The following is a 115,343-nucleotide window of genomic DNA, read 5'->3' on the forward strand; positions in this document are numbered from 1 at the left end:
CTATTCTAACAAAGAAAATAAGCGAATTTCACTACAATACTATTCAGACAACATGCAGGATTTTTATTTATGGGCTGGTGTTTATGATACCTGCATTATTTATATTTGGATTTAAACCAAATATGGATTTACTGATACAACCAGTAAATCTATTTAACATCTTATTTTTAGGCTTAGGAGCATCGGCCCTTTGCTTTGTAACCTGGAACTCTGCGGTTAAAATCTTAGGTGCAGTAAAAACCAGTGTATATATTTACATAGTTCCTGTGATAACCGTTATCACTTCTGTTATTGTGCTGCGGGAGAAAATTACAGGTATTACCCTATTCGGAACTATACTTACAATAACAGGGCTATTTATTTCAGAAAATAAAATTTCTATAAAAACAAAAAGGAGACTCGAGAAGATCAGATAACTAAATATGCACTTTATAGGTACTAGTAGTATATATATTTACATAGCAGCTTTAAAAATATTTATTATATCCGCAAAAGTTCCTCTTCTTGGATTTGTAGAAGAACATATATCCTTTTCAGCATTTTTTGAAAGTAGCTCTAAATCATTTTCATCAACTCCAATGGAACTAAGATGAATTGGAAGTCCAATATCCTTACAAAGACTTTGAATGCCATGCTTAATTTTATTTACAGCGTCTTGTTTATCAGTTGCTTTCACTCCCATAGCTTCACTGATTTTAAGAATTCTTTTCTCTGGTATCGATACCGAATTAAACTCCAATACATGAGGCAACAGAGCTGCATTACAAGCTCCATGCATCTCCTCATAAAGTGCACCTATTTGATGAGACATAGAATGAACATACCCAAGCCCTGCATTATTAAGAACCATTCCCCCCATAACGCCGGCAAACATCATCTTTTCCCTGGCTTCCACATCACTTCCATTTTTATATGCTCTTCTTAGGTATCCAAAAACTAACTTTACAGCATCAATTGCCAAACTATCTGTAATAGGTGAAGCCTCTGTAGCAACAAATCCCTCTATTGAATGGGTCAAAACATCAATACCAGAATTTGCAGTTATCTTTGGAGGCATGGTTGTCATGAATCTAAGATCATTTACAGATATTATAGGCATCATTTTTGGATCTGCAATAACCATTTTTACTCTTCTACTATCATCTCTCATAATTGTAACATTAGTTACTTCGGATCCTGAACCAGAGGTGGTATTTATTGATATTACCGGCAAACTAGGTTTTGTCAACTTTTTATATCCTTCATAGTCCTCAATATCTCCACCATTAGTTGCTACAATAGCTATACCTTTTGCACAATCATGGTTAGTTCCACCTCCAACAGATATGATAAAGTGATAGTCCCTTTTCAATATGTTTAATCTTTTTTTAAAGTATGTAAGAGCATCTTCTACAAATGAAATTGTACAATCTGGATGTGAGATTCCATCAAATATATCATAAGAAATAAACAAATCCTTTAATATTTTTTCAACTATTTCAACATGACCAAGCCTTATTATGTTTTTATCTGTAACAATCAGAGCTTTACTTAATTTATATGGAAGTAGTTTTGTATATAAATTCTTAATAGCTCCTATGCCAATAAGATTTACTACAGGCAAACGAAAATCATGAATATTCTCCAATATAATCCCTCCAGATCTCAAGTATATATATTAATTTTATTCTTTCTGTTTACTAGACTGGTTATGCATAAAATATGAGTTATATAGCTGAAAAAATAAAATGAAGCAGTTAGTTACTTTGGCCAATAGAGTAGACGAATTATCATATCTAATCAAACAAAATCTAATAAGTTTTCCATTTACCTTAGTTTCAATATTTTATCTTATCTCCAATATATATATAATCTTATCTATAGCTTACTACCTCAACACCCTCATTTTTAACTATTTTGTATAATTCTCTTAAATCTTCTTGGGATGGAGTTTTAAACTGTTTGGAGGGCTTTTTTAGCCCAAGGGCTTCATATTTACTATTTCCAAATAAGTGATATGGTAATAGCTCTAACTTTGGTTTATCTATACTAGCTTTAACAAATTTAGCAGTTTTTCTAATATTCTCTATACTTGAATTTACTCCATCAATTACTGGTATGCGAACTACCACAGCTACTTTCAATTCTTTAAGTCTTGATATGTTCTCTAATATCCTTTCATTGCTAACTCCTGTATAAAATCTATGTTTATCATCATCCATATGTTTTATATCTATAAATATTAAATTTAATTTTTCCAATATACCTTTCACGTTGTCAAATTGAAAGTAACCAGAAGTTTCAATAGCTAAATCTACAGATTTATCATAGAGTTTATTTACAAGCTCTCTCAACATGTCTATTTGCAGGGTTGCTTCACCTCCAGAAAAGGTAACACCGCCGCCTGAATATCTATAGAATATTCTTTGTTTTTCTATTATTTCTAATATTTGTTCACTATTATAGTGATAAATCAAATTTTTTCTACTATTAGTTGGACATACCTCTGTGCAAAGTCCGCAAGATTTGCATTTTTTTCGTTCAACAATCTGGTTTAAATTTATACTTACTCCATGTGGACATACCTGAACACACCTTCCACATCCTATGCAGGTCTTTTCGTAGTATGCAACCTTGTTATAATTTGTACAACTTTCAGGATTGGAACACCATTGGCATCTGAGGGGACAGCCAGCAAAAAAAATAATCGTTCTAATTCCATTCCCATCATTAACAGAAAAATTCTGTGGTTCCATAAAGTACCCACTTATGCTATTCATATAAATTCCTCCCTGCCCAAAATGAAATATTAGAAAGGGGACACAGCTTAAAACCATGTCCTTATTGTAATTCTAATAATTTTCATGAACTGTTCTTGCAATAATTGCATCTTGCATTGACCTAGATAAATTAACAAATTGTGTACTATACCCTGCAACCCTAACTAACAAATCCTTGTAGTCTCCAGGATTATTTTGAGCTTTACGCAGTGTTTCAGTAGATATGGTATTAAACTGAACATGGAATGCTCCTAGAGAAAAGAAGGATTGAATCATTGCTCCCAAGTTACTTTGTCCCCTTTTAGTATCCACTAAATTCTCATTCAATCTTAAGTTTAATAGTGTTCCACCAGAATGTACATCCTGATTAACTTTTGCTGCTGAACGCATGACTGCCAATGGGGTAGAGGTATCAGACCCTGCAAATGGTGATACCCCTTCAGACAATGGTTCCTTAGCCTTTCTGCCACACGGGGTTGCTCCAACAACTTTTCCTGCAGGCAAATAGTTAGAAATCCCCATGAAGGCAGTGATAAAATTATTACCATTAATGTCCTTATATTGGCGCCCCGCTTTGTAATAATGATTTGCTATTTTAATAGCAATATCATCAACATAGTCTATATCATTTCCATACTTCGGTGCCGCAATAGCTAATTGTCTTAACTCTTCATAACCCTCCCAGTTTGCATCAAGTGCCTTTATCAAAGTTTCCATTGTGGTAACTTTATTTTCAAAAACAAGTTTCTTAATTGCTGCAAGAGAGTTAGATGTAACCGCAAGGCCTATGCCTGTGAGCACAGGCCCTATGTTGTATTTTGCACCAGCGTTAACTAAGTCTTTGCCTTTTATCATACAATCTTCTATACAGGAGGATAAAAATGGTCTTGGAACCATTTCCTTATGAAGTTTCTGTGCTAATAAAGTAGCTATAATTGAGTGTTCAATTAAATTATCGAATTGTTTGTAAAAGGCTTTTTTCACTTCTTCATAAGATTCAAAGCTCACTGGATTTTTCTCATCTAAACCTATTTTCTCACCAGTGATCCTGCTTTTGCCTCTATTTAGTGCAAATTCTAAAGCTGAAGTAAAATTAATATTTACTGCTGAAGTCCATTCACCAGTTTTACGGAAATGTGGTACTACACAGCCACAATTATTCCAATCTCTAGCATCTTCTGGTTCATAGCCTGCATTTATGAGCATTTGATAACCTGCAGCATCATTATGGATTGCAGGAAATCCAGTACCCTTACTTACTAAATAAGTAACCGCATCTAAAAAACTACTAGGGCAGTCCTGATGAATTCTAACACTTAGACCTGGTTGGTGGGTTTTCACTCTTTCGGTGGCTTTCAAGCACATATATGAAAGATCATTTGTAGCATCTTTTCCCTCTCTTGTTTTACCGCCAACTGTAAGATTTTGAAATTGATTATATCCTGCAAAAAATTCAGCAGTATTTGCAGAAATTGTCCAAACCCATTCAGATAACTTTATCCAAAGTAATTCAATAAGCTCCTGTATTTGATCCCTTGTCATGATTCCTTTATCAATATCAGATTTATAGTATGGATACATAAACTGGTCAAATCTCCCTATGTTAAGTGCCAGTGGATTTTCAGATATTATTCCACCAACTTGTGTAAACCAGACAAACTGAATAGCTTCATAAAAAGTGCTAGGAGCCTTTTCAGGTATTTTACTGCATATTTCAGCAATTTTTAAAAGTTCTTTTTTTCTCACGTCATCATTTTCTACACCAGCCATGTCTCTAGCTTTTTCAGCATATCTATTTGCAAGTATAATAATTCCCTGAGAAGTAATTATTATAGAATTGTAAAAATCTTTCTTTTTCATATCTTCTGCTGAAGTAAGAGAAAGCTTGGAAATATTCTCTTTTGCTTGTGTAATAATACCCTCAAAGCCTTTTTTAAATAGAACATCTTGATAATCAGGTGTTATTTCGCCAACAGCCTGTCTCCATTTTGAATCATTATCAACAAAACCAGTATCCACTACAACCTTTGCAGTTTCTTTAGGTAATTGTGCTAAAAATGCCTCTTCCAAGGACTTTCCTTTCCAATACGGAAATATATTTTTTCTCACAAATGCCCTTTGTTCATCCGTCATAACATATGGATCCTGCACTCTTTTATCAAAATTATCCATTTCCCTATCTACCCAGCTCCAGGAGAACTCTGGAGTCAATATACCACATTTTCTGAATTCTCCAATAGCACCAACAATAAGTTCTCCATTAAAAATAGTAACATCAATTTGCTGACAAGTGTCTCTAAACGCCTTGGCTCTTCTTATAGGAATTGATTCACCTTCTGTTTTTTTGTGGGATTCTGTCCAAATCCTTGCCCTTTGGTATGAAATTGCCGGTTTTGCATTTATATAATTCTGTCTTAGATATTCAATTCTCTCTGTAATCATATTCTTTATCTCCTTTCATCTTTATATTTATTTTATCACATATTTCGTGCGTTATAGCATACAAAATTTCTAAAATAAATCCAGAATACATTTTTAATAATACTCTGGGTTTATTTCAATATTTAACTATATTTTGAAATACAGCTTCAATATCATATGGATTACTATAGGTATGATTTCTGTTTGCCTTAAATTTTAATGCTGAAGGAGCCGTAAGTTCAAAAATTTGCTCTTCTACAGTTATCACTACAGTGCCTTTTGTCACTACAACATATTCTTCCGCTGAATTTTGATGCGGTGTAGAAATATGTTTAGCACCAGGGAGCAGTTTAATATAAAAATATTCAAATCCTGATATTGGATTAAAAGGGAATACATCATATAATATCATTTTCCCATCTGATTCATATACAGGTTTTATACTATCTATTGATATTGCTTCAAAATTATTGGTTTCACTCCCTAGTATTTCAGAAAATGAAATTTTGAGCCCTGTAGAAATTTTCCATAATATTGATATTGTAGGATTTGATTCGCCTCTTTCAATTTGACCGAGCATTGCTTTACTCACTTCAGTAAGTTTAGATGCTTCCTCTAAAGTCAATCCCCTTTCAAATCTCACTCTTTTTAAAACAGAGCCTATATTAGATGTTGGATCATTCAATTTACATCAGCCTTTCTTAAGGTTGTCACTTAAAAATATCAGCTAAATAATTACTTGCCAATATCAATAAAAAGATTATCAACACATTATAATGCATAAATTCCAAGTGTAAAAGTAAAAGTAGTACTCTCATTCTCTACACTTTCAGCATAAATCTTGCCACCCAAACTATCTATAATAGCCTTTGCAATGGACAGTCCTAATCCATAGCCGCCATTTTCATGAGTTCTGGATGGATCCACCCTGTAAAACCTGTCAAATAGCTTGGGAAGATCTTGTTTGGATATTCCCTTTCCACTGTTTTTAATAGAAAATACAATATAGCGTTTTGTTTTTTTCAATGATATATTAATATATCCTTTTTCATCTGTATATTTTATGGCATTATCAAGCAAAATCATAACAACTTGTTTAATTTGTTCCGAATCACCTTTTACCATTATATCCTGTTCTACTTTATGAGAAAGCTTAATACCTTTTTCAAAAGCAACAGCTTCCATTGACAGCACTACATTGTTTACAATACTGCTTATATTTATGGATGAGTAAATCTTGCGTATACTTGCATTCTCAGTTTTAGCCAAATACAAGAGATCATTTATCAGTTTTGTCATTCTGCAAATTTCAGTTTTTATATAATTAAGCCATTTTTTCTGACTTTTGATTGTTTCTTCTTCATTTGCAAGGAGCGCATCTGAATTTGCATTTATAATAGCAAGGGGAGTTTTAAGCTCGTGAGAAGCATCAGCCACAAGCTGCTTTTGCTTTTCCCATACCTCTGCAATAGGTTTAATGGCACGATTAGCAAAATAAAGACTAATGATGAATATAACAATGAGCATAATAATACCCACAAGAATGAAAGTAGCTAACAGTTCTCCTAGTGTCTTATGTGTATCCGTAACATCTAAAAATTTAATCTCATATCCCTTGTCCGTGGTGGTATTTATTGATTGCTGGCCACTTTGAAAAATTACATGATTTTCAACAATAGGTGATAAGGTATACTCCCACAGTTTACCATCAAGGTTTATTGTGGAATTGTTTTTTTTATTATTCCAGGCAAGCTCAGCTGCTTTGTGATAGCTTTCATCAGACATATCAATATAGGAATCAATATCTGATATCTTTCCATCTGAATCTACTCTTATAGAGAAGGAAAGAGAATAATCGGAAGGAATATTGCGAATTATATGTAATCCAGCAGAAACGCTGCCATTGGTCTTTGGTGAATTACTACTGCCTTCAAACCTGATAACAGGTAATGAAAGCAGCTTATTCTGATTTTCCATTTGCATATTGTTATAAGTTATTGTATAAATGACAGCAAACGCCGTAATCATCATCACTGAAATAATTGACATATTAAGAATTAGAAACTTATTACGCAGCCTTTTAAACATATTACTTGCCACCCTTTTCCATACTTATAACATATCCCGCTCCTCGTACTGTTTGGATAAAAACATTTGACTTAATATTTTTTAACTTTTTTCGTATAAAAGATATGTAAACTTCTACGTTATTATATTCCACATCAGTTTCGTAACCCCACAGTTTTTCAACAATAGTATTCTTTGAAATTATAATGCCTTTTCCTTTGATTAGCAGTTCTAACAATTGACATTCTTTTAAGGTCAATCTAAATTCCTGCTTCCTACAGCTTAGTCTCAAATTAAGAGGGTCTAATTCCATATCTCCATATTTTAAAATTCCCTCATTTACCAATTCACTTTTCCTACGCCCTAAAGCCCGCAAACGAGCTAATAATTCCTCCGCCTCAAAGGGTTTTGCCAAATAATCGTCCGCACCGCTGTCTAATCCTCTTACTTTATCCTCTGTTTCCCCTTTTGCTGTCAATAAAATCACAGGGGTTTCAATACCATTTCTACGTAATTCTTTAAGTAAGCTTATACCGTCCATTTTAGGAAGCATAATGTCTAGAATTATTATATCATAAATACCTGAAAGCCCACAGTCCAGTCCACTTTCACCATTATACTCCAAATCAACACTATAGTGATTTCTTTTAAGAATTTGAGCCACTGCTTCTGCCATATACTTTTCATCTTCCACCATTAAAATTCTCATTTTCATATCTCCTCATCCATAAGTTTAAGCTACTAAAAACAGGATACATTCAAAACAAAGGAGCTGCTGTGAAGCTCCTTCGTTTTGAATTGCTTTATAATGGTCTTTTTATCCAAGTAAGTCTGTAATCTCACATTGACTAGTTTTCATAGCTATTAATTAGCCTCAGCTGCACTTTGTGTTTTTACCATTTTAATTTTCTTACCATCTTCACTTACAGTTACACCTTTAGGAACCTCTTTACTCCAGGTTTTACCACCATCCGTAGAGTAGCTTCTAACACCGTTTTCCACTTTTACTGCTAAACCCCCTTTACCTTTAGTATCACCTTCAAGTGAAAGACCTTTTAAAACACCGCCTGTACTGTCTTTGTCTTCATTAACAGTTACACCCTCAGGAGCTTTTCCACTCCATGTCTTACCACCATCTGTGGAATAGCTTCTAACACCATTTACCACTTTACCAAGCAGGGAATTTGTGGAATTTGATGCTAATACCGTTCCGGTTCCTATGGTAGCAGCAAATGCTCCACAAAGAAGAGCAGCACCCATTTTCTTTTTCGTTGTATTCAAAATTAATGATAACCTACTTTTCATATTTTTAATACCTCCAGAATAACTTTTCTTGTAAGCAGCTGCCTTACAGTTTTCATTATAATGGCCATACCTTGAATGACTCTTAAAAAGAAAAACTTTTAGAATTTTATTATCTAATTTTTTAAATTCGAATCATCAACCATTTTCTTTATATTCAAGCAAATTTCCTAGATGACAATTAAATTCTCTACAAATTGCTTATTATAATATATTTTATCTCAATTTTGTTCTGTCATTTTTATTTAAAATAGTGTAGAGTATTTATATGGAATTAAAAATTTTATATTATTACTTTGAATATTAATTATACAAGATGGGTGGATGATATTATGAATAAGATTAAAAATCTTTCAATACGTGTTCGTATTATGCTTCTAGTTTTTTTTGCAATGCTTGTATCAAATATATCTATAGCAGTTACTTTATCCTACAATATCTACAATGATTTTTTTCAAATAATCACTGGAGGGATTATTCTCAAAGCCATACTATTTTTTATAATTTTTGAGGTAATTGCAGCTTCACTGTCAGAATTTGTTATTGTAAAACCTTTAAAAAAAGGCATTATACTTGCAGATTCTATTGCGGATAACGATCTTTCTGTTGACATTGAAACTATTCAATACGGAGAAGCAGGACAGATGATAGAATCCCTTTTAAAGGCAAAAAATAATTTAAAAAACTTAATATCAGAAATACAGAAATCCTCTAAAAAAGTAACTTTCTCATCTGAAAATTTGAATAATGTAATTGTACAAGCTAGTACTCAAATAAATCAAATTAATGAAGGAATTAAAGAACTTATATCTGATTTTCACCGAAATGTTGAAAATATAAAACAATCTTCAATTTCATTATCTGATATAACTGACAATTCACAAAATACTGCTGAACTCGCTTCTAAAATTTTAGAATATACAAAATCAGTAAAGTATGCTGCTGAAAATGGCAAAGTTTCTGTTGATTCTATTGTAGGAGCTATAAATGATCTTGCCTCAAACTCAAAAGATGTAAGTGATGAGGTACTTGAGCTTGAAAAGCAAAGTAATAAAATTGATGAAATTGTTGTTATTATTTCTGGAATTTCAGAACAGACAAATCTTCTTGCCTTAAATGCTGCTATCGAAGCTGCTAGAGCCGGCGAGGCAGGCAGAGGCTTCTCTGTAGTAGCTGAGGAAATAAGAAAACTTGCAGAAGACACCAATAGTTCACTTCAGGATATCGGTAACCTTGTTAAAGATATGAATGCAAAAACTAGAAATGTAGTATCTGCTGTTATGACAACAGAAGAAAAGGTGGAACTTGGGGTTTCTAAATCTAACCAGGTAAAGACAAGCATAGATGAAATTATTGGCAGTATTGAAAATACCTTTAGTATGTTGAATACCATAACTGAGGGAGTTACAACTCAGGCAGCTGCTCTTGAAGAAATGAGTGCAACTATAGATAGTGTGAATTCTACTGTTGAATCAGGAATTGATGTTTCAAATGATATTAAGGAAAAACTGAATATACAAGAAACCTTATTTAATAAAATTGACAGTACTTCTGGTGAATTAGTGGTTTTATCTGAAGACATGAATAATCTTACAAATACATTTAAATTATAATTCTAAGCCTACTCTTATTTTCTATCTTTAAATTTTATTGTAAAATATTACAAAATAACTTTATAAATCGTACCCTTGTAGAATATATATATAATAGTCTTAAATTAATTCTCTAAAGAGGGGAGATGATAATTTGACTAAAGAAGAAATTGCTCTGCAATTGGCCGTAGCAGCTCTGGGCCATTTTAATCTCTTAGAAGAAACTAAAACAGACATAAAATTTGATACAGATAAGCAACTAACCAAACGACTGGGAAAGCATGTTGCTAATTTATACAATACAATCCTTGATAACATAAATGTCAAATAAAACAAAGTACCTAAGATTTATATAAATTAAATCTGGGTACTTTTTTACAAATAAACTCCATCCAGACTTAAAAGTCACTTGATAAATATTGAAAAATACATACTTATATAGTAACTTAATAGTATATGTCTTTATAGAAGGAGGGACATGCATGCTTGAAATAAAAAATATAAGTAAAGAATTTAAAGATATAAAAGCTGTAGACAATCTATCTTTCCATGTAAGTGAAGGAGAAATAGTAGGCCTTCTAGGTGAGAACGGTGCCGGAAAAACCACTACTTTAAGAATGATTTCCACTATGTTAAAACCTACCCGGGGAACTATAGAAGTTAACGGATACGATGTAATTAGAGAACCTTCCAAGGTTAGAGGAGAAATAGGTATTTTATTTGGAGGTGAGGTTGGACTTTATGATAGATTATCAGCAAAAGAGAACATTGAATACTTTGGACGCCTTTATGGAATGACTCAGGAAAAAATAAATAAAAAAGTGGAAGAACTCATAAAAGATCTTGGAATGGAAGAATACATAGACAGAAAAGCAGGCAAATTCTCAAGGGGAATGAAACAGAAGGTATCCATAGCAAAGTCTATAATACATTCTCCAAAAGTAATGCTGTTTGATGAGCCAAGTACCGGACTGGATGTTTCCGCAGCAAGAATAATACATGAATTTATTTTGAAATGTAAAAGTGAAAATAAAATAATTCTTTTATCTTCTCACTCCATGACAGAAGTAGAAAAACTCTGTGACAGAGTTATAATAATCCAAAAAGGAAGACTTATAGAAGAGGGAACCATAGAACAATTAAAGAAAAGATATAATAATTACAACCTTGAAGAAGTATTCATAAAATTAATAGGAGGTAATGTCCATGAATAACTTTTGGATAATTTTCAAGAAAGAACTTATGGATGTTTTTAGGGATAAAAAAACTCTTGTGTTCACTATATTATTGCCTATTATAATGTATCCTGCCATGTTTAAGATAATAGATTTTACTATGAAGGACACTACAAAATCCATTGAAAAAAATATAACCATTGCCTATAAAGGCAGTGAAAGCTCTTCAGTATACACCATGTTAAAAAATCTAAATAACATAACTATAGATAATACAGGCAATGCAAGTGAAAAACTGAAAAAGGGGAAAATATCCCTTATAATTGAAGCTCCTGAAGACTTTGACTTTAAAGTTTCCAATAAAACTGAGGCCACTGTCAAAATAATATATGATAAAGACTCCAGTAAATCCTCCCTGGCATCTTCACTTATAAAAGATACTTTAGATAATTATAATAAATCTATTGTATATAAAAGATTAAGTGAAGAAGGAATCAATACCGATATATTAACTCCTTTTCAAGTAAAAGAGGAAACTTTAGATAATCAAAACGATAATGCCCTAGCCTTTGGAATTTTAAGTGTACTACCTACTATATTAATTATTTTTATGATAAGTCCCACCATAGGAATAGCTGCTGATCTTGTGGCAGGTGAAAAAGAAAGAAACACCTTTGAAGCACTTTTATCCACATCTGTGAAAAGAATGTCTATATTTTGGGGAAAACTTATGGCAATTTCATCTGTGGCACTTATTACATTAATAGTTACATTAGCTTCCATGATAGCCTCCATGCTCTACATATTTTCCTCAGAAGGAAAATTAAGTATTCCCATAGGTGCTTTTATGATTATAGGCATAGTATCTCTGTTTGTGTTAATAGCACTAAGCTCTATAGAAATATCCATAAGTATGTTTGCCCGTTCCATGAAAGAGGCAAATACCTATCTTGGCGGATTTATAATTCCTGTAATGATTTTGACTTACATACCTTTTATGATGGATTCAAAAAATATAGGTTTTCTATTTTTTAATATCCCCATAGTAAATGCAGTGGTAGTTATGAAAGAAGCTATTGCAGGAGTATTTAACCCTACTCATATTACAGTAGTTTTATTATGGCATATTGTATATGTAATAGCTTCCGTATTTTTGGCAAAATTTATGTTTTCCAAAGAAGAAGTTGTATTTAGATCTTAATAATTAACCATTACTTCCAACTATGAGTTTTGAAAATTAAAGTCCCCATCTAATATGTGGGGACTATTTTACACTTATTTAGAAACTGTTGTAAATTTTATGCTTCTTTTTTGTTTCATCAACTTGCCAGAAGTATTTTTTAAATTGTTAATTGTTATTGTATAGGATGTATTAACATCATTCTCTCTCCGCTTTACACCACACTTATATTTAATTTATCCTACTTATCCACAACACCCCATTCATTCCACCTTCACATTTTTCGACGAATCTACAATTTTGATACTCATAAATGAAGCAAACGAACATAGAAAAATATCAATTACCCAAATCAGTGTATAGCCACCGGTTGCTTCAATAAACACGCCTCCAAGCCACGAACTGAGGAAACCTCCAATCTGATGGCAAAAAAAGAAATCCTATCAGCGTTGCGATTTTAGCTGCGGAAAATTCTCTGTTTACGATTCCAGATGTAGGTGAAACTGTGGCATCCCCACTCAAGCCAAGACCGATACTGAACACCAGGGAAGTGGCTGGATTTTTCGGAAGCAGGAACAGATATAGGGCTACCACCATTATACATTCCCACCCCTACCTATCATATAAGTTATTTTTCTGTTCCAATACAATATCTATTAATTAAGTCCAAAAACAGTTTTATTACAGGATTTGCATTATTGGGATTTACTACACAAACATAAGAGTCAGAGTATTCGGAATCAAACTTTATAGAGTGATAGTGTGGACTATTTAACAATATTGGATCATATGGATTTGAAATAGTAAGTCCATTATACGATAGTACCTTAAAGTAAGCAACTTCTGACGAAGCCACTTCCACCTGATGAACATTTGTAAGATCAAAACGATCTTTGAAAATTTTATCCACCTGATATCCATTTGGTGCAGTTAGAAAAAAGGTCTCTCCACAAAGATCATTATAATCAAGAGTTTGTTTATTTGCTAGCCTATGATGAGTAGACATAACAATTAGAGTTTCTACTTCTTTCAATGGTATAACAGTAAAGCCTGATTTGTCCCAATGAGGGAAATCAAGACCAATAGCAATATCTATGCTCTCATTTTTAAGTCCTTTGATTTGTTCCCATGAAAATAATTTATTACATCGTATCTGTAGTGATGACCATGTTTCACGTAGTTCATTAATAATAGGAAAAAACATATATTCTGAATAATAACCGGATTGAAAAGAGATAGATAATGAACCTATTTTCCCTTCCGAAGCAATTTTTGCCATATTAAGAGTATAATTTATCTCCGAGATTGCTGCTTTCACACCTTCATATAGTATTTGTCCAGGCTCAGTAAGGCGAATTGGTTTACTATTTCGATTGAAAAGAGCGTAGCCTAATTCATCTTCCAACAACTGTATATGCCGACTTATTGTTGGTTGGGATGTATAGACTTGTTCTGCCGCATGGGTAAAATTTCCCGTTTCAGCAACTGAAATAAAATATTTGAGTTGTAGTAAAGTCATATTAATCTCCATTCCGCCGCCAAGCGGCAGCACAAATAGTAATGAAAGTTTTTGACTACCTCTACTTTTTTGCTACAATAGTTTCAAGAAGCTACACTACAAAGCACGGTAGGAGGAGTCGTAAAAACTCTCTTCGTTTTATACAGCATATTAATCAGTGTAAGTCTCACCTTTCAAGCACAAATAAGTGGCTCTATAAGATCGTACACTAAGAATTGTTTTAACACCTAGTTAAATGTGTGGTGAGGCAGTCAATGGCTTCTTTATTTTATTACAAAAGGAGTTTTTAACCATGAAAGTTGTTTATCAAACCTGTTGTGGTGTCGATGTTCATAAATCTTTTCTCGTTGCCACTATTATCAAAACCACTTCTGGTGCTGAACCATCCTATCACAAGAAGCGTTTCTCCACCTTTAACAATTCTATTCTGTAATTCAAAGACTGGTTGATTGAAAATCAATGTCGTGATGTCTGCATGGAATCTGTTGGTAAATACTAGGTTCCTGTGTTTAACCTTTCGGAAAACGAAATTAATGTCACCATAACTAACCCTAAGTGGGTGAAAGCTGTAAAAGGAAACAAGGACGAAGAAATATCTTCCAGACTACTTCGTTCGCGCACATATGGATTATATCACATCTACCATCAATGATATAGACTCTATGATTAATTCTTTGATTGCTCCGTATGAAAATGCTGTCCAGTTACTGTGTACCATTCCAGGTATAAAACGTGATAGTGCAATCACTATCACCTCTGAAATTGGTGCCGATATGTCTCAGTTTTCCTCTTCAAAACGTTTATGCTGTTGGGCAGGATTAATTTCTGAATCGCTAGAAGCTTCGTGATTTTTAATCTATAACCTACACTTTTTCAAAAGCTACCTTTTAGATAGCTTAGTAAAGTGCGCCATTCTTTGGCTGTCCTCTACTTTCTTTCACACTACCTCCATAGATTATTATTGTAAATAAATCCTTGAAAATATGCTTTTTACTATATTATAAACATATTCTCTTTTCTTCATACACTTCTCTTTCTTATTTTCGGTATAGCAATCCTTCCAATCTTCATGGACTTGCTCCTTACCTGTATATTTTTCTGTCCTAGATTATTTTTATAAAATAAAACAGCATGATCAGGTATACGAGTTTTAATCGATTACCCAATCATGCTTAACAGCTCAGTTCAATTTACACTAAATTTCCCGTGGAATTATTTGTTCAAAAAGTAATTACTATCGCCGTAGATCTTTGCAGGATTGTAACCGATTCCTAATTCTTTATACATATATTCAATAGAATCACGTAAGCCATTCAGTTCTAACTCTCGACCTTCTTCAATAGTATAGCCAGAAAGAGGTAATTCGATTTCAAGATCAATGGTATCCAGACCTTCTGGTGCTTCTTCTCTCAAAATATCCATGATAGCCTTGCAGTCAACATTTCCCGCTCCGATTGCTGTACCAAGTGAATGTGTTCCATCAGGATCTGCAAATACTCTATTATCACAGAAATGTACACAATAACAATATGGTGCCATTTTACGGACACAATCTGCAATACCTTCCATAACCATTAATGAATTGATCGTATCACAGCATGCACCTATCAGCGGATGATTCAGCTGTTCAACCAGCCAGATTACTTCATCTGCGAACAGATCACAATGGTTCTCGATTGCAATTTTCATACCATATTCCTCAATAAGTGGAATATTATCATGGAACTGATTATAAATTTCAACCAGCTGTGCCATAACAGAAGGTGCTAAGCAAGAGTGAGAAGATTTCTCTGGATGCTCTACATCTGTGCTATACTTCACAAGGTTACATCCTAATTTATGTGCAATATTTAAGGAATCTACAACATTGCAATTTACACGAGGATCAGAAGGAGCATTGAAAGAAACGTTAAGCTCAAGTTCAATACCTGCATCCTCAGCAATTTTACGGCACTCTGCCAAATGTTCGTCTGATGTATCATTCTGGATATCTACCAAAGTTATATGAAGAACATCCAGTCCAACTTCTGCTGCAATGTTTACCAAATCTTTAAATGTTGCTACCTGTTCAAATGCATGATGTTCTCCAAATTCCTGAAATCCCCAGCTCTCGCCAAAACCTGAAAGGTGCAGCGTATAACTATGCATTCCAATTTTAAATTTTCTGTCGTGATTCTTAATCATGTTTTTTCTCCTTTATTTTGAAAATTTTATTTTACACTGTATCTGACTTAAGTACAACTTATCATTGGTTTATTTTTATTAATTATTGATTTCCAAGTTTCCTGCAGTGATCAACTGAGACTTTTACAAACTCTTCAAATATTGCATCAAATCCCATAGATTCAATCTTTTCCAATGCTGTTACCGTAGCACCACCAGGTAATCTAAGTGCAGTTTCAAGATCCTTCAGACTGATATCGGAAGAAAGTATCATTTCCGCACTTCCCTTAACTGTCTGAGCAAATAAACGAATTGCTGAGTCGGGATTCAGTCCTAACTTTTCTGCCTCTTTTACCATTAGGTTGGATATATGATAAATAAATCCAGGTGTCGAACCATTAAAAGGAAGTATTTCAGCCATCATACCGTCTGGAATCTCTTCCACAAGACCACATGATCTAAGGATTGATGTAACATTCTCTACATCTTCATCCGTGCAGTTTTCATTACGTGATACCGCAAATGCACCTTCTCCTACCTGTGAACTCATGTTAGGCATGCAAATCACAACCTTGCAGTCCTTGCCAAGATGTTCTTTATACCAAGGCTGCTCAACACCAGTTACTACTGTTAACATCAGCTGTCCCGGTCTATAGCATGCTTTCAGTTCATCGATGATAAATCCGACAACCTTAGGTGTTACTCCGAGAACCAGCATTTCTGAATTATCAACAAGCTCCTTCATGCTATCAAATGTTGCATAACCTTTGGATGCATAATCTTCACGTACACCTTCGTTAATATCGTAAACACCAATTTCTGAAGGGTCATACCCCTCTTTAAGTTCTGCTCCTCTGTGCATTGCACGAATAATATTTCCTGCAGCAATAAATCCATAACGTAACATAATTGTATCCACCTTTCTCTTAAATCTATTTTAAATTATTGTTCTAACATATTTGTTTGTAATGTACGCACACTGCTCCATATGCTCTTTTGAAGGAGTCTCAATATCGGGAAGCTGATACGTAAGTCCCAATTTACGGTAAGTATCCGTTCCAAGACGATGATAAGGCAATAGTTGCAGATGATCCACACCCGGTAGTTCAGCAAGAAACCTTCCAAGGAGCTCCAGATCCTTTTTGGAATCATTCACTCCTGGAATCAGCGGTCTACGAATAATCAGCTTCATACTACTTCTCTTAGCCCCAGCTTTACGAATGTTGCTAAGAATGACGTCATTGGGAACCCCTATATACTTTTTATGGTTTTCTGGATCCATTAGTTTCAAATCCACAAAAGCAGTATTTGTACATCTTAGAATAGTCTCGATCTTATTCCAGTCCCCGTAAAAAGAGGTTTCGATACAAGTGTCAATTCCTTCCCAGCATGCACGGCGCACTAAATTATAAACAAACTCGGATTGTGTAAGAATTTCTCCTCCGGATACCGTCATACCACCACCTGAATGAAAATAAAAAGGAATATCTTTTCGAACTTCTACCATAACCTCTTCAACAGTCATACTACGGCCATAGGTAATACTTCCATCCATAGTTGTCTGAATCCGTTTATCATGACTTTCAGGAGTTGAACACCACTGGCATCGCAGAGGGCATCCTTTCATAAATACAACTGTCCGAAGTCCATCTCCATCGAAAATGGAACTTTTTTCAATACGAAGTACAGAGCCTGAAAGATCCATATTTTCATAACTTTTATAGCTCATTATATTGACCCTTTCTATCAACCCCAGCTTTCAATCTCCGTACGCTGAATAATATCATTCTGGATATCCCTGCCCAGCTCTACAAAGAATGCTGTATAGCCTGCAACTCGTACTAAAAGATCTCTATGATCGTCCGGATTCTCCTGTGCATCCAAAAGAACTTCGGCATCGATAATATTATACTGTGTATGATAAATATCCAATGTACACTGAGTCTTCAACATAACCATCATATTATTTAGTCCACGCTCGCCTTCAAGAAGTTTCGGATCAATCTTTAGATTCATCTGTGTTCCCTGAGTAAAACGTGTATGTGGTAAGTTACTTATAGATTTCAAAAGTGCAGTAGCACCATTTACATCAGTACCACCTGTAGCACCGATACCATCTGCAAGAGGTGTCCATGCTTTACGTCCAGAAGGAAGCGCTCCTACGCTTTGTCCGATTGGCACGTTACCAGATACGGGAAGCATACCTGCTGTCAATTTACCAAATGGTGAATCATATTTCTCAATCTGATCCACAAGATAGTTGTAGATTTCTCCAGCACAAAAATCAGCCTTGGGATCATCATTTCCGTATTTTGGCGCATCCATACACATCTTATAGATATCATCATATCCTTCAAAATTTGCATCCAACGCTTTGCAAAGTTCATCCATAGTCAATTTCTTTTCATCGTAAATAAGATTTTTAATATCTGCCACAGAATTAATGATGTCTGCCTGTCCAATGATATTGATACCATTACCTACATTAAACTCAGCTCCTCCATTTGCGTAATCTTTGCCTACCTTCATACAGTTCGGATATGTCAACGAAAGCGCTGCAACTGGACGATAATTCTCGCTAAGATAATCCAAATAGGAGTTCATTGTTGCCATGGTATGTGTGAAATAAGCAATCTGTTTTTTGATTGCTGCCATAAAATCGTCGAATGTCTTAAAGTCACGAGGATCGCCAGTCTGAATAGAAATCTGCTCACCGGTCTTACGGCTCTTACCATTATTCATAACCATATCTACAACGCCACCCATGCTGATTTCACCGATATCAGTATAAGATTTTAAACGTCCTTCCAGATTCGTCTCAACGCAGCCACATGGAGTCCAGTCCCATGCCTGTGACATTGGAATACCCTTATTAAGAAGCATCTTGATACCAGCATCATCATGATAGATAGCAGGCATCGTACGTCCCATACGGATGCACTCTGCAGCTTTTCTTAAGAATGAATCCGGGTTTTTGGAAATATTGTAACGAACGGTCATGTTTGGTTCTTTCAGGGCAGTATCTTCTGTAGCCTGAATTGTCATATAGGAAAGATCATTAACAGCGTCATTTCCATATTGATCAATACCACCTGCGCAAACCTGAACAGTCATATTATAACCTGCGGAGAAAGCAGCACTTTCACCGTCTTGAAATAACCCCATTTCTGCAATCTTAATCCAAAAACAATCCATAAGTTCCTGAGCTTCATCCTGTGTCAATATACCATCTTTAATATCTTTCTTATAATAATCAATAAGATACTGATCCATACGACCTAAATTGTAGGAAGAGGCATTCTGCTCCATGAAGATACAGAACTCATAAGTAAGCATACTCTGCAGTGCCTCATAGAAGTTGCGAGGTGGATTTGCAGGAACGTTGCGGTTCACTTCTGCAATTTTTAACAGTTCTGCCTTACGTATCTCATCTGTTTCTTCTGCTGCCATCTTCTCAGCTAGATCTGCATGACGGTTAGCAAGTGCAATGATACCTTCAGCTGAAATAATAAGCGATTTATAGAAGATTATCTGTTTCAGTACATCTTCTCCATTTGCATCATCAAGAGCAGCAAGTTTTTCTTCAGCTTCTTTCTTAATTCCAGAAATACCTTTTTCAAGAAGAGTTCTCCATCCAGGTGTATTCTCACCATATCCACGAACAAACTTTTTATCAACATACAGCATTCCGCCATCACGCATTGTTCTTACATCTTCAGGCATCATTGCATTCCAACGATCAAGAACACATTTACCTCTCCAATAAGGAGCCACTTCATCCATGAAGAGTTTCTTGTTCTCATCAGACAGATAAAATGGATCATATTTACGTGTACTGATAGTATCCAGCTCTTTCTCAATTACGGAGCAAGCAGAATCTGGATTGAGGATTCCCGCACGTGGTTTGAATGCAACACCGCCAACTAAAAGTTCATTGTCCTGAATGTAAATCGGTTTATTCTCATATACATTCTTCATAGCGGTAGCTTTCTGAATCTGCCATGGCTGGCCTTCTGTGGCTTTAAATCCTTGGGTTACATAGTAAGCATCCAGAATGTCCATTTCAACACGATGAGACATATAATTTTCTCTCAGTGCCTGTATTCTCTGCATATAATCTTTTAACATGATATATTCCTCCTTTATAATTATTATTTTTTTCTTTCATTAACTTGTAGATAATCTCTTATCCGTATCTACCAAATGAATATGTTTTACGGAAGTTTCTGGTGCAAACAGATGGCAAACCACTCCTCCGATAAGCAATATGGCAAAGCAGACACCTAAAGTACCATATACACCAACGCCTTTTACAAGAATTGGAAGCAGAAAAGTTCCTGCAGCTGCTCCAAGTCGACTGAAGGCAATAACTATACCAACACCTGTGCCTCGAACACGATCATCAAATAATTCTGGTGGATATGGATTTTCTATTACAACAGCAATTGACATAACCAGTGCATATACACAGAATGAAGTAACCATAATAATAGTTGGTCCGTTATGTCCTACAATCATCACACCTAGTGCAATGGCAGCAATATAAAATGTTGAAACAAGAAAGCGTTTTCTCGAAATCCTGTTACACAGATAGGTTCCGATGAATGCTCCTGCCATACAGAAGACATCGTATAAAATACTAGATGTATTTGCATTTCCCATATTCAATTTACTAATTAATATAGGAAGAAAGATACCTACTCCAAAGTAAGGGAAAACCTGACATGCCCAAAACGCTCCACCTACAAGTGTATTTTTTCGATATTTGGGACTAAACAATTCCATCACAGATACTTTTTCATTAAGTTCTTTCTTTTCTTCCACAACAACACAATATTCATCTCCAAGTTTTTCCGTAATCAGCTTGTTTGCCTCCTCCAACCGGCCAACTGTAGCCAGCCATGCAGGAGATTCTGGAACCCCTATAACAATTCTTGAAATAGCGGCAAGTGCACCTGGAATAACTGAAGTAATGAAAATGACATGGTAATCTGTAGATAAGTTTCCCATAATCAGTCCTGCAAAGAAGGAAGCTACATAACCAAATGTCCAGAAAATAATAAACCTACTCAGATAAATCGGTCCGTCCTTAGGTGAAAACCACTCTGAAATAATTGTAGATCCCACTGTATAATCAACAGCAATACAAAGACCGATACAGATACGCAGAACCATTAAAATTTCAACACTTGATGTAAAAAGCTGAAGGATAGAAAATACGGAAAATAATACCATACCCAATATCAACAATTTGCTTCTGCCAATTTTATCTGCAATATTGCCAACAACAAGGCTCCCTGCAAGTCCAATCAGTGTTCCGGCTCCCAACAACCCAACCCAAAAAGTACTTAACCCCAATTTATCCTGAGCTTGTGTTACTGCTGTACCTGCAATCCCCAAAGCATACCCACACGCAATCTGGCCTAGAATAGTACAGACATATAGCATCAGATGGAATTTCATAAATGGCGCTTCTTTATAATTTTTTTTCATTTTTTTTCATTTTTTCTCCTTTCATATGCTTTCGTTAATATATTAACATTCAATTGTTCAAACCGGAAATACCTATGGTGAATATCACTATTCAAAAAATAAATAGTACGTTTTTCAAAACATGATGTCATTCCAAAATTTTCTACAGTTTTACAGTTACATATTGCTTAATTTAGCCTGGATCTATTGATTTTACTGGGATTCAGGCTTAAATTAAGTGGATTAAAAATAGATTATTTTACAGATTGGTTGGAGCAAAAAATGTTTTTACCATATGGTAAGTATCCTACTTCAAATGAAAATATATGGATAGGATGGATCAAATTTTTAACATTTATGTACATAATATCAGGAGATAATTTTTTAGATAACATTAATAGGAGTTTTGATGAAATTTGGAATTACGAAACTAGTGCAAGAGATTTAGAACGTATAATTAAACGTTCTACTGAAGGGGTGATTAGGAGTGTTAAAGGAGTGTAACAAAGAGGTTCTTGGATTTTTAAAAGAAACTGAGAGAAGTGAAGAATATAATGATGCTGGGCGCACATATAAAAGGGAGAATTAAAATCTTTTTCTCCCTTTTGATGACTTTATACCCATTTCTTCTCTATATTTGGCCACAGTTCTCCTTGAAATATTCATGCCTTGCTCATTAATTAAATCACATATTTTTTGGTCCGATAGTGGTTTTTTTCTATCTTCTTCATCTATCATTTTCTTTATGTTATTTTTAATGATTAAACTTGATACATTCTCTTCATTAAAACTTGTAATCATACCCGTAGTAAACAAATCCTTTATTTTTATGGTACCCCTGCTTATGTGTATATATTTATCCCTTATAGCCCTGCTTACAGTGGACTCATGCACATTCATACTATTTGCTATTTCTTTTAATGTCATAGGCTTTAGATAATTTTCCCCATAATCAAAATAATCCCTTTGAATTTCCAGTATTTTTTCTAGGACTCTATAAATAGTACTTTTTCTATGTTGTATACTTTTTATCAAAAATAATGCACTGTTTAATTTTTCTTTTACATAACTTACTGCATCTTTATCAGTATCATTATTTATTATATCTTTATACATAGCATTTATAGTAAGTCTTGGCGTTAAATCATCATTCATAATTATAAAATATTCATTATCTATTTTTTTTATATATGCATCTGGTGATATATACCTTACACTTTCTCCTGTATAAAATCCCCGGGAAGGTTTAGGGGAAAGTGTCTTTATTAAATCTCCATATTCCTGAGCCTGCTTCACATCTATATTCAACTCTTTTGCTATAACATTATATTTATTTTCTGCTATAAACTCCAGATATTTATCAATTATTATAAATATATTCTCCTCATCCATACCTTTTTGCTCTATCTGTATTTTTAAGCATTCCCCTAAATTTCTCGCTCCTATTCCATGAGGCTCTAAAGAATGAATCAAATCTACACAATATGATGCCAGTTCTTTTGAAATTTTCAATTCTTCTTCTATTTCCTCATTTTCCAGTATTAAATATCCTCTATCATCTATATTTTCTATAATATATAAACATATTGTCTTTATACAATGGTTTTCATCAAGATCCCTTATTTGATCTTTCAAATACTCTTTTAAAGACTTTTCTTCAGAAATAAAATTAAAGGGAGATACTTCCTCGCCAGAGTTTCTATCATAACTATGATGACTATAGTTGTCAAAATCTAAATTTTTTATAATTTCTTTATACTCAAGTTTATCTTTCTCTACTTTATCCACATTGGATTCTTTAATATCAAGCACAGGATTTTCCTGAAGTTCTTTTTCCACATATTCCTGAAGTTCAAAGCTTGACATTTGAAGCAACTTTATGGATAATTGCATTTCCTGGGTCATGGCCAATCTTTGCTCCTGAGTTAAATTAAGAGCAAAATCCATTTTCACCTTTATACACCTCCCATCTAAGATTATTATCAAGTGATTCTTATGTTCATCGCATAAGAATCATTTTCTACCACTATTATTATATCATGAAGTCACAGAATTGATGAAAACTTTTTCAAATACTATGTCAGAAATATTATCCTTATATGTTATATTAGGTGTTTCTTAGTAATAGAACTGTATCATTTAGATCAAGTGATTCTTAGGTTCAGGTGGAGTTTGCTGTAGGAACTGCTTATCTCCATCTGAACCTTAGAAGAACTTATCCAGGCGCATAGCAGTGCTTATCTCCCTTTGAAGAAGATGGGAGTATTAGCAATGGTAGATGTTCGGATAAAAAAGAGGACATTTCACAATATGGAAATGCCCTCTTAAGATGGGATATTTAATGATTGTAGGTTACATATTAATATAACTTTTTATATGTGTTTACTATGTCTTCTCTTGAAAAAGGTTCATAATTGTTTACCAACAGTCTCTGCTGTCCTTCTATTACTGAATCAGCAAAAGTTTCAATTTCTTCCTCTTTCATTCCATATTCTCTTAATGGTTTTCTTGACAATAATTTATCTAAAAGCTGTGATAAACTGTCATAAGCTTCATTTTCATCACATTTTAGTATACCTGCTAATAGTTTATTTACATCTTTAATCTTGCCATTTGGATTTTTCTCATAATAAGTTTTAAATATTTCTGTAAAGAACAGATAATTTGCCTCTCCATGAGGTACATGATAATTTCCGCCTATTGGATATGAGAGTGCATGAACCGCTCCTACTCCTGCATTTCCAAAAGCTATACCTGCATAATTGCTGCCTATAACAAAATCCTCAATTATTTCAGTTCTGTAATCATTCCCTTTTTCTACCATTTGCATGTATCCATTTAAAATTAACTCCATAGCTTTTACACTAAACATGTCAGTATAAGGATTTGCATTTGGAGATACATAAGCTTCTGTTGCATGTATTAATGCATCTACGGAACTGGTTACGAAAAACTTATATGGAAGTCCTTTTATAAATTCTGGTACAAGTACTGCATAAGTTGCGTATAACTCATCTGAAGCAATTCCTTTTTTAGTATGTCTTCTCTTTAATTCTGCAACTGATACATTTGTAACTTCTGAACCTGTTCCACATGTAGTTGGAACTATAATTAATTCTTTGTTTTTTACAAGAGGTACTTTTCCCTCAAACAAATCTAATGAATCATCAGTATACTTAAGACTGAGGATTTTGGCTATATCTATTACAGATCCTCCTCCTACAGCAATAATTCTATTATACTTTTTATCTCCAATATCCTTAATTATATTGTTTATCATTTCATCAGAAGGTTCACCAAGTCCATATTTCTCCTGAAATACAGCATCTGCACCATCATTGAATTTCTCAAGGAAAGGTTTATATAAAAATTCATTAGTAAGTATAAAGTCACCTTTTCCAACCTTAAAGAATTTCATAAACTCCTCTGCAGTATCAAATTTATAAACATCAGGTGCCAATTTTAATAACTTCATATCTTTTTCCTCCTTATATACTTTTTAATAACAGTTCTTATCCCCATATTTCTTCATAGCTAGGAACTTTTGCTTCTTTATTGAAATATCCTATTCTTGAAACATTTATAAGATGCTCGTAAGTAAGATTTTCTGAAATACTGTTTCTGCCCCATGATCCGCAGCCTAGTGTAGTAGTAGGGTTAAATCCATTATTGAAACTTCCACCAGCTGTAGTTGCAGGCTGATTTACAACTAATCTGCTTATAGGTAATACAGTTCCTGCATATCTTATGTTCTCGTCATTGTCAGAATGTATGCCTGCTGTATGACCAGCTCCTTCATACATATAATTAGCCATAGCTATTTCAACTGCTTCTTTAAAAGTATCATATTTCAATGCTACTAAAACTGGACACATTTTTTCTTTACAAAGTACATCTTTTTCTCCTGCACCCTTACCCTTAAGTACTATAACCTTAGTACCTTCTGGTACTTTTACTCCTGCAAGATCCGCAATAATTTGAACAGATTTACCTATAATCTTGCTGTTTATTTTTCCATCTTTAAATAAAGTTGATCTAAACTTTTCTACTGTTTCCTCATCTTCTACATAGTATGCTCCATTTTCTACAAAAGCTGCCATTACCTTATCATAATCTTCAGCAGGAGCTATAACTGATTGCTCTGAGGAACATATAATTCCATTGTCATATTTTCTTCCTGTTATTATATCCTGTGCAGCTTTGTTATAATCATATCCTTTATCAACTATCACCTGTGAATTTCCAGGTCCAACGCCATAAGCTGGTCTTCCACTGGAATAAGCAGCTTTAACTCTTCCAGCGCCGCCTGTGGCAATAACTACATCTGCACTTTCCATAAGTTCTTTAGCAGCTTCTCTCGATGGTGCTTCTACTATTTGTATGATATTCTCTGGTGCTCCCAATTTCTTAAGTTCAGCATTCATAAGTTCTACAGTGTGAGCTGAAGTCTTCTTTGCCTTAGGATGTGGCGCTACTATTATGGTGTTTCTGCCCTTTATAGCAGCCATTGCATTACACATAGGAGTTACCACTGGGTTAGTTATAGGCGTAGTAGCTGCCACAACTCCCTTTGGCTTAGCAACATACAAAAGTGCTCTTTCAGGTTCTTCTTTTATTATGCCTACGGATTTCTTATCTTTTATATGGTTCCAAATAGCTCCTGATTTCAAACGACATTTAGCTACCTTATCTTCATAAACGCCCATTTCTGTTTCTTCCACTGCTTCTTTTGCAAACATTTCTGCATTATCATAAACTACTTTCCCTAGTGCTTTTACTAATACATCAACTTGTTCTTGACTATAGGCTTCCAATTTTTTTTGTGCCACCTGTGCCTTTTCAATCAATTCTTTTATAGATACTTCATTACTCATGTTTTTCCTCCTAAATAAATGTTTTATATATTTAAAATTTTTGTATTATACTTATTGATATCTATTTCATGCTACCAGTTTTTATAAATTTTGTATGCCAGGAAAGAGCTTTTTCAAGATTATGTGGGGTATTTCCACCTGATAACTTACAAGCCTCCTCAAAATACTCCATAAGCATATCCTTATAATCAGGATGGACACAATTTTCTATTATGGTCACGGCCTTTTCCCTAGGAGAAAGACCCCTTAAATCCGCCACTCCCTGTTCTGTAACAATTACCATTACATCATGTTCTGTATGATCCACATGGGATACCATAGGAACTATAGATGATATATCTCCTTTTTTGGCGATAGACTCTGTAGTGAATATAGTCAAATATGCATTTCTGGCAAAGTCTCCAGAACCGCCTATACCATTCATCATTTTGCTCCCCATAACATGAGTGGAATTTACATTACCATATATATCCACCTCCAGAGCAGTGTTTATAGATATAACTCCTATCCTTCTTGCTATCTCTGGATTATTACTTATTTCCTGTGGTCTTAATACTATCTTTTCTCTAAAGAAATTTATGTCTTTTATGAACTCAGGCAGCATCTCCGGTGAAGGACTTATGGAAGTACCTGACACCACATCTGCTTTACCACATTTTATAAGCTTTAACATGGAATCCTGTATAACTTCTGTATAACAACTCAAATTTTTAAAATTTGATTCACAAAGTCCGGCCAAAACTGCATTTGCTACACTTCCAACTCCTGACTGTATAGGAAGCAAGTTTTTAGGTAATTTTCCCTCTTCAACCTCTTTATTCAAAAATCCTATAAGATTATCGGATATAGCTTGAGATACAGGAGACACTTCTGTAAGAGGCCTTGTTTTATCCTGGGCATTTGTCATTACTATGGCACATATCTTATCAGAACCACATGTCACATATGTGGTCCCTATCCTATTACCTGCATTAACTATAGGTATAGGTTCCCTTCTTGGAGGATTCTTTAACGTGTATATATCTGCCATACCTTCCAATTCAATTGGTTGAGCCTCATTAATTTCTACTATTACCTTATCTGCATTTTCTACAAAAGTAGCCGTATTTCCAATTCCTGTTGAAGGAATAATGTCCCCTTCTTCTGTAATAGCTACTGCCTCTATTATAGCTACATTTACTTTAGGAATTACGGAATAATTAATATATTGAGCCATATGGCTTAGATGCATATCAGCGTATTTAATAGAGCCATCATTTATTTTTTTCCTCATATCAGAATTTGTCTGATATGGAATTCTTCTTTCTATTATTCCTGCTTTTGCCCATTCTCCATCTATATCGGACCCTGTAGATGACCCTGTATAAAGTGTCACCTTGAATTCTTCCTCTAAAGCATTAACTTTTTTAGTCAATGCTTTAGGTACTTCTTTAGGATACCCAGAAGGTGTAAATCCGCTAATTGCAACGATCATACCGTTTTCTATCATATCGGCTGCCGCATCTGCTGTTACGACTTTTTCCTTGAGCTTTAAGTTTCTTATTCGTTTTTCTGTAACTTCAGCTGCCTTTGCAACGACCTTATCTGTTTTTTCAACTTTCTCCTCAATCTTTTCTGCTGCATTACTATCCTTTACACTCTTTTTTTTCAATTGTGAATTCTTTATCCCTTTACTCATTTAATCGCCTCACAAATAGTTAAAATATTATTAATTTACAAACTTCCTATTAATTAACTCTCTGCACTACTAGTATTAGCAACTTTCTTTAAATCATTTGCCTTTTTATTACTAGAATAATTTATGATAGAGCCTATAATTATAAACACGATACCTATAACTACATTTACCTCTATACTTTCACCTAAAATCAAAATTGCCAGTATTGTAGCTAGTGCAGGTTTTATAAGAAAAACTGTAGATGCAGTTACAGCGGAAGTCTCTTTTATGGCACCAAGATAACATATATAACCAACAGCTTTTATAAAAATACCCATGTATAAAAGCACTAGAATATTATTTAAAGTAATTCCACTGAATATTGGTCTGCCAGTAACTATTAAGAGAAGTAAAAGTGCTATTACACCAAAGAAGAAAGAGATGCAATTAAAAACATACCCTCCATAAACTTCAATTCTCTTTTTACTTATTACTGTGTATAGAGACCAAACTACAGCTGCTACAAGCGCGAAACATATTCCTATTAAATCCTTGCTTCCTCCAATACCTTCCATAACCTTTGCAGGATTAAATATTATAACTACACCGATCAATGAAACAATAATAGAAACTATAGTAATCCCTTTTATCTTTTCTTTTAATATGAAATATGCAAAAGGTATGGTAAACACAGCATTGGTACAGAATAATACCGCCGCAGTAGATGCCTTAGTATAAGTAACTGCAAACTGGAGCATAGACATGGAAATGGATACTGCTAGTATTCCGCAAAGAGCAAGATATCCCAAATCGTTACCATTCAGTTTAAGCTTTTTGGCTTTTATATCTTTCACAGCCATAGGAAGCAGTATTACCGCACCTATTAAAAATACAATCATCATAACTTGAAATGGATCCATAGCACCTTTCTGAGCTAACATTTTTCCTGAAATCTCCTGAGTGCTATAAAATATTGCCGTCAATAAAATAAATAAATACCCTTTTTTCAATTTACATTCCTCCCCTATAAATTAAGCCTCATTTTGTTAAATTTAATACAATATCTCGTTAAATTAACTACAATTGAATTCTTATTTTTAGCTACACCTTCATATAAAGTGTAACTAAAAATCATAAATAAATTCTAAAATCTCTTTTTAAATTCATTCATTAATGATTCTCTGAATTTTGGATGAGCGATATTTATTAGAGCTCGTGCCCTATTTCTCAAAGTTTTGCCCTTAAGATGAGCAACACCATATTCAGTAACTACATAATCCACTTCATTTCTAGAAGTTGTAACTGCAGCACCAGTATCTAGAAGTGGAGTTATTCTTGAAACTTTTCCTTTTCCAGCTGTGGAAGGTATAGCTATAATAGCTTTTCCGCCCTTTGATAGGTTAGCTCCTCTAATAAAATCTACCTGGCCTCCCACTCCACTTATCTGTTTCAACCCTATACTTTCAGAACATACTTGTCCCATCAAGTCCACTTGAACACAAGAATTTATTGAAACCATATTGTCATTTTTCATAATTACCAGTGGATTATTTACATAATCTACAGAATAAGTTTCTACCATTGGATTATTATTTACAAAATCATACAATTTTTTTGTTCCCATTAAAAATGTTACAACTATTTTGCCTGTATGAAGGGTCTTTTTCTTGTTATTTACAACCCCTGCCTTTACCAGTTCCATTACACCATCTGATATCATCTCAGAATGTATTCCTAAATTCTTTTTGTTCTTTAAGAATAAAAGTACCGCATCTGGTATAGCACCTATTCCAAGCTGAAGGGTAGCTCCATCCTCAATTAAAGATGCACAGTTTTCTCCTATGGCTTTTTCTACATCTCCCAATTTAGGAGGCTGCAATTCTAAAAGTGGGTGTGAAGCTTCCACTATATAATCAATATCTGATACATGTATAAAAGAATCTCCAAGAGTTCTTGGCATGTTTTTATTCACTTCTGCAATTACAAGCTTAGCACTTTCTGCTGCCGGCTTGGTATAGTCATTGGAAACTCCAAAACTGCAGTAGCCATATTTATCTGGCTCACTTACCTGAATAAGTGCTACATCTACAGGCAAACGTTTTTCTTTAAACAAACTTGGTACTTCATAGAAAAAACAAGGCGTATAATCTGCTCTTCCTGAATTTACTGCATCTCTAGTACATCCGCCTACAAATAAAGCATTATGTCTAAAATGTCTCTGCATACCCTCTTTTGTATATTCACCTTTACCCATGGCTACCATATGAACTATTTCTAGCCCTATATAATTATCCTTATTTTTAACTAGTGCATTTACTAAATCTACGGGTTCTCCTACTGCATGTGCAAAAACTACCCTACTGTGGTTTTCTATTTTTGAAACAGCTTTTTCTGCAGTTACCAGTTTCTCTTTATATATCTCTTCCCACTCCATAAGAGTTATCTCCTCCCTATCCTGTCTTGTTAAATACTTATTCAATATACTTTTTGCCACACTAAAATCTTCTTCAGATTTTACTAATATTTTTTCAAGCTTAAATTTAAGCTTGCTGTGATCAACGCAGCAGCTGGTGCATCCACATAAAACTATAACTATATCATAAATTTTATCTAGAGCTGCTGTTTCAAAGTTATGCTTAAATTGTTGTTGTAAATTATATAGAAATTGTTTTCTATCATATTTAGGATTACATCCTCCGCAATATTTAATTCCTACATCCAAAATATACTCACCTTACCTATGATGCTTACTTAATATTTTTCTTGCCATATTCAAAGTATCTTCATCTATATAGTCTATAACCTCTACTGATTTTATTTCAGGAATTTCATTTTTTATGGAACCTTCCACTATATCCTGTACTGTATACTTAGCTGAAATACAGCCACTGCATTGACCTAAAAGCTTTACTTTAACTACTCCATCTTTTACTTCAACAACTTCAATGTCTCCATTATGGCTGTTCAAATAGGGTCTTACTTTTTCATCAATTACTTTTAATATTTTTTCCTTCATAAAATACAGCACCTCATCTCTAGGAAAAGGTGAGAAAACACCTTTTCCTTAATCTTCTATTCTAGCTATCTTCTTTGCAAGTTTCTTCTTATGTGCTAGGTTTCCCTGTCTTGATATCATTATTCTCTGTGCTTGAGGTGAACCTGCTCCATGCATGGATTCAGTTCTATATCCTACTGCAGCTGTTCCAAGACATATATTTTCTAATAATCTTAATATCTTCATTCTGTCTTCAACAGGTACGGATGCAACTCCCACCAAGTACTTCTCTACATATTTTCCAACCTCTGGACTCTTATAATCCTTTTCAGAAGGCATAGTAACCATTAATCCTCCTGCTATATCTTCTGCAAGTCTCACAATTTCATAAGGGAATCTTGTTATATTTTGCTTACATACATTTGCAAGAAGCAAGTCTATTTGGTAATTTCCAGCTTTTGTCGCATGTCCTTCTGCTGAGCACGCAATTCCGCAAGCGTAAAGAGTTTCATTCAAATGCATCATTTCTATTAATTTATCTTTTATATGGGATGCCTTTGCAGCTCCATTATAGTCTGCAGCTACTGCAGCAGCACCTATTAATACATCTCCCACTCCTACTTTGCATCCACCATAACTTTGCCTATGATATCCTGCAAATCTCTCTACTAACATTCCTGCATATTCAGTTTCACCATTTAAGAATATCCTGTCATTTGGAACAAATACATCTTCAAATACCACTAATGCTTCTACTCCGCCAAATTCTTTATTACCAACATCTATGTCAGCATCTTTCTCCATTTTTCTAGTATCACAGGACTGTCTTCCAATTATCATAGTTATCCCTTCTGCATCTGTAGGAACAGAGAAAGCTATTGCATAATCTTTGTCTTCCGGTCTCATAGCAATAGTTGGCATAACCAATACTTCATGAGAATTACATATACCTGTCTGGTGAGCCTTTGCTCCTCTCACAACTACACCGTCTTCTCTTCTTTCTACAACTCTTAAATATAAATCTGGATCAGCCTGTTTGCTTGGTGACAATCCTCTGTCTCCTTTTGGATCTGTCATAGCTCCATCTACTGTTAAATCGTTCTTTTGAACATAAGCTAAAAACTTCTTGAAATTTTCAAAATAATTTGTATTATGCTCCTTATCTATTTCAAAAGTAGTACTGTACACCGCATTAAATGAGTCCATACCAACGCATCTTTGGAAACAGGCTGCAGTTTTTTGTCCACACAATCTCTGCATTTTAACTTTTTTTACCAAATCTTCACTGCTTTGATGTAAATTTGTGAATCTATTTATTTTTTCACCTGTTATATTTGATGTTGTTGTCATTAAATCCTCATATTCTGCTTCTTGAGCCAAGTCATAAGTCATCTTAACAGAATTTAAAGATGGACGAAGTACAGGGTTATCCACAGGATTATCTATTTTCTCTCCCAGATAATAAACGTTTAATTTTAATTTACGTAAACTTTCTACATATTCTTCCCCAGTCATTAAAGACATGAAAATCATTCCTTTCATAAATAAATATATTTTTGATTACACTTTATTTATTAGCAACTTTCATGCCAACTTTTTATATGATCTTTAAAAATTTTTTATAAACTATAATATGACTACGTTTAAACCTATATTTTAAAGGCTTCAATGCTCTATTACATCTATAATCTGCATTACGAAATGATACTTTTGCTGCAATATTGCAATAAAAGAACTCTTATATTCATATAAGAGTTCTTTTACCTGTTTATACTGCCGATTGAATAGGTTATATGCATAATTGCAACAAATTCTACTTTTGCAACACAGGTTTATTTTTATACTTTTTTCTCTTTCTTACTAAAGTAGAAGCATTTATACCAAGCTCTTTAGCTGCATCCCTTACATTACCGTGCTTTTCTACAGAACTTTCTATTATAGACTCTTCCAAATTTTCTACTGCTTCTTTTAAAGTCAAGTTGTCCCTCCACATATTACTGTTTGATGCATCACTATCCCAAACTTCCTTAATAGGCAAATCACTCCTCAATATCTTGTTTCCCGAACTCATAATTATAACCCTCTCTATTATGTTCTTTAACTCTCTTACATTTCCCGGCCATTTATATTTTTTTAGAGAATCTATAGCTGCAGGGGTAATTATCTTATTAAAATCATATTTTTTATTGAATACACATAGAAAATGCTCTATAAGGGGCTCAATGTCATCTTTTCTTTCTCTGAGAGGTAAAATTTTAATAGGCACCACATTTAACCTATAATATAAATCCTCCCTGAAAGTTTTTTTCTCCACCATATCTTTCAAATTTCTATTGGTAGCAGCAACCACCCTTACGTCAATTCTGATAACTTCGGTTCCTCCTACTCTTTTGATTTCACCCTCTTGAAGAACTCTCAATAATTTTACCTGCATATCAAGAGGAAGTTCTCCTATTTCATCCAGGAAAATGCTTCCTCCGTCTGCCAGTTCAAATAATCCTATCTTTCCCTCTTTATTTGCTCCTGTAAAGGCTCCCTTTTCATAGCCAAAAAGTTCCGACTCTATGAGATTACGCGGTATGGAACCACAATCTATTTTTATAAAACTCTTATTGTTTCTCATGCTGTTTTTATGTATATATTTGGCTATTTTTTCTTTACCTACACCGGTTTCCCCAAGTAAAAGTACAGTAGTATCTACTTTGGCTACTTTTTTTGCCATTTCCAGTGTATTAAGCATTTTTTCATCCTTTGCTATAATATCTGAAAATTTAAGAAGCTGCTGCCTTATTCCCTCCAATTGAGAATAATATTTTTCAGTAAGTTCCATATTCTTTTTTACCTGTTCTTTAAGTTCATAAAGCTCTGTAACATTCCTCACATTTGTGACCACAAGTGTTATTTCCCCATTATCATTAAAAACAGGGCTGCTTGAAACAAGTACTGTCTTACCCGTTTTAAATTTTTGTTCTATAGTTACATTTTTCTTGCTTTCAAGAACCAAAAGGGTACCAGACTGGGAAAGATATTTATTCTCTACAAGATACCGCATATTTTTTCCTATCATATCATTCCTTTTCATTCCAGTAATTTTCTCATAGGATTTATTTAGAAATAATGTATTTGCATCTCCATCAGTGATATACATACCATCATAAGAATTTTCAATAATCTGATATAACTGTTTCATAGTTAAATCCATTACTTTTTTTCCTTTATATAAATTATCAAACTCTAATAATTCCTTGTCACTCATATCACAATCCCCTTTCAAAATCATACAAATCATGACGATTTTTTAATTTTACTATAAATAAAAAGAGAATTCACCAGAATCCTCTTCTCCCACTTTAACTACCTGATTACCTTAGAAACATTACATGGAAATTCATAGAATATTAATACATAAAAGCCATCCTACTAATATATTTGATTTTTAGTATATATTAAATAATTTTTTAAGTCAATAAGATTTTAACCTATAGACTATTCCCATAAATTTTAAAATAGCTGCAATAATAAATACATTTTTACTTTTGCTGCAGCCTTTTTGATTATTTCAATGGAGGCATAACAAAAGCTTCCCCAGTTAAAACTTTACTTTTATTATGCTTTATACAAGTAGTTTTCAATTTTACTATATTTTCTTTTTTATATATTTCTAAGACTTTTACCTCTACTTTTATATTATCTCCAAAATACACAGGTAAATTAAATTTTGAATTCTGACTTAAATACACAGTTCCAGGCCCCGGAAATTTCATGCCTATACATGCAGATACATATCCTGCCAGCAGCACCCCATGTGCTATCCTTTTCTTAAATTTATCCTTATATTGAAATCTATCTGTATGAAGAGGATTATAATCTCCCGTTACTTTGGCAAATAAATATACATCCTCTTCAGTTACCACTTTTTCAATACAAATACTGTCTCCCACCTTTAATTCATCAATGGTTAAACCCCTCATAATCTATATTCCTTTCAAATTGTATAGTGTAAATTTTTCACTCATACAATTCCCTTTTTCAATAAAATAACCATACCATACAATCTACTAAAAGGAATATCCAGATACTTAGATAAATTTTCTAAAGACTCTCTTGGTATATACTTATACTTTCTCTGTATATCATGTAGTATAGGAAGAATAAATCTCTGCTTCTTGGGGTATTTTTCAATCACCTCTTGTCCTGATAAATTATTGTTTGAATTTTGTTCTAATACAGTTATCATTAACTACTTCACCCTCTCATTTAAATATTAATTTGAATTTTACTACGTAATTCTATAAGTCTTAAATATTTACACTACACCACGTTACAAGTTCATTTATCATAAAATTCCCATCCCATGGAGAATCATAAATATTCATAGTTCCTACACCTACCACTCTATTTACTCCAAAGGATGTAACCCTATCTGAAAATTTAAAAAGTTTGCCTTTATCTGAAATAGCATGCCCTATAGTTTGAATTCTTCGGGTAATCAAATTCTCTATATCAAATATGCTTTCTATTTCCTTTACAAAAATACATCTTCCACCTAGGGGCTCTTCCAACACTATTTCGTCATTAATTAAAATAGTATATTCAAGTCCTCTGCTGCAGCAGATATCCTTATCCGGTTCAAGACTATACACTCCTCTTTCATTTATAATCTTTGCACAGGTACTTTCATCCAGCAGGTCATTATATCTTTTGCCTATCTTTTCAAAGGATTTCTTTAACATGCCAATTATATCTTTTAAAGAAATAGAACTTTTTTCCACAAAAAGTACTTGAGGAGACGAACAGGCTTTTTGCTGAAATAAAACTATATCCATCACTAATTTATCCATATAAGAAAAGCACTTATCACTTTCAATAACTTCCCTGTCAAATACGGCAAAAGAATACTTTGGCCCAAATACAACATCCTTACAGGTGGTTTTTTTAGGAAGTGATGCAATGTAATCTACCGCCTCTTCTCCTCCCCATACAATTCTTGCATCCGCCATAATGGACATGGATTTATTTAAGGATTCATCTTCCCTCGGAAAATATACTAAACATATATTTTTAAGTAAATCTTTAGAATGATATACTTTTTCCTCATAAACTACCTGTATATCATCCAAAGGCTTCAGCAGTCTTAAAACCAGGGCCATACTTTTTTCAGGAACTTTTACAAGATTTGAATTTCCTGCTATAAGCGATTGAAAAATTGAATAAAGTGCAAGAGTGCTCACATTTCCCGCTATCCAGTGGCAGCTTATTCCCCTTGCCTGTGCTTTTACATACTTATCATTTCCTATAGATACAAACTCATCTAAATACTTTTCATCCTTCAAACTCATCTTTATCAACTTTTCTATATTTGATTTTCTGAAATAAAATGACAGATAAGACACTCCTTGAATTTTAAGAAGTTTTTTATCCCTACTCAGTCTTTTACTATACTCATCTAGTATAAGTACACTAGCTTGGGTAGGCATAGAATTTAACAATTTTAAGTTTGATTTCAAAATATCATTTACACGGCTGAAATTATTGAAGCTTATCTCTTTTTCATAAAGGTATCCATCTAATGAATAACAATCTATCATTTTTTCTCCTCCCTTTCTGCAAAAGTATCTCCACAGCCTCTTGTTTCAGCTTTTTCTATTCTAGATCTAAACTTAAAATATTTTCCCCGTCTTCCACAGCTGCAATCATCAATTCCTATAAATTCACCTACATCTTCTGTTAAAATACCTTGAGAAGGATAACTGGTTCCAAGGATACTCAATACTTCTATTATTCCCTGTTGTTCAACCTCTACTTCCTCTAAAGTATTGAAATCTCTTATTATAATATCTGCAAAATCCGGTACATGTTTATATCCACATTCACAATCCACAAACACCACACCCAGCTGTTCCACCATTCCATAAAAATCCATTACATTACTTTTTTCAGTACCAAATATCTCAGCTGTCACTCTATTAAATTCCTCTTTTTCAACACTTTCTGACACAAGCTTCTTCCACCCACCGCTGTGTAAAAGTTTCATTTTAGGAAGGGATAGTTTAATATTTTTTTTCTTTAACTGTGTTACAAACTTACTCCATATTATATAGGTAAATCCATAAACCAATATTTCCTTATTTTTATTCTCTTCCTCAAATTTTTTTAGCCTAGGCAGGTTGATTTCAAGTTCTCCATCTTCTTCATCCATAACATAGGTTATACTGCTTGCAAAATTGCTAATTCCCCTAATTGCTGCCCCTCTGGCATTTAACACTCCCTTATTTTTGTTTACATTTCCCGTGTCTAAAACTAAAAGGGGCTTTCTGGTAACTCCTAAAAAACTCTTTAATGTATTTATAAGTGCCTGAGATTGTCTTATAGATGTACCTTTATCCAGATATATCTTGCTTGGAGTCTTTGAAGTTGTGGAACTAGAATTCAATACTCTTATTACATCTTCTTTTCTGCAGGTTAAAAGGTCAAATATCTTAAACATGTTTACTGGAATAAATGGCACTTGGCTGAGCTTTGAAATTTTAGAAATATCTATTGAAAGTTTCCTATACATACTTCCTACATTTGGATTAACTTCATTTAATGCAAGCTGTTTTTTAATTATTTCAATCAGCATACCTTCTTTTTCTTCCTGGAGCATTTCAAATTGATCCCTGAAAATTATATTTTCTATTAAAGGCTTCATATCCACAGCATATCTCACCTATTTCCATACTTATTTTACATATCTTTTAACTTTGCAAACAATACTTTTCCCGAAGAATTTTTGGGAAGCTGCGATAAAAACTGAACATATTTAGGCAACTTGTATCTTGGTAATACTGAAGAACAATAGTCAATTATATACTTGTCATCTATAGAAGAATTTTTATCTTTTAAAACCACAAAAGCCTTTATAGCCTCCCCTAGAATATCATCCTCTACTCCTATGACAGCACACTCAACCACTTCTTTTATGCTGCATATAGTATTTTCAATCTCCTTAGGACTTATTCTATTTCCCGCACACTTTATTATATTTTTTTCTCTGGAAACCACAAATATATATCCATCTTCATCCCTAAAAGCTAAATCTCCCGTGTACAAAAGACCATTTTTCAGCACCTTTTTGGTTTCTTCCTGGTCATTAAAATATCCCTTCATTATATTTCCGCCTCTTGCAGCTATTTCTCCCACCTCTCCCACAGAGGTAGGATTTCCTTCTTTATTTAATACCACAAGCTCTGTTCCCGGAATACCACATCCTATGGAGCCCAATTTATTTTTAATCTGCTCTGGAGGCAGATATGACAATCTAGCTGTAGCCTCAGTTTGTCCATACATAATATATACGTCAGTTCCTTCAAGTGCTTCGCATAGTTCCGATATGAATACTTCTGGAAGCCTGCCGCCTGCCTGGGTTACATACCTTAGTGAAGGTAGCTTGGCTGTCTTAATACTGGTCATTCTAAGTAATATCTGATAGGTACTTGGCACTCCCGCAAAACCAGTGCAGTTATATTTTTTTATATCTCCTATAACTGTTTCAGGAAACATAAACCTATTATTTATTACAAGGCTCCCACCACATCTAAAATGTGTGTTCAAAAGAGATGTTCCATAGCAATAGTAAAAGGGAAGTACCACTTCCACCCTGTCATTTTTAGTCAATTTCAAATACTCCATTATGGAATTGGTATTGTACATGAGATTATAATGAGTAAGCATTACCCCCTTTGGTTTTGAAGTAGAACCCGATGTAAACATAATAAGTGCCGTATCTTCTTTTTCATTTATAAAGCCGCTTGAATTAGTTTCATCTTTACTTGCCCAAATACTTTCCTCACTATATACCATGATGTCCCTACAGACTATCTTATCTACTTTATTTCTGTATTTTTTCTGGCAAAATACTATTTTTATTTTTAAAATATCCATAATATACCTCATATCGTTTTCAGATATGGTGGGGTTTACAGGGACACATATGCTTCCATTTTTAATTATTCCAAAATAAGTTTTTATAAAAAAAACAGAATTGTCTGAAATAACAAGTACACTATTTTCTTTTAAACATCCATTTTCCTGTAATAAATAAGTTACATAATTTACGCCACCATAAATTTCCCTGTAACTTATCTTATTTTTATCTATTACTGCTATTTTATCTGAATCTTTAAACTCTTCAAAAACATAATCAGTAAAAGTCATATTTCTACCCCATATTTTTTTAATATCTTCTTTACATCTCCAATAGTGTACATTCTGGATATATCCACTACATCAAAATCCACTCCAAATTCTTCTGATAGTCCTGTAACCAACTCTACATGAGCCAGAGAATCCCATGCCTCTATTTCATCTGGGCCTAATTCATCTTTGATATCCGCTGTATCTTTTATATTTAACGTATCACAAATTATCTTATTGAATTTATCTATTTTTTCCATGATTATATCCCTCCAAAAATATATTAATTACATTAATTAAAGCAATTATCATGCCACTTTTAAAAAATGTCCCAATCTCAAGGATATATAAATTCTCCAAATAACTCCATTGCATTAATGCAACAAAATTATTAAATTTTTGTACAATACAATAGTGAACGTGCCCTATATACCTATGTTGCAATTTTGCATACTATTTCACTTTTGCAGTTACATTTAGCTTATCCCACAGGACGTAAAATATAAGTTACAGTTCCTATGATCACATTTCCAAAGATTATAACATATTATAGTTTTGTAATATTATGAGAGGAAAAAAATATGTATAATAATTATAATATGTATCCCTGTTATTATTATGGAAATACACAAGACTATGCTTCAGATATGATATATGATACTTATAATATGTATCCCTGTCCCTATTTTGCAATTTATCCTTCGGATTTTTGGAGAGGATATAATGAGCCCTACATTCCTTATGATGACCAAATCGAATACGATTCAAGACTAGATTCTTCGCCCCCATCAAAAAATGAGGTTTCAATTGAATTAAGAGATTACGGGCCACAGCCCTTTGTAGTTGATATTAATAAAGTTACCAGAGAAAATAATACTTTTCGTACTGCTTTATGGACAGGATCTCATCTTCAAGTTACTTTAATGAGCATAAATGTAGGAGAGGATATAGGTTTGGAAATTCATCCAGATGTTGATCAATTCATCCGTGTTGAAAAAGGACAAGGACTTGTTAAAATGGGAAAAAGTAAACACAATTTAGATTTTCAAACAAAGGTTTATGATGACTTTGCAATTATGATACCTGCTGGCACATGGCACAATGTTGTAAATACAGGTAATACACCTCTTAAAGTTTATTCTATTTACGCACCACCCAATCATCCGCGCGGCACAGTTCATGTTACTAAAGAGGAGGCAGAAGCTGCAGAGGGAGACAAAATATCAAAATAGCTTCTAAAAGATAGGAGTTTGAATGAATTCCTTTTAGTTAAAGAGGTTAGAAATTAATCTAACCTCTTATTTGTATTGTAATAAATTAGTAATGTTATGGACTCTTCTGAATGGAATTGGCCGCTGAGATTATCTATGTTCCTTTGCCTTGGTGGAGTATTATTAAATCTATGTCTAAAGTTAGGGTCAATACTTGGTCTATTATTTAAGTTACTATTAGAAACTGCTGTAGTTGCGGTAAAGGACTCTCCATCTGCTCCCAGTGAAGAAGGATAAATTACAATATTTCCACTGCTTGACTCCATTGCAACAGGACGAATTGTATTACTAGAATCACTTAAAGAATTGCCATTAACTTTGGCAGATTCATACTTTACTACATCTGTATTTGCAAGAGGTACAAGCTTACCATATACATCTGATGGATCTTCACTTATCCACTCTGCAGATGTACCAATTCCTTCAGCATAAGAGGAATCTAATGTGGTGTATATGTTTTCAGTTTTTATTTCGCCACTAGGTGTAGTGGCTGTAAATGTCAGATTCCATGTAGAACCTGATGAATTATATATATTTACATTAATAGTAGAATTAATTGGTATGGTCATTATATTTTGGGCAACATCGGGTAATTGCTCCCAGAATACTACTGCAACAGGTTGTCCATTTTCTAGTTGTTCCATAGTTCCCATTTGAAGTAAATCTGAAGAATCTACCCCCCCTAAGCCAATCCATTGTGCAGCCACCGCATTTTCATTATTTGAAGAAATGCCGGGAACTGTCCAGCTTCCAGAAATACTGGTATAACTATCACTTTTTGACGCAGGTGTAACTATATATCCTGCCCAATTGCTGGATTTCTCCGTATTATCGGGAAGATCTACTGTAGTTTCATTATTTTCAGATTGATAATCTTGAATTGGATGGATTAAATTTGGTCCTGGAAAACAGTAGTTTGATAAAATATATTTATTATTAACAATATTATAAGGCCATTCTTTTGCAATAACAGAACTGCTTCCTAAGAGTAACAATACTGATAATAATAAAATTTGAAATTTTTTAAATATATTTTTCACTTTCATTACTAAAATTTTCACCTCTCTTTATATTTAAGTTTATTTAAATTATAATAATGAATGTGTTACGAAATTATGGCAATAATATTATTTTAATGTAAATTTTTTATTAATGATGTTAAAATTATTATTAAGATTTCCTGTTCAAAAGAAATTACAGTAGCCAGTACAATCTCATAACAGTTTTGCAGTCATATTATTGATAATAAGTACCTGCTATTATAAAATATAATAACGAGTATAAAAAATTCATAACATACAAGGAGAGAATATGAATATTCAAAATGAGCTTAAAACCTATGAAAAAATTCATAAGAATGCCATAAAGACATGGATAATTTCAAAAACTATAACAAGTATCATAATTATTGCTATTTATATCTTAGTAATGCAGCTATTTCTCATCCCCAAATTTGGACACATCCTTTTAGTTAAATATATAACCTATATATTGGCATTAATTATAATATCTATCTCCATAGTAGACACATTTGTAGGATCTTTTTTAGAGTACAAGCAGTGGAAATATGCCATATTTGAAGATAAGGTTGAATTAATAAAGGGTATTATCATAAGAGAAAAGACAATAATCCCCATGTCAAGAATACAAAATTTAAAAATAAAACAGGGACCCATTCAAAGAATCTATAAAATAACTTCTGTAAATATAATAACTGCAGGAGGCCATCATGAAATACCTGCGTTACCTGTGGAAAAAGCAGAAAAAATCACTAAAAATCTTAATTTACTTATAGAAGCGGGTGAAAAAATTGAATAAAATAGAGAGGAACCATATTTTAAGACTATTTTATGATTTTATAAATATGATTAAAAATTTTATATTCCTTGCAATCATATCAATAGGAGTTTTGATAACTAAAATAGGATTTATAAAATCTATCTTAATATCAGCTATTTTAATTATAGTTATTATTTTATACCAATTTCTGGCCTGGAGAAAAAATTTCTTCATAGTAAAAACAAACTCAATATATCATGAAGAAGGAACTTTTAGCATAAAAAAAATTGAAATACCATTAGATAGAATTAATACAATAGATATTTCTCAAAAACTTTTAGAAAGAATTTTCAAAGTAGCTACTATTAAAATTGATACAGGAGATACAAATAAAGATAGTGAATTAAAATTTACTTTAGATAAGGATAAAACAGAAACCCTTAAAAATATTCTGCTTAAAAATCAAAATATTACTACAAACACCCCTGAAGAAGATAATCAGCTTTATTATATCCTAAGTTCAAAACACTTACTTATATATTCACTTATTTCAAATTCATTATTTAAGGGGCTTGGACTATTATTGGTTGCACAACAGTTTCTCGATGATTATTTTAAAGCATTTACTAACATAAATACTTCAGACTACATAAATAAATTACAAAAATACAAAATTTATAATAATATAAAGATTATATTCTTTTTTGTGATTACCTTGATATTTATTAGCCTTTGCTTGTCTATTATATATAATTTCTTTAAATACTATAATTTTAAAATGTGGGCAGATGAAAAAAATATTTATATAAATTATGGAGCCTTAAATAAAAAAAGTTACAATTTTTACAAAGAAAAGGTAAAAGGTATACATATAAAACAAACTATTTTAATGCAATATTTTAAATTTTTCACTCTGGAAATTGAAAGTATAGGCTATGGAGATGAAGAAGGAGAAAAATCCATATTATACCCAATATGCAATGCTTCTCTTAAAAATCACATTCTTAAAAATATACTTGAGGAATTTCAATATACAGGGGAAATAAATAAACCTCCTAAAAATACATACTTTAGATTTTTATATAAAAAATTTATACTCTGGGCTGTTACAGCAACCATCTGCTTTTTTATAAAATCCAAATTTGCATTATTGAGTTTCATATTTTTATTATTCCTATTTATCATGGGACACCTAGAATTTAAAAACACTGCCTTTGGGATGGATAAAAATATAGTCTATATGTGCTGCCATGGCTTTAACAAAACACAATCTCTGTTAAAAATAAATGCAGTACAATCCATGACTCTGTCCTACAGTTACTTTCAATACAATAAAGGACTTTGTAACTATAGTGTTATTTTATACAGTTCTTCTTTCGGTAAAACATTGCAGGTAAAAAATTTAAAAAATAATCTTGCAAGGGGAGTTTTTTAAGATTCTCCTTGCAACAGATACACGCTGTTCCTCGCCACCAGACAAGTAAACTCCCCCTTCTCCAATAAGAGTATCATATCCCTTAAGTAAATTTTCAATAAATTCATAACATTGGGCAGCCTTGGCAGCTTCTAAATCCATTGGACAATTTCACTCTAAGTCCATAAAGAATACAAAAAGCTGCTACATGAGAACTCATAAGACTTCCATACATGAATAACAACCCTAAAATGAGACATAAAGGCCATCATTTTTATTTTGATTCTCCTGAGAAATCAAGCTATTTAATATTTATATACTTATAATAACATTTAGATAAAAAAAGAGCCTTAAATTGCTCTAAAAATCTCAATGCATTAATTTGTAATATATGGTAATCATAAAGCATCTGCCATTACAGCAAATGCTTTATTTGTGAATGGTCTGCCCAAACTTGGCTGCTGTGCCAAGGAGAACTGCTGCCTAATCATGACAAATATCCCTCTATATCTTCTAATTTTTCTATATCTAAAATATTTTCAATAATCAAATTTAGTTCATTACTACTTGCTTTTTTTATCCTTTCACTAAAAGTTCTATTTGAACAATTAAATTTCTTATTGACCAGCTTCAGAACCCTTTCTACATCCCTTAATCTAGCTTCTTCTCTCCCTTCTTCTCTCCCTTCTTTTCTTCCTTCCTCTCTCCTTTTTTGTGTATAGTGTATTTTCCTTATTTCATCAACAGACATACTAAATACACCTCCCTGTAATTTTTTAAATTCCTCATATTTACCTTCCAGTTCTAAGTTTTCAATTAAAAATAAATATTCCAGAAAATCTACTAATGCCTTTATCTGTTCATTGTTTTTTACTTTATCATAATTTTTAAGTTCTTTTGCCAATTCCATTTTTGCATTATATATTTCTTCATCTGCTGCACCTGTATTTAATAATTTTTTACCTATTTTAAATACTATTTTCAATGGATTTTCATCACTTATACTTTCCAGTTCTATTTTTTCAACATCCACAGTTCTGAAATTATATACCAGTGTATCCTCCTCAAGTTCCGGTAATTTATATACGTATCTTTTATCTTTTCCTCTTTCTCCTTTATAGGTATCAAAGTTTCGTACCTATTTTAAACCAAAACTATTAAATGAAATACAAGTAAATTTAGCATACAGATGGTTTTTAGAAATAGATCTAGATGAAAAAATACCAGATAGGACATCTTTATGTAAGAATATAAATGGAAGATTTAGAAATTCTAATTTATTTCAAGAAATATTTGATGAAATCGTTAGGCTTTGTATAAAGGAAAATATAGTTGGTGGAAAGTTATTATTAACTGATTCCACTCATATTAAACCTAACGCTTCAAAAGAAAGGCATGAAACTATATTGGTTTACGAAGGTCCTAATGAATATAATAGAAGACTTGACCTTAGAGCGAAAGCTCTCGCTTATAAAGTTAAAGAAAATAATCCAAACAGTAAAAGGAATACTTTTGCGTGTTTTTCAATACCTTTATTTGAAATAAATATAATTAAATACATTAAAATGATTATGCTAATTTTAAGAAGATCATAATTTAATTTAAAAATACATATCATCAATAAATATAAAATTATCAATAGTATAGTACTAAAAGTTAATATAAATTTAATTCTTTTATAATTTTCGTGGTTTAGTTTATTTGATTTTAGTAAAGTTAGATTATTTTTACCTATTGTTAAACTCACGAAAAAATTATTATAATATTGTTTGAAAAAACAATAAATACCTATTAAGTAGACTAGTATAGTTATTGTTGCAAAAATAATAAATAAATAATAAATCATGATATATATCTCCTTTTCACATCTTTAATCTTCTAATTAGCTTTTTTTAAAACTTCTTATCATCCCCAATTCATTTTTATCAGTCAGTTTCACAATTGTCTATTATTTAAATGTGTGTAGTTCATAAATAATATTTAAAAATAAACTTACAAATTATTGTGGTAATACAGGATAAATATATTAAAATGTAATTTCAGGAATCAATCTATAAGTTCCTGTACTTGTAGATACTTTTCCCTCAAGTTGAAATACCCAGGGACTTTTCAAAATTTTATTATTAGTAACTGGTACATCGGCAACATAAGTATACATAGATATATTAATCCATTTGAGAGGGATTTTCGTTGTTTCTATTTTAATTAATATAACTACACACCTCATTATTTTATCGTATATATTAAGTGAAGCTTAATATATATGGTATTTATATAAGAAATAACCATATATTAACTTAAGTTCAATGGAAAATCTTACTTTTTTAATATTTTTAAAATTGTAGGATATACGATTTTCATATATAATAGACCTAAGAATTCAGACAAAAAATCTTGACTTTTAATTAGGTTCTCTATAATATTTTTTATCCGATTTTAGACTCATCAAACGCATTTTCACGATGGACTTCCACCACAGTGAATTTCTGTTTTTTGTACAAGCTACTCTGCTTGCTAACCTAACTATGTAAACATGCTAAAAAATTGTCTTGACAAAGGAGAACACTTTATGGAACAAAATAAAAAAATAGATTTATTGGAATATAAAATAAAACTTATTCATACGATAATTACAAGTATGGATAATTATAAATTTGACTTTTTTAGCTTTATAATAGACCACGACATAACTGAATATCAAACGAAATTAATACTAAAAAGTTTGGCGATATTAAAAGATAGACTAGAATGCAGTGAAATATCTCAATTAGAGAATGACCATGCTGAACTTAATATGTTAATCTCTAATAAAAAGCCATCATTCAAAGAATTTAAAGAATTTATCGAGTTAAATATCAACAAAGAAATTAATTCAAAATATCTACTTATGAGTCTACATAGACAAAAAATTAATGTTGATATTTGTAAATATTTACTTGATGATTCAAAAAAACAAAAAATCTAATATTGCTAATTTCATAATGAAGGTGATTTTTATGTATATTGTTGGTATTGATATTGGTTAAAATAATCATGAAGCTACTATTATTGATGGTACTGGCGCTATCATTGGTAAATCACTTAAATTTACAAACTCTCATAATGGTGCAAATAAGTTAATTGAGTACATATCTAAAAATATTAGTTCTTCTGAAGTTATCTTTGGTTTGGAAGCTACAGGACATTATTGGCTTTCATTTATCATTGCTGAAGTCATAAGATTTGGTAGATTCACAACAACTCAACTTGCAGATGACAAATTACTTTCACTAAGACAACTTTGCAGATATCGATTATCTCTAGTTGATAGTGTTTCTGAGCTTAAATGCAGAATAATCACAGTTCTAGATCAAGTTTTTCATGAATATGAAAGGCTGTTTTCCGATACTTGGGGATCTAGTTCTAAAGCCCTTCTTGAAAAATATCAAACACCTGAAGATATATTAGCACTTGATATATCTGAACTAGCTAATTTCTTAAAAACACATAGTCGCGGTCAGCTTGGCTATGTCAAAGCAGAAAAAATTAAAGATGCAGCTCAAAATACTTTTGGAATTAAAATTGCTCAAAGTGCTTTCAAATTTCAACTTAAACAACTTATTGACCAAGTATTATTTATAGAAAACCAAATTAAGAGTTTGGATGAAGAAATTGAATTTTATTATAATCAATTTGATTCCCATTTAACTTCAACTCCTGGTATCGGATCTATAACTGCTTCTATTATTCTTAGTGAGATTGGAGACATAACTCGCTTTAAGAATGCATCAAGCCTTGTTGCTTATGCTGGCATTGACCCTACTGTAAAACAATCTGGCCAATTCTTAGCCAATAACAATAAAATGTCCAAGCGTGGTTCTCCATATCTACGACGTGCCTTATTTCTTGCTGCTTCAACCTGTACTTTACGCGAGAGTCCTCTTAATGACTATTATAACAAAAAACGAAGTGAGGGTAAGCACCATCTTACTGCCGTTGGAGCGATAGCACTTAATCTCACGCATATTGTTTTTGCTATTATGAGAGATAATAAGGACTATGTCCCTATGGCATAGTCCTTACTTAATATAAAGTTACATTTTAAAAAGCATTAGTTTTAATGTTCTTTTTGTTGTACCATAAAATCCAAAGTTTCCAAAGCTTCTTTAGCAGCATCAACAATATTTTGATTATCTGATAGTAAATAATTACTTATTACATTTCTATATTGTATTTTACCACTTGACCCTAATATTGTAATAATGTTTTCTAAAATTTGACTAGATTCAACATTTAAGTATTCATTTAAAAATGATATATCAAAGTCTTCTAAATGTGAAATATGTAAAAATGCTGTACAAATAACATCTATACATGCCCCTATGATTTCATTATTAGTAGTATTTAGCAACTCTTTTTTTATTTTTTCATATAATAATTCGTCTCTTGATCCATCTTTATGAGAAAATCCTTTAAGGATTCCGCAACTTTCCTACCAAAGTAATAAACTGCACCATTATCTTCTCCATCTAGTTTCAGTGTTAAGAAGTCTCCCTCTCCGCCCAAATCAAAGAAGATAAGTTCATTACTTTCATATAAATCCCTATCTACGTAACTATATACTTCATCTTCACAATAAAAATCAGCTATATCACTAGGATGCATTATTCTATTAGTGTGTACCTTATCATCCTTGCATAAGAATCCGTAACCAATTTCTGAATAAAATTCTTTTAATTCATTTGGAAAATTATTTTCCATTCTATTTTCAGCATTTATGACCTCATTCTGCTCAACGCTATAAAATATATGTCTTTTTTCATTAGTGCTTTGCGGTTTATCAACTATATACTCCTTTAAAAACCGAAAATTTTTCATACTATTACTCCTCTCTAATAAATAAACTTATTTAAATATGGCTTTTATTGCACCATCAGTTCCATGTACACCGCCTTGATGCTCTCCCGGTCTAGCGGCAGGATGTAAGTTCCACCACTCTAATGGTGAATTATATACATTAGGAATTATTTCATGTGCATCATATTTATCCCCTGCTTTTATATACACATTACCATTCTTGCTTAAAACATCGTTTTCATAAGTTGGCCATGTTTGTCCAGTATTCTGCTCCCATTCAAGAATTAAATCATCCTTCTGATTGTTAAAGTCAGCCCTATGGTCTTTATAAGCTTGACCTGTCAGTTTTTGATTATGAGGATTTTTACCAATTTCCTCAATAACCGAATTTTTTTGTTCATGAGTAAGGTTTCTTCCTGTGTTAGCCTCGATATCCTCAAAGTAAGACTGCCATTCAGGATTTATAGCTTTACTCGCTCCCTTATTCCCTTCACCTTTAATCAATGAGAACAAGTCTTCACCAAAATTATGTGCTGATTTAATTGTAGCAGCACCCCCATGGGTCACAAGACCTAAACTTGCAGCGTTTAAAGCAACACCAGCAGGAGCGAGTACTACTGTACCGTCTGCCGTAAACCCTAAAAGCTCTCCTCCAGCTCCAGTTCCAGCCTCTGCAGCTCCAAATGCAAATGACCCTATATCACCAGCTAACTCACCTATTTTATATGGTATTGATTTAGGCATACTGCTTTGATTTATTCCACCAACAGTAAATACAGTCCCCCAAAAAATATTTTTATCAAGTGAATTACCTGCTCCTATTATAAAGTCTTCTCCAGACTTCTTTATAGACTTAAGAAAACCATCATTATTTGCTAGCTCTAAAAGTGGTCCATATATACTTGTGTCACCAAACTTTAATTTTAAATTATCAGCTATCTCTTGACCATTATCTTCCTTTATCGCTTGTTCTTTTAATTCAGCATACTCATCTTTACTTAATACTTTTTCTACATATGATAATAACTCTTTTTCTCCATTAGTCAAGTCATTTGGATTTTTTAGCATTAATTGTATTACTTTATTCTTATCTACTTGTCCATTTTCTGAAATAGCAGAAATACCCCTGAATTCAGATATTCCTACAGTTATTCCTGATATTCCTACAGTTATTCCTGATATTTTTGAAAATACGGAACATATATTTTCTTCCATATCTCTTACACCATTACAATATTCATTAAATGAGTCATTAAATTCTGTCAAACTTGTTGTTTGATTTTTAAGTGAATTCTGTAAATTCAAAACATCATCTGCAATGGGGAATGATGTAAAACTTAAACCATTCGCTAAATTTAATATTTCTTCAAATTTAGAATTCATCTTTTTATAATTATCTATACATTCACTAACATTGTTATTTATTTGAAATTGTCCTCCATATTGGAGTGAAATAATTCCTGTATCATCATTTGTAAGGGCTGCTCCACCCCCACTTCTTTTTATGCAGTTTACAAAATCCTCACTTTGCTTTTTTAATCTAATTGCTCTTGGCTTTTCCTCATTTTCTAAAGCATTTTTCACGTACTTTATATCTTCTATTAAATTTGTATAAAACTCCTGATTTTTAATATGCTTTTCCATAAATTTATCTTTTGCTTCACCTGACCATCCAGCTTCAGTAAGCTCTGCGATAGTTTTATTTATCCGAATGCTACCATTGCTAACACTCCCATCTTCTTCAAAGTGGGGGATAAGCACTGCTACGCACCTGGATAAGTTCTTCTAAGGTTCAGATGGAGAAATTGCATTCCTCATAAGAAAACTCCATCTGAACCTAAGAATCGCTTGATATTTTCTTTTTGTTCTTCTAATGTCTTTATAATGTTTTCATATTCATTTATTGCATTAGTTAATTCACCAATATCTAATTTAAAATCCATTTACTCCCCCTCCCCATGCACTAACCACTTTATTGTATTTTAACATTAGCAATATATATCTAATTTTTACATCAATATTCATATATTTCCTTTATTTTAATGTTTTTGCATGTACATGTCAATACGTCCTCATTCTTACTTTTAGTATTAAAAACCATTTAAGTCATTTTGAATTATCGAAGGACATTCATATATTTAGATTTATAGATTAGCTCGCATTTATTTGAAAATCCGTAGTCATTATATATCTATAATAACTACGGATTGGAATTATTTTTACAAATTAAAGCGTTTATATATTTTAAACATATTATAATTTTTTTATAAAATCTATTGACTTCTCATAGCTGGTTTCTGCTGCCAAATTGACCCAAACGACCTCTTTGAAAGAGATAAAATGCTGAAGGGTGACTAGCTAAAAACATTTTATTCTCTTTATAATATTATATCATATTATCTTTTATATCATCGATTCTTATTTAGAAATATTTCTATATTTTTGATATATATCCAAAAATTATCTTGAATAATTTATATCTTTATAATATAATATCTAAGTTATTGTAAATTAATGATAAATTAGTAGGGATGTAAATTACATGAAAGAAGTATTAGAAAAAATAAGAGATAAACTAAATAATATGTTAGATTCAGGTGAATTCACTAATGATGAAATATTGGCTGTAAGTCAAGAGTTAGACAAGCTTATCCTTGCTTATTATAGACTTGATTCAAGCTATTCGGAAAATAAAACTTAATTTTTTTGAGTTTTATTTTTTTGTAAAATATAGTAAGAAAATTTAAAATATTGTATAATTTATAAATTAAAACATTTTAGTTAGGAGGATATAAAAAATGAAATTTTCAAAAAAAATTTATTTAACAAAAGTATGAAAATATTAGGTTCTTTATCTTTGTTCCTAGCAACAATAGTTATAGTTCCAACCTGTACATTCAGTGGTTACCAACCAAAGTGTCCCGATGAACTCTTAAAATAATTAATTAAGCTTTTTATAAATGTTGTGATTAAAAGTTCTTATAAAGAACATAAAAACATTAATTTTTAATCTATAACATTCATAAAAAGCTCTAAAATGAAAGGAGATGCTATATTGATTGATGTTATAAGAGAAGTAATAATAGACATTATAGAAGCATTACTTCTTTTAGTAGTTTTTGAATCATTATATGATAAAAAAAAGTTTATAATACAGAATAAGATTAAAACAGGATTATTTCTTATATTGTTTATTTTTTTAACTTATTGGAGTACATTTCATATTCCACTAGCCTATCACACATTATTTCTTGTAATATTTGATATTCTATTACTTGCCTTCATTACAAAAATAAAGCTTTTTGATTCTGCAATTATAGTTTGTTTATTTTTTACAATAATGTTTGCTACTGAATCTTTTGTACAAATCATTGAAATGCCTATATTTAATGTGAATTTAAATCAACTTATTTCAAATTCTAGGTATTTTTATATTTTTGTAGCATCGTCCAAAATATTACAAATAATTATTATAGCAATAATTTTTCAGTTTAACTCATATTTCATTAAGCTGAAATTATTTGAAAAAGAAGGAGCTATCTTTGCTAATTTAATCATTGAATTAGGTATATTTACCCTCTTTATATTTTGTGTTAACTTTGGTATTTTTCATATAAAAAATATCCAAAGCTATAACATTATTATTTTCATTATTTATTTTATATTTCTAATATCAAAATTCAAAAATTTAAAAGAAAAGCAACTAGCTATAAATATAAATTATAAGATTCAGGAAAAACACATCAAACATATGGAAGAAATAATTAGCATAATCAGACGGGAAAAACATGATTTTGCTAACCATATTAATGTTATACAGGGATTATGTTTGTTAAATAAGCCTGATACTGTAGAGAAGATAACCACTTATGTACGAAAAATTTCAGATACAATACATTCTTCTTTTAAATATTTGGATACAGGTAATGATTACATAGACGGTCTATTATCCATAAAGAATAGCTATGCAGTAAGGAACAACATAGATTTCAACGTAATAATTAATGAACCTTTTAGTTTGTTAATTATTAGACAGGATGAATTAATAAGTATTATAAGTAATCTTGTAGATAATGCTTTTGAAGCCTTTAATAAATCAGATGTTGAAAATAAGGAAATATCTATTATAACTTTTAAGGAAGATATAAATTTTTGTATTGAGATAGCTGATAATGGAGATGTTATTCCTAAAAATATAATAGAAAAAATTTTTAATAAAGGCTTTTCTACAAAAACTAAAGAAAAGTGTGAACATGGCTTTGGATTGTATATTACTAAACAATTAATTGAGAAAAATAATGGGATCATATTTGTAGAGAGTACTACTCAGAGAACCAAACTTACAGTGAAATTTAAAATGGATCAAATAGATGGTACTTGAAAAAATTTAAGAGCATGAAGCTCTTTTTTATTGAAAAACCATTTAAATGCTATTATATATGGAGGTACTGATATGATAAGAATAAATGAAAATCAAATTGAGCCAATAGCCAGACTTTTAACAAAATGTTTTATTGATGATCCTTTGGTTATTATGCAGACAAAAGGGATAGATGATAAAAAAATATTTTTGGAAAAGCTATTTATGGCCCAATTACTTATTTTTGAAAAAACAATGGAGATATTTAGTTTAGATGATAAGCTTGATTCTGTAATAATTGGTTATGAAAAGAAGAATTATAATAGTTTTAGAACACTAATACTAAATTTAATGGCAAGCCCTAGAGTATTTCGCCTTCTCGGAAAAAAAGATTTTAAGATATATTCATCCAATGTAAAAAATACTTTAAAGGCTATTAATTTAAAATGGCAAAAAGAATTTATCATAAGTAATTATTATTACATTAAAGTAATTGCTATTGTAAATGAAGAGCGTGGTAAAGGTGTTTTTAGAAAATTGATTGCACCAACATTAAACCATTGTAATAAAAATAATATACCTATAATTTTAGAATCAAATAACCCAAACAATATATCAATCTATAAACACTTTGGTTTCAAGCTAGTCAAAACTATAGTAAAAGATGAGATAGACTTGAGGCAATATTGCTTTATAAAATACCCTGATTAAATATTTATAAAATACACTTATAGAATTATATGAATGAATATGAATTGACAAATACATATTTATCATGATAGAATATTAAAAATAGAATGAACGTTCTACATAGGAGGATACTTATGAGTTCAAAGAAGGAAGATTTATTAAATAAAGCGGAAATACTGTTTTACGAGCACAGTTTCCATTCAATTGGACTAAAGCGAGTGATCAATGAAGCAAATGTGGCTGTCATGACATTATATAACCACTTTGCTTCCAAAGAAGACTTAATTATGGAAGTATTAAAAAGAAGAGAAAAAAGATATTTTTCATATCTGGCTTCCGGTATTGCTCATACTGAAAAACCGGTTGTGGAATTAGCAAAGGCTCATCTTCAATGGCTGAAAGAGTATAGTGCAAAAGGGTGCATGTTCCTACGGGCAAAAGAGGAATTCGGAGCAGATCCCAGTAATGAGATAGTACAGTTTGTAAATCAGCACAAGCAGCGTTTGCTGTATAAGTTTTGCCAGTATGGTTTAGATGAATCAGCTGCACTTAAATTAATGATCCTGTTCGAAGGAGCAACAGCATTGGCAGAAACAGAAGATATGGAAAAAGTGGGGAAACAGTTGATAGAACTGTCCAAACTTATCTAACCATACATTTCTATATGAAGCTTTTTATTTTTAATAAAAATATAATGAACGTTCTATATAGAGGGGGATTATTGTGAAGAAAATTGTATTTCCTGGTATTGCAATGATTGGTGTAACCTATGCCTTTGCCAGATTCAGTTACGGTCTATTCCTGCCAGATATCTCAAACTCACTTAAGCTGTCAGAAATGCAGGCCGGAGTGCCCAGTTCCCTTGCTTACATAGCATACTGCCTAACTTTAGTATTTTCCTCATTATTAATTGATCGAGCAGGAGCATATAACACTATCCAAATTTCTGGTTTCAGTGCTGTAATTGGAACACTTTGCATTGCACTTTCTCAAAATCTATATATGCTATCAATCAGTACATTTATTGCCGGCATAGGGAGTGGTCTGTCCTCCCCCGCATTCAGCAAAATTGCTGCAGTTAATTTGAAGCCAGAGGAACGTGATAAGGGAAATACATGGATTAATACTGGTACTAGCTTTGGTTTAATCATATCAGGACCACTGGCACTATTTTTCAGTAACTACTGGAGGCTAGCCTATATATTCTTTGCTGCCATCAGCTTCATTGTTATACTATGGAATCGCCGCAGCATCCCAAAAACAGACCTACAATTTAAACAATCTGACCTACCTATAGGAAGAAAGAATGGATGGAATATTTCATGGAAAAGAAGCATTCATTTATTCACTGCTGCATTTATTACAGGCATCAGTTCTTCTATTTATTGGACCTTTTCCAGAAGCTTTTTGAAAGCAGAGTATGACATGAGCACAATGGAAAGTATGTTCTTTTGGATTCTGATGGGAATTGCAGGGATTTTGGGAGGAGTTGCAGGCAATTTTATTAGACAGTTTGGGTTAGCGACTTCCTATCGAGGTGTTCTCCTTGTCTTGTTGGCTTCAATATGCTTAATTACAATACCCTCAACCATAAGCATTTATTGTTCTGCACTCTTATTTGGTATTTCTTATATTTTTATAACCGGTGTCTTCATTGTTTGGGGAGTAAAACTATTTGTGGAAGCACCTTTTTTAGGAGTGAGCCTGAGTTTTCTGTCTTTGGGTATAGGTCAGTCCTTCGGCTCACTTACAGCAGGATCAATCATTGATCTGGCATCCTATGCTTTCGGCTTTCTATTATTTGCAGGAATAGGACTGTGTGGATTATTTGTTAGAACCCCTACCGATACATCAAGTGATTCTTAGGTTCAGGCGGAGTTTACTCATCAGGAATGCTTTTATCTTAGAAGAACTTATTCCTGCTCTCTCAACCTATCTACCAGAGAATCTTTCTTAAAAAAATGAATCTGCACTCCGGAAATTACCATAGGCAAAAACAAAATTATCAGGGCATACCCTAATAAGTACCAGACTGGAAAGTGGTAATGAAAATACTCAGTCCCTATATCTCTCATTGCCTGTATCAGCAAATATCCAAGGCTTGTACCTAACACTAGTGTTATAAAAATATTACCTATTGCCAGGATGATTCCTTCACTATGCAGCATTACAGCTAGTTGTCTGCTGCTCATGCCGATAGATTGCATCATGGCGAGTTCCTGCCTTCGAGTTAAAATATTCATAATCAAAGTATTTATAAGATTAATAAAACTAAAACACACTATAAATGCAGCCAGTCCCAGAATAACTCCATACATAATACTAAAGTTATTCTCATCCTGTTCCATCCTCTCTCTCAATGTATCCATACTTAAAAGAGGATTTTCATCCACTATTTTATTGAGAGCCTTCTCAATTTGCTCTCCCTCTTTTTTAAAATCAGAAGCAGATACTATAAATCCAATAGTAAGGTTCATATTGTTCATAAGCTTGTTAAGCCCTTCATCAGGAATGAGAAAGTATCCCCAGTCTCCCCCCAAATCCTTGTAAGATACATAATCATCTATACAGGCTGCAATTTTAAATTCCTTTTCCATGGGCTTTCCATTATAGTAATGTATCTTTATCTTGTCTCCAACCTTAAATTTCCATCCATAAAGCTCTTTTACACTATCATTGGCTATTACTAAAATTTCATTATTTTTTATCATTTTATCATAATCAAAATCTCCTTCACTTAAGGATTTTTTCAGTAATGATATCTTATCCCTGGTAAATGGTGTTAAATAGTCCTCTGCTTTTTCATTATCGTATTCATACTGGATATTTACCTGCTTAAAGCTCTTGATACCCTTTACCCCTGAAACAGCTTTCATCTTTTCCTTCAGCTTTTCATTTAATGGGTTATTTATTTGAATATCACTATATCCATGCTCTGAAGTCTCAACTTTATTGTAGGAAAACTCAATTAAATACTCTCCAAAATAAAATGCTGTCTGTCTTGAATACTCGTCTTTATTGATAGAAACTATAAAAGTAGCTGCCATTAAAAACAATACTCCACCTATGCCAAGAGACAGCATTGTCAAAAATGTCTTTTTCCGGTTTCGTACAGAATTCATAAGTGCAAGATTCATTGGAGTAATTCTTCTATGGAGCTTTGAGGTTTCTTTTTTTCCACCTGAATAAAAGGAAAATTTAGAAGCTTCCAGTGGAGATACGGTTGATGCCAGCTTTGCCGGTTTGTGAATAGAAAAAAGCAGTGTCATAATATCTGCTGCAGTTACAATTACAGCAATGAATACAGAATTAATCCAGTTCCAGCCCTCCGGCTTTAAAAAATATGCAATTATTCCCCCTATAAAAAATCCTATAGGTATACCAACTGCACAGAGAATAAGTCCTTCTCTATTTACCATTTTACGGATTTGTCTCCCGGTCATACCCAGGGTACGAAACTGTCCAAACTGTCGTATGCGGCTTACAACAGAAATATAAAATATACTGTAAATAACTAAGACACTTACCAGTAAAATACCAATACCTATACCAATTATAACCATACTCTCTTGGAAATTCATAGACAGCATGTTGGTAAAAAAATTATTCTCATTTATATTTTTACGTTCAATACCATAATCCTGTCCAATGGAATGAATAACTTCAATAAATTGATCTTTTGACATCTTTTCTGCTCCATTTATACGGACAAAAGCACTATAGGGTACATTTTTAAATTGCTCCCCTTTTTCAGCATACTCCTTTGAGAATAATACAGAATATACTCCCAAATTTGCCCCACTGTCTGTATAACCTGAAATAACAAACTTTTCAGTAGTTCCATCTAAAAAAGTAAAAGCAATAGTTTCTCCAAGCTTTGCTTTCTTTCCCACCTTTATCATATAGGATTTATTTACAACAATTTCATCTTCCTTCTCCGGCAGTTTTCCATAAGACAATTTTATAGTCTCAATCTTTTTAGAATTGCCATCGAAATAAACAGGGCGGATCATGTGCCCCTCCATTTCAAAACTCTGTGTCGATTTGTAAAGGGCAGCATATTCTATACGTTTATCTTTTTTAAGTGATTTAAACTGCTCTTTATTTACACCTTCATATATAACATGCTGAACCTTTGTCACTGCTTTTTTATCACTTTCCCTCAAAGCTGAATAGAAAAGCCCCATAACCGCTAATAAACTCACAGATAATACCACTGTAAATGCAATAAAAAAATTACGCATTTTATTACTCTTAAGGCTGCTTACTGCCAGATGATTTATAACTTTCCCATTGTTATTTTGAAGCATCCATCACACCTCCCTGTCCATAATTTTTCCATCTTCAATACGGATAATTCTATGGGCAAGCTGGGCAATTTCACTATTGTGAGTTATCATCACCAGAGTTTGATGGAACTCATTGTTACTCATCTTTAAAAGTCCCATCACTTCCTGGCTGGTGCGGCTGTCCAGGTTTCCCGTAGGCTCGTCTGCAAGAATAATGGCAGGTTTGCTTACAAGGGCCCGTGCAATGGCTACCCTCTGCTGCTGGCCTCCTGAAAGGTTGTTTGGCAGACTATTTAACTTATCCTCCAAATGAAGCATGGAAATAACCTTGTCCACATAATCCCTATCCACCTTGTTTCCATCCAACTCGACAGGCAGCACAATATTTTCATACACATTCAAAATGGGAACCAGATTATAATTTTGAAAAACAAAGCCAATTTGTCTTCTCCTGAAAATAGTGAGATCCTCATCATTCATCTCAGATAATTCCCTGCCTTCAATTATGACACTACCACAAGTTGGTTTATCAAGGCCTCCCATCATGTGCAGCAGAGTAGATTTTCCGCTTCCCGATGTACCTACAATAGCGATAAATTCCCCGGGTTCCACACATAGATTTATGCCATCTAAGGCTTTCACAAGATTAGGTTCTCTGCCATAATATTTTTTTAAATCTGAAATTTGTACAACAACATCCACAAATTACACCTTCTTTCTCTTTACTGCCTCAATTATAAAATGCCAATGTCTCTAGAATGTCTCTGAAAACTCACAATTTTGAGAGATTTTAATTTTCTAGTGATTTGGAATAAAAACAGAAAAAATAGAGCCATGACCAGGCTTAGATTTCACCTGAATATACCCTTTCTGCAGGGTAATAATTTCACGGGAAAGATAAAGTCCAATGCCAATGCCCTCTTCATCATGAACCTCCGGCTCACGGTAAAATCTTTTAAAAATTGCCCCCTGATTCTTTTCACAAATTCCTTTTCCCGTATCCTTAATATCTACCTTTGTATAAAATTCCCATTTATCTACTTTTATTTCTATACTGCCATCTTCCTGTGTATATTTTACTGCATTATCTAAAATATTATAGAGAGCTTCACTTGTCCATTTTTTATCATGGTTAACAACCAGCAGTGGATCACATTGTACTGAAATATGGATATTCTTCTTCTCTGCATTTACAAGCACTTCTCCTAAGGCCTCTGCCAATGTATCATAAATAGGATACAGTTTTGGACATATTTGAAGAACTCCTGTTTCCAAACGGGACATTTTAACCATGGACTGCAGGAGAAAATCCAGTTTATTTATCTGGATATCGCAAGACTTTAAAAACTCCTGCTGCTTTTTCCAGGACATTGAACGCTCTCTTAAAATAGTATTATACATTTTTATGTTGGCAATGGGGGTTTTCACCTGGTGGGAGATATCAGATACCAATCTTTGTATGGCTATTTTCTCACTCATATTTTTATTGCTGTTATTTTTCATGATGTCATAGAGACGCTTTAATTTTATCTGGAGTTTTGCCATTAGGGTTTCTGTTTCTAAATTAAAATGCACCTCTTCACTGCCTTTTATCATGTTATCCAGACACACACTCATGGATTCAGAAAAATATACAATTTTTCTTCTAAGGGCAACCACGGCCAACAGTGCTATAAACTGAAAAAGGCCTGCAAATCCAAGAAGTAAAAGACGCAGACTCCATTTTTCTGTTATCTGAAATGTAACACAGCAAAAACATATAAAGGTAAAAATCCATAATACTGCCCAGCTTATATAAATACCCTTTGAAGAAGAACTATAAAACATTGCATTTTTCACCTACCCACATATAACCCATTCCATAGACAGTTTTAATATATTTATGACCTTTATTTTCTATTTTATTTCTAAGACGGTTTACATTAACAGTCAGAGCATGTTCATCAACAAAATTTCCATCATTATCCCAAAGTTTCTGCAATAAAATTTGTCTTGTGAGAACTTTGCCACTGTTGGCAACAAAAATTTTCATAAGCCTATACTCAGAAGATGTAAGCATAAATGTTTTATTCTCTCTAATTACCATCAATTTATCAAAATTAACCATGAGATATCCATCATTATAAATATTCCCTATGTTCTCTTTTTCACAGCGTTTTAATACTGCTGCCACACGTCTTCTAAAAATCCCTATGCTAAAAGGCTTGGTTATATAGTCATCGGCACCTAATTCAAAACCTTTTATAGTATCCTTTTCCATATCACAGGCAGTGAGAAATATAAGTGGAATGTCTCTTAATTCTTTTATCCATCTGCAGAGTTCAAAACCGCTGCCATCTGGAAGATTTATATCCAGTACAATTAAATCAAACTCAGTTTCCCTTACAGCTTCTCTGGCCTGCCCGGAACTACAAACTGTATCAACCTTATAACCCTCCCTCTCCAAATCAAAACTGAGACCTGTACTTAAAGCTATATTGTCTTCTACTATAAGTATTCTTTTCATATAAATTTTCCTTTCATTTTTACTACAGTACTATATCTATATTGGTACCCTTCCCTAGAGTACTCTCTACATTTATACTACCTCCCTGGGCATCTATTATCTGTTTGGATATGGCCATGCCAAGTCCAGAACCTTCAACAGAAATATTGGTACTTGTGCCTCTGTAATATCTTTCAAAAATGTATTTTAAATCATTCTGGGATATTCCCCTGCCATTATCTTTTATTAAAATATGAACCTTATCTTTTTTATAAACTGAAACATCCACCCTAACTTCCTGTGGATTATGTATTATGGCATTAAAAATCAAATTGGAGATGGCTCTTCTAAATAGATTTTTATCTGTTAAAATATTTATATTTTCTCTTTCAAAATAAATATTTATATTTCTATTTGAATATAGAGGGTGATTTAAAATTTCCACAATTATATTTTGAATAAGTGCCACCACATTTACATTTTCTTTTTTTAAGGGTATAGTCCTGTTTTTCAATTTATAAGTGAGATTTAAATCTTCAACTAATCCTTGAATATATGAAGATTTATCGTATATTATTTTTGAATACTCTAAAATTTCATTCTGTGAAAAAGTGTAATCAGAATCTTTCATTATTTCAGCGTATCCTTTTATAGAAGACAGGGGAGTTTTTACATCATGGGATATGGCGGAAATCCAGCTTTCCCTCATCTTTTCCATTTCTTCTCTTTTATTCTTATTTTCTTTTAGAGTTTTGCCTAAATTATTTAAATTGGCAAATACATTTTTATAAACCCCCTGTTCCACATGATTAGTTTCATAATGTCCCCTGGAAAGCTCATTTATACTGTTAATAATAGTTTCAAGAGGCCTTCCCATTCTTTTTCCAAATATAAAATAAGAGGCAATCACTGCAATAATAACATTTACAGCTAAAAGTACAATAAACCCTCCTCCAAAAAAATTTCTAAGTGCAGTTGGATTGAAAATAACGGTGTGTTTTGCTATACGCCAGGTAGGAAAACCTATAATATATGTAAAACTTTCATTATTATATTCTTTTTCACTTATAAATATAGAATAATTGGCTATATCATATTTATAAATATGGGCCATTTTTATGGGAGTGTATATCTTTGGTACCTCCTGTGGCTTTTTAAAAGAATACATTTCCTTAAAACTTTCATCTATTATTTGAATCCAGGCTTTATTTTTTACAAGCTCATTTTTACCTTCTTCATTCAAAATAGGCTTATTATCTTCAATATCTATATATTTTGAAAAAGTCCATGTAAACTTTTCAGGATTAAATCCTGGCAAATTATTTTTGGTGTATATAATAGCACTCCTCCATACAAACATAACTACAATAAACTCTATCATAATTATAAATACCAGAGTTACTAAAAATTTTGTTGTAAGGCTCCAATTGGTTTTAATTTTGTTCATAAATTTCATAAGCTGCTACCTCTAAATAAAAAATGTTAATTTTGGGGAATATTAAACTTATATCCCAGTCCCTTTACAGTAACTATATATTGGGGCTTTGAAGGATTACTTTCTAATTTTTGTCTAAGCTTTCTCATATGAACCATTATGGTATTGTCATATCCTTCATAATTATCATTCCACACCTCATCACATATCATCTCCTTTGTCAATATCTGATTGGCATTTTGCGCCATATAACATAAAAGATGATACTCTTTAGGGGTAAGTGTAACATTTTTGCCGCTCTTTAGCACTTCTCCCTTTTGAAAATCAATAATTAAATCTCCAAAGCATATTTTCTCCTTTTTCATGGTGAGTTCATTTTTTATGTATATATTTCTCCTTAGGTGAGCTTTAATTCTAAACACAACTTCTTTAGGGCTGAAAGGTTTTGTCACATAATCATCTGCTCCCAGTCCAAGAGCCAGTATTTTATCTATATGATCACCTCTGGCAGATAAAAAAACAACAGGTACATAAGAAAATTCTCTGATAGCCCTGCAAACTTCAAAACCATCCATATCCTCCATCATAACATCTAAAACTACTATATCAGGTTTTTCATTTTTACATAAATTTATGCCATCTGTGCCCTTTAAAACTTTAAATACCCTCTTAAAGCCTTCTTTTCTGAGAACTGTCTCCATAAGTTTCAACAATTCTATTTCATCATCAATTAAAAGAATTTTTTTATCTAAAATTTCATCATACATATTAGCCCTCCAATATGAATATTATCTGCCTCAATTATAACATTATTTAATATTTTTGATTTACACATCAAAATTTTAAGGTTCTCATAAGGTTCCTATAAGCAGAACTTAAGCTTGAACTTATATTATAAACTCACAATGAATTAAAGGAGGAAAAATTATGTCAGAAAAAATTATAGAAACTAAAAACTTAACCAAGGAATTTAAAGGTTTTAAGGCAGTAGACAAGCTGAGCCTTACAGTAAAAAAAGGTAGGGTATATGGATTTCTGGGACCAAACGGTGCTGGAAAATCTACAACCATAAGAATGCTCCTGGGACTTATAACCCCTACAAAAGGACAAATTAAAATATTTGATAAAAATTTAAAGGAAAATAGACTGACCATTTTGAGAAAAATTGGCTCTCTGGTTGAATCCCCCTCCTATTATGGAAATTTAACTGCCTATGAAAATCTGGAGGTAACAGCAAAGCTTTTGGAACTTGATTATAAATACATTGATGAGGTTTTAGATTTTGTAAAACTTACTGAATGGAAAAACAGACAATGCAAAAAATTTTCTCTTGGAATGAAGCAAAGACTTGGAATCGCCCAGGCACTTATATCAAAGCCGGAACTTTTAATATTAGATGAACCTACCAATGGACTCGACCCCTCTGGAATTCATGAAATAAGAGAGCTTATAAAAAATCTTCCTAAAATTTATAATATGACAGTAATTATATCCAGCCATAATTTAAGTGAAATTGAACTTACAGCAGATGACATAGGCATCATAAACAGAGGAAATATGTTGTTTCAAGGTACCCTTGAAGAACTTCATTCAAGAAGCAAAGGCGAGATTTGTATAGGAGTGAAGGACTTGAAAAAAGCAGCCCATACATTGAATGATTATGGATATAAATACAAAATAAAAGATGATGATATTTTTGTAAAACTCCTGGAAGTGGAACCTTATGAAATCTTAAGGCAATTAATATTAAATGACAACAGAGTATTTAAATTTATAGAAGTACAAAAATCTCTTGAAGAAATATTTCTTCTTCTCACTGAAGGGGGAAAAAATATATGAGCTTTATATGTGTTTTAAAATCTGAATTGACAAAGTATAAAAAATCCCTATTATGGAAAGGTGTATTTTTTATTCCCATATTTTCATCTATTCTTTTATTTATAGATCTTCATTTAAGATATGATTATTTAATGGAAATCAGTCGAATAAAGGAATTAGCTCAAATAGGAATTTATAACAAAATGGATGTTCTGCTTTATGAAAATCATTTATCTACATTGTGGTTCATACTTTTAAATTTATCTGTGGTAGTAATAGCTTTTATTGTAAACTACATGGAATACAGCGAAAATACCTGGAAACAAATAGTGGCAAGACCTGTAAAAAGGATGAAAATTTATCTATCCAAATGGATTATAGTATTTACAGCATCAGTTGCTTTGATAGCTTTAAATGGGGTTTTTGTAATACTTATAAAAAAGTTCTTTGGAATTGAAGGAAATTCTGCATTGATTTTTAAATATGTACTTCTGGAAATTGCTGCAGTCTCAGGAGTAGTAAGTTTCCAGCAGTTTATAAGCTGTTACATCAAAAATTCCTTGATTGCCGCTGCCATAGGATTTGCAGGCACTATAGGATCATATCTGCTTGCACAGAGTAAGATACTTGGAAATATAAATCCATTTTCCTGTGTTTTAAGATCGCTTCCTCTAGGGGACATGAGTGATGCCCATGCAGCTGCCATTTTTGGAGTAATCTCAGGTATATTATGGCTTATCATAGGAATTTTAGAATTTAATAGAAGGGATATCAAATAGGTGGTGTATAAAATGAAGAATATATATAAAGTGGAATTATTAAAATTAAAACATTCAAAAATACTGGGCATAGTTATGTTTTTGCCTTTATTCTTCGTAATCCTAGGTTTTGCAAATTTCCTGAGATACAGGGATCTCTTCACATCAAAAGGCCAGAACATATGGCAGCAGGTATACACTCAAAGTTCCATGTTTTATGGACTATTTCTTATGGCTTTATTTATTACTATTTTAGTTGCAGTTTTAGTGAGAATAGAAAACAGTGGAGATAACTTTAAAAGAATACTTGCATTACCTGTAAAAAGAAGTGATATATACATATCAAAACTATTTATAGGCTGTGGTATGGTACTTTTAAATCTTTTTGTATTTACTCTACTTATAATTGCTGCAGGAATAGTTGCAGCACCCCATAATGAGAGTATGCCAAGAGAGATTATATATTCTCCCCTGTTGTGCTTTATAGCTTCACTTCCTGTTATAGCAATTCAATATTACTTAACCATGAAATTTGAAAACATTGCAGTTCCTTTAGGAGTGGGAGTGGTATTTTCTCTTCCATCAGTACTTATAAACAACACCAGGTACTGGATATTATTTCCCTGGGCTTATCCTGGAAGGGCACTTTTAAATGGTTCAAATTTAAATTTTCCTTTCTCCAATTACATGTATATACTATCTGTGTCAGTATTTGTTATTTTCATAATTGTTGGTGTATATGAATTCAATAAAAAAGATATATGATTTTTATAAATTAATTTTCAGTTTTATGTTGTATAAATTGCTTTTTTTTACTATAATAATTAAAACTACTGCTAAAGGATAGGAGTGATCATTATGTCTTACGTTGATTCCGTACTGGAAGAACTCATTAAAAAGGATGCCCCGCAGAAAGAGTTTATTCAAGCTGTCACAGAAGTTCTGAATTCTATTAGACCTGTAATTGATTCCAACAGCCACTTTAAAGAAATGGGACTTTTGGAACGTATAGTGGAACCTGAACGAGTTTTGATGTTTCGTGTGCCCTGGGTGGATGACAATAAAAAAGTAAGGGTAAACCGTGGATTTCGTGTGCAATTCAACAGTGCCATTGGCCCTTATAAAGGAGGACTTCGTTTTCACCCTTCTGTCAATCTCAGTATCATCAAATTTCTTGGTTTTGAGCAGATCTTTAAAAATTCGCTGACCGGTATGCCTATCGGAGGCGGTAAAGGCGGTGCAGATTTTGATCCCAAGGGCAAATCCGACCATGAAATAATGGTATTTTGTCAGAGTTTCATGACTGAACTCTTTCATCATATAGGACCGGACACAGATGTACCTGCCGGTGATATTGGTGTTGGAAGTCGTGAAATTGGATATCTTTATGGTCAGTATAAAAGACTATCCAATCGTTTTCATGGTGTTTTAACTGGTAAAGGATTAACTTACGGGGGATCACTAGCCCGCACCCAGGCAACTGGTTATGGTGTAATTTATTTCGCAGAAGAAATGCTGAAAATTAAAAACGATTCCATTAAAAACAAGAAAATTATCATTTCAGGTTCAGGCAATGTAGCTATCTATGCTGCTGAAAAAGCCACAGCATTAGATGGGAAGGTCGTAGCGCTTAGTGATTCCACAGGCTGGATATATGATAAAGAAGGAGTAGATTTAGAAACAGTTAAAAAAATCAAGCTGGTTAACCACAGCCGTCTCAGAGATTATATATCCATTCACAAAAATGCAGAATATCATAAAGGTAAAGGTATATGGTCCATTCCTTGTGATATTGCCCTGCCTTGCGCCACACAAAATGAACTGGATGCAAAAGATGCCTCAACTCTCATTAAAAATAGTGTAAAAATGGTTGTTGAAGGTGCAAATATGCCTATAACGATTGAGGCTATACAACTTTTACAAAGTGAAGGAATACTCTATGCTCCTGGAAAAGCAGCCAATGCCGGCGGAGTGGCCACTTCCGCACTGGAAATGAGTCAAAATTCCATCCGTACAAGCTGGACTTTTTATGAAGTTGATACCCGCTTGCGCCACATTATGTCCAGTATTCATGAGCATACCTACGATGCAGCAGAAGCTTATGGTCACAAAGGAAACTATTTAGTTGGTGCCAATATAGCCGGCTTTCTAAAAGTAGCAGAAGCTATGATGGATCAGGGAATAGTTTAATTTTAAAAGTAGCTATTACTGCTTGCAGTAATAGCTACTTTTCATAAATTACTTTTATTATATCACAAAAAAATCAAGTGATTCATTTCCAACTGTAATAATATTCTATATAATTGACAATATCTTTTTTATTAAGTATTATATATTTAGATGCAAACCATTTGCATCTAAATATTATTTTTTAAGGGGTGAAAATACAAGTGTGTAAAAAATACAAGATGTGCAAAATAGTATTATGCTCTTTTCTAATTACTTCTTTCATGTTTATTTTTGCCGGCTGCAGCAGCAAAACGGCTGAAACTACTAATACAAACTCCCAATCCAAAATAAAAGTTGTAGTATCCTTCAATGCCATGAAAGAATTTGCTTCAGCTATTGGAAAAGATAAAATTGCCATTACCACAATAGTTCCCAACGGCACGGAACCTCACGATTTTGAACCAACTACAGAAAGCCTTAAAAATTTAAGCAGTGCCAATGTATTTATATACAATGGACTAGGTATGGAATCCTGGACGGACAAAATTTTAAAATCTATTGATAATAAAAATTTAGTTGTAGTAAATGCTTCAAAGGACTCAAATCCCATCAAAAATACTGAAGCTGAAGAAATAGAAGAACACGGAGAATATGATCCGCATATTTGGATTAGTTTAAAAGGTGCAGAAGTTGAATCCAAGAATATTAAAGATGCTTTGGTTAAAGTGGACCCTTCAAATAAAGAATTCTATGAAAAAAACTATGATGAATTTTCAAAGCAGCTAAAGGATCTCCATAATGAATATACTAAAAAATTTGAAACTGTGAAGAATAAAAATTTTGTAACAGGCCACGCTGCCTTTGCATATCTCTGTAGAGATTACGGCCTAAATCAAAACAGTGTAGAAAATGTATTTGCAGAAGGAGAACCTTCTACAAAAAAATTAAAAGAACTGGTAGATTACTGCAAACAAAATAAAATAACAACTATATTTATGGAAGACATGGTAAGTCCTAAAGTATCTACCACCCTGGCCAATGAAATAGGTGCCAAAGTTGAAAAGATATATACACTTGAAAGTAAAGAGGATAACAAAAACTATATTGAAAGTATGAAAAATAATTTAGAAATAATTTACAATAGTTTAAAATAAATTCACATATATATGCTGTACCTGGATAACAGCAAAAATTGATAACCATCCCCTTTTTAGTAAGTAATAAACAATTTATTTTTCTCATATAAATAGTTAAGTAAATTAAAATAACAAAAAGGGGATGTTAAAACTGTTTACAAAAGAGAGTAAAAAGTATTTCTTTTCTTTAACCATTCTTTTCTTATTTATTGTACAAAGTATAATTCCTTTAAGAGTATTTGCAGATGATAATTCAAAAACCGTAAATACAGATTCTATCAGAGCTAAAATTGTACAAATAGTATCTGTGAAAAAAAATAATATTACCGCAGGTGACAAGGATATTGTTCTAGAAGAACAGACATTAAAAATACAAATTTTAAATGGAAAACATAAAGGTGAAAATGTCACTATAAAGAATACTGTTGATCCTTCCAGGCAGGGAAATCCAATTTTTAATAAGGGAGATCAGGTATTCCTATCTATAAGTGAAGATAGCAATGGCAATATAACCTCATCTAATATTTATCAGGTTGCCAGAGACAAGCCCCTAACCTACTTACTTATATTCTTTATACTTTCTATGATATTAATTGGAAAAGGCAAAGGATTCAAGTCTATAATAACTTTGACATTTACTTGTTTCATGGTAATAAAGGTGTTTCTAAATTTAATTTTACAGGGGTATAATCCTATAACCATTTCCATATTTGTCTGCATTGCCATAACCATTGTATCTTTAGTGATGATAGGAGGAATAAATCGAAAAACCATTTCAGCTATTATTGGAACAACTAGTGGAGTAGTTATATCAGGAGTTATATCATTTATAGTGGTGAATTCAACCAAAGTTTCTGGAGTTGGTACGGAAGAGGCTCAGCTGCTTATGGATATTCCTCTTAAACATGCACTTGATTTTAAAGCTATTTTATTTGCAGCCATACTTATAGGAGCCCTTGGGGCTGTAATGGATGTAAGTATGTCTATAGCATCAACCATGACAGAAATAAAAGAAGCACATCCTAAAATCAGTCCCGGCAGGCTTATGAAAGCGGGAATGGTTGTAGGCAGAGATACTATGGGAACCATGGCTACCACCTTAATTCTTGCTTATATTAGTGGTTCAATATGTTTAGTTCTAGGTTATTTAGCCAATAACAGTAATTTTTTAGATATAGTAAATCAGGATATGATAGCTTGTGAAATTATTAAAACTTTAGCCGGAAGCATAGGTTTAATTTTTACAATCCCCATAACAGTTATTGTATGCTGTATTTTAAGTGATTAGAATCAAGTTCTTCTTAAATTCTCCTTCTAAAAGGAGGATTTATTTGTTCATTCAAAAAGCAACAATTACATCTCCTCCAATATTATTGTATAATAATATTATCTTTAGTATATTATAGCTAGTTAGGTATTAATCTCCTTAAAATTTCAACTATAATCACGCCTAAAGACCATAATCTGCATCTATGGAGGAATTGATATGAAAAGTATAAAAATAAGAATTATTATATTAATTAGCTTGCTGTCTATAATAGTTTGTACAGGCTTAGCCATGCAACTGTATAATTCATCTAAAAATATATTGGTACAAGATGTAAGACAAACAATGCCAAACTTTGTTACCCAGGGATCAGAAAATATCAATCAATTTGTAATTAATCAATTTACTATACTAGAAGAATTAGGGTCCAGTGAAAATTTACCTACAACAGTTAATAACAATACTGATATACAAAATATCAAGGAAATACTATCAAAAAAGACAAAATCCTTAGGCAGTTTAAAAATGGCAGTAATAAACAGTCAGGGAACTGCAATCTATGATAACGGTGAAATTGAAGATGTTAAAAATACCGATTATTTTAAAAAAGCAATTAGCGGTGAAAGAGTGGTTACTGATCCCATTAAAATAGGTAAAGAAGCTTCCCCTGTAGTGGTATATGCTGTTCCTATAAAAACAAACAATAATATTACTGGCGTATTGATTTCCGTAAGAGATGGATATGAATTAAGCAATTTTGTTAAAAATATAAAATACGGAAAATCCGGAGATATCATTATACTTAACAAACAGGGAGAAACTATTGGTCACTCAAATATTGAGATAGCTAAAAAAAGTATACATATTGAAGAGTCTACTGAAACTAATACCAGCAACAAAAATGCAGATACCGTTACCTCTGCAACATCCAAAATTGTTGACAAGGATTCAGATTTTATCAACATGCCTGACTTAATAAAACAAATGACAAATGGAAAGAGTGGTTTTGGAAACCACACATTTAACGGTGTGGAAAGATTTATAATATATGGACCAATTGGAAAGTTAGGATGGTCAATGGCTATTGAAGTTAATAAAAGCGAAGTATTATCAGGTCTGACTTCTCTAAGAATGAAATGTATCGCTATATCCATTGTTTTTTTAATTTTAAGTATAATAATAGGATACTTAATTGCAAGAAATATATCCACTCCCATTAACTATCTTACAGATATATGCAAACAAATGGCAGGAGGAAACTTTGTATTTTTAATTAAAGATGATTACATAAAGAGGAAAGATGAAATTGGTAATTTGGCTGTAGGTTTTAATAAAATCAGGATAAACGTTTCTGAAATTATACAGAATTTAATTGAAGAAGCTAAAAATATGGATAAATCAGTTAAAATATTTACCGACATAGTTTTAGAGCTCAATGCAATGATAGAAAATCTATCTACTGTAACAGAGGAATTATCACAGGGTATGAGAAATACGGCAGCATCCACAGATGAGATGAATGCCTCATCATCCAATATAGAAAATTCAATTAAAGATATTTCTCATAATTCTCAGTCAATGTCAGTATCCGTCAGTGAAATTAGTACAACTGCCAAAAACGCTCTGGACAACTTTATAAAGTCACATAATAAAATATTTGACACATTGTCAACTACAAAAGAAAACCTTGCAAAATCTCTGACAAACGCAGAAGAAGTAAATGAAATCGAAAATCTATCTGAAGCTATATTAGAAATTACATCAAAAACAAATTTGCTGGCCTTAAATGCCAATATAGAAGCAGTCAGGGCAGGAGAGGAAGGCAAAGGCTTTGGCGTAGTTGCCAGTGAAATAGGTAAATTAGCGGATGACTCAAAAAATACTATTAATGAAATGCAAAATATAACCAAAAATGTAATTAGCTCAGTAAAAGACTTATCCCATCATTCAAATGATATGTTAAAGTTTATGGAAAATGATATTGATAAAGATTATAAATTGATGCTTCAAATGATGAATCAATACAATGAAGATGCTCAGTCTATCCATAATATGATAGCTGATTTCAGTTCAAATACTAAAAATATATTTATATCCATACAGAGCATGCTTGAAGAAATTGATAAAGTATCCTCAGCTGCTGCTGAAGGTTCAAAAAATACTGAAGATATAGTACAAAAGCTAACCACATTATTACAAAAATCAAATGAAGTTCATGGAGAGGTTCAATACCTAAAAAACAGTACAGTAAAACTTAACCAAATCATATCAAAGTTCAAAATTTCTTAATACTATATTGATGGCAAAATGCTTAAATATAAGCATTTTGCCTTATCTTATATAGATACATATTTTTCTACTTTCACTTCAATTTTATTTTGAATTGAAGAGAGTACCGTACAAAATATTAAATATATAAATGCCGCTTCACTATATAACCACAGAGGTTCATAGGTTGATGCCGTTATTCTTTGCGCCACTTGAAACATTTCAGTTAGGGTAATGCTGGCAGCAAGTGAAGTATCCTTAACCAGTGATATAAAAGAATTAGACAGAGGTGGTACAGAAACCCGTACTGCCTGAGGCAGAACAATACGCCGGATTACTTGAGTATTTGTCATACCTATAGAAAATGCCGCCTCCCACTGACCTTTAGGTATTGATAAAATAGCAGCCCTAATTATTTCAGAATTATATGCTCCTACACTCAATGTAAATCCAATAATAGCTGCTGGCAGTGGTTCCATTGTTATACCTACAGCTGGCAACCCATAAAATATAATGAATAATTGTACTAATAAAGGAGTTCCCCTTACAATCCATACATAAAAACGTGCCAATAATACAAGAGGCTTAACATTTGATATACGGGCTAAAGCTGTTATTAATGCAAGCACTAACCCAAGAATAAATGATTCTAATGTAAGCGGCACAGTAAATTGAATACCAGCTTTTAACAAAGGGAAAAAAGAATCTTGTAATATTTGTATTATTCTTATTGCTCCATCACTTATATTCATATTATCCCCCTATTACTATTTGGATACATCGAAATTAAACCATTTATTGGATATTTTTAAAAAAGTACCATCTGACTTCATATCAGCTAATGCCTTGTTTACGGCATCTACCAATTCCTTATTTCCTTTTCTAAACATAATTCCATTGGAAGCTGCATCTGGCTGTTCATCAACTATCTTTACTGCTATATCTGGCTTTTGCTTTTTTAAATCTAAAAAGGATATATTATCATTAATAGTTGCATCTGCACGTTTGGAAAGTATTAAGTCAATGGATTGATTGAATCCGTCATCTTGTACAACTTCCGCATTATAAGATTTAGCAAGTTCAGCATAATTACTAGTTAATGTTTGTGCGGATTTTTTGCCTTTTAAATCTTCAAACTTTTTAATATCTTCATTGTCCTCAGCAACTATAAGCACTCCCTTTGTAACTATATATGGAGTTGAAAAATCATATTTTTCCTGACGATCTGGCTTTATTCCAACCTCATTAACTATAATATCAAACCTTTTAGCATCTAATCCAGCAAATATTCCATCCCATTTTGTTTCAACAAATTTAGCTTTTACACCTAAACGTTTAGCCACTTCCTCTGCTATTTCCACATCAAAACCAGTTAACTTTCCATTTTTATCGTGAAATGTAAATGGTGAATAGGTTCCTTCAGTACCAATTCGTATTATTCCATCTTTTTTTATCTTGGACAGTAAATCAGTATCATTGGCTACATTAGTTGTAGATTTATTATCACCTTTACTAGTTCCACACCCTGTAAGAGTTACAGCAAATATTAATAAAATACTAATTAATAGACCAATTTTTTTCATGGTTATACCCCCTACCTATTAAAATCAATAATAATTATTTATTTTAAAATTTTTATAATATTGCAATATGAATTTAAGTTTCACATTTAGTTAAATTGAACTTGTTCCAAAAATTTTATAGTTCTTGGATTCTTAGGATTATCAAACACCTCCTCTGGAGTTCCTTCTTCTACTATACTTCCACTATCCATAAACATGACTCTATCTGCTGCCTCTTTAGCAAATCTCATTTCGTGGGTTACAATAATCATTGTGGTATCTTTTTCAGCAAGTTTTTTTATGACATCCAGCACTTCTCCAACCAACTCAGGATCTAAGGCAGATGTAGGTTCATCAAATAACATTATATCTGGATTCACAGCCATGGCCCTGCCTATGCCCACTCTTTGCTGCTGGCCGCCTGATAACTTTGATGGATAATAATCTCTTTTATCAACCAGTCCAACCTGTCTTAATATATCCATTGCTATTTTCTCTGCTTCAATTTTATTTATTTTTTTTACTATAGTTAAATGTTCCATAATATTTTCTAATGCAGTTTTATTGTTAAAAAGATTATAACTTTGAAATACCATAGATGTATGCTTCCTCAATTCATGTATTTGCTTTTTAGTTATTTTTTCAAAATCTATTTTTAATTTTTCTATTTCTATGGTACCCTTGTCTGGAATTTCCAAATAATTTATGCATCTTAACAAAGTCGATTTACCTGTACCAGAGGGGCCTATTATTGCAATAACCTCCCCCTTTTTTATCTCTAGGTTAATACCCTTTAAAACTGTAAGCTCATTAAACTTCTTGTATAGATTTTTAACTTTTATCATTTCATAAAACGCCCTCCCTTCAATTGATTTAAATAATTAAAAAAGCTATTTTTCTTATTTAAGAAAAATAGCTTTTAATATCCCAAACTTTTATAAAACGGCCACTTTTCTCATCTTTCAGAGTATAAAATTAACTCTGCAGGAATTAACACCGATACATATTAAAACAAATGCCGGTTGTTGGGTTTCATAGGGCCAGTCCCTCCACCTCTCTTGATAAGAACCTAGTTTATTGATTTTTAAAATTTCATATTATTTATATTTTACACGTCGTAATACATTATACTAATTGTACTATAATGTGTCAATTATTAAATAACCAAAGCATAAGCTTAGCCTCTAAAATAAATTTATTGAAAAAAATCTCTACGAGGCTATTAGGAAATGGACATAAAAAAAATATTGACATTACTTAAAAATATATTTATAATACTACGTAATATTACTAAAACATATTAAATTCTTGGGATTTATCATAATATGAAAATCCCCAAATAAAAATTTAATAGAATTATATATCAAATAAGCATGTATCATGTTTTAGTTGACCAGAAAAACTGGAAGCTAAATTTTATTCTTACATTTGTAAGATTAAAATTTAGCTTTTTTTAATTAATACATTGTGATTATTTTTTAAAATACTTTTTCCAAAAATGAAAAAAGTAATTATTGAAAATTATTACAGTGCAGATAACACATATAAATACATAGGATAAAAAGTCAAAAAATCTATAGGAAAATGAGAAACAATAGATTTTTCATACTATGTTAAATTTTTCCAAAATACTTTTTCCAAAAATGAAAAAAGTATTTATTGAATTCTATCAGTGTAAGAGGTGTACTCATGAAAGATAATTCCAATGCATTAAAAAGTTTAAGTTTTGAAGAAAAAAAAATATTTAATTTACTTCAGAAGAATGGATGCTTACCTAAAAATAAAATTTCATCTAGGACAGATATTAAATTGACCACATTAAATTATGTTATGGAACCTTTAGAAAAAAGTAAAATGATAGTTGAAAGTTGTATAGGAGAATCTACAGGCGGAAGAAGGCCAATTTTATATGACATAAATATAAATGATTTTTATATTATAGGTATTGATATATCAATACTCTATACTCAGGTAGTTATTACAAATTTTAAAATGGAAATCTTGTATAAAGAACTATTCAATATGGATGATTCCTATACTCCTTGTGAAACTGTAAAAAAAATAGTAGAAATTATTAACAGGGCTTATACAAATCTAAACTTAAGCCATATGAAACTGTTAGGAATAGGAGTAGGATCTGTGGGACCTTTAGATATAAAAAATGGTATTATAAAAAACCCCGTTGACTTTTTTGCAGATAAATGGACTGACGTACCTATAAAGGAAATGTTAGAGGAAAAATTAAAATGCCCTGTTGTAGTTGAAAATGGTGCAAATGCAGCAGTTGTTGCAGAATATTTTTACGGCGTGGGAAAGGGAATTGAAAATATTGCTTTTTTTAATTGTGGTATCGGAATAAGAACAGGAACAATTTCTTCAGGACATCTTATAAGAACAATAAATGATGAAGAAGAAGCCTTTGGACATATGACAATCGACATTGATGGTGAACAGTGTAAGTGCGGAAATTACGGCTGCTTAGAATGTTATTCTACCATCAAGGCAATAATAAAGAACATTTCTAGAAAAATCAAAAAAGGTAGACATACCATCATAAATAAACCTGTAGAAGAAATTGATTACAAAGATGTCTGCTTGGCAGCTGAAATGGGTGATGAACTGTCAGTAGATATAATTACAGATGCTGCATTAATTTTAGGAGCAGGGCTATCTAATTATATAAAATTATTAAGTCCTAAATTAGTTATATTAACAGGACCTTTAATAATAAACTCAAAACTTTTTTATGAAGTTTGCGTTAAAAGTACATTGAAAAATTTAAATTCTACTAAAGGGAAAAGTGTAATTTTTAATCGATGTGGATATTTCAGTGGAGATGCAATATCAATAGGTGCCTCAGCTATGGTAATTGAGAGATGCTTAGAAAGTAGAATATAATTTATCTACTGAAAGAGTTGAAAAATGGGTTGAATTAACACTTGTATAACTCTACAAGTGATCATTGTTCATATTTATTTATTAAGGAGGTAATAAAAATGTTAAAAAGTTCAAGGAAAATAATATTGAGTTTATTAGCCCTGACACTGGTTGGAACATTTTTTGCAGGATGTTCAAATAATCAGCAAAATGGCAGTACTAATTCAAAAAAGGAGGTGGTAAAAATTGCTGTAGGATATCAAACAGTCACTTCTCAAACTTGGGGAGCATTAATTATAAAAAATAAAAAACTCTATGAAAAGTATTTAGAAGAGAAATACCCAAATAAAGAATTTCAAATTGAATGGTTTAATGCCCAGTCAGGACCACCGCTAACTAATAATATGGTGGCAGGAAAACTTCAATTTGCATTTATGGGAGACATGCCAATACTTATTAACGGAGAAAAGGGACAAACCTCTCAAAATTATAAGTCAGTGTTCTTAGCTTTTGATGGAAAGGGGGAAAAGGGAAAGAATCAGGCAATCTTAGTACCAAAGGACAGCAATATTAACTCAGTTAAAGACTTAGCAGGTAAAAATGTATCTGTACCTTTAGGCTCCAGTGCACACCGCATGCTGCTTAATGAATTGGACAAATATGGAATAACTGATAAGGTTACTATTTTAAATCAAGATGTTACCGTTGGCATGACTAATATAGAACAAAATAAAATAGATGCCCACGCTTCTTGGGAACCATTTCCAAGTCTCATAGAGAATAAAGGAATTGGAAAGATACTAGTAGATGGCAGTGATACAAATGTAGATTATTTAGATGGAATTGTTGCAGATAGAACCTGGGTGGAAAAAAATAAAGATTATACAATAGCACTTCTGAAATCACTGATAGAAGCTCATAAATATATAAGAGAAAATCCTGAAGATGCAGCTAAAATATTTGCAGAAGAAAGTAAATATCCAATAGATGTAACAAAGAAGATCGTTAAAAATATAAGATTTGATTCTGTTATATATGATAAGGATAAAGTTACTTTAGAAGGCAGTAAGGACTTTTTGAAAAAGCTAGATAAAATTAAGGATGTGGATTTAAATAAATTTATTGATGATGAATATATAAAACAAGCATATAAAGAATCTAATCTTCAATATCCAAGTGCAGATTCACTAAAAGGTAACTGGCAGCCCTTAAAATGAAGGAGATGACAATATATGAAAGAAAATACTACTTCTTATTCTAAGGTGAAAAAGATATTATGTAAAGTATTTTCAATTTTGGTATTCATTATTGTATGGCAGCTATTGGTTGATTTTAATATAAAAAGACCATTAATGTTTGGAAATTTGCCATCGCCATTAGATGTTTTTCAAGCTCTTAAAACAATCATAATTCAGAAAGAATTTTATCAGCATGCTTTGTACAGCTGCATAAGAATTTTTATAGGCTGCACCTTAGCACTTCCTATAGCAGTGATATTCGGATTCTTGATTGGGTTGACCAAATTTGGAGAGAACTTTATACTGCCTATTTTTGATATGCTAAGGCCTATTCCTCAAATTGCCTGGATTCCTATAGCAATATTAATATTTCCGTCTGTAGAAGGAAGTATCATTTTTATAACTTTTTTAGGAGCATTCTTTCCCATACTGGTTAATACCATTGCGGGAACACAAGCTGCTAATTCACTGCTGATAGAAGCCGCAAAAAGTATGAGTGCAAGCAAATGGCAGTTAATAAGATATGTATCTTTTCCAAGTGCTGTTCCTAATATTTTTACTGGACTTACCATAGGTATAGGCAGCTCATGGATGAGTGTTATAGCTGCTGAAATGATATCGGGCAAGTATGGAATAGGATACTATACCTGGACTTCCTATACTTTAATGGAGTACCCCGAAACAATAATAGGTATGATAACTATTGGTGTTATAGGAGCAACATGTTTTTCTTTAGTGAGAAAACTGGAAAAAATCATACTGGTATGGCGTGAATAATTGGAGGTGAAAAGTTTGACAATTAAAGTTAATAATGTTTCTAAAGTATACGAAATCAGAGGAAAAAAGAAAGTTCTGGTATTAAAAGATGTAAATTTAACAGTTAATACAAATGAATTTACCTGCATTTTAGGTCCCTCAGGCTGCGGAAAAAGCACGTTATTAAGAATAATTGCAGGACTTGATTCATCCACAGAAGGAACTGTTCAAATAGATGAACAAACTATAACTGAACCAAATAAAAATAGTTCTGTAGTTTTTCAAGACTATGCATTATTTCCCTGGAGAACTGTTGTACAAAATGTAGAATTTGGGCTTATATTAAGAAAAGTGCCGCGAAAAGAAGCTAAAGAAAAAGCATTAAAATACCTAAATATTGTTAATATGAGTGAATTTAAAGATCAATATATACACCAGCTATCTGGAGGAATGAAACAAAGAGTGGCTATTGCAAGGGCTCTGGTAATGGAACCTAAAATTCTTTTAATGGATGAACCCTTTGGTGCATTGGACACATTTACCAGGATTCAATTACAAGACGAACTAATTAACATATGCAAAAATAGAGAACTAAGTGTGGTGTTTGTTACACATGACATTGATGAAGCCATTTATCTGGGAGATAAAATTGCCATTATGAAATCTAATCCAGGTAACATAAATTCCTTAATAGAGATACCATTAATCAAACCGAGAAATCGAACACATTACAATTTTACACATTATAGAAATCTTATATACAAAGAATTTTCATTAGTAAAAGAATTTGAACCTGAATATAACATTTAACTTTGGGAGGTTGAGAAAATAATGAATTTAGAAACTATAAATGCTGATGTGGTTATTCTAGGTGGTGGAAGTGCCGGCACAATTGCAGCAATTAAGGCAAAAGAAAAAAATCCTGATGCTTCGGTAGTAGTGTTAGATAAAGGACCAATAGAAACTTCTGGAGCAATAGGGAGAGGAATGGATGCCCTTAATATTGTAGCATCGCCTGGATACTCTACACCAGAAAATGTCGTAGAGGCCCTAACTAAGGTTACTGAAGGCGTTTTAGATCAAGAAACAGCTTATGTACTTGGAGAAAAAAGTTTTCAAGTAATAAAGGATTTAGAAGATTATACAGAAAGAAAACCTGGCGACTTATTTCCAATTGATGAAAATGGAAACTATAAAGTGAACTACCTTCATCCAGTGGATCATCCATTATATCTTGCAATGGATGGAGAGGATATAAAAAGAGGACTAGCCAAAAGAGTTAGAGATTTAGGCGTTAAAGTTTTTGATTTTACACCAGCTGTAAAATTATTTACAACCCACGGAGAGGTTTCAGGTATACTTGCATTTAATATTCGCACAGGACAAAAATATCTAATAAAAACCCCTACAGTAATCCTTACAGCAGGAGCAGCCGGTAAATTCGGATTGCCAAGAGATGGATATTTAAGTGGATTATATGAATTTCCTGGAAATACAGGAGAAGGATTTTCACTGGCATATCAAGCTGGAGCTAAATTAATCAATCTAGAATGCTTTCAAACTAACCTTTTAATGAAGGACTTTAATGGACCAGCCTGTGGATATGTTGTAATACCAAGAGGCGGCTATGGAGTAAACGCACTGGGTGAAAAATATTGGACACACGGTTATTGGTCAGGAGATATGTTTTTAGCTGTTTGGCGTGAGTTTACGGAAGGAAGAGGTCCTGTGTATCTAAAGATGGATCATCTTCCAGAAGAAACAATAGAAGGACTGGAAAAAATCCTCTGGGGAACAGAAAGAACAACTCGAGGTTTGTTCCATGAACAAAGAGGAGAAGACTATAGAAGATGGGATTCAGTAGAACAGGGAATGGAAGAAATCACTTTATGTAGTGGTCATAGTATGTCGGGAATAAAGGTGAATAAATATGCAGAAACCAGCATACCAGGACTATATGCAGCTGGAGATTGTGCGTCAGTTCCACATCAATATCTCACTGGAGCATTTGTATTTGGCAGCATAGCCGGCCAGCGTGCAGTAGAATATGCAAGATCACATAAGTCAAAAGAAATAGATGTAGATTTAAAAGAAGTTATTGAAGAAATAGAAAGTCCTATAAAATTAGAAGTTGGGTTATCAGTTCAAGATGTTGAATATAAAATCAGATCTAAAATAAGCCAATACCTGACACCACCAAAAAGTGATCCACTCATGAAAAAATTGCTCTGGTGGATTGATAGAATAAGAAGAGAAGATATACCTAGGATAAAAGTTGACGACTATCATAATCTCATAAAGGTTACTGAAGTTAAAAGTATTTTAGATTGTGCAGAAATGGCAGCAAAAGCTTCACTGTATAGAACAGAAAGCAGATGGGGACTTGGCCATTATCGTTTAGCATATCCCGAAAGAGATAGTGAGTGGGATAACAAATGGGTAGTAATACAAAAAAATCAAGAAACTAAAGAAATGACATTATCTAAAGAAACAGTTCCCCCACACAAATGGAAATTCGAAGAAAGATTAGAATACGAATATCCAGTATTTAATTTGAATATAGGAAAGGGATATGTTCCTCCTGAAAATGACAATAGAGATTCTTGGATAGAAGAAAAGGTTAAGAGAGAAGGATTCGTTATTCCTAAGAGAATTATTCCAGGAGGTAAAGAAAATGAGTAAAAACACTAAAAGGAGTTATCAATGGATAAGCTTTGACAAGGATAAGTGCATTTCATGCAATAAATGCGTTGATTATTGTCCCAGAGATGTTTTAAGACTTGGAGAGGATGGAATACCTTTCATGAAGTATAAAGATGACTGCTGGTATTGCGATGTATGCTCATATATTTGTCCTAAAGGTGCTGTTAAATTAGAAGAAGTTCCATATTTAATCAAATAATAGAGTCTATAAAAATAATGAATTCCCCTCCCATAATATATGACGAATAATTACCAAATAAATTGGCAAACTATAAAAAAATATATTTTAGGAGGGGAATAAAATGTTAAAAAAGAATATTAAAATAATAGCTGCTCTAACTATTTTAACTTCATTAAATATTAATTGCATCACAGTTAATGCTTCATCAGCTAAAAATGTATCTAAAGTAAGTGAAATCACCACACCATCAAAAAATAATAATCATAAACATTTGGATTACAAGTCCCGCCTTGATGAACTGGTAAAAAATAATGTCATAACTGCCCAGCAAGAAAATGCAGCACTGGACTTAATAAAATCCAATGATTTTCATAAATTTATGAAAAAAAATCATGAGTGTTCAAAAAATAAATTAGACACTCTAGTGGAAAAAGGTACCTTAACCAAAGAACAGAAATCTTCCATAAAGAAAGTGATCTCCTCTTCCAAAAAGCAGGGAAAAAATTTTAGAAGTTCTATCAATAACGGATTGGATGAGTTAGTAAACAACGGAACCCTAACTAAAGACCAAAAGACAGAAGTGGAAAATTTATTTCGTTCCTGTAGAAAAGAACGTATTGACAACCTAAACGCATTTTTCAAACAAAAATTTGATACTCTTGTAAAGAACGGAACAATAACACAACAACAGGAAGAGGCCATAATCAAAAGTTTGATACCATTTAATCATAATTCGTAACAGCCATATTTCCTTGACACTTTAGAGCGCGTGTGCCTTCATCAATCTGGCTACACGCTTTACTGGCTTTTTGATCATCAGGTAGATTTTTAGTTATCTGAGGTGAACCATAGATTCTATGACTCTTGTAATATACGCCTAATTCCTTTGCCATTAAACTTGTCGTTATTTCACCAGCTAATACTCTTGCAACTGTTTCTTCCTTAAATGCTTTAAATGCTTTATCGAATTTTTCCCCTCTATTCTATCTTAAATTTACAATATTTACTTTATTTTAACACATTTGTATACAAAAAAATGATATTATTATTTAGACTTCATAATTATTTTTATATTTGTTGTTGGCTTTATAAATATTAGCTATAATTATAGGTAAGGTATCTAAAAAGCAGATTTTTCTATAATTTCAGATATGAAATAATAAATGTAATTTAGGAGGTTATAATGTTTGCAGCGTTTAAAATAGCCTGGAAATTTTTAAAACACAGTAAAATACAGACTTTTGTTATAATACTTGGCATAGCCGTGGGGGTTTCTGTTCAGATTTTTATAGGGCTTTTAAGCAGTGGACTTGAAAATACCATTTTAAATAAAATTATTGCGGACTCCTCTCAGGTTACAGTTTACTCTCATAGTGGAGGTATTGAAAATTGGCAGGACAAAAAAATCGACATTATAAAAGGGGATTCAAATGTAAATCATATAGCACCTGTGGCTGATTGCCAGGCTTTTATCAAACTTGAAAATGCAAATCAGCCAGTTCAGATGAGAGGCTTTATTCCTGGAGATGTAAGTGAATTATATGGTATGAAATATAATATATATGAGGGAAAGATGTATGAAAGTGCAGGACAAGTTATCGTAGGAAAAGACTTAAAAGAAAGATTGGGTCTTAAATTAGGAGATAATATTGACATATTTACTGTAAGCGGAAAAAAATTAACTTTGAATGTAGTAGGTTTTTTTGATTTGGGTGCCTCTAAGATAAATGTTACCTGGGTTATTACGGATTTAACTGCAGTGCAGCAGTTGATTGGCTTTGGTGATAAAGTTACTTCTATAGAAATAGGAGTGAAGGATATATATAATGCGGATCTAGAGGCAAAAGCTATAGAAAAAGTACTTTCTGATGAAAACTTAAAAGTTCAAAACTGGAAAGATCAAAATCAATTTTTAGCCAGTGGTATGATTGGCCAAAAAATTTGTACTCTTATAATCCAATTTTTTGTACTTCTTGCCGCTGTTCTTAGCATTATAAGTATACTTGGTATAAGTGTAGTTCAAAAATATAAACAGATAGGAATATTGAAAGCCATGGGAATAAGGGACAGCAGTGCAGGTTTTATATTCTTTGTACAAGCATTTATTCTAGGAGTATTGGGCACAGCATTAGGGTTGTTTTTTACATGGATTTATATAAAGGGGTTTAATAGGTATATAGTTAATTCTAAGGGATTACCTTTAGTTGATATAATTGTAAACTATAGGTTTATTGAACTATCATGTGCTATTGACATAGCTGCTTCAACTTTTGCAGCATTTTTCCCTGCACTTAAATCTTTTAGACTTAATCCTGTGGAGGTAATAAAAAATGGATAATATTATAGAACTTAAAAATGTTAGTAAAGTTTTTGGGTGGAGAATTAAAAATAAAGTTTTATATGGCATTAGCTTATCTATACCAAAAGGTTCCTTTAATTCCATAATAGGGGCATCAGGGAGTGGGAAAACTACTTTATTAAATATAATGGGTATTTTAGATAATCCCACAGAAGGTAAGGTCTATATTGAAGGGAAAAATATAAAAGATATGGGTAGGAGGTCTTTGGCTTCTTTTAGAAATACAAATATAGGGTTTATTTTTCAATTTCATTACCTTCTTCCTGAATTTAATGCTATAGAAAATGTACTTATGCCTTATAGAATAAAGCATTTTCTGTGTGGAAGAAAGGCCAAAGCCAGGGCGGAGGAGCTTCTGGATTTAGTAGGTATTGCAGATCTTAGAAAAAAGAATGTTTATGATTTATCTGGAGGAGAGCAGCAAAGGGTGGCTATAGCTAGGGCACTTATGAATAAACCTAAAATAATTTTAGCAGATGAACCTACAGGAAATTTAGATTCTACTAATGCCGGAGAAATATATAATTTATTTAGAAGTATAAATAGCAAATTTGATACAACTTTTATTATTGTAACCCACGATGAAAATATAGCAAGTAAAGCGGATAGAATTATAAAGATAAAAGATGGGAAAGTACAAAAAGTAACTGTTACCTGATAATCATAATCAAGATTGTGAATATATTTACTTCTAAGTGTACTAAATTTCTTAATATTAATATATAGTTGCTCTGGTATTAATCCCATATTATAAACAAGTATAAGCCTAGGTGCATTTTAATTTTTTGAGTTTTTATCTTTATTATCATCAACGGTAATTGAAATAATACCTTTAGTATCTATTGAATTTATAGTTACATCTATTTTACCACTATATCCCTTTTCAAAATAACCTAATAAATAGATTTCATGTTTACTACCTTGATTATCAAAATAATACATTACCATATTGCTTTCATCGAAACTTTTAGATAGCACTAAATTTGTTTTATATTTACTATATTTATCAATATTCTTAATTTTTACATCACTAACAAGTGCAGGAGATTTAATTTTCAGCTCATTTAGGATATAAACTCCACTGGGATGCTGATGAATTAACCTGGGATTCCTTGTCACAGTTCACGATATGATTATAAGGGAAATTGGATACAAAGCCTTACAAATAAGACCCTTGATGAAATGTAAGTTTACAAATAATAAGTTGTTGAATACCCAAATTTGGAGATATTATATAATTAATTGAGAATATTATCAATATACTCTATAATATATATTACATGGTTATAGAATTCAACCTAGACTACAAATCAACTACTGGAGGTGCAAGTAAAGTAATGTTTGAAAAAGATATAAGCTTGGATTTAAGCAATGTTTATTCTTATGTTAGTCAGTCTGATATATATAAACTACAGCCTTTTGTATCCACTATCCATCACATGATTGAAAATAAAACAGGTGAAGAAAAGGATCTTTTAGGATGGGTAGATTTACCTGTAAATTATGATAAAGAGGAATTCAACAGGATAAAAATAGCAGCTAAAAAAATTAGAGATACCTCAGATGTATTCATAGTTATAGGAGTAGGAGGCTCATATCTTGGTGCCAGGGCTGCTATTGAAATGCTTTCCCATACATTTAACAACATTTTACCTAAGGATAAAAGACAGAATCCTATTATACTTTATGCAGGAAACAATATGAGTTCAACTTATATGAAGGATTTACTGGAGGGCATAGAGGGAATGGATCTATCTATAAATATTATTTCCAAATCCGGTACTACCCTAGAACCTTCCCTTGCATTTAGAACCCTTAAAAATCTAATGGAAAGAAAATATGGTAAAGAAGCTTCAAGACATAGAATATATACAACTACTGACAGAGAAAAAGGAGCTTTAAAAGCATTATCAGCTAAGGAAGGATACGAAACCTTTGTTATTCCAGACAACATAGGAGGAAGATATTCTGTATTAACTGCAGTAGGATTACTTCCCATGGCAGTAGCAGGAATCAATATAGAGGATATTATGCAAGGTGCATCAGATGCCAGAGAAGCCTGCAGCAACGAATATTTGGATGAAAATGCCGCCTATAGATATGCCGCAGTTAGAAATATATTATTTCAAAAAGGTAAGACGACTGAAATTATGGTAAATTTTGAACCCTGTCTCCACTACTTCGGGGAATGGTGGAAACAACTTTTTGGTGAAAGTGAAGGAAAAGATAATAAAGGTATATTCCCTGCAACGGCAGATTTCTCCACAGATTTACATTCTATGGGACAATATATACAACAGGGACTTAGAATATTATTTGAAACTTTTATAAGTGTGGGGAAATCCAGAAAAGATATAATCATAGAAAATGACGAATACAACTTAGATGGATTAAATTTTATTGCAGGAAAATCAATGGATTTTATAAATCATCAGGCTTTAAAGGGAACTGTACTAGCCCATGGTGACGGAAATGTTCCCATAATGACTATAAATATACCTGAGCTAACTTCCTATTATTTGGGATATATGGTATATTTTTTTGAAAAAGCTTGTACACTGAGTGGATATTTAATGGGAATAAACCCATTTGACCAACCTGGAGTTGAAGCCTATAAGAATAATATGTTTGCTCTTCTTAAAAAACCAGGATACGGTGAAAACAGATTGATATAAAGAGGTGTTATTGTGATATATTTTGCTAAGTTCATAACTAGCTTGATTCTTCCTCCTGGCTGCTTTATTATTATACTACTGATTTCAGCCCTGCTTCAATATAAATCTCAAAAGAAAATTCCAAAATTAACAATATCAATAGCTGTCCTAATTTACATGGTTTCAATTCCTCTCACCGCAAATTTAGCAATTCACTCACTGGAATATACTTTTATTCCTCCCCAAAAACTAGATGGTGATGTAATTATCATGCTTGGTGGAGGTGCTACACTTGATTCCCCTGACTTTAGCGGTACTGGAGGTCTTTCTGGTTCTGCATCCAGCCGTCTACTAACCGCACTGCGTATACATAATAGAACAAATCTGCCTGTAATTTTATCTGGCGGCAAGGTCTATGCTTCAACTGGAATAGAATCTGAAATTGCCAAAAGACAATTGCTGGATTTAAATATTGATAAAAATAACATAATAATAGAAAATAGCAGCCGTACTACAACAGAAAATGCAGAATTTACCGCTAAAATTCTAAATAAATATCACTTTTCAAAACCTATAATAGTAACATCAGCTTTCCATATGAAACGTTCAATGATGAATTTTTCCAAGACGGCTATACCTTACCCTACTGGCTATTTTACCAATACCCATGTAAGTATAGACCTTAAATCATTTATTCCTTCCTATGATAGTTTCAATACTACGGGAATTGCTTTACATGAATATCTTGGAATATTTCAGCTGTGGATTAAAAGTTAGGAATTAAGGGTTTGCTGAACCAACTCAAATATCTAGTTAAATCCCCAATTTTTTCTATATCCAAAATATTTTCAATAATTAAATATGGTTCATCAGTACTTGCTTTTTTATAGGATTAAATCTTTCCTTTTATAAACAATTTTTCCTACATTGTCAATATGCTTTTTAAGCTCTTCATTCGAAATATCATTATAATTTACCACATCAAAAAAATACGGTAGTGGATACTCTTCATTTAAATCATCACTAAGCCTGCATACTATTTTTCTATTTACATATTCACCTTTTAATGCTATGTCAACATCATAGCCTTTTTTATAATTACCCATAGCCCTGCTGCCAAAAATGATCACTTCCTCTATTTCTGAATATTTGTTAACAGCCTTCAGTATGTATTTTAAATCTCTCTCCAATAATCCGAACATTTTAACGCTCCTTAATCAACTTTTCATAAAGTTTTTTTAGCTCAGGAAAATAAATCTGCACTATATCCCTAACCATTTTCTCTGCCAATTTATCGTCATAAGTATTCAAGTATTCACAGTCAAATTTCTATCTGAAAGGGCATCATCCAAATATGTCCATCATCAATTAACCCTATTTGATAAGCTCGCTTGATTGTTTCCCTTGGACTTTTTGTATATAATTCTTGTGCTTACAGGTAATCCTTCATCAATTTCCAGGATAGTTCAAAGGCAATCTCAGAAAAACCGTATAATGCCAGCACGTTCTAATTCTGTTTTAAGCGGTTGATTAATATATTTACTTAATAATTTGTATGACTTCTCGAAATTTACAAACCTTTGTTTCCACCTTATGTCTTTAAATTGATCCATTCAAAAGACTCCTTTCCATATTAAATTGAGCTACATATCTATAGTTCATACCATCCGGAAATTAGCTGCTTACTATTGTTTTTTCCATTATATATTACTATAGGAATTATTGCAGGTAACTTGAAATTCTTTCTTTTTCTTTCATTCTTATCTGTATTTTTAAGCGTATCTCTCCATATTTCTATCATATAAAATAAAAGCCTAATAGGCATTTGAAAATCTACCTTCGATTGAAACTCTAACAATACATACAGTATTACTTCAGCTCCATTTATATTTACTTTATATAATATATCCGATTCCTCTTCTTCAAATTCTTTTACCATTCGCACTGACATTTTTACTTTGCATAATTTATTGTTAAACTAAAAACTACAGAAACTTATCCTCTGTAAATTTTTATAATTTTCTAATTCACAAAAGAATTCTAAAAAAAGCAGCTCTACTATTTCTACTTCAAATGCTTCCAATATTGTCTTCCAGGCTGTATCAAAATGGTGTATCTTTGCCAAAGGCTTTCATGTTCTTATATTTTAATTCACTTTTTATTTTATTATATCAAACTTTTATTAATCTTTACACTAATATTTCATTCCGCCACTCCTTTAACTTCGCTAGAGGTAACTTCAACACAAAAACAACCGAATTTATTTAAAATTTCGGTTGTCTGTCCTCACTACTGGAAATTTAGAGGCTTATGGGGATTATAACCATTTGTAAAAGTAATAAGTTTGCCCAAACTTATTTAGAAATTTTTATATTTTATCATTTAAGCGTTTTTCGGCTTCAAGATAAACTTCATCATCCTTTCTTTTTCCAATAACTATAATGTCAATAATATCAATATTTTTAGAAGAATCTCCTTCTTTAAATACAATTCTTAATCCTTTTTTTCGATTTTTTAATTTTCGACAATTATGAAGTTTGCCATACAGCTGCTGCCCGGCTTCCATACCCATGATTTTAATTCTATTTAAAGCTTTATCTACAAAAATAATTTGTTCTCCATCCAATTTAAAATAATCTTCCTTTGCCTTATCAAACCAATTGAGTACATAATAATCATTCTTATTCACTTCATTAATAATTTCATAATGTTTATTTATATTTTTATTCCCAACCATCATTTTCATCCAATACAGGTTTTTCATTAGCTTTATTGCCACGCACCTCATAATCTGACAATTTTTCTACGCTACCTTTTAACTCTTCAAGAATACGGATATAGGCTTCAGCTTCAAGCAATCTGTCATTTAAATTTTCGAGTGCATCAATTTGTTTGTTATATTCTTCAACAGACGTAATAACTTTAAAAGGATGATTATTTTTCATTATAAATATTTCTTTATCTGTATCAAGTACTCTTGATGTGCTTCTCTGTAAATCAGTGATAGATACAAATTGTCTATCATCAATTTTTTCCTTTATCACAACTATACCCTCCTTATACATTACTTTATAATAATATTATCACAATAATACATATTATTCAATGCATTATTTACAGTATAATTGCACTTATTATTTGCTCTTGATCAATCTATAGAACAACTTCGCTAAATATAACCTCAACGTAAAAACAACCGAATTTGTTTAAGATTTCGGTTGTCTCTCCTCTAACTCCGTTATTTCTTATTCATATACCTCGACAGTCCGTTCGAAAAGTTTGCCTTAAACTTACTATTTCAAACCGCTTGCCTCTGGAAATTTATTGCTCTTCCTCCGAGGTGCAAGGAAATAATTGGAAATTAGCTCCTTGCTAACTCAAAAAAGCAAAACAGAGAAAAATATCTACTCTATTTTCCTCTTCATTCCATTTTCATTTTTTACATAAGGGTCTGACCCCTTTGTGAGGAGCTTGCCCTGAACTTGCCAATAATTAAATACACTAAAATCCCTACACCAGCTCCGGCACCGTCAATGAAAACATCCTTAACCTGAGCACTTCTGCCCGGCACAAAAATTTGATGTACTTCATCACTTGAAGCATAAAGAATACAGATAAATAATGCAAAAATTACACACCTGTATCCTCTTACACCATTTATTCTTAAAGCATTTATAGTTAATACACCAAGAACTAAATAGATAAAAAAATGGGCATTTTTCCTTACCACGTGATTGAATTCTGCTATATTGAATTTGGTATTAGGATTAACTTTCTCAATTGCCTTTATATTGATATTTGTTACCTTTCCGCTCAATTTACCAGACTGCACTGCGGGTTGGGATGACAACTTAAAAATAAGCCCCATCCAGACAACAATAAATATACATGATAAAATTTTACGCATTTTATTTAGCCCCATAGTATTCCACATACCAGTCAGCAAAGCTCTGCAGTCCTTCTTCTATACTGGTTGAAGGTTTAAATCCCACAGCTTTGTGAAGCTTATCTGTGGATGCATAAGTTGCAGATACATCTCCTGGTTTCATAGGTTCAAATACCTTGCTAAATACTACTTTTCTGCCTAAAGCCTTACTTAAAGCTTTTTCTAAAATTTCTATAAATGTCATCAGTTTTTCAGGATTGTTATTTCCAATATTAAATACTTTATGAGGAACAGTTTCTACTGGAGGACTACCAAGAAGCCTTTCAATTCCCTCTATGATATCATCTATATATGTAAAATCCCTATATAAATCATGTTCAAAATCACCATTATTAAATATTTTAATAGGTTCTCCTGCAAAATACCTATTAGTAAAACCAAAGTAAGCCATATCCGGTCTTCCCATGGGACCATATACAGTAAAGAACCTAAGCCCTGTAGCTGGAATTTTATAAAGATGACTATAGGTATAAGCCATTAACTCATTGGATTTTTTTGTAGCCGCATAAAGAGATACTGGATGATCTACAAAATCTGATTCTTCAAAGGGCACTTTCTTATTGGAACCATATACAGAACTTGAAGATGCATATATAAGATGTTCTACTGGATTATGTCTACAAGCTTCAAGAATATTAAAGAAGCCTACTATATTACTTCCAATATATACGTCAGGATTCTCAATAGAATACCTAACTCCAGCTTGTGCCGCCAGGTTTACCACAATATGAGGCCTGTGTTCTTTAAAAATACTAATTATCATATCTTTATCTGCTATATCTCCTTTAATAAAGGTAAACTTTTCAAAAGACCTAAGTTTTTCTAACCTGGCATATTTTAAATTCACATCATAATAATTATTTATATTGTCAATACCAATTACCCTACAGCCCTTTTCTAAAAGCTTTTTACTCAGATAAAATCCAATAAAGCCTGCAGAACCAGTAATAAAATATGTTTTACTTATATCTAAAGATCTATAACCCAATTTTATACCTCCTTAAACAGATGTAACTATATTCCTATAGAATACTACTCCATTTCTTCTAATTATGTTATTTACTCACATTATAAATAAATCACATATACTCAGTCCTTGGTTACCGCAGCTTCAGAAAAAGCTCTTGAAATTTTAATATGAGGTCTTCCAACAGAATAATACTCAACTCTTGCTTCTTTCATATCTTCAATATCATATAGATTTCTTCCATCAAATACCAGAGGTGTTCTCATTAGTTCTTTATACTCCTCTGGTTTGACAGATTTAATTTCTCCCCATTCAGTGAATATAAAACATACATTAGCTCCCTTTAATGCTTCTTCTATATGATCTACATAGTTTATAGTGCCTTGTGCAATTTTCCCTTCTGGAAATCTATGCTTAAAGTTATCTGTACCTACTGGATCATAGGCATAAATTTCTGCTCCAGCTTCTAATAATAGTGGTATATTTTCAAGAGATGGTGCTTCTCTTAAATCATCTGTTCCCGGCTTAAAAGTAAGCCCAAGAACCGCCACCTTCAAACCATTAAAAGTAATAAGACGTCTGCAGGCTTTCTTGTACAAAATGGTCTTCTGGTCCTTATTTACATCAATAGCAGCCCTAATAGTTCTAAGTTTATAACCATGCTGTCTTGCCAGGTATTCAAGAGCCTTTGTATCCTTTGGAAAACAGGAACCACCATATCCAATACCTGCATTTAAAAATTTACTTCCAATACGCTCATCAAAACTCATACCTTTAGCCACATCCTGAATATCAGCTCCAACAAGTTCACAAAGGTTAGCAATATCATTCATGTAAGATATTTTAAGGGCAAGGAAGTCATTAGAGGCATACTTTATCATTTCAGCTGACCTTCTGCTTACAGATACTATTGGAAGATTAAAGGGTTCATAAATCTTTCTAAGCATTTCCTCCGCCCATTTACTTTCAGTACCTATTATAATCCTTGCCGCATGAAGGGTATCCTGTACTGCAGTACCCTGTGCTAAAAATTCAGGATTTGATGCCACTTCTACTCTAATTCTTCTATTGCAGCCTTCTCCATTTCCAACGCAAATCTCTCCATCATGGGGCAGAAAATCTTTTATAAACTGTTCCACCTTATCATTAGTACCTACAGGCACTGTAGACTTTACCACTACAAGGCAATCTTTTTCTATGGTTTCAGCTATCTGCCTTGCAACTGCAGCTATATAGGTAAGATTTGCAGAACCATCAGATAATTCTGGAGTTCCAACGCCTATAAATATGGCATCTGCTTCTCTATAGGCGGATTTGTAATCAGTAGTATAATTGAGCTTTCCTGAAATATAATTTTTCTGCATTAACTCTTCTAAATCTTGTTCGTAAATTGGAGAGATACCCTGTTTCATTAGATTTATTTTATTTTCATCAATATCCACACAGGTAACATGATGGCCTACTTCAGCAAAACAGACCCCTGCCACGAGACCTACATAGCCTGTTCCTGCTACTGCTATTTTATACATAATGTATTTCCTTCCTTTGATTACTCAATATCTTTTATATCAACACAAACATTTGAATACATTTTGTTGTAATATTTATTATAATTACCAGATGCTATATTCTCAATCCACTGGGTATTATTCAAATACCATTTTATAGTCTCCTTTATTCCCTGTTCAAAGGTATACTGAGGTCTCCACCCTAATTGAGTTGTTATCTTGGCATTATCAATAGCATATCTTCTATCATGTCCAGGTCTATCTTTTACATATTTAATTAAAGATTGTGACTTGCCAATTGTTTTTACAATAAGTTTGACTATATCCATATTTGTCTTTTCATTGTTTCCACCAATATTATAAACTTCTCCAATTAAACCTTTATGTAAAACACTATCAATGGCAGAACAATGATCATATACATACAGCCAATCTCTTATCTGCATACCATCTCCATACACAGGCAAGTCTTTATTTTTCAAACAATTATTTATCATAAGCGGTATTAATTTTTCAGGGAACTGATATGGCCCATAATTATTACTGCAGCGAGTAATGTTTATTGGCATGCCGAAAGTTTTATAATAAGCTCTAACTATCATATCCGCACTTGCTTTTGATGCCGAATATGGGCTGTTTGGCATAAGTGAAGTTGTTTCCACAAACATGCCCTTTAATCCCAATGCACCATACACCTCATCTGTAGATACCTGCAAGAATTTCACCTCTGGCTTGTATTCCTTACTATATTTATCACAAGGATTAACATTCCAGTATTTTTTAGCTGTATCAAGCATCACCTGAGTTCCAAGCACATTGGTTGTCAAAAATATTTCCGGTTCAACAATACTCCTATCTACATGGGACTCTGCTGCAAAATTTACAACATTATCTATATTATAAGATGAAAATATTTCATTAATTTTTACTCTATCTCTTATATCAGCCTTTATAAAGATATAATTTGGATTATCTGGAATATCCTTCAAATTTTCCAAATTACCTGCATAAGTCAATGCGTCTATATTTATGATTTTATAATCAGGATGCTTATTAAAGATAAATCTTATAAAATTACTACCTATAAAACCAGCTCCACCTGTAACTAAAATTGTCTTCATCTTTATATTCCTTTCTTCCACTAATAAATATTTATTCATCTAACAAAGATAAAATATATTGTCCATAATCAGTCATTTTTAGACTTTCACCAATGGATTTTAACTGTTCTCTATTGATAAAACCTCTACGCCATGCAATCTCCTCTAAACATGCTATATAAAATCCCTGTCTTGATTGAACTGCTTCAACATATTCCGCGGCTTTCAGCATTCCCTCAGGTGTACCCGTATCCAGCCATGCCATACCACGACCCAATAATATTACACTGAGTTCACCTTTTTTTAAATATGTGTTATTGATATCAGTAATTTCTATTTCTCCACGGGCAGAAGGTTTAATATTCTTAGCTATCTCGACCACCTGGTTGTCATAAAAATAGAGTCCCGGGACTGCATAATTTGACTTTGGTCTATTAGGTTTTTCTTCAATAGAAATCACTTTATTATTTTTGTCAAATTCAACCACTCCAAAAGAGCGCGGATCTTTAACCGGATATCCAAATATCTCCGCTCCTACGTCCAATTTTTTAGCACGATTAAGTATTCTCGTTAAATCCTGACCATAAAATACATTATCACCAAGTATCAAGCACACATTGTCATCACCAATAAATTCCTCTCCTATGATAAATGCATCAGCAAGTCCCCTTGGTTCTTCCTGTACTTTATATGTAAGTTTAATTCCAAGTACAGAACCATTACCGAGAAGTTTTTTATAAATGGGCGTATCCTGCGAAGTTGATATAATAAGTATATCCCTGATACTTGCCAGCATAAGAACAGACAATGGATAATAAATAAGCGGTTTATCATATATAGGTAGAAGTTGTTTTGAAACAGCATGTGTCATTGGATATAGCCGTGTTCCCTTTCCTCCTGCTAAAATTATACCTTTCATCTCCATATCCTCCAATTTTATAATAAAATTATCAGTAATATTTATTAAGGTAAGTTATTTATCCAAAATAACATCACAGATCCTATTAACATCCTCCAAATCCAGATCAGCATAAAGTGGCAATACAAGCACTCTATCTGATATATACCTTGCTACAGGTGTTTTTCCAGCATCAAATCTACCCTTATAACATTCAAAACTATTAGTAAGAGGATAAAAATATTTACGTGCAAATATATCCTGTGATTTTAACTTTTCAAATATTTCATTGCGATTTACTTTATATCCATCAAATACTAATGGGAAATACGCATAATTACTCTTCACTCCCCTTCGAGGTTTACATATTTTGATTCCTTTAATATTATTTAGTCTTTCAGCATATTTTTCTACTACAAATTTTCTTTTTTCAATTTCCCCATCAACATGACGAAGATTACAAATTCCCATAGCTGCCTGAAATTCATTCATTTTTGCATTGCCACCTACATACCCAACAGATTCACAGCCGGTAATTCCAAAATTTTTTAATTCATTTAATTTTTTATATAATTTTTCATCTTGAAAAGTTACAGCTCCACCTTCAATAGTATTAAAAACTTTTGTAGCATGGAAACTAAACATGGAAGCATCACCAAAATTAGCAATACTTATACCATTAACTGTTACAGCAAAGGCATGAGCAGCATCATAAATAACTTTTATATTATACTTATTTGCCAATTTTCCGATTTTCTCCACATTACATACATTTCCATAAACATGTACTGGAACAATAGCAGAAGTCCTTTCAGTTATAAGACTCTCCAACTTGTCCGCATCTATAGTGTAATCATCAGGATTAATATCACAAAATACCGGCTTTAATCCATTTCTTACTATTGCATGGGTGGTAGATGCAAAAGTGAAAGGTGTCGTTATAACTTCCCCTGTAAGATCAAGTGTTGAAATTATGTTTTCCAACGCAAGATGTCCATTTGTAAAAAGAGTAATATTAGAAACATTTAAATACTCCAACAATTCTCTTTCTAATTGCCTATGTTTTACACCCATATTAGTCAACCAATGGCTTTTCCATAAATCTTTAATTTCTTCTACATACTCCTCAAAATACGGCATTGAGGAACGAGTTACTTGAATTGATTTACTCATTTTCTTTTAATAACTCCTTGTTAAATTCTTTCTCTAGTTTCAAAAGCCTTTTACTTCTATCCCCCACCTTTTTAAATGGAATTCCAACATTTATACTCCATGACTCTGAACTTCTATTAATAAGGGTCATGGCACCAAATGCAGCCCCCTCTTTCAATACAACACCAGGCAAAACAACACACCCAGCCCCAATTATGACATGTTTTTCAATAACAACTTCTTGACTCTGAATATTTTTAAACTTATCAGGTATCATAGGATTTGTCATAACCTCTCCCGAATAATCATCACTTACTGAATATACAGTTGTCTTAGATGATATCCCTGCAAAATCATGTATAACAATTCCCTTATTACCACCATATAAAGCAGTATAAGCTGCGATATGTACATAATTATTAATAGTAATCTTTCCACTAAGAATGCAAAAATCATCTATTCTAACGTTGTTGCCAATATTTATTTTTTTTGAACCATAAATACTTACTTTACGACTGATTAAAACATTATATCCAACACCAGCCAACCCCAATTTATTTAATTCATCAAAAGTATAGAAACTATTCAAATTTTTTAATACCTCCATTTTTAATAAATTATTCTCACCTTATTAAACAAAAATATAATTATACTACCTCTATTTTCAACTTATCATGCCTTTCCTTTTTTTACAGATATCCTTGAATGTTTTCAACAAATATGTATAACATTCAAGCTTAAATGCCCTCGCCAACATTATGTATATAATGATTCCCAAACATACTTGAATTATTAAAGTTGTCAACAATGGTAATATATTAAACCATTTAAAATTATAAACAACAGTACCCATTACTAAAGACAATAATAATGAAGGCATAATATCTTTTAATTGTTCTTTATAACTATAGTTAAGTAATTTCAAGTTTGGATAGGCATTTATGAAAGTAGAAATTATCCCACTAATCAATGTTCCTACAGCAATTGCATAAACGCCAAAATGAATAGATATTACCAGTACTGCAAGTCCTATAATCTTTTTTATAATTTCCAATTTTAAAAAGATATCGCTGCGTCCCAAAGCATTAATTGCCTGCAAGTTTGCAGTATGTATAGGCCATAAAGAATATGAAGCACAAAAAATTTGCAAAAAAGGAACACAAGATAGCCATTTATCCGTTAATAATATTTTAACTAAAGATTCCGCAGTAACAGCTAGTCCACACATCATTGGAAATAATACAAAGGAACTCGTGACAATTGAACGTCTCACCATATCCTTAACTCTTTTTCTATTATCCTGTTCTGAAGCCAAAGCAGGTAACATAACGGATTGTATCGAACCATTAATATTTGAAACAATAACCTTAGGGAATTGATCTCCCCTATTATAAAACCCCAAAATGGAAGGGCTATATATTTTACCTATAATCAAACTCTGTAAATTCATATAGAGGTTATCAATTAATGAAGAAACTAACAACTTCCAGCTATATGAAAACAATCCTTTTATTCTTTTAAATGAAAATATTAACTTAGGTCTCCATTTTACTGTAAACCACATAATTACAGTAATCATAAATTGATTTATTAACTGCTGTGCCACCAACGCCCATACTCCTAGCCCTAGATATGCCAAAGTTATTCCAACTATTCCTGATACCAATATTGCTCCTAAGCTACTATAAAAAAGCATTTTAAATCGCATATTTCTGGACACTACAGCATTTTGAATAGAATTAAATGCCCCCCAAAATAATGTAATAGCCAATACCCTAAGTACTAATGTGATTTGATAAATATTATAAAAATCAGCTACAAGTGGTGCTGTAAAAAAAAGAATTAGATATAAAAACCCAGCCACAAATAAGCTTAAATAAAATACTGATGAAAAGTCCAGCTCATCTGCGCTCTTTTTTTGAATAAGTGCTGTATTAAATCCACTCTGTACAAACACATTAGCTATAATAATAAATATTGATATAAGTGCAATTATCCCATAATCATTCGGAACAAGCAATCTTGCTAGTACTATTTGAACTACAAATTGTATTCCCTGTGTTCCACTCCTCTCCATAAGTTTCCAAAAAAGAGATGAAAGAATTTTCGCTTTTGTATTTTGAACTTTCATATTTTTTACCTCATATTAGAAATATATTTGTGATTTTATGTTATTATTTTCTAATAAAATCATTAAATTCTATCAAACAATAATATACACTAGGAAAAAAGCAATGAAGATTAACTTTTAATCTACTTAACAAACTTAAAGAATTATAATACTGCCTATATTTGCCTTTTTTGATTTCCTTTATTTCTCTTTGAAACCTTAAAATAGAAAATTCTCTTTTCAATATTGCTCGATTAACTTCATTTGAATACTTATTGTGTGTACTTTTATTAAATCCTTCTAGTACTTTAATAGCATCTTGATTTACCTTAATTCTTTTGGAAGAATTATTTTTGCCTATGATAGTTCTGGTTGTCCAAGAATTTGGGACACCAGTTCTATATGCTGACATGTTGTCATCCATATAATAAAAATACCCTTTAGTTGCAAGAAATAATGACATAGGAAAATCTCCAACATCAGAATCATAAAACCATTTTGGTGGATTTTCTATTAATTTTTTTCTATACATTCTAGAGGCAGTAGGTATATACCCAGGTGATGACTTTTCTAAAATGTCCCTCATAGGAACAATTGCACTCGAATTAAAAATCCTAGCAAACTTTCCTGTTGACTTCTTGTCCACATTAACAAATTTAGAAGAATGAAAACACATGCTACATTCTGGATGAGCTTCCATATAATCAACTTGCTTTTGCAATTTATAAGGGTTAGTCCAATAATCATCTCCCTCGCACATTGCAATATATTTCCCTTTTGCTCGAGAAACATTAAATCTGTAATCTATTCTTTTAATACCCTTCGAATATTGATTTTCTTTCTGAAATATTGGTTTTATTAAATCTGGGTATTTCTTTTTATATCTTTTAATAATATTAACCGTATTATCTGTTGATGCATCATCATGAATAAGTATTTCATATTTGAAATTGGTTTTTTGCATCAAAAAACTTTCTATTGCATCTGATATATATTTCTCATGATTATATGTTATACAGTTTATACTTACTGATATCTTTTCCATAATTCAATTTCACAACCTTTTATAGTTATCTTTTATTTTTACATTTTATATATTAGAATTGATAAAACACTTAATTTAAATTTATATACTATACTTAATATTTAAAATTTTATATTCTATGTTACACTTCTTAAATCTGGAAAAATATGTTCTGATATGGAAATAAATTAAATATATGTGCCTCTAATACAAATTGCGTTTTATAAACATATAAAAATCCGTAAACAATTATTATGCAATAAAATATAATTTTTCTGTAATTTTCTTCCAATGTTTTACTGACCATAGGAGCTGCTACAAAAATTGCAGCATTAGCATAAAAAATTAATCTTCCAAATGAGACTAAACTACTATAGAAAGACATTATGCTTGATAATGCAAATATTGATATAAACAAATCATAATAATTTCTTTTTTCACCATTAAATTTTTTAATATATAATAATAATAAAATTAGTATGGGAATTGTATCAAAGTTTGAAAATTTCAAACTTAGGTCACCTATTGTTCCATAATTTCCATATCTACTTCCCATAAAAGGTACAACAAATTTAGATAATATAATAAAAACAAATGGTGTAACTAAAAATCCAATAAGAATAAATCTTTTTGATTTTTTTGAATATTTCTTATTATTTAACATAAAATAAACCAATATTAACATAAAAAGTGCTGAATAATGAAATGTACTTGCTATCAAGATTAAAAAAACATACTTTTTTACATTTTTTTGTGGAACATAGTAAAAAGCATTAAATACTATGCTAACTGAAATAAACATCCTTACTAATGCCGTTGAAACCATCTGAAAATAAATCATAGTACTTAATAAAAATATAGCCATAGGCAAATTAATCATATTTTTATATTTTTTTAAAGCATGATAAAATAAAGCTAATGGTATAAAAGAAGTTATCAATTGCATATATAAATAATTATCAGTGAAACTTGATACAATAGAATTTAAAATTAAATACCCAGGCTCAATTTTTGATTCAATAAATCTTGATACCCAACCATATTGAGAAACATATCCAAATATTCTCATATAAGTTATATCATCAACACCAGAAAACTTTCTAAATCCAAGTACAAAAAAAAGAACTATAAATGATATACTATAAAATATATTAAAGAAAACTTTTGTCTTTGAATTTTGTGCCAATGCTGCAAAAAAAACTGCTGCTAAAATTACCCCTACATAAAATAAAGCAGTATATGCATATTGACTAGGTAAAATTAAACAAATCATAAAAGCCATTAAAACATAAATATAAAAAATTAAAATATCAATAAAGTTTTTATTTAGCTTAATATTTATATCATTTACTTTTTTAACTAAAGTTATATTATTTTTAGCTTGTATTTGTGCCATTATTCCCCACCCTCTGCAACTAAATTTTTCATAAATATTTTTTAATAACTGCCACCTTCCATAACTTATATATTCTTATTGTTAAATGCTATATATTTATTTTCCAAATACTTGGCAATAATTTTAATACTAAATCCAGCATCAATAATTTGTTGTTTTGTATTTTTACGAACATGATTTGATACCAATTTCATTACACATTTACTCCAATATTCCACAGAATCAGATAAGTTTATATATATAATATCACTAGTAATCTTTATTTGTCTTGTAATATTACTTGAGACTACGCAGGGTAATCCTGCTGCTTGAGCTTCTACCAAAGTTACTGGTAAACCCTCATAATGGGATGGCATAACAAAAATATCCATAGCTTGTAAAATATAAGGTATATCTGAACGAATGCCAGTAAATATAACATTATCCTGCAATTTTAAATCCTTTACCTTATTTTGAATATGAGAACGTAATTCTCCATCCCCAACCAAAAGCAGTGTAAAATTATCACTTTTTTGATATATATTATTAAATATATCAATCAAGAATTCATGATTTTTTTGATATGAGAATCTTCCAATATTACCTATGACAATCTTATTACTAACCCCTAATTCTGCTCTAACCTTGTCTCTTATATTATTGTTATAAGTAAACTTTTCTACTTCAATACCATTATTAATAGTTGTAAAATTACCCAAATTATATTGTTTTCTACCATATAACCATTTTGCTGCTAAATCTGAACATGCAAAATAATTAGTTGCATAATATTTTATAAAAAGTCGATTCCAATAATGAATATATTTATGCAAAAAATTTCCACCTTGTTTAGTATTATGACTATGAATAATTCTAATGGGAATATTATATTTTTTTGCAATCTTTAATGGTGTAATATATGATAAAGAACTAACATGTTGATGTACAATTTTATACTCAGAATGTTTTTCAAAAAATTCATTTAGTTCTTTGCGATTTTTTAAAATTCCCTGGTTACGCGGAGGAACATAATATATTCTCCCTCCAAGCTTAAATATTTCAGAATTATATGCACACTCTCGTTTAGTATGCATTAAAAAATCAAACTGAACTTTTGAACGATCAATATTTCTATATACATTCATAATAAATGTCTCAATACCACCACGATCCATACTTGAAACTATTTGTAGCACTCTTATCAAAATTAATTCCTCGTCTCTTTAATAAAATTTGTAAAAAATTTTCTTCGTCTATCTTCAATTGTATTCTTATCATATTTCTTAGACTCATCATAATTTCGTTTTGCCTGGATACTCATAGCATCTTCATTAAAAGATTTTAAAATGTTACATATTTCACATATATTTCGTCTTGTATTACTAAAAATATACTTATTATCCAATAATTCTGGAATCCCACCAGTTTTAGCACCAAACGCGGGTAGTCCCCTGCTCATTGCTTCTATTAGGGCACGCGGCAACCCCTCTTGTCTGCTTGGTTGTACATATATATCAATGATATCTAGCCATTCAAACACTTTATTATGAGGCATAGATCCTAAAAATTTTACTTGATTCACGACTCCATATTTTTCGGCAACAGATTTTAAATATGTCTGTTCTCCCCCTCCAACAAGTTGATATTCAAAATTTGTGATTCCCTGCTTTTTTAATTTACCTAATGCCTTAATGACATACTGTTGTCCTTTATAAAGAACATTAACTGCAGCAGTAGTGCCTAAAATTATTTTATCATCTTTTTTCATATTTTTAATTTTTTCTAATCTTTTTTCTATAAATTGTTGACTAAATTCCTCTAAAGATACATTCGAACAATTAGTCGTCTTTCCATGTGTCGGATATCTATTCTGCAAAAAATTCTCCGTAACATATATTGCATAATCAGCTTCCCTAACAGTTTTCTTTTGAAACATAAAGCTAAAAGGTGCTATAAATTTGCCAATAAAATTATAATTCCATGTAGCATCCCATGCACAACTGACAACTTCAACTAAATAGGGTTTATTATACTTCCTAGCATATCTTGCAGCGATATTAGCAAATGAGCTGGTTCTGAGTATAATATACTCAGATTTAAGTACTTCTTCTTTTATTATTTTTCTAGCTTTAAAATAATTTAAAATTTTTATTATTGATTTATAATTTGGAATGCAAACAAACTCAGTATTTTCAATACTTGATGGCTCTAAGCTGTCTTTTACACTTGTTACTTCTTTGCATCTAGTTACAAGTCTAATACCTCCAAAAGTATTAATATATCTTTTCATAATTTCACTATTCAAACTGCCACTTGTATAAAATTGATTATCATATTTTAAAAAAACATGATCATGAATAAAAGTAACCACAATTAAGCCCCCAATTGATATTAAATATTAATTGTTTAAATACTTCTTTATTTCTTCTACTAAATTTTTTTTACTGATTTCACAGATTTTAAGATATTTTCTAATTTTATCTTTTACAGAAAATTGATTTGTAATAAGTTTATCAAATTTATTAAGAACATTTACTGAATTTATGTTTACGATATTAACAGTATACTCACTTAAACCTATATCAGACATAATTCCTAACGTTTTATGACCAGAATACGAAATAGCTATCGCAGGTATCAATGAGGTCATAGCAAAAATAACAGAATGAAATCTAGTACCTATGATATAATCCATCTCTGAATATAATTTTGTTATATCAAAGCAATTCATATCAAACTGATTTATATAGCAATACCTATCTTTTGTAACCCCATTATCCTCCAGCATTTTTATTACTTCTTTTATAGCAATCCTATCATCTTCATGACTGCTTGGACCCAATGTATGAGCAATAAAAATCGGATAACATTTTCTATCTAATAGACCCTTTACAATTTTACACATTTCTTCTATATACAATTTATATTTTTCTTTACCATTATCGCTTTCAGGAAATCGGTAAGGTCTCATTGTTATAGCTACTTTTTTTAATGAACTGTTTATATTAACTAATTTTTGCATTTGATAGTCTTTGTAATCTTGAATATAGAAACCTAAATCAGCTGATAAAATTACTTCATTATTTATGATATTAGATAAATATTTTTTAGACATTGACTCTCTAGCATAAATTAAATCACACTTACTAAGCACTTTCTTTACAATATTTTTTTCAATTTTCCCCAAGAAAGGTCCAAACGAGTTTGGCATAATAATTATCTTTTTTCCAAGTCGTTTTGCAAGTAATAGATTATAAAGACTGTAATATAAATAGTATAAATCTGATATTCTCTTATAAGTATGTAAGAATCCTCCACCTTTTACAATCATTAAATTCATTGTCTTAAAATCTTCATATGTTCTTTTTTGTTCTTGATCCAATAAACTCATTCCTATTTTTCTTAAAAAAGGTACTTTGGATAACAATAGTGAGCTTTTAAACATATCTATTAATGCAGTAGCACCCCAAGATAATTTCGTAAATACTGTATAATCTATGTTTTTCTTTTCTTTCCCTCGTGCCGGATGTAAAAGGATTGGTTTGATAACATCAAATCCTCGTTGCATACTTTGCCTAGACTGATTATAAATATCCTTGCCATTATTACCACTTTGTATTAATTTATATTCGGCTTTTATTCCAGATTCTTTAACAATATCTCTTATAAGCCATATTAGTGCTTGATCCCCTCGATTTAAATCTGTAATACCAGGTGTAATTACAATTTTCTTCATGAACTGTTTCCTCTCAATATGTTTTTAAAATAGATCTATACAATATTTGCATCTTTTCTTCAACTACATTTTTGTCATATTTTTTAATTTCCCGAATATTATACATACCCATCTTTTTGCGTAGTTCAACATCATTTAACACTTTTCTGATGCCCTCTGAAAAACCATCGACATTATTTGGCTCGACTAAATATCCACCTTTACCATGCTTGATCAAGTCTATATTGCCTCTTATTTTAGAACAAACAACTGCTAATCCAGCAGACATAGCTTCCATTAAAGCTACTGGTAATCCTTCTTGATATGATGGGAAAACGAATAAATCAGTAATAGCACATATCTCAGATATATCTTTTCTAAAACCTAAAAATTTAACATTTACATTCAGTTCTTTAGCCTTATTTTTTAAATAACCATCCAAATAGCCCTGGCCACAAATAAGATATATAATATTAGGATTATTTAACTTAGCTAAAGCTTTAATAACAACCTCATGATTTTTTCTTTTACTAAGTTCTCCAACTGATAACAAAACAATTTGACTAATTGATATACCTAGTTGATTTCTTTTTTCATTTCTGCCTACATTCACACTAGCAAACTTCTTAGTATTAACTCCTACTCCAGGAATATAAACTATTTTCTTAGCCTTAAATCTTTGTGATATATTATAATCTTCTTTATTAATAGTTATAATTACATCAGTATACCTTGCAAAAAACCTTTCAATAGGATAAAATAGCATCCAGTTTTTTAGAGGAGCTCCTCTAAAAAAATGAAATCCATGAGCAGTATAAATAACCTTAGTTCCATTTTTACGAGCTTTTTCAGCAGCCATTCTCGTTAATACCCCACCTACCGGCGTGTGGCAATGAATAATATCATACTCATTAGAATTTATTATTTTCTTAAGTTGCTTGTATGCAACCATATTGCTTAAATTAAAAGGTGAACGTTCAAATGGTACATCATAATATTTATCACAGTACGGTATAACACAATCTTGTTTATTTTCATAATCATTTTTTGCACAAACATTCGTTTCATATCCATTTTCTTTAAACCACTTTATATAGGGAATATGAAACAACATAAAATGATGCTTTACTACATGAGCTACAAACAATACTTTTTTCATAATCACTTCTCCGTTAACCTAATAGATGTCTGAAAATCATAGACAACATACCTATTACTATATTTAGATATCTTTTTTTCATATATCAAGTCACCAAATACTTTATTAACTGTACTATTTTTAATTAATCTTAATAATAGATTAAATAACTTAGTCACCCTTATCTTCTTTCCATGTGTTTCACAAATAAGCTTTACCATCTCCGAAGTACACACATATTCTCCATTTTGAGGAAAGAATAATCCTCCACTATAATCATCAATTAGTAGCTTTACAAATTCACATAAATTATCTATATAAATCATGCTTCGCTTATTTTTTATGTCTGGAAAGATAGGCGATTTTAATGCAAACCTTTCTAATTTAACATAATTTCCCTTACAACCTTTACCATATATCATAGGTGGCCTTAAAATTGCAATATTAAACATAGAATCTTGAAGTGGTGATATTAATTCTTCCGCTTGAAGTTTTGACTTCCCATAATCACTCTTTGGTGCAGGAACAGTATCTCTATTTATAACACCAGTCTCCATGCCATAGACGCTCATGGAACTTAAAAATATAAACTGTTTAACACCTTCCTCTTTTACTTTCTTAGCAACTTCATATACTAAATCTCTATTTACTTTATAATAAAGTGGAGCATTTTCTTTGGTCTCTTTTATGTGAGCAATCCCTGCCACATGAAACACTGTATCATATCCTAAAAAACTCTTATTGTTCCAATTCTCATCCACCATATCAACAGTATCTACTTCATATTCATTTGCCCACTGCTTAACATAGTTTTCAAAGCTTGTCCCTATATAACTATTGGCACCACTTATAAGTATTTTTTTCACCTAACCACCACCTTATTTTATCATAGTATAAAAACAACTATTCACTATTATCCTACTCCTTATCAGCTGCCACTTCCTGAGCACTCTTCTCAGCCTCTCTCATACCGCCATCAACAACCCCATCACATCTAAAAACCTTAAACACAGTTCTAACTAATATTTTAAAATCAAATTTTAAAGATTTATTTATCAAATAATATTTATCATAAGCAGTTTTCATTTCATCATTTAACATGTCTCTTCCATTAACCTGTGCCCACCCGGTCAATCCTGGTAACAATTTATGAACTCCAGCTTTAGTTCTCAGTTCCTTTAATTCATACTGGTTGTATAGTGCCGGTCTTGGACCGATAAAAGCCATATCTCCTTTAAAAATATTAATTAACTGGGGAAGTTCATCTAAGCTTGTCTTTCTCAAAACTTTACCTGATCGGGTTACATAATTTTTTGAATCCTTAAGTTTTTCTGTGGCTACATTAGGAGTTCCAACCATCATAGTCCTGAATTTATAAAATTTAAATAATTTATTGTCTCTCCCAATTCTCATCTGGGTAAAAAATATTGAACCTTTTGAATCCAATTTTATAATAATTGCTAATATAAAAAATATTGGTGACAATAATATCAGCAAAATCAAGCTAGCTGCAATGTCAAATACTCTTTGCATAAAATAAATCTCCCCCTTATTTAAATACATTTAGATATAGTATCCTCCAGTTGAAATCTTTTATATGTAGGCACCATCTCCTCAAGTTTAGAGATAATTTTTTCTCTGTCATCCCCTTCAACTAGTATGTTAAGTTCATTAATTTTGAACATTAAAGTATCAATATCATAAAAAGTGGGCTTTGCAATAAATATTTTTTTATGTAAAGTTTTATTCAGTCCTTCTTCTTCAGTTAAAACTTCCTCGTAAAGCTTCTCGCCAGGTCTGAGACCTATAAATTCTATGTCAATATCTTTATTTGGTGTATAACCTGAAAGCCTTATTAAATCACATGCCAAATCATATATTTTAACTGGAGTTCCCATATCTAGAATAAATATCTCTCCGCCTTTGGCATATACCCCGGCTTGAAGAACTAATTGTGCCGCCTCTGGTATGGTCATAAAAAATCTGTTGATATCTTTATGGGTTACCGTAACCGGTCCTCCATTTTTAATTTGTTCTATAAATACAGGTACTACCGAGCCATTACTGCCAAGTACATTTCCAAATCTTACTGCTGCAAATTGAGTTTTACTTTTTTTATCCATAGATTGAATAATCATTTCACATACTCTTTTGGTAGCTCCCATAATATTGGTAGGATTTACTGCCTTGTCAGTGGAAATCATTACAAATCTTTTAACTTTATATTTATCAGCACAGAAAACTGTATTGAGTGTACCACATATATTATTCTTTACAGCTTCACCTGGGTTTTCTTCCATAAGAGGTACATGTTTGTGGGCTGCTGCATGAAATACAATATCCGGTCTATATTTATCAAAAATAGAATCCAGCTTATTTTTATCCCTGACTGAAGCAATAACATACTTTATATTTGCCTGTACACATTTTCTGTTGAACTCCTGCTGCAGTACATAGGAATTATTCTCGTAATTATCCAGAACTATCAGTTCCTTAGGATTAAATTTTACAACCTGCCTGCACAGTTCTGAACCAATGGATCCTCCTCCGCCTGTTATGAGTACTACACTGTCACTAATATATTTTTCTATTCCTTCCATATCCAGTTTCACAGCATCTCTTCCCAATAAATCCTCAAAATTAACTTCCCTGAATTTGCTTAAATTAACCCTGCCATCAATAATTTCGTACATTCCTGGTATTAGTTTAAGTTTACAGCCAGTTTTTTTGCATATATCTATAATTCCTTTTTTAGTTTTTCCATCTATAGCGGAAATAGCTATGAGTATTTCATCAACAGATAGTTTATCAGCCAACTGTACAATGTCATTTCTATTTCCCATAACTTGTACACCGGCAATATTGCTGCCAAATTTATATTTGTCATCATCAATAAGAGCTACCGGTAAATAGTGGGTTTTCTTGTAAGATTTCATTTCATTGACTACCATTGTTCCAGCCCTGCCTGCACCAATAATCATTACCCTTTTAATATTGCTGCTGTTATCTGATTTAACATTTATATCTAAATATCTTCTTATTATTCTAAAAGACATCCTGAAACCGCAAATTAGCACTACACTAAGTATACCAGCTAAAATATTGACACTTAAAGGGAGCCTGTCCCCTAATGTAAAACCATAAATAATCCCCAAAAAATTTGCCACAATGCAAGCACCCACAGCCAGCATAAATTCATCAATACTAGCATATGTCCATAAATTTCTATAAAGTTTAAAAAAATAAAATACCACTAAATAAACAATTGTAATTACTACTTCATCATTTTTAAATCTAGTTAATTCATAAGTAGGTATATTAAAATTAAATCTAAAACAGTATGCTAATACATAAGATAAATTTATTAACATAATATCTATGAGCATTAATATATATTTTCTTGAAATTTTTAAGCTTTCCATATATTTTACTCCTTATTCCCAAATATATATCTGATGATTTTTACACTTTTCACCATTAAATTGATACAAATTTCATTATTTTATTATACTATTTCATATTAAAGCATACAAGTATAAAATATGCTATATAACCAAAATATGACTTTTAGAAGTATATCTGTACCATTTTTTGAGTCAAAAATTATATTTTAATTAAATATTCATAAAATTTTATGCACTAATTTCATAATAAAGGATATATTTTTCCTAACTACTTTTATTATATAATCTTATCCAATAATATTAAAGTTTTTTAATAAATAAAATCCCTGGTAATTTAAACTAAAACTTGTTTGGTTTACAGCTTATGTACTTAGATCCTTAAGTATATTAGTAATATGTCACTAATTTTTCAATGAATTCAAACTAAGTGGTAATTATTCAGGCTGAATGGTAATTATTTTATCTAAACGGTAGATGAACTAATATATTACTTTATTTTAAGCCATTAAATAAACTCCAAAAAAATACAGAGGTATCAAAAATTTTCAATACCTCTGTATTAAATCTTTCTAGAGGAACATCTAAATTTGTCTTTAACTTTTAATGCTAAAATTATATATAATCCTCTAAATATTTTCTTAAATTATAAAGAGCTCTTTTCCTTCTGCACACTGCCCTCTTATAAGTTATATCTTTTTTTGCTGCATATTCCTTTAAGCTTTTATTTTCTACATAACACCAGATTATTATTTTTTTCTCCTTCCTTGCCAGCTTTCCCACAGCATTCTTCAGTTGAATCCTCCACTGCTTCCCCATAAAATCCTCCTCAATATTTTCACAAGATGGTATAATATCTATGAGTTCATTTCCTTCTTTATTACAACTGTAAATACTGCAGCAGTTGACTTTTTTGGTACTGCTTCTTATCTTGTAGTAGAAATTTTTCAAAATTGCACTCCTGGCATAAGAAGTAAAGGGATACTCTGAACTCAAATCATAACTGCCGACAGCTTTTATAAGAGATAATCTGCCCTCCTGTATCATGTCTTCCATGGTATATCCCTTTATATAAAAGGCTCTGCACATATTTATAATCATTCCATTAAACCTTATGCATATTTCTTTTACTGCAGAGCTTTCACCATTTTTTGCTTTTTTCAATAATGCTTTCAATTCAAATATTTTCTGTAAATCATAGTTTTCATATTCTTTGATTTCACGGTGCTTATCTACAAACGCATCCTTTTTGAAATCACATATCATAACTATTCTCCCCTAATAACATTAAAATTTATTTTAAAGATTTTAATCACTCTCTACATTCCTTTCAAAAGTGGAGGATTTTTCTCCGCTGTACTTCAGAAAACCTATATTTATAGATTTTTCGCAGAAAAATCCTCATTGATTGTGAATTGTGCATTCTAGTATTCTACTATTTCACTTCAATTTCTGTAGTTGAACTTTCCTCTACATGGGCTGAATCTATAGATTTTAACTCTCCACTTTTTGAAGTGAATATATTTTTCTCAATAATTGTTTCCATGGCAGTTTTTACTTCCTGATCCGTTAAATTCTCCTTCACATTTGAAACTCTTATAGAAGTTTTTTTACCTTCTTCAGTTAAAAAAGTCATGGTCAATACTCTTGTCATATTTTTCACCACCCCTCTTTTTAATTCACAATTCACAGTTCACAATGCACAATTGTGAATTTTTAATTGTGAACTGTGAATTGGCTAAACGTTTGTTACAACACTTTCATCCTTTCTTACAATTTCCTCTATGGTCTTTCCAAGAAGGGTTTCTATTTTTTCTGCTGCATCGTAAATATCCTGAGAAGAAGCAGTTATTTTTATATTTGAAAAAGTTTGCTTTTTGATTATATCTTTTCCTTCAGCATCCAATCCATCCTTATAACTAAACACTATAGAAGTTCCCATTAAAGTTGCATTAGCAGCCATACAAATTCATCTCCTTTCAAACAGTATATATGCACTTTTTTTTAAAATTGCCCTTGAAATATGTAAATAAAATATGAATTTATATTTAAATTGTGTATAGCCTAAAAATTTAACCCCCTGGAAATATCTCCAGAGGGTATAAATATTACTTTTTACGTATTCTTTCCCTATTTTTCTTTTTTGAAGAACTTGATTTACCATCTTCACCATAGTAGTATTGATAGTAATAGCCATAGTAACCTTTTTCTTTTATTTCAAGCTTATTCAATACAACTCCTAATATATTGGCATTTACCTTTAACAGAAGTTCTTTTGCCCTGATTGCCGCTTCTCTTTCCACCTGGGAAGAAGCTGCTATCAAAATACAGCCATCTGCATAACGGGATAAAAGCTGGGCATCTGTTACCGCTACTACAGGAGGGGTATCCATTATTATGTAATCAAATTTATCCTTTAAGCTTTCAAGAAAATTTTCCATTTTTTTAGAAGCCATAAGTTCTGAAGGATTTGGAGGTATTGTTCCTGAAGTTAAAAGTTTTAAATTTTCTATTTGAGTTTTTTTAACTGCTTCTTCAAATTCAACCTTTCCCACTAAAACATCAGACAGACCCTTGTCATTTGAAACAAAAAATATTTTATGTAACCTTGGTTTTCTTTGATCACAATCTACTAAAATAGTGCTGGCTCCTGATTCTGCCATAACTACTGCAAGATTGGAACAAGTTGTAGACTTTCCTTCTCCGGGACCGGAACTGGTAAGCATTATGGTCTGTATCTTTTTATCAAAAGAAGAGAATTGAATATTGGTTCTTAAAGTTCTATAAGCTTCTGAAATAGGAGCTTTGGGATCTTTCACTGTAACAATATTGGGTTTTTCCATTAATTTCACTCCATTTATATCTTAAATAGTACTTCTATTTTTTAAAAATTCAAATATACTTTTTCTTTCTTTTACTCTACTGCCTGGAAGTTCTATAAATTCATTGTGTAATAATTTTCTGCAATTACTTTTTACCTGTTCACATATATTACTGTTAAACTCACAGGCAATTCCTAAAGCTTCACTAATACCGGGAGTCCTGTGCCCTGTAGAGTGGGTATCAGAAGCTATAAAGCTGCAAACTTCATTTTTTATTAGAAGTTCTGCAGTCTTTTTTACCTTTTTTCCAAAAAGGCCCTTAATACTTCCTGTATTTATTTGCAGTAAACACTTCTCGTATAAAAATTGGTTTATTTTAGATGGATTATCTATAATATATCTGTACCTTTCTGGATGAGCCAAAATTGGCCGTACTCCCCTAATTTCAAGTTCGTATATAATATCCAGGGCATCCTTTGGCATAAATATCATGGGAAGCTCCACCAACATATAATTGGTTTTTTCAATACATGCTATTCTGCCAGATTTATAATCCTCCAGGGTACACTTGTCTAAAAATACTTCCTGTCCTAAAACAATATCCATATTTATATTTTCTTTTTTTGCTGCAGTTTTTACCTGCTGACCTAATTTGACTATATCCTCATAATTATTTTCATAGTATCCTCTATAAAAATGTGGAGTTGCCACTATGGTGTTTACTCCATCCATTTTTGTGAGCTCAAGCATTTTCAGGGTTTCTTCTATAGATTTTGAACCATCGTCTACACCGGGAAGTATATGGCTGTGTATATCTATCATGCTTTCACCCCAATCTTTTACAATTCACATTTCACAACTCACGATTCACAATTAATGTGAATTACAAATTGTGAATCGCCTAAACTTCTCCTTTAGGTATTACACCTATTACAGGCATATCCAGATATCTTGCTATATCTTCTTCCGTCTTTATGGTGCTGTCCATATATTCCAACATAAAAGAAATCCCCACAGAAGCCATCAATCCAACAAAAAATGCAACAGCCATATTTAATACTTTTTTAGGTTTTACAGGCTTGTCTGGAAACTGAGCCTTGTCCATAATCTGTATATCCCCACCTGTAGGAAACACCCTTGCGGATTCAGATACAAAAGCTTGAACTACCACATTTATTATATTCACGGCTTGTTTTGGATCTTTGCTCTGTGCCTTTATTTCTAAAATCTGGGTATTGTCTTGAGGGGTAGCAGTAACACTTTTCTTTAAGTGTTCAATATCAATAGCTCCCTTTAATTTATTGCATGCACTCTCCATAACAGTATTAGATGCTGCAATTTTAGCATAAGTTTTTACTAAATTTTGATACATCATTACATCATTGTACTGGGTATTACTCTTTTCATCAGCCTTAGGCTTCCCTACAATTATCGTAGCACTTGCCTCATAAGTAGGCTTTATTATAAAAAAACTGAAAATGCCTGCTGCCAATGTACATGCTAATGTTACTATTATAATAAGCATCCTTCTCTTTTTCAATATGTAATAGAAGTCTTTAAGATCAAGTGTTATTTCTTCCTGCATCACTATATCTCCTATCCTTATTTTTAATTAATTTGAAATCATATTTGCCAGTATACTTGCCTGAGAGGTGTCTACATTTGAAAATACAGCCGCCTTTAATTCTGTTTTTTCAGCTTGAGACAACTGTCCATATGCAGCCCTGACACTGCTTTCCTCGGAGTATGGATTATAAGACGAGTCTTTCATGCTGCTTACGACAGATATCATCTGTGATATAACTGCCTTTTGCGCCCCGGTACTGACAGAAGCTGAAGCTGCATTTAACCCGCCGACTACATTATCAAGTGCCTGCTGTTTTTGGGAAGAAACTGGACTTGATGCACCAGTATCATTTTTGCTTTCAGTATCTTCCTCTGTGCTTTTTTCATTCACTTTGGAAGTATTACTTCCACTATTGATTTTCGTATAAGAACTTGATTCCTTTATAGCAGAAGAATCTCCTATAAAATTTTTTATAGAACTTAACTTTCCCTTTAACATATCTTCAATATTAAATTCTCTTTTTTCCAGTGTAACCAGAAGCTTTTTATCTTTCACACTTATGGACTTGATACCTACAGGAAGTTCTTTAATATTAATTGCTATGGAGTTTCCTTCAACATCTGCCCCATTTTTTAACTTTTGGCTCAACTTTTCTAGAATATAGGATTTAGGCAGGGTAATTTTACCTGCTTTAAAATACTCCGGTGTATATTTAAGTTTTCCATCATTTATGGATATATTTCCCTGAGAATTCATAAGCACATTAAATCCCTTATAGCTAACAGGTACATAAAATCTCATGCTGTCATTTTCAGGTTCTGCCTCTACCGATTTTACTATCAGATCACCTTTCCTATATTCCTTAAAGTATAGACATATGATCTGATTCACCTCATCTTTTGTTAGTTCTGCAGTAGAGCCTTCACTCTGTGCTTTAATTATTTTGTCAAAAAGCTGTACCGAAAATTTATACTCAGATGAACTATAGGATGAATTCCAAAAAATCTGTTTTACAAAAATTGCCACCAACAAAATCAAAAGTATACTTATAAGTAAAGCTAGATTTCTTTTACTCTTTATTAATTTTTTCATATCTTTTCTCTCCAAAATTTAAATTCCATGACGGTGTTTTAAAATTGTCTAAATTAGTATAAATACTATGAAACTTATATCTATATTAAAATGAAGCTTAAAAATTTATAAGTTATCTAGAAATATCATATTTATTATATCATATTTTAGATAACTTATTTATAAATTTACAATTGTCATTAATTGTTAACAAAAATGACTCAGCCTACAATCCAAATTTACTGCTAAGTATAAGAACTTCTGAAGTACTAATTCCCGAATTTACCACAGCAGCTTGTAGGTCATTTCTATCAGAATCCGAAAGACTGCTGTAAAGTGCTTTTATATTTTTCGCATCTTCACTGTAATCATAATCAGTATCTGCTAAATACTTGCTTACAGCAGTTATGGTATCTGATATTATTTCTTTTTGTGTATCATTCATTCCTGAAGTATCTACAGTTTTAAGTTTGCTCAAAGCTGAACTCAAAGTATCATAATCGTCAGAAGATGAGCTTCCCCCCCCACCTGGTGAAGGGTTCGTAGGATCTTGGGAGTCACTTTGGGATATAATCTGCTGCAGTGAACTTACTAAACTTTCCGAAACGGCTGCAGCTCCTCCAATAGCTGTAATAATGGCATCTTTTGACACATTGGATTTTATAAAGCTTTCAGTTCCTGAGTACATACTATTGTAAGTCAATATTATAGGTGAAGAGGTTTTAGCTGCCAGGGCAGAACCGGAAAGGGCATCTGCAAATTCATTTCCTGTAGGGCCATCAGCTTGAACTACATATAAATTATCAAAATCAATACTGCCCTTAAAATAATCCAGTACCTTTACATTAGTCTCAAATCTATTTTGACCGCTTATTCTGACTGATTGAGGTAATGTTGAAATTGCACTGTCACTTATAACACCCTGTCCACCTATTATGTAGGAATCCTTTATGGAATCTTTATTTTCATCTATATAACCCTGTACTGCATCTGGTAGAGAATCTACTCCAGTTAAAAGTATTGGAATGTTCTGGCTGGCAGCTATAGGTGCTATGGAAAGGGCATCTGCAAAGCCATATCCTGAGGTCACTACTACTTTGTCAATAGTTCCAAGAGCTTTAGCAACAGTTACAGATGTTTCAAATCTATTCTGTCCACCTAAACGCTGAACATCCAGTGACATGGATTTCAATTGGTCTTCAATAGATTGTGATATGGAGGCCGTTCCACCTATTTCTATTATGTACCTGGCTTTTAACCTTGTTATTTCCTCCTTTACTGCCTGGTTCAAATTACCACTTTCAGTTAAAAGTATTGGTGCACCGTACTTTTTTGCAATAGGGGCAGCACAAAGAGCATCCGCATAACCTTCACCACTGGCAAGAATTACATAATCGGAAGTTGTCCATCCACTTTTTGATACTGCTGCAGATGTCTCATATCTATTCTGTCCCCACAACCTGCCTGAAGCCGCAGAAACTCCTCCAGTTGTAAGAATAACTACTGAGAATGCAATGAAAATGTTTAATGGGATATTTGAAAGTATTTTATTTCTCTTAATCATGGGTAACTCCTTTCTTTTTTAATTAACTCAGCTTTAAAGTTTTCCATTAAAATCTGCTTATTAATAGAACCCAGGATTTGAGCCTGAGTTCTATTGATATTTTCAGTTTTACAATTCAATTGTTTTATTGAAGAGCAATATTCACTAAAACATAGTCATCATTATTTAAATATATATAGTATTTACCAGTTGCTGAGGTTGTAGGTAATATTAAATCAATTAGATCCTTTGCAGATTCTTCTGTTGAAGAACTAGCTTTGTATAAAGTTTCATTACCCTTTTGTACCTTATTTATAACATATCCTTCAACCATCACCTCAACAGTTTTG

The 115,343-nt window shown here is 31.9% G+C and carries 111 protein-coding genes, 4 pseudogenes and 1 riboswitch (2 of these 116 only partly in view); of the genes and pseudogenes, 38 read left to right on the top strand and 77 right to left on the bottom strand.

Translation table 11 applies throughout. The features are described 5' to 3' along the window. Nucleotides 1-416: the final stretch of a DMT family transporter gene (locus BS101_RS16465; RefSeq protein ID WP_073539813.1), read on the top strand. It extends 502 nt beyond the left edge of the window; 416 of the gene's 918 nt are visible here — the last part of the coding sequence; the start codon falls outside the window, past its left edge; its stop codon occupies nt 414-416. 38 nt (nt 417-454) lie between these two features. Here the strand turns inward: BS101_RS16465 and BS101_RS16470 are convergent, their stop codons facing one another. The 7 genes from BS101_RS16470 to BS101_RS16500 form a co-directional block, all read right to left on the bottom strand. Further along, entirely contained in the window at nt 455-1,627 is a 1,173-nt protein-coding gene (locus BS101_RS16470) for an iron-containing alcohol dehydrogenase (protein WP_083585753.1), read from the bottom strand. A 226-nt stretch (nt 1,628-1,853) separates the two neighbouring features. Next, nucleotides 1,854-2,759, bottom strand: a complete 906-nt coding sequence (locus tag BS101_RS16475; protein ID WP_073539814.1) for a glycyl-radical enzyme activating protein — start codon at nt 2,757-2,759, stop codon at nt 1,854-1,856. 72 nt (nt 2,760-2,831) lie between these two features. After that, entirely contained in the window at nt 2,832-5,201 is a 2,370-nt protein-coding gene (locus tag BS101_RS16480) for a glycyl radical protein (RefSeq protein ID WP_073539815.1), read from the bottom strand. A gap of 115 nt (nt 5,202-5,316) precedes the next feature. Beyond that, nucleotides 5,317-5,865 (bottom strand): helix-turn-helix domain-containing protein, encoded by a 549-nt coding sequence (locus BS101_RS16485; RefSeq protein WP_073539816.1) that lies wholly within the window; start codon nt 5,863-5,865, stop codon nt 5,317-5,319. Nucleotides 5,866-5,951: 86 nt separating this feature from the next. Further along, complete coding sequence (locus tag BS101_RS16490) at nt 5,952-7,268, bottom strand: sensor histidine kinase (RefSeq protein WP_073539817.1); 1,317 nt, start codon at nt 7,266-7,268, stop codon at nt 5,952-5,954. 1 nt (nt 7,269) lies between these two features. Further along, nucleotides 7,270-7,956, bottom strand: coding sequence for a response regulator transcription factor (locus BS101_RS16495; protein WP_073539818.1), 687 nt, complete (start codon nt 7,954-7,956; stop codon nt 7,270-7,272). A gap of 155 nt (nt 7,957-8,111) precedes the next feature. After that, nucleotides 8,112-8,552: a sialidase family protein gene (locus BS101_RS16500; protein ID WP_073539819.1), complete on the bottom strand. Its 441-nt coding sequence runs from the start codon at nt 8,550-8,552 to the stop codon at nt 8,112-8,114. Between the two features lie 329 nt (nt 8,553-8,881). Between BS101_RS16500 and BS101_RS16505 the strand changes: the two genes are divergently transcribed. The 4 genes from BS101_RS16505 (at nt 8,882) to BS101_RS16515 (ending at nt 12,517) form a co-directional block, all read left to right on the top strand. Next, nucleotides 8,882-10,162, top strand: a complete 1,281-nt coding sequence (locus BS101_RS16505; RefSeq protein WP_073539820.1) for a methyl-accepting chemotaxis protein — start codon at nt 8,882-8,884, stop codon at nt 10,160-10,162. A 133-nt stretch (nt 10,163-10,295) separates the two neighbouring features. Beyond that, nucleotides 10,296-10,472 carry a hypothetical protein gene (locus tag BS101_RS22930; RefSeq protein ID WP_156876071.1) on the top strand — a complete coding sequence of 59 codons (177 nt, stop codon included), beginning with the start codon at nt 10,296-10,298 and terminating at the stop codon, nt 10,470-10,472. Between the two features lie 151 nt (nt 10,473-10,623). After that, nucleotides 10,624-11,355, top strand: a complete 732-nt coding sequence (locus tag BS101_RS16510) for an ABC transporter ATP-binding protein (protein WP_073539821.1) — start codon at nt 10,624-10,626, stop codon at nt 11,353-11,355. Beyond that, the gene (locus BS101_RS16515) at nt 11,348-12,517 is read left to right on the top strand and encodes an ABC transporter permease (RefSeq protein WP_073539822.1); all 1,170 of its coding nucleotides are present in this window, start codon (nt 11,348-11,350) and stop codon (nt 12,515-12,517) included. The genes BS101_RS16510 and BS101_RS16515 overlap by 8 nt, the downstream gene beginning before the upstream one ends. A 354-nt stretch (nt 12,518-12,871) precedes the next feature. Here BS101_RS16515 and BS101_RS16520 read toward each other — a convergent pair whose 3' ends face one another. Both BS101_RS16520 and BS101_RS16525 read right to left on the bottom strand, forming a co-directional pair. Continuing rightward, nucleotides 12,872-13,093: a hypothetical protein gene (locus BS101_RS16520; protein ID WP_073539823.1), complete on the bottom strand. Its 222-nt coding sequence runs from the start codon at nt 13,091-13,093 to the stop codon at nt 12,872-12,874. 31 nt (nt 13,094-13,124) lie between these two features. Further along, entirely contained in the window at nt 13,125-14,048 is a 924-nt protein-coding gene (locus BS101_RS16525; RefSeq protein ID WP_198039503.1) for a LysR family transcriptional regulator, read from the bottom strand. A gap of 259 nt (nt 14,049-14,307) precedes the next feature. Here BS101_RS16525 and BS101_RS24415 point away from each other — a divergent pair, with 259 nt between their 5' ends. Together BS101_RS24415 and BS101_RS24420 are read left to right on the top strand one after the other, a co-directional pair. Further along, nucleotides 14,308-14,448: a hypothetical protein gene (locus tag BS101_RS24415; RefSeq protein ID WP_347472785.1), complete on the top strand. Its 141-nt coding sequence runs from the start codon at nt 14,308-14,310 to the stop codon at nt 14,446-14,448. Between the two features lie 229 nt (nt 14,449-14,677). Continuing rightward, on the top strand, nt 14,678-14,863 hold the full coding sequence (locus BS101_RS24420) for a transposase (RefSeq protein ID WP_073539825.1): 186 nt from the start codon (nt 14,678-14,680) through the stop codon (nt 14,861-14,863). 364 nt (nt 14,864-15,227) lie between these two features. On the opposite strand, the gene BS101_RS16540 is transcribed toward BS101_RS24420, so the two are convergent. The 5 genes from BS101_RS16540 to BS101_RS16560 all read right to left on the bottom strand — a co-directional run bounded on the left by BS101_RS16540 (nt 15,228) and on the right by BS101_RS16560 (nt 21,626). After that, nucleotides 15,228-16,199 (bottom strand): sugar phosphate isomerase/epimerase family protein, encoded by a 972-nt coding sequence (locus BS101_RS16540; RefSeq protein ID WP_073539826.1) that lies wholly within the window; start codon nt 16,197-16,199, stop codon nt 15,228-15,230. An 82-nt stretch (nt 16,200-16,281) separates the two neighbouring features. Beyond that, complete coding sequence (locus tag BS101_RS16545; RefSeq protein ID WP_073539827.1) at nt 16,282-17,085, bottom strand: pyrroline-5-carboxylate reductase family protein; 804 nt, start codon at nt 17,083-17,085, stop codon at nt 16,282-16,284. Nucleotides 17,086-17,115: 30 nt separating this feature from the next. Then, entirely contained in the window at nt 17,116-17,907 is a 792-nt protein-coding gene (locus BS101_RS16550; protein ID WP_156876072.1) for a glycyl-radical enzyme activating protein, read from the bottom strand. Between the two features lie 17 nt (nt 17,908-17,924). Then, nucleotides 17,925-20,306, bottom strand: a complete 2,382-nt coding sequence (locus BS101_RS16555) for a glycyl radical protein (protein ID WP_073539828.1) — start codon at nt 20,304-20,306, stop codon at nt 17,925-17,927. Between the two features lie 39 nt (nt 20,307-20,345). Continuing rightward, nucleotides 20,346-21,626, bottom strand: coding sequence for an MFS transporter (locus BS101_RS16560; protein ID WP_242951311.1), 1,281 nt, complete (start codon nt 21,624-21,626; stop codon nt 20,346-20,348). A gap of 231 nt (nt 21,627-21,857) precedes the next feature. Here BS101_RS16560 and BS101_RS16565 point away from each other — a divergent pair, with 231 nt between their 5' ends. Beyond that, nucleotides 21,858-22,154 (top strand): hypothetical protein, encoded by a 297-nt coding sequence (locus BS101_RS16565; protein WP_198039504.1) that lies wholly within the window; start codon nt 21,858-21,860, stop codon nt 22,152-22,154. Nucleotides 22,155-22,235: 81 nt separating this feature from the next. On the opposite strand, the gene rpoN is transcribed toward BS101_RS16565, so the two are convergent. From rpoN to BS101_RS16640, 15 genes are all read right to left on the bottom strand, one after another. Continuing rightward, on the bottom strand, nt 22,236-23,597 hold the full coding sequence (gene rpoN, locus BS101_RS16570; protein ID WP_083585836.1) for an RNA polymerase factor sigma-54: 1,362 nt from the start codon (nt 23,595-23,597) through the stop codon (nt 22,236-22,238). Nucleotides 23,598-24,009: 412 nt separating this feature from the next. Then, entirely contained in the window at nt 24,010-25,125 is a 1,116-nt protein-coding gene (locus BS101_RS16575) for a 4-hydroxybutyrate dehydrogenase (protein ID WP_073539832.1), read from the bottom strand. A gap of 37 nt (nt 25,126-25,162) precedes the next feature. Then, nucleotides 25,163-26,524 (bottom strand): aldehyde dehydrogenase family protein, encoded by a 1,362-nt coding sequence (locus BS101_RS16580; protein ID WP_073539833.1) that lies wholly within the window; start codon nt 26,522-26,524, stop codon nt 25,163-25,165. 61 nt (nt 26,525-26,585) lie between these two features. Further along, entirely contained in the window at nt 26,586-28,202 is a 1,617-nt protein-coding gene (locus BS101_RS16585; protein ID WP_073539834.1) for an acetyl-CoA hydrolase/transferase family protein, read from the bottom strand. Nucleotides 28,203-28,255: 53 nt separating this feature from the next. Beyond that, entirely contained in the window at nt 28,256-29,191 is a 936-nt protein-coding gene (locus tag BS101_RS16590) for a DMT family transporter (protein WP_073539835.1), read from the bottom strand. Between the two features lie 134 nt (nt 29,192-29,325). Next, nucleotides 29,326-30,615 carry an acetyl-CoA hydrolase/transferase family protein gene (locus tag BS101_RS16595; RefSeq protein WP_073541370.1) on the bottom strand — a complete coding sequence of 430 codons (1,290 nt, stop codon included), beginning with the start codon at nt 30,613-30,615 and terminating at the stop codon, nt 29,326-29,328. Nucleotides 30,616-30,915: 300 nt separating this feature from the next. Next, entirely contained in the window at nt 30,916-31,197 is a 282-nt protein-coding gene (locus BS101_RS16600; RefSeq protein ID WP_073539836.1) for a NifU family protein, read from the bottom strand. A 48-nt stretch (nt 31,198-31,245) separates the two neighbouring features. Beyond that, nucleotides 31,246-32,700: a 4-hydroxyphenylacetate 3-hydroxylase family protein gene (locus BS101_RS16605; RefSeq protein WP_073539837.1), complete on the bottom strand. Its 1,455-nt coding sequence runs from the start codon at nt 32,698-32,700 to the stop codon at nt 31,246-31,248. Nucleotides 32,701-32,989: 289 nt separating this feature from the next. After that, entirely contained in the window at nt 32,990-34,432 is a 1,443-nt protein-coding gene (locus BS101_RS16610) for a sigma-54 interaction domain-containing protein (protein ID WP_073539838.1), read from the bottom strand. Between the two features lie 298 nt (nt 34,433-34,730). After that, nucleotides 34,731-35,147 (bottom strand): MaoC family dehydratase, encoded by a 417-nt coding sequence (locus BS101_RS16615; protein WP_073539839.1) that lies wholly within the window; start codon nt 35,145-35,147, stop codon nt 34,731-34,733. A 41-nt stretch (nt 35,148-35,188) separates the two neighbouring features. Continuing rightward, nucleotides 35,189-35,413: an NAD(P)H-dependent oxidoreductase subunit E gene (locus BS101_RS16620; RefSeq protein ID WP_083585755.1), complete on the bottom strand. Its 225-nt coding sequence runs from the start codon at nt 35,411-35,413 to the stop codon at nt 35,189-35,191. Nucleotides 35,414-35,474: 61 nt separating this feature from the next. After that, nucleotides 35,475-36,764 carry an acyl-CoA reductase gene (locus tag BS101_RS16625; protein WP_073539840.1) on the bottom strand — a complete coding sequence of 430 codons (1,290 nt, stop codon included), beginning with the start codon at nt 36,762-36,764 and terminating at the stop codon, nt 35,475-35,477. Then, on the bottom strand, nt 36,761-37,867 hold the full coding sequence (locus tag BS101_RS16630; RefSeq protein WP_198039619.1) for an acyl-protein synthetase: 1,107 nt from the start codon (nt 37,865-37,867) through the stop codon (nt 36,761-36,763). The genes BS101_RS16625 and BS101_RS16630 overlap by 4 nt, the downstream gene beginning before the upstream one ends. 35 nt (nt 37,868-37,902) lie before the next feature. Further along, nucleotides 37,903-39,372, bottom strand: a complete 1,470-nt coding sequence (locus BS101_RS16635; RefSeq protein ID WP_073539842.1) for an AMP-binding protein — start codon at nt 39,370-39,372, stop codon at nt 37,903-37,905. After that, a complete protein-coding gene (locus tag BS101_RS16640; protein WP_073539843.1) occupies nt 39,369-39,611 on the bottom strand; it encodes an acyl carrier protein in 243 nt (80 codons plus the stop codon). The genes BS101_RS16635 and BS101_RS16640 overlap by 4 nt, the downstream gene beginning before the upstream one ends. A gap of 321 nt (nt 39,612-39,932) precedes the next feature. On the opposite strand from BS101_RS16640, the gene BS101_RS16645 reads away from it, so the two are divergent. Continuing rightward, the gene (locus tag BS101_RS16645) at nt 39,933-40,583 is read left to right on the top strand and encodes a cupin domain-containing protein (protein ID WP_073539844.1); all 651 of its coding nucleotides are present in this window, start codon (nt 39,933-39,935) and stop codon (nt 40,581-40,583) included. Nucleotides 40,584-40,636: 53 nt separating this feature from the next. On the opposite strand, the gene BS101_RS16650 is transcribed toward BS101_RS16645, so the two are convergent. Then, complete coding sequence (locus tag BS101_RS16650; protein WP_073539845.1) at nt 40,637-41,668, bottom strand: G1 family glutamic endopeptidase; 1,032 nt, start codon at nt 41,666-41,668, stop codon at nt 40,637-40,639. Nucleotides 41,669-41,933: 265 nt separating this feature from the next. Between BS101_RS16650 and BS101_RS16655 the strand changes: the two genes are divergently transcribed. Next, the gene (locus BS101_RS16655) at nt 41,934-42,440 is read left to right on the top strand and encodes a PH domain-containing protein (protein ID WP_073539846.1); all 507 of its coding nucleotides are present in this window, start codon (nt 41,934-41,936) and stop codon (nt 42,438-42,440) included. Continuing rightward, complete coding sequence (locus tag BS101_RS16660) at nt 42,424-43,836, top strand: PH domain-containing protein (RefSeq protein WP_242951312.1); 1,413 nt, start codon at nt 42,424-42,426, stop codon at nt 43,834-43,836. The genes BS101_RS16655 and BS101_RS16660 overlap by 17 nt, the downstream gene beginning before the upstream one ends. Here the strand turns inward: BS101_RS16660 and BS101_RS22935 are convergent. Continuing rightward, nucleotides 43,810-43,968: pseudogene (locus BS101_RS22935) on the bottom strand (ABC transporter); the annotation flags it as partial. The gene BS101_RS16660 and the pseudogene BS101_RS22935 overlap by 27 nt on opposite strands. A 334-nt stretch (nt 43,969-44,302) precedes the next feature. Next, nucleotides 44,303-44,938 (bottom strand): annotated as a pseudogene (locus BS101_RS22440) (DUF4351 domain-containing protein); the annotation flags it as partial. A 28-nt stretch (nt 44,939-44,966) separates the two neighbouring features. Here BS101_RS22440 and BS101_RS22445 point away from each other — a divergent pair. Beyond that, a pseudogene (locus tag BS101_RS22445) lies at nt 44,967-45,329 on the top strand (transposase); the annotation flags it as partial. A gap of 512 nt (nt 45,330-45,841) precedes the next feature. Here BS101_RS22445 and BS101_RS23460 read toward each other — a convergent pair. Further along, the gene (locus tag BS101_RS23460) at nt 45,842-46,042 is read right to left on the bottom strand and encodes a hypothetical protein (protein WP_073539849.1); all 201 of its coding nucleotides are present in this window, start codon (nt 46,040-46,042) and stop codon (nt 45,842-45,844) included. Between the two features lie 342 nt (nt 46,043-46,384). Between BS101_RS23460 and BS101_RS16680 the strand changes: the two genes are divergently transcribed. Then, nucleotides 46,385-46,780, top strand: a complete 396-nt coding sequence (locus BS101_RS16680) for a hypothetical protein (protein WP_073539850.1) — start codon at nt 46,385-46,387, stop codon at nt 46,778-46,780. Between the two features lie 202 nt (nt 46,781-46,982). Next, nucleotides 46,983-47,870: an IS110 family transposase gene (locus tag BS101_RS16685; protein WP_347472786.1), complete on the top strand. Its 888-nt coding sequence runs from the start codon at nt 46,983-46,985 to the stop codon at nt 47,868-47,870. 41 nt (nt 47,871-47,911) lie between these two features. Here the strand turns inward: BS101_RS16685 and BS101_RS16690 are convergent, their stop codons facing one another. From BS101_RS16690 to BS101_RS24290, 4 genes are read right to left on the bottom strand one after another with little or no spacing between them, the layout of a single operon-like run. Next, nucleotides 47,912-48,205 (bottom strand): endoglucanase, encoded by a 294-nt coding sequence (locus tag BS101_RS16690; RefSeq protein WP_242951313.1) that lies wholly within the window; start codon nt 48,203-48,205, stop codon nt 47,912-47,914. 8 nt (nt 48,206-48,213) lie between these two features. After that, nucleotides 48,214-48,672, bottom strand: coding sequence for an SMI1/KNR4 family protein (locus tag BS101_RS16695; RefSeq protein WP_073539851.1), 459 nt, complete (start codon nt 48,670-48,672; stop codon nt 48,214-48,216). 27 nt (nt 48,673-48,699) lie between these two features. Continuing rightward, nucleotides 48,700-50,412, bottom strand: a complete 1,713-nt coding sequence (locus tag BS101_RS16700) for a hypothetical protein (protein WP_073539852.1) — start codon at nt 50,410-50,412, stop codon at nt 48,700-48,702. Between the two features lie 53 nt (nt 50,413-50,465). Further along, entirely contained in the window at nt 50,466-50,594 is a 129-nt protein-coding gene (locus BS101_RS24290; RefSeq protein ID WP_265874829.1) for a hypothetical protein, read from the bottom strand. Between the two features lie 599 nt (nt 50,595-51,193). On the opposite strand from BS101_RS24290, the gene BS101_RS16705 reads away from it, so the two are divergent. The 6 genes from BS101_RS16705 to BS101_RS16730 all read left to right on the top strand — a co-directional run bounded on the left by BS101_RS16705 (nt 51,194) and on the right by BS101_RS16730 (nt 55,567). Then, a complete protein-coding gene (locus BS101_RS16705; protein WP_073539853.1) occupies nt 51,194-51,352 on the top strand; it encodes an aspartyl-phosphate phosphatase Spo0E family protein in 159 nt (52 codons plus the stop codon). A gap of 132 nt (nt 51,353-51,484) precedes the next feature. Further along, nucleotides 51,485-51,592 (top strand): cyclic lactone autoinducer peptide, encoded by a 108-nt coding sequence (locus BS101_RS16710; RefSeq protein WP_073539854.1) that lies wholly within the window; start codon nt 51,485-51,487, stop codon nt 51,590-51,592. A 117-nt stretch (nt 51,593-51,709) separates the two neighbouring features. Beyond that, nucleotides 51,710-53,032, top strand: coding sequence for a sensor histidine kinase (locus BS101_RS16715; RefSeq protein WP_073541374.1), 1,323 nt, complete (start codon nt 51,710-51,712; stop codon nt 53,030-53,032). 72 nt (nt 53,033-53,104) lie between these two features. Continuing rightward, entirely contained in the window at nt 53,105-53,722 is a 618-nt protein-coding gene (locus tag BS101_RS16720; protein WP_073539855.1) for a GNAT family N-acetyltransferase, read from the top strand. Between the two features lie 113 nt (nt 53,723-53,835). Then, on the top strand, nt 53,836-54,351 hold the full coding sequence (locus BS101_RS16725) for a TetR/AcrR family transcriptional regulator (RefSeq protein WP_073539856.1): 516 nt from the start codon (nt 53,836-53,838) through the stop codon (nt 54,349-54,351). Nucleotides 54,352-54,424: 73 nt separating this feature from the next. Then, nucleotides 54,425-55,567 carry an MFS transporter gene (locus tag BS101_RS16730; protein ID WP_073539857.1) on the top strand — a complete coding sequence of 381 codons (1,143 nt, stop codon included), beginning with the start codon at nt 54,425-54,427 and terminating at the stop codon, nt 55,565-55,567. Nucleotides 55,568-55,614: 47 nt separating this feature from the next. Here the strand turns inward: BS101_RS16730 and BS101_RS16735 are convergent, their stop codons facing one another. The 6 genes from BS101_RS16735 to BS101_RS16760 form a co-directional block, all read right to left on the bottom strand. Continuing rightward, entirely contained in the window at nt 55,615-58,011 is a 2,397-nt protein-coding gene (locus BS101_RS16735) for an ABC transporter permease (protein ID WP_073539858.1), read from the bottom strand. A gap of 3 nt (nt 58,012-58,014) precedes the next feature. Further along, nucleotides 58,015-58,692 (bottom strand): ABC transporter ATP-binding protein, encoded by a 678-nt coding sequence (locus BS101_RS16740; protein WP_073539859.1) that lies wholly within the window; start codon nt 58,690-58,692, stop codon nt 58,015-58,017. Between the two features lie 96 nt (nt 58,693-58,788). Continuing rightward, nucleotides 58,789-59,817 carry a sensor histidine kinase gene (locus BS101_RS16745; RefSeq protein ID WP_073539860.1) on the bottom strand — a complete coding sequence of 343 codons (1,029 nt, stop codon included), beginning with the start codon at nt 59,815-59,817 and terminating at the stop codon, nt 58,789-58,791. Beyond that, nucleotides 59,807-60,496, bottom strand: coding sequence for a response regulator transcription factor (locus BS101_RS16750; protein WP_073539861.1), 690 nt, complete (start codon nt 60,494-60,496; stop codon nt 59,807-59,809). Before BS101_RS16750 ends, BS101_RS16745 begins: the two co-directional genes overlap by 11 nt. A 22-nt stretch (nt 60,497-60,518) precedes the next feature. Then, nucleotides 60,519-61,931: a sensor histidine kinase gene (locus BS101_RS16755; protein ID WP_073539862.1), complete on the bottom strand. Its 1,413-nt coding sequence runs from the start codon at nt 61,929-61,931 to the stop codon at nt 60,519-60,521. Nucleotides 61,932-61,957: 26 nt separating this feature from the next. After that, nucleotides 61,958-62,677: a response regulator transcription factor gene (locus BS101_RS16760; protein WP_073539863.1), complete on the bottom strand. Its 720-nt coding sequence runs from the start codon at nt 62,675-62,677 to the stop codon at nt 61,958-61,960. 160 nt (nt 62,678-62,837) lie between these two features. On the opposite strand from BS101_RS16760, the gene BS101_RS16765 reads away from it, so the two are divergent. The 7 genes from BS101_RS16765 (at nt 62,838) to BS101_RS16795 (ending at nt 71,347) form a co-directional block, all read left to right on the top strand. Beyond that, nucleotides 62,838-63,749, top strand: a complete 912-nt coding sequence (locus BS101_RS16765; protein ID WP_073539864.1) for an ABC transporter ATP-binding protein — start codon at nt 62,838-62,840, stop codon at nt 63,747-63,749. Continuing rightward, nucleotides 63,746-64,507 (top strand): ABC transporter permease, encoded by a 762-nt coding sequence (locus BS101_RS16770; protein WP_073539865.1) that lies wholly within the window; start codon nt 63,746-63,748, stop codon nt 64,505-64,507. The genes BS101_RS16765 and BS101_RS16770 overlap by 4 nt, the downstream gene beginning before the upstream one ends. A gap of 12 nt (nt 64,508-64,519) precedes the next feature. After that, the gene (locus tag BS101_RS16775; RefSeq protein ID WP_242951314.1) at nt 64,520-65,251 is read left to right on the top strand and encodes an ABC transporter permease; all 732 of its coding nucleotides are present in this window, start codon (nt 64,520-64,522) and stop codon (nt 65,249-65,251) included. A gap of 93 nt (nt 65,252-65,344) precedes the next feature. Next, nucleotides 65,345-66,676 carry an NADP-specific glutamate dehydrogenase gene (gdhA, locus tag BS101_RS16780; protein WP_073539867.1) on the top strand — a complete coding sequence of 444 codons (1,332 nt, stop codon included), beginning with the start codon at nt 65,345-65,347 and terminating at the stop codon, nt 66,674-66,676. Nucleotides 66,677-66,894: 218 nt separating this feature from the next. Next, complete coding sequence (locus tag BS101_RS16785) at nt 66,895-67,809, top strand: metal ABC transporter substrate-binding protein (protein WP_073541375.1); 915 nt, start codon at nt 66,895-66,897, stop codon at nt 67,807-67,809. 124 nt (nt 67,810-67,933) lie between these two features. Further along, complete coding sequence (locus BS101_RS16790; RefSeq protein WP_073539868.1) at nt 67,934-69,079, top strand: YibE/F family protein; 1,146 nt, start codon at nt 67,934-67,936, stop codon at nt 69,077-69,079. Nucleotides 69,080-69,277: 198 nt separating this feature from the next. Then, the gene (locus BS101_RS16795; RefSeq protein WP_073539869.1) at nt 69,278-71,347 is read left to right on the top strand and encodes a methyl-accepting chemotaxis protein; all 2,070 of its coding nucleotides are present in this window, start codon (nt 69,278-69,280) and stop codon (nt 71,345-71,347) included. Nucleotides 71,348-71,394: 47 nt separating this feature from the next. Here BS101_RS16795 and BS101_RS16800 read toward each other — a convergent pair whose 3' ends face one another. The 3 genes from BS101_RS16800 to BS101_RS16810 all read right to left on the bottom strand — a co-directional run bounded on the left by BS101_RS16800 (nt 71,395) and on the right by BS101_RS16810 (nt 73,733). Next, nucleotides 71,395-72,078 (bottom strand): amino acid ABC transporter permease, encoded by a 684-nt coding sequence (locus BS101_RS16800; RefSeq protein WP_073539870.1) that lies wholly within the window; start codon nt 72,076-72,078, stop codon nt 71,395-71,397. A 15-nt stretch (nt 72,079-72,093) separates the two neighbouring features. Further along, on the bottom strand, nt 72,094-72,909 hold the full coding sequence (locus tag BS101_RS16805; RefSeq protein WP_073539871.1) for an amino acid ABC transporter substrate-binding protein: 816 nt from the start codon (nt 72,907-72,909) through the stop codon (nt 72,094-72,096). Nucleotides 72,910-72,995: 86 nt separating this feature from the next. Continuing rightward, complete coding sequence (locus BS101_RS16810) at nt 72,996-73,733, bottom strand: amino acid ABC transporter ATP-binding protein (protein WP_073539872.1); 738 nt, start codon at nt 73,731-73,733, stop codon at nt 72,996-72,998. A gap of 107 nt (nt 73,734-73,840) precedes the next feature. Further along, nucleotides 73,841-73,956, bottom strand: a riboswitch (SAM riboswitch). Between the two features lie 621 nt (nt 73,957-74,577). On the opposite strand from BS101_RS16810, the gene BS101_RS16815 reads away from it, so the two are divergent. The 9 genes from BS101_RS16815 to BS101_RS16855 all read left to right on the top strand — a co-directional run bounded on the left by BS101_RS16815 (nt 74,578) and on the right by BS101_RS16855 (nt 83,660). Beyond that, entirely contained in the window at nt 74,578-75,786 is a 1,209-nt protein-coding gene (locus tag BS101_RS16815) for an ROK family transcriptional regulator (protein WP_073539873.1), read from the top strand. Nucleotides 75,787-75,884: 98 nt separating this feature from the next. Next, nucleotides 75,885-76,982 (top strand): ABC transporter substrate-binding protein, encoded by a 1,098-nt coding sequence (locus BS101_RS16820; protein WP_073539874.1) that lies wholly within the window; start codon nt 75,885-75,887, stop codon nt 76,980-76,982. 15 nt (nt 76,983-76,997) lie between these two features. Then, nucleotides 76,998-77,780: an ABC transporter permease gene (locus BS101_RS16825; RefSeq protein WP_073539875.1), complete on the top strand. Its 783-nt coding sequence runs from the start codon at nt 76,998-77,000 to the stop codon at nt 77,778-77,780. Between the two features lie 6 nt (nt 77,781-77,786). Further along, the gene (locus tag BS101_RS16830; RefSeq protein WP_242951494.1) at nt 77,787-78,569 is read left to right on the top strand and encodes an ABC transporter ATP-binding protein; all 783 of its coding nucleotides are present in this window, start codon (nt 77,787-77,789) and stop codon (nt 78,567-78,569) included. Nucleotides 78,570-78,590: 21 nt separating this feature from the next. Further along, complete coding sequence (locus BS101_RS16835) at nt 78,591-80,441, top strand: fumarate reductase/succinate dehydrogenase flavoprotein subunit (protein ID WP_073539877.1); 1,851 nt, start codon at nt 78,591-78,593, stop codon at nt 80,439-80,441. Continuing rightward, complete coding sequence (locus BS101_RS16840; RefSeq protein WP_073539878.1) at nt 80,434-80,661, top strand: 4Fe-4S dicluster domain-containing protein; 228 nt, start codon at nt 80,434-80,436, stop codon at nt 80,659-80,661. Before BS101_RS16835 ends, BS101_RS16840 begins: the two co-directional genes overlap by 8 nt. A gap of 103 nt (nt 80,662-80,764) precedes the next feature. Next, nucleotides 80,765-81,382: a hypothetical protein gene (locus tag BS101_RS16845; protein WP_073539879.1), complete on the top strand. Its 618-nt coding sequence runs from the start codon at nt 80,765-80,767 to the stop codon at nt 81,380-81,382. Between the two features lie 444 nt (nt 81,383-81,826). Further along, nucleotides 81,827-82,981: an ABC transporter permease gene (locus BS101_RS16850; RefSeq protein WP_073539880.1), complete on the top strand. Its 1,155-nt coding sequence runs from the start codon at nt 81,827-81,829 to the stop codon at nt 82,979-82,981. After that, a complete protein-coding gene (locus BS101_RS16855) occupies nt 82,974-83,660 on the top strand; it encodes an ABC transporter ATP-binding protein (RefSeq protein ID WP_073539881.1) in 687 nt (228 codons plus the stop codon). Before BS101_RS16850 ends, BS101_RS16855 begins: the two co-directional genes overlap by 8 nt. A gap of 119 nt (nt 83,661-83,779) precedes the next feature. Here BS101_RS16855 and BS101_RS16860 read toward each other — a convergent pair whose 3' ends face one another. Further along, nucleotides 83,780-84,121 carry a hypothetical protein gene (locus BS101_RS16860; RefSeq protein WP_073539882.1) on the bottom strand — a complete coding sequence of 114 codons (342 nt, stop codon included), beginning with the start codon at nt 84,119-84,121 and terminating at the stop codon, nt 83,780-83,782. A gap of 218 nt (nt 84,122-84,339) precedes the next feature. Between BS101_RS16860 and BS101_RS16865 the strand changes: the two genes are divergently transcribed. After that, nucleotides 84,340-85,677: a glucose-6-phosphate isomerase gene (locus BS101_RS16865; protein WP_073539883.1), complete on the top strand. Its 1,338-nt coding sequence runs from the start codon at nt 84,340-84,342 to the stop codon at nt 85,675-85,677. 12 nt (nt 85,678-85,689) lie between these two features. Continuing rightward, the gene (locus BS101_RS16870; RefSeq protein ID WP_073539884.1) at nt 85,690-86,433 is read left to right on the top strand and encodes a YdcF family protein; all 744 of its coding nucleotides are present in this window, start codon (nt 85,690-85,692) and stop codon (nt 86,431-86,433) included. 107 nt (nt 86,434-86,540) lie between these two features. On the opposite strand, the gene BS101_RS16875 is transcribed toward BS101_RS16870, so the two are convergent. The 30 genes and pseudogenes from BS101_RS16875 to BS101_RS17025 all read right to left on the bottom strand — a co-directional run. Further along, nucleotides 86,541-86,858, bottom strand: coding sequence for a nucleotidyltransferase domain-containing protein (locus BS101_RS16875; protein WP_073539885.1), 318 nt, complete (start codon nt 86,856-86,858; stop codon nt 86,541-86,543). 452 nt (nt 86,859-87,310) lie between these two features. Further along, nucleotides 87,311-87,595, bottom strand: a pseudogene (locus tag BS101_RS16885) (Rpn family recombination-promoting nuclease/putative transposase); the annotation flags it as partial. Nucleotides 87,596-88,024: 429 nt separating this feature from the next. Further along, the gene (locus BS101_RS16890; RefSeq protein ID WP_083585759.1) at nt 88,025-88,402 is read right to left on the bottom strand and encodes an addiction module toxin RelE; all 378 of its coding nucleotides are present in this window, start codon (nt 88,400-88,402) and stop codon (nt 88,025-88,027) included. Next, on the bottom strand, nt 88,380-88,700 hold the full coding sequence (locus tag BS101_RS16895; RefSeq protein WP_073539887.1) for a hypothetical protein: 321 nt from the start codon (nt 88,698-88,700) through the stop codon (nt 88,380-88,382). Before BS101_RS16895 ends, BS101_RS16890 begins: the two co-directional genes overlap by 23 nt. A 395-nt stretch (nt 88,701-89,095) precedes the next feature. After that, on the bottom strand, nt 89,096-89,563 hold the full coding sequence (locus tag BS101_RS16900; protein WP_083585837.1) for a VanZ family protein: 468 nt from the start codon (nt 89,561-89,563) through the stop codon (nt 89,096-89,098). Between the two features lies 1 nt (nt 89,564). Further along, nucleotides 89,565-90,590: a GDP-mannose 4,6-dehydratase gene (locus BS101_RS16905; RefSeq protein WP_073539889.1), complete on the bottom strand. Its 1,026-nt coding sequence runs from the start codon at nt 90,588-90,590 to the stop codon at nt 89,565-89,567. Between the two features lie 101 nt (nt 90,591-90,691). Next, on the bottom strand, nt 90,692-92,098 hold the full coding sequence (locus BS101_RS16910; protein ID WP_073539890.1) for a UDP-glucose dehydrogenase family protein: 1,407 nt from the start codon (nt 92,096-92,098) through the stop codon (nt 90,692-90,694). A gap of 20 nt (nt 92,099-92,118) precedes the next feature. Next, complete coding sequence (gene rfbB / locus BS101_RS16915) at nt 92,119-93,198, bottom strand: dTDP-glucose 4,6-dehydratase (RefSeq protein ID WP_073539891.1); 1,080 nt, start codon at nt 93,196-93,198, stop codon at nt 92,119-92,121. A 31-nt stretch (nt 93,199-93,229) separates the two neighbouring features. Beyond that, on the bottom strand, nt 93,230-94,096 hold the full coding sequence (rfbA, locus tag BS101_RS16920; RefSeq protein WP_073539892.1) for a glucose-1-phosphate thymidylyltransferase RfbA: 867 nt from the start codon (nt 94,094-94,096) through the stop codon (nt 93,230-93,232). A gap of 54 nt (nt 94,097-94,150) precedes the next feature. Then, nucleotides 94,151-95,248 (bottom strand): DegT/DnrJ/EryC1/StrS family aminotransferase, encoded by a 1,098-nt coding sequence (locus BS101_RS16925; protein WP_073539893.1) that lies wholly within the window; start codon nt 95,246-95,248, stop codon nt 94,151-94,153. Next, nucleotides 95,241-95,816: an acyltransferase gene (locus tag BS101_RS16930; protein ID WP_242951315.1), complete on the bottom strand. Its 576-nt coding sequence runs from the start codon at nt 95,814-95,816 to the stop codon at nt 95,241-95,243. The genes BS101_RS16925 and BS101_RS16930 overlap by 8 nt, the downstream gene beginning before the upstream one ends. A 75-nt stretch (nt 95,817-95,891) precedes the next feature. Continuing rightward, nucleotides 95,892-97,358 carry a lipopolysaccharide biosynthesis protein gene (locus tag BS101_RS16935; RefSeq protein WP_073539895.1) on the bottom strand — a complete coding sequence of 489 codons (1,467 nt, stop codon included), beginning with the start codon at nt 97,356-97,358 and terminating at the stop codon, nt 95,892-95,894. A 43-nt stretch (nt 97,359-97,401) separates the two neighbouring features. Further along, on the bottom strand, nt 97,402-98,382 hold the full coding sequence (locus tag BS101_RS16940) for a glycosyltransferase family 2 protein (RefSeq protein ID WP_073539896.1): 981 nt from the start codon (nt 98,380-98,382) through the stop codon (nt 97,402-97,404). A gap of 130 nt (nt 98,383-98,512) precedes the next feature. Continuing rightward, nucleotides 98,513-99,757 (bottom strand): EpsG family protein, encoded by a 1,245-nt coding sequence (locus BS101_RS16945; RefSeq protein ID WP_073539897.1) that lies wholly within the window; start codon nt 99,755-99,757, stop codon nt 98,513-98,515. Between the two features lie 65 nt (nt 99,758-99,822). After that, nucleotides 99,823-100,932: a glycosyltransferase family 1 protein gene (locus BS101_RS16950; protein ID WP_242951495.1), complete on the bottom strand. Its 1,110-nt coding sequence runs from the start codon at nt 100,930-100,932 to the stop codon at nt 99,823-99,825. Between the two features lie 11 nt (nt 100,933-100,943). Continuing rightward, entirely contained in the window at nt 100,944-102,107 is a 1,164-nt protein-coding gene (locus tag BS101_RS16955) for a glycosyltransferase family 4 protein (protein ID WP_198039505.1), read from the bottom strand. A gap of 27 nt (nt 102,108-102,134) precedes the next feature. Beyond that, the gene (locus BS101_RS16960; protein ID WP_073539899.1) at nt 102,135-103,472 is read right to left on the bottom strand and encodes a polysaccharide pyruvyl transferase family protein; all 1,338 of its coding nucleotides are present in this window, start codon (nt 103,470-103,472) and stop codon (nt 102,135-102,137) included. A 13-nt stretch (nt 103,473-103,485) separates the two neighbouring features. Then, nucleotides 103,486-104,610: a glycosyltransferase family 4 protein gene (locus tag BS101_RS16965; protein WP_073539900.1), complete on the bottom strand. Its 1,125-nt coding sequence runs from the start codon at nt 104,608-104,610 to the stop codon at nt 103,486-103,488. Nucleotides 104,611-104,612: 2 nt separating this feature from the next. Then, a complete protein-coding gene (locus BS101_RS16970) occupies nt 104,613-105,455 on the bottom strand; it encodes an NAD-dependent epimerase/dehydratase family protein (protein WP_073539901.1) in 843 nt (280 codons plus the stop codon). A gap of 52 nt (nt 105,456-105,507) precedes the next feature. Next, nucleotides 105,508-106,122, bottom strand: a complete 615-nt coding sequence (locus tag BS101_RS16975; RefSeq protein ID WP_073541380.1) for a sugar transferase — start codon at nt 106,120-106,122, stop codon at nt 105,508-105,510. A 20-nt stretch (nt 106,123-106,142) separates the two neighbouring features. Continuing rightward, nucleotides 106,143-108,011 carry a polysaccharide biosynthesis protein gene (locus BS101_RS16980; RefSeq protein ID WP_073539902.1) on the bottom strand — a complete coding sequence of 623 codons (1,869 nt, stop codon included), beginning with the start codon at nt 108,009-108,011 and terminating at the stop codon, nt 106,143-106,145. A gap of 594 nt (nt 108,012-108,605) precedes the next feature. Next, nucleotides 108,606-109,256, bottom strand: coding sequence for a sigma-70 family RNA polymerase sigma factor (locus tag BS101_RS16985; protein WP_083585761.1), 651 nt, complete (start codon nt 109,254-109,256; stop codon nt 108,606-108,608). A gap of 169 nt (nt 109,257-109,425) precedes the next feature. After that, complete coding sequence (locus BS101_RS16990; RefSeq protein ID WP_073539903.1) at nt 109,426-109,644, bottom strand: DUF2922 domain-containing protein; 219 nt, start codon at nt 109,642-109,644, stop codon at nt 109,426-109,428. Nucleotides 109,645-109,728: 84 nt separating this feature from the next. After that, on the bottom strand, nt 109,729-109,953 hold the full coding sequence (locus BS101_RS16995) for a DUF1659 domain-containing protein (protein ID WP_073539904.1): 225 nt from the start codon (nt 109,951-109,953) through the stop codon (nt 109,729-109,731). Nucleotides 109,954-110,098: 145 nt separating this feature from the next. Further along, complete coding sequence (locus BS101_RS17000; protein WP_073539905.1) at nt 110,099-110,833, bottom strand: CpsD/CapB family tyrosine-protein kinase; 735 nt, start codon at nt 110,831-110,833, stop codon at nt 110,099-110,101. A 21-nt stretch (nt 110,834-110,854) separates the two neighbouring features. After that, nucleotides 110,855-111,634, bottom strand: coding sequence for a tyrosine-protein phosphatase (locus BS101_RS17005; RefSeq protein ID WP_073539906.1), 780 nt, complete (start codon nt 111,632-111,634; stop codon nt 110,855-110,857). Nucleotides 111,635-111,713: 79 nt separating this feature from the next. Continuing rightward, the gene (locus BS101_RS17010; RefSeq protein ID WP_073539907.1) at nt 111,714-112,397 is read right to left on the bottom strand and encodes a YveK family protein; all 684 of its coding nucleotides are present in this window, start codon (nt 112,395-112,397) and stop codon (nt 111,714-111,716) included. A 27-nt stretch (nt 112,398-112,424) separates the two neighbouring features. Next, nucleotides 112,425-113,471: a DUF2140 domain-containing protein gene (locus tag BS101_RS17015; protein ID WP_073539908.1), complete on the bottom strand. Its 1,047-nt coding sequence runs from the start codon at nt 113,469-113,471 to the stop codon at nt 112,425-112,427. 205 nt (nt 113,472-113,676) lie between these two features. Beyond that, a complete protein-coding gene (locus BS101_RS17020) occupies nt 113,677-115,014 on the bottom strand; it encodes a cell wall-binding repeat-containing protein (protein ID WP_073539909.1) in 1,338 nt (445 codons plus the stop codon). A 124-nt stretch (nt 115,015-115,138) separates the two neighbouring features. Continuing rightward, nucleotides 115,139-115,343: the 3' end of a cell wall-binding repeat-containing protein gene (locus tag BS101_RS17025; RefSeq protein ID WP_073539910.1), read on the bottom strand. It continues 1,559 nt past the right edge of the window; only the last 205 of its 1,764 coding nucleotides appear in the window; its start codon lies beyond the right edge, outside the window — the gene reads right to left on this strand; it ends in the stop codon at nt 115,139-115,141.

The sequence above is a fragment of the Clostridium kluyveri genome (assembly GCF_001902295.1).
GTDB lineage: Bacteria > Bacillota > Clostridia > Clostridiales > Clostridiaceae > Clostridium_B > Clostridium_B kluyveri_B.

What these genes read in the sequence shown, in the direction of transcription:
- BS101_RS16800 (WP_073539870.1), bottom strand. Translation starts at nt 72,078, where the DNA reads ATGAATATAAGTGATGGAGCAATAAGAATAATACAAATATTACAAGAT.
- BS101_RS16635 (WP_073539842.1), bottom strand. Translation starts at nt 39,372, where the DNA reads ATGACTTTTACTGATTATGTTTTTGAAGAGTTTAAAGATTCAGATAAA.
- BS101_RS24420 (WP_073539825.1), top strand. Translation starts at nt 14,678, where the DNA reads ATGATTAATTCTTTGATTGCTCCGTATGAAAATGCTGTCCAGTTACTG.
- BS101_RS16505 (WP_073539820.1), top strand. Translation starts at nt 8,882, where the DNA reads ATGAATAAGATTAAAAATCTTTCAATACGTGTTCGTATTATGCTTCTA.
- BS101_RS16645 (WP_073539844.1), top strand. Translation starts at nt 39,933, where the DNA reads ATGTATAATAATTATAATATGTATCCCTGTTATTATTATGGAAATACA.
- BS101_RS16595 (WP_073541370.1), bottom strand. Translation starts at nt 30,615, where the DNA reads ATGGAGTGGGAAGAGATATATAAAGAGAAACTGGTAACTGCAGAAAAA.
- BS101_RS16490 (WP_073539817.1), bottom strand. Translation starts at nt 7,268, where the DNA reads ATGTTTAAAAGGCTGCGTAATAAGTTTCTAATTCTTAATATGTCAATT.
- BS101_RS16680 (WP_073539850.1), top strand. Translation starts at nt 46,385, where the DNA reads ATGGAACAAAATAAAAAAATAGATTTATTGGAATATAAAATAAAACTT.
- BS101_RS16625 (WP_073539840.1), bottom strand. Translation starts at nt 36,764, where the DNA reads ATGATAGATTGTTATTCATTAGATGGATACCTTTATGAAAAAGAGATA.
- BS101_RS17000 (WP_073539905.1), bottom strand. Translation starts at nt 110,833, where the DNA reads ATGGAAAAACCCAATATTGTTACAGTGAAAGATCCCAAAGCTCCTATT.
- BS101_RS17005 (WP_073539906.1), bottom strand. Translation starts at nt 111,634, where the DNA reads ATGATAGATATACACAGCCATATACTTCCCGGTGTAGACGATGGTTCA.
- BS101_RS16495 (WP_073539818.1), bottom strand. Translation starts at nt 7,956, where the DNA reads ATGAGAATTTTAATGGTGGAAGATGAAAAGTATATGGCAGAAGCAGTG.
- BS101_RS16550 (WP_156876072.1), bottom strand. Translation starts at nt 17,907, where the DNA reads ATGAGCTATAAAAGTTATGAAAATATGGATCTTTCAGGCTCTGTACTT.
- BS101_RS16890 (WP_083585759.1), bottom strand. Translation starts at nt 88,402, where the DNA reads ATGAAAATGATGGTTGGGAATAAAAATATAAATAAACATTATGAAATT.
- BS101_RS16875 (WP_073539885.1), bottom strand. Translation starts at nt 86,858, where the DNA reads ATGTTCGGATTATTGGAGAGAGATTTAAAATACATACTGAAGGCTGTT.
- BS101_RS16650 (WP_073539845.1), bottom strand. Translation starts at nt 41,668, where the DNA reads ATGAAAGTGAAAAATATATTTAAAAAATTTCAAATTTTATTATTATCA.
- BS101_RS16935 (WP_073539895.1), bottom strand. Translation starts at nt 97,358, where the DNA reads ATGAAAGTTCAAAATACAAAAGCGAAAATTCTTTCATCTCTTTTTTGG.
- BS101_RS16785 (WP_073541375.1), top strand. Translation starts at nt 66,895, where the DNA reads ATGTGCAAAATAGTATTATGCTCTTTTCTAATTACTTCTTTCATGTTT.
- BS101_RS16960 (WP_073539899.1), bottom strand. Translation starts at nt 103,472, where the DNA reads ATGAAGAAAATTGTAATTACACCTGGTATTACAGATTTAAATCGAGGG.
- BS101_RS16835 (WP_073539877.1), top strand. Translation starts at nt 78,591, where the DNA reads ATGAATTTAGAAACTATAAATGCTGATGTGGTTATTCTAGGTGGTGGA.
- BS101_RS16705 (WP_073539853.1), top strand. Translation starts at nt 51,194, where the DNA reads ATGAAAGAAGTATTAGAAAAAATAAGAGATAAACTAAATAATATGTTA.
- BS101_RS16745 (WP_073539860.1), bottom strand. Translation starts at nt 59,817, where the DNA reads ATGTTTTATAGTTCTTCTTCAAAGGGTATTTATATAAGCTGGGCAGTA.
- BS101_RS16840 (WP_073539878.1), top strand. Translation starts at nt 80,434, where the DNA reads ATGAGTAAAAACACTAAAAGGAGTTATCAATGGATAAGCTTTGACAAG.
- BS101_RS16985 (WP_083585761.1), bottom strand. Translation starts at nt 109,256, where the DNA reads ATGATATGTGATTTCAAAAAGGATGCGTTTGTAGATAAGCACCGTGAA.
- rfbA (WP_073539892.1), bottom strand. Translation starts at nt 94,096, where the DNA reads ATGAAAGGTATAATTTTAGCAGGAGGAAAGGGAACACGGCTATATCCA.
- BS101_RS16975 (WP_073541380.1), bottom strand. Translation starts at nt 106,122, where the DNA reads ATGCAAAGAGTATTTGACATTGCAGCTAGCTTGATTTTGCTGATATTA.
- BS101_RS16965 (WP_073539900.1), bottom strand. Translation starts at nt 104,610, where the DNA reads ATGAAAAAAGTATTGTTTGTAGCTCATGTAGTAAAGCATCATTTTATG.
- BS101_RS16560 (WP_242951311.1), bottom strand. Translation starts at nt 21,626, where the DNA reads ATGCTATATGTCTGTACTATTCTAGGCCAGATTGCGTGTGGGTATGCT.
- BS101_RS17020 (WP_073539909.1), bottom strand. Translation starts at nt 115,014, where the DNA reads ATGATTAAGAGAAATAAAATACTTTCAAATATCCCATTAAACATTTTC.
- BS101_RS16655 (WP_073539846.1), top strand. Translation starts at nt 41,934, where the DNA reads ATGAATATTCAAAATGAGCTTAAAACCTATGAAAAAATTCATAAGAAT.
- BS101_RS16770 (WP_073539865.1), top strand. Translation starts at nt 63,746, where the DNA reads ATGAGCTTTATATGTGTTTTAAAATCTGAATTGACAAAGTATAAAAAA.
- BS101_RS17015 (WP_073539908.1), bottom strand. Translation starts at nt 113,471, where the DNA reads ATGAAAAAATTAATAAAGAGTAAAAGAAATCTAGCTTTACTTATAAGT.
- BS101_RS16945 (WP_073539897.1), bottom strand. Translation starts at nt 99,757, where the DNA reads ATGGCACAAATACAAGCTAAAAATAATATAACTTTAGTTAAAAAAGTA.
- BS101_RS16755 (WP_073539862.1), bottom strand. Translation starts at nt 61,931, where the DNA reads ATGAAATTTATGAACAAAATTAAAACCAATTGGAGCCTTACAACAAAA.
- gdhA (WP_073539867.1), top strand. Translation starts at nt 65,345, where the DNA reads ATGTCTTACGTTGATTCCGTACTGGAAGAACTCATTAAAAAGGATGCC.
- BS101_RS16790 (WP_073539868.1), top strand. Translation starts at nt 67,934, where the DNA reads ATGTTAAAACTGTTTACAAAAGAGAGTAAAAAGTATTTCTTTTCTTTA.
- BS101_RS16600 (WP_073539836.1), bottom strand. Translation starts at nt 31,197, where the DNA reads ATGAAGGAAAAAATATTAAAAGTAATTGATGAAAAAGTAAGACCCTAT.
- BS101_RS16695 (WP_073539851.1), bottom strand. Translation starts at nt 48,672, where the DNA reads ATGAAAAATTTTCGGTTTTTAAAGGAGTATATAGTTGATAAACCGCAA.
- BS101_RS16500 (WP_073539819.1), bottom strand. Translation starts at nt 8,552, where the DNA reads ATGAAAAGTAGGTTATCATTAATTTTGAATACAACGAAAAAGAAAATG.
- BS101_RS16925 (WP_073539893.1), bottom strand. Translation starts at nt 95,248, where the DNA reads ATGAGTAAATCAATTCAAGTAACTCGTTCCTCAATGCCGTATTTTGAG.
- BS101_RS16720 (WP_073539855.1), top strand. Translation starts at nt 53,105, where the DNA reads ATGATAAGAATAAATGAAAATCAAATTGAGCCAATAGCCAGACTTTTA.
- BS101_RS16940 (WP_073539896.1), bottom strand. Translation starts at nt 98,382, where the DNA reads ATGGAAAAGATATCAGTAAGTATAAACTGTATAACATATAATCATGAG.
- BS101_RS16605 (WP_073539837.1), bottom strand. Translation starts at nt 32,700, where the DNA reads ATGTCTTTAATGACTGGGGAAGAATATGTAGAAAGTTTACGTAAATTA.
- BS101_RS16990 (WP_073539903.1), bottom strand. Translation starts at nt 109,644, where the DNA reads ATGACAAGAGTATTGACCATGACTTTTTTAACTGAAGAAGGTAAAAAA.
- BS101_RS23460 (WP_073539849.1), bottom strand. Translation starts at nt 46,042, where the DNA reads ATGAGGTGTGTAGTTATATTAATTAAAATAGAAACAACGAAAATCCCT.
- BS101_RS16575 (WP_073539832.1), bottom strand. Translation starts at nt 25,125, where the DNA reads ATGAAGTTATTAAAATTGGCACCTGATGTTTATAAATTTGATACTGCA.
- rpoN (WP_083585836.1), bottom strand. Translation starts at nt 23,597, where the DNA reads ATGGATTTTGCTCTTAATTTAACTCAGGAGCAAAGATTGGCCATGACC.
- BS101_RS16610 (WP_073539838.1), bottom strand. Translation starts at nt 34,432, where the DNA reads ATGAGTGACAAGGAATTATTAGAGTTTGATAATTTATATAAAGGAAAA.
- BS101_RS16540 (WP_073539826.1), bottom strand. Translation starts at nt 16,199, where the DNA reads ATGATTAAGAATCACGACAGAAAATTTAAAATTGGAATGCATAGTTAT.
- BS101_RS16910 (WP_073539890.1), bottom strand. Translation starts at nt 92,098, where the DNA reads ATGTATAAAATAGCAGTAGCAGGAACAGGCTATGTAGGTCTCGTGGCA.
- BS101_RS16580 (WP_073539833.1), bottom strand. Translation starts at nt 26,524, where the DNA reads ATGAGTAATGAAGTATCTATAAAAGAATTGATTGAAAAGGCACAGGTG.
- BS101_RS16735 (WP_073539858.1), bottom strand. Translation starts at nt 58,011, where the DNA reads ATGCTTCAAAATAACAATGGGAAAGTTATAAATCATCTGGCAGTAAGC.
- BS101_RS16980 (WP_073539902.1), bottom strand. Translation starts at nt 108,011, where the DNA reads ATGGAAAGCTTAAAAATTTCAAGAAAATATATATTAATGCTCATAGAT.
- BS101_RS16620 (WP_083585755.1), bottom strand. Translation starts at nt 35,413, where the DNA reads ATGATAACTGTATTAGAACAAAATTCAAACAATAATTTATCAGGACAA.
- BS101_RS16640 (WP_073539843.1), bottom strand. Translation starts at nt 39,611, where the DNA reads ATGGAAAAAATAGATAAATTCAATAAGATAATTTGTGATACGTTAAAT.
- BS101_RS16510 (WP_073539821.1), top strand. Translation starts at nt 10,624, where the DNA reads ATGCTTGAAATAAAAAATATAAGTAAAGAATTTAAAGATATAAAAGCT.
- BS101_RS16630 (WP_198039619.1), bottom strand. Translation starts at nt 37,867, where the DNA reads ATGAAGCCTTTAATAGAAAATATAATTTTCAGGGATCAATTTGAAATG.
- BS101_RS24415 (WP_347472785.1), top strand. Translation starts at nt 14,308, where the DNA reads ATGAAAGTTGTTTATCAAACCTGTTGTGGTGTCGATGTTCATAAATCT.
- BS101_RS16545 (WP_073539827.1), bottom strand. Translation starts at nt 17,085, where the DNA reads ATGTTACGTTATGGATTTATTGCTGCAGGAAATATTATTCGTGCAATG.
- BS101_RS16585 (WP_073539834.1), bottom strand. Translation starts at nt 28,202, where the DNA reads ATGAGTAAAGGGATAAAGAATTCACAATTGAAAAAAAAGAGTGTAAAG.
- BS101_RS16765 (WP_073539864.1), top strand. Translation starts at nt 62,838, where the DNA reads ATGTCAGAAAAAATTATAGAAACTAAAAACTTAACCAAGGAATTTAAA.
- BS101_RS16845 (WP_073539879.1), top strand. Translation starts at nt 80,765, where the DNA reads ATGTTAAAAAAGAATATTAAAATAATAGCTGCTCTAACTATTTTAACT.
- BS101_RS16850 (WP_073539880.1), top strand. Translation starts at nt 81,827, where the DNA reads ATGTTTGCAGCGTTTAAAATAGCCTGGAAATTTTTAAAACACAGTAAA.
- BS101_RS16615 (WP_073539839.1), bottom strand. Translation starts at nt 35,147, where the DNA reads ATGAGGGGTTTAACCATTGATGAATTAAAGGTGGGAGACAGTATTTGT.
- BS101_RS16475 (WP_073539814.1), bottom strand. Translation starts at nt 2,759, where the DNA reads ATGAATAGCATAAGTGGGTACTTTATGGAACCACAGAATTTTTCTGTT.
- rfbB (WP_073539891.1), bottom strand. Translation starts at nt 93,198, where the DNA reads ATGAAGACAATTTTAGTTACAGGTGGAGCTGGTTTTATAGGTAGTAAT.
- BS101_RS16900 (WP_083585837.1), bottom strand. Translation starts at nt 89,563, where the DNA reads ATGCGTAAAATTTTATCATGTATATTTATTGTTGTCTGGATGGGGCTT.
- BS101_RS16810 (WP_073539872.1), bottom strand. Translation starts at nt 73,733, where the DNA reads ATGATAAAAGTTAAAAATCTATACAAGAAGTTTAATGAGCTTACAGTT.
- BS101_RS17010 (WP_073539907.1), bottom strand. Translation starts at nt 112,397, where the DNA reads ATGCAGGAAGAAATAACACTTGATCTTAAAGACTTCTATTACATATTG.
- BS101_RS16995 (WP_073539904.1), bottom strand. Translation starts at nt 109,953, where the DNA reads ATGGCTGCTAATGCAACTTTAATGGGAACTTCTATAGTGTTTAGTTAT.
- BS101_RS16795 (WP_073539869.1), top strand. Translation starts at nt 69,278, where the DNA reads ATGAAAAGTATAAAAATAAGAATTATTATATTAATTAGCTTGCTGTCT.
- BS101_RS16480 (WP_073539815.1), bottom strand. Translation starts at nt 5,201, where the DNA reads ATGATTACAGAGAGAATTGAATATCTAAGACAGAATTATATAAATGCA.
- BS101_RS16555 (WP_073539828.1), bottom strand. Translation starts at nt 20,306, where the DNA reads ATGTTAAAAGATTATATGCAGAGAATACAGGCACTGAGAGAAAATTAT.
- BS101_RS16865 (WP_073539883.1), top strand. Translation starts at nt 84,340, where the DNA reads ATGTTTGAAAAAGATATAAGCTTGGATTTAAGCAATGTTTATTCTTAT.
- BS101_RS16855 (WP_073539881.1), top strand. Translation starts at nt 82,974, where the DNA reads ATGGATAATATTATAGAACTTAAAAATGTTAGTAAAGTTTTTGGGTGG.
- BS101_RS16825 (WP_073539875.1), top strand. Translation starts at nt 76,998, where the DNA reads ATGAAAGAAAATACTACTTCTTATTCTAAGGTGAAAAAGATATTATGT.
- BS101_RS16750 (WP_073539861.1), bottom strand. Translation starts at nt 60,496, where the DNA reads ATGAAAAGAATACTTATAGTAGAAGACAATATAGCTTTAAGTACAGGT.
- BS101_RS16520 (WP_073539823.1), bottom strand. Translation starts at nt 13,093, where the DNA reads ATGGTGGTAGCCCTATATCTGTTCCTGCTTCCGAAAAATCCAGCCACT.
- BS101_RS16820 (WP_073539874.1), top strand. Translation starts at nt 75,885, where the DNA reads ATGTTAAAAAGTTCAAGGAAAATAATATTGAGTTTATTAGCCCTGACA.
- BS101_RS24290 (WP_265874829.1), bottom strand. Translation starts at nt 50,594, where the DNA reads ATGGATTTTAAATTAGATATTGGTGAATTAACTAATGCAATAAATGAA.
- BS101_RS16725 (WP_073539856.1), top strand. Translation starts at nt 53,836, where the DNA reads ATGAGTTCAAAGAAGGAAGATTTATTAAATAAAGCGGAAATACTGTTT.
- BS101_RS16815 (WP_073539873.1), top strand. Translation starts at nt 74,578, where the DNA reads ATGAAAGATAATTCCAATGCATTAAAAAGTTTAAGTTTTGAAGAAAAA.
- BS101_RS16710 (WP_073539854.1), top strand. Translation starts at nt 51,485, where the DNA reads ATGAAAATATTAGGTTCTTTATCTTTGTTCCTAGCAACAATAGTTATA.
- BS101_RS16760 (WP_073539863.1), bottom strand. Translation starts at nt 62,677, where the DNA reads ATGTATGATGAAATTTTAGATAAAAAAATTCTTTTAATTGATGATGAA.
- BS101_RS16775 (WP_242951314.1), top strand. Translation starts at nt 64,520, where the DNA reads ATGAAGAATATATATAAAGTGGAATTATTAAAATTAAAACATTCAAAA.
- BS101_RS16805 (WP_073539871.1), bottom strand. Translation starts at nt 72,909, where the DNA reads ATGAAAAAAATTGGTCTATTAATTAGTATTTTATTAATATTTGCTGTA.
- BS101_RS16515 (WP_073539822.1), top strand. Translation starts at nt 11,348, where the DNA reads ATGAATAACTTTTGGATAATTTTCAAGAAAGAACTTATGGATGTTTTT.